This is a genomic window from Streptosporangium sp. NPDC087985 (genome assembly GCF_044741965.1).
Lineage (GTDB): Bacteria > Actinomycetota > Actinomycetes > Streptosporangiales > Streptosporangiaceae > Streptosporangium.
This window is the reverse complement of record NZ_JBIUTQ010000001.1, coordinates 279,730-393,864: the sequence shown is the minus strand read 5'-3', so window position 1 is coordinate 393,864 and position 114,135 is coordinate 279,730. Positions and strand designations below refer to the sequence as shown.

At 69.5% G+C, this 114,135-nt stretch carries 107 protein-coding genes, 1 tRNA gene and 1 pseudogene (2 of these 109 cut by a window edge); 44 read left to right on the top strand and 65 right to left on the bottom strand.

Translation table 11 applies throughout. The features are described 5' to 3' along the window. The 4 genes from ACIN94_RS01970 to ACIN94_RS01955 all read right to left on the bottom strand — a co-directional run. Positions 1-824 carry the 5' portion of a uroporphyrinogen-III synthase gene (locus tag ACIN94_RS01970; RefSeq protein ID WP_400698267.1) on the bottom strand. 757 nt of this gene lie to the left of the window's left edge, so 824 of the gene's 1,581 nt are visible here — the first part of the coding sequence; the start codon lies at positions 822-824; its stop codon lies beyond the left edge, outside the window. Continuing rightward, positions 821-1,741: a hydroxymethylbilane synthase gene (gene hemC / locus ACIN94_RS01965; protein WP_400698264.1), complete on the bottom strand. Its 921-nt coding sequence runs from the start codon at positions 1,739-1,741 to the stop codon at positions 821-823. Before hemC ends, ACIN94_RS01970 begins: the two co-directional genes overlap by 4 nt. Next, positions 1,738-3,057, bottom strand: a complete 1,320-nt coding sequence (locus tag ACIN94_RS01960; protein WP_400698262.1) for a glutamyl-tRNA reductase — start codon at positions 3,055-3,057, stop codon at positions 1,738-1,740. The genes hemC and ACIN94_RS01960 overlap by 4 nt, the downstream gene beginning before the upstream one ends. A gap of 94 nt (positions 3,058-3,151) precedes the next feature. Beyond that, positions 3,152-3,859 carry a redox-sensing transcriptional repressor Rex gene (locus tag ACIN94_RS01955; RefSeq protein ID WP_400698259.1) on the bottom strand — a complete coding sequence of 236 codons (708 nt, stop codon included), beginning with the start codon at positions 3,857-3,859 and terminating at the stop codon, positions 3,152-3,154. A gap of 253 nt (positions 3,860-4,112) precedes the next feature. Here ACIN94_RS01955 and ACIN94_RS01950 point away from each other — a divergent pair, with 253 nt between their 5' ends. Continuing rightward, positions 4,113-4,361: a glutaredoxin family protein gene (locus tag ACIN94_RS01950; protein ID WP_400698256.1), complete on the top strand. Its 249-nt coding sequence runs from the start codon at positions 4,113-4,115 to the stop codon at positions 4,359-4,361. Here ACIN94_RS01950 and ACIN94_RS01945 read toward each other — a convergent pair. Beyond that, positions 4,351-6,159 (bottom strand): antibiotic biosynthesis monooxygenase, encoded by a 1,809-nt coding sequence (locus tag ACIN94_RS01945; RefSeq protein WP_400698253.1) that lies wholly within the window; start codon positions 6,157-6,159, stop codon positions 4,351-4,353. The two genes, ACIN94_RS01950 and ACIN94_RS01945, sit on opposite strands and share 11 nt — an antisense overlap. Before the next feature lie 250 nt (positions 6,160-6,409). Here ACIN94_RS01945 and ACIN94_RS01940 point away from each other — a divergent pair, with 250 nt between their 5' ends. The 3 genes from ACIN94_RS01940 (at position 6,410) to ACIN94_RS01930 (ending at position 8,762) form a co-directional block, all read left to right on the top strand. Further along, positions 6,410-7,006: a sigma-70 family RNA polymerase sigma factor gene (locus tag ACIN94_RS01940; RefSeq protein WP_400698250.1), complete on the top strand. Its 597-nt coding sequence runs from the start codon at positions 6,410-6,412 to the stop codon at positions 7,004-7,006. A gap of 131 nt (positions 7,007-7,137) precedes the next feature. Then, positions 7,138-7,809 carry a DUF5667 domain-containing protein gene (locus ACIN94_RS01935; protein ID WP_400698248.1) on the top strand — a complete coding sequence of 224 codons (672 nt, stop codon included), beginning with the start codon at positions 7,138-7,140 and terminating at the stop codon, positions 7,807-7,809. 86 nt (positions 7,810-7,895) lie between these two features. After that, entirely contained in the window at positions 7,896-8,762 is an 867-nt protein-coding gene (locus ACIN94_RS01930) for an HAD family hydrolase (RefSeq protein WP_400698246.1), read from the top strand. Positions 8,763-8,918: 156 nt separating this feature from the next. Here the strand turns inward: ACIN94_RS01930 and ACIN94_RS01925 are convergent, their stop codons facing one another. The 7 genes from ACIN94_RS01925 to proC form a co-directional block, all read right to left on the bottom strand. Continuing rightward, on the bottom strand, positions 8,919-9,806 hold the full coding sequence (locus ACIN94_RS01925; RefSeq protein ID WP_400698244.1) for a lysophospholipid acyltransferase family protein: 888 nt from the start codon (positions 9,804-9,806) through the stop codon (positions 8,919-8,921). Continuing rightward, complete coding sequence (locus ACIN94_RS01920; RefSeq protein WP_400698241.1) at positions 9,803-10,828, bottom strand: NAD-dependent epimerase/dehydratase family protein; 1,026 nt, start codon at positions 10,826-10,828, stop codon at positions 9,803-9,805. The genes ACIN94_RS01925 and ACIN94_RS01920 overlap by 4 nt, the downstream gene beginning before the upstream one ends. Before the next feature lie 20 nt (positions 10,829-10,848). Then, positions 10,849-10,947: a 30S ribosomal protein bS22 gene (locus ACIN94_RS01915; protein ID WP_018654693.1), complete on the bottom strand. Its 99-nt coding sequence runs from the start codon at positions 10,945-10,947 to the stop codon at positions 10,849-10,851. 284 nt (positions 10,948-11,231) lie between these two features. After that, entirely contained in the window at positions 11,232-11,435 is a 204-nt protein-coding gene (locus tag ACIN94_RS01910; protein ID WP_012887307.1) for a helix-turn-helix domain-containing protein, read from the bottom strand. Between the two features lie 322 nt (positions 11,436-11,757). Continuing rightward, complete coding sequence (locus ACIN94_RS01905) at positions 11,758-11,955, bottom strand: phosphatase (RefSeq protein ID WP_400698236.1); 198 nt, start codon at positions 11,953-11,955, stop codon at positions 11,758-11,760. Then, on the bottom strand, positions 11,888-13,051 hold the full coding sequence (locus ACIN94_RS01900) for an acetoin utilization protein AcuC (protein WP_400698234.1): 1,164 nt from the start codon (positions 13,049-13,051) through the stop codon (positions 11,888-11,890). Before ACIN94_RS01900 ends, ACIN94_RS01905 begins: the two co-directional genes overlap by 68 nt. Before the next feature lie 148 nt (positions 13,052-13,199). Continuing rightward, positions 13,200-13,994: a pyrroline-5-carboxylate reductase gene (gene proC, locus ACIN94_RS01895; RefSeq protein WP_400698231.1), complete on the bottom strand. Its 795-nt coding sequence runs from the start codon at positions 13,992-13,994 to the stop codon at positions 13,200-13,202. A gap of 215 nt (positions 13,995-14,209) precedes the next feature. Here proC and ACIN94_RS01890 point away from each other — a divergent pair, with 215 nt between their 5' ends. Further along, on the top strand, positions 14,210-14,686 hold the full coding sequence (locus ACIN94_RS01890; RefSeq protein ID WP_400698228.1) for a hypothetical protein: 477 nt from the start codon (positions 14,210-14,212) through the stop codon (positions 14,684-14,686). Positions 14,687-14,761: 75 nt separating this feature from the next. Here ACIN94_RS01890 and ACIN94_RS01885 read toward each other — a convergent pair whose 3' ends face one another. Genes ACIN94_RS01885 through ACIN94_RS01875 form a run of 3 tightly spaced genes read right to left on the bottom strand, consistent with a single transcriptional unit; the run spans position 14,762 to position 16,917 of the window. Continuing rightward, complete coding sequence (locus ACIN94_RS01885) at positions 14,762-15,412, bottom strand: DivIVA domain-containing protein (protein ID WP_400698225.1); 651 nt, start codon at positions 15,410-15,412, stop codon at positions 14,762-14,764. Next, positions 15,412-16,533 carry a globin domain-containing protein gene (locus ACIN94_RS01880; RefSeq protein ID WP_400698223.1) on the bottom strand — a complete coding sequence of 374 codons (1,122 nt, stop codon included), beginning with the start codon at positions 16,531-16,533 and terminating at the stop codon, positions 15,412-15,414. The genes ACIN94_RS01885 and ACIN94_RS01880 overlap by 1 nt, the downstream gene beginning before the upstream one ends. Further along, the gene (locus ACIN94_RS01875) at positions 16,534-16,917 is read right to left on the bottom strand and encodes a group 1 truncated hemoglobin (protein WP_400698220.1); all 384 of its coding nucleotides are present in this window, start codon (positions 16,915-16,917) and stop codon (positions 16,534-16,536) included. Between the two features lie 709 nt (positions 16,918-17,626). Between ACIN94_RS01875 and dnaK the strand changes: the two genes are divergently transcribed. The 6 genes and pseudogenes from dnaK (at position 17,627) to ACIN94_RS01845 (ending at position 24,665) form a co-directional block, all read left to right on the top strand. Beyond that, the gene (gene dnaK, locus ACIN94_RS01870; RefSeq protein WP_400698218.1) at positions 17,627-19,507 is read left to right on the top strand and encodes a molecular chaperone DnaK; all 1,881 of its coding nucleotides are present in this window, start codon (positions 17,627-17,629) and stop codon (positions 19,505-19,507) included. A 28-nt stretch (positions 19,508-19,535) separates the two neighbouring features. Next, positions 19,536-20,117, top strand: a complete 582-nt coding sequence (gene grpE, locus ACIN94_RS01865; RefSeq protein ID WP_400698215.1) for a nucleotide exchange factor GrpE — start codon at positions 19,536-19,538, stop codon at positions 20,115-20,117. A gap of 36 nt (positions 20,118-20,153) precedes the next feature. Next, entirely contained in the window at positions 20,154-21,347 is a 1,194-nt protein-coding gene (gene dnaJ, locus ACIN94_RS01860) for a molecular chaperone DnaJ (protein ID WP_400698212.1), read from the top strand. 2 nt (positions 21,348-21,349) lie between these two features. Continuing rightward, a pseudogene (locus ACIN94_RS01855) lies at positions 21,350-21,602 on the top strand (heat shock protein transcriptional repressor HspR); the annotation flags it as partial. A gap of 115 nt (positions 21,603-21,717) precedes the next feature. Beyond that, positions 21,718-24,300, top strand: coding sequence for an ATP-dependent chaperone ClpB (gene clpB, locus ACIN94_RS01850; protein ID WP_400698209.1), 2,583 nt, complete (start codon positions 21,718-21,720; stop codon positions 24,298-24,300). A 110-nt stretch (positions 24,301-24,410) separates the two neighbouring features. After that, on the top strand, positions 24,411-24,665 hold the full coding sequence (locus tag ACIN94_RS01845; RefSeq protein ID WP_400698207.1) for a hypothetical protein: 255 nt from the start codon (positions 24,411-24,413) through the stop codon (positions 24,663-24,665). 131 nt (positions 24,666-24,796) lie between these two features. On the opposite strand, the gene ACIN94_RS01840 is transcribed toward ACIN94_RS01845, so the two are convergent. Beyond that, positions 24,797-25,327: a hypothetical protein gene (locus ACIN94_RS01840; protein WP_400698204.1), complete on the bottom strand. Its 531-nt coding sequence runs from the start codon at positions 25,325-25,327 to the stop codon at positions 24,797-24,799. A 180-nt stretch (positions 25,328-25,507) separates the two neighbouring features. Between ACIN94_RS01840 and ACIN94_RS01835 the strand changes: the two genes are divergently transcribed. Beyond that, positions 25,508-25,966, top strand: a complete 459-nt coding sequence (locus tag ACIN94_RS01835; RefSeq protein WP_400698201.1) for a hypothetical protein — start codon at positions 25,508-25,510, stop codon at positions 25,964-25,966. Here the strand turns inward: ACIN94_RS01835 and ACIN94_RS01830 are convergent. Together ACIN94_RS01830 and ACIN94_RS01825 are read right to left on the bottom strand one after the other, a co-directional pair. Beyond that, on the bottom strand, positions 25,942-26,589 hold the full coding sequence (locus ACIN94_RS01830; RefSeq protein ID WP_400698198.1) for a TetR family transcriptional regulator: 648 nt from the start codon (positions 26,587-26,589) through the stop codon (positions 25,942-25,944). The two genes, ACIN94_RS01835 and ACIN94_RS01830, sit on opposite strands and share 25 nt — an antisense overlap. Before the next feature lie 63 nt (positions 26,590-26,652). Continuing rightward, positions 26,653-27,756 carry a CapA family protein gene (locus ACIN94_RS01825; protein ID WP_400698196.1) on the bottom strand — a complete coding sequence of 368 codons (1,104 nt, stop codon included), beginning with the start codon at positions 27,754-27,756 and terminating at the stop codon, positions 26,653-26,655. A 125-nt stretch (positions 27,757-27,881) separates the two neighbouring features. Here ACIN94_RS01825 and ACIN94_RS01820 point away from each other — a divergent pair, with 125 nt between their 5' ends. The 4 genes from ACIN94_RS01820 to ACIN94_RS01805 all read left to right on the top strand — a co-directional run bounded on the left by ACIN94_RS01820 (position 27,882) and on the right by ACIN94_RS01805 (position 31,550). Beyond that, on the top strand, positions 27,882-28,301 hold the full coding sequence (locus ACIN94_RS01820; protein WP_400698193.1) for a Fur family transcriptional regulator: 420 nt from the start codon (positions 27,882-27,884) through the stop codon (positions 28,299-28,301). Positions 28,302-28,322: 21 nt separating this feature from the next. Then, entirely contained in the window at positions 28,323-29,774 is a 1,452-nt protein-coding gene (locus tag ACIN94_RS01815; RefSeq protein ID WP_400698190.1) for a catalase, read from the top strand. A 265-nt stretch (positions 29,775-30,039) separates the two neighbouring features. Further along, the gene (locus ACIN94_RS01810; protein WP_400699931.1) at positions 30,040-30,594 is read left to right on the top strand and encodes an HD family hydrolase; all 555 of its coding nucleotides are present in this window, start codon (positions 30,040-30,042) and stop codon (positions 30,592-30,594) included. Positions 30,595-30,638: 44 nt separating this feature from the next. Further along, positions 30,639-31,550, top strand: coding sequence for a Rieske (2Fe-2S) protein (locus tag ACIN94_RS01805; RefSeq protein ID WP_400698187.1), 912 nt, complete (start codon positions 30,639-30,641; stop codon positions 31,548-31,550). Positions 31,551-31,613: 63 nt separating this feature from the next. On the opposite strand, the gene ACIN94_RS01800 is transcribed toward ACIN94_RS01805, so the two are convergent. The 3 genes from ACIN94_RS01800 to ACIN94_RS01790 form a co-directional block, all read right to left on the bottom strand. Next, a complete protein-coding gene (locus ACIN94_RS01800) occupies positions 31,614-31,847 on the bottom strand; it encodes a hypothetical protein (protein ID WP_400698184.1) in 234 nt (77 codons plus the stop codon). 84 nt (positions 31,848-31,931) lie between these two features. Next, positions 31,932-32,690: a sulfite exporter TauE/SafE family protein gene (locus ACIN94_RS01795; RefSeq protein ID WP_400698181.1), complete on the bottom strand. Its 759-nt coding sequence runs from the start codon at positions 32,688-32,690 to the stop codon at positions 31,932-31,934. Positions 32,691-32,813: 123 nt separating this feature from the next. Next, on the bottom strand, positions 32,814-33,608 hold the full coding sequence (locus ACIN94_RS01790; protein WP_400698178.1) for an ABC transporter ATP-binding protein: 795 nt from the start codon (positions 33,606-33,608) through the stop codon (positions 32,814-32,816). A gap of 66 nt (positions 33,609-33,674) precedes the next feature. Here ACIN94_RS01790 and ACIN94_RS01785 point away from each other — a divergent pair, with 66 nt between their 5' ends. Then, positions 33,675-34,394, top strand: a complete 720-nt coding sequence (locus ACIN94_RS01785; protein WP_400698175.1) for a hypothetical protein — start codon at positions 33,675-33,677, stop codon at positions 34,392-34,394. Positions 34,395-34,461: 67 nt separating this feature from the next. On the opposite strand, the gene ACIN94_RS01780 is transcribed toward ACIN94_RS01785, so the two are convergent. Together ACIN94_RS01780 and ACIN94_RS01775 are read right to left on the bottom strand one after the other, a co-directional pair. Further along, complete coding sequence (locus ACIN94_RS01780; protein WP_400698172.1) at positions 34,462-35,133, bottom strand: response regulator; 672 nt, start codon at positions 35,131-35,133, stop codon at positions 34,462-34,464. Further along, on the bottom strand, positions 35,130-36,251 hold the full coding sequence (locus ACIN94_RS01775; protein WP_400698170.1) for a GAF domain-containing sensor histidine kinase: 1,122 nt from the start codon (positions 36,249-36,251) through the stop codon (positions 35,130-35,132). Before ACIN94_RS01775 ends, ACIN94_RS01780 begins: the two co-directional genes overlap by 4 nt. A gap of 124 nt (positions 36,252-36,375) precedes the next feature. Between ACIN94_RS01775 and ACIN94_RS01770 the strand changes: the two genes are divergently transcribed. From ACIN94_RS01770 to serB, 4 genes are all read left to right on the top strand, one after another. Beyond that, positions 36,376-37,041 (top strand): SDR family NAD(P)-dependent oxidoreductase, encoded by a 666-nt coding sequence (locus tag ACIN94_RS01770; RefSeq protein WP_400698167.1) that lies wholly within the window; start codon positions 36,376-36,378, stop codon positions 37,039-37,041. Next, positions 37,038-38,105 (top strand): S-adenosylmethionine:tRNA ribosyltransferase-isomerase, encoded by a 1,068-nt coding sequence (locus ACIN94_RS01765; RefSeq protein WP_400698164.1) that lies wholly within the window; start codon positions 37,038-37,040, stop codon positions 38,103-38,105. Before ACIN94_RS01770 ends, ACIN94_RS01765 begins: the two co-directional genes overlap by 4 nt. Before the next feature lie 190 nt (positions 38,106-38,295). After that, positions 38,296-38,871 (top strand): hypothetical protein, encoded by a 576-nt coding sequence (locus ACIN94_RS01760; protein ID WP_400698162.1) that lies wholly within the window; start codon positions 38,296-38,298, stop codon positions 38,869-38,871. 187 nt (positions 38,872-39,058) lie between these two features. Then, a complete protein-coding gene (gene serB, locus ACIN94_RS01755) occupies positions 39,059-40,282 on the top strand; it encodes a phosphoserine phosphatase SerB (RefSeq protein WP_400698159.1) in 1,224 nt (407 codons plus the stop codon). Positions 40,283-40,367: 85 nt separating this feature from the next. On the opposite strand, the gene ACIN94_RS01750 is transcribed toward serB, so the two are convergent. The 4 genes from ACIN94_RS01750 to ACIN94_RS01735 form a co-directional block, all read right to left on the bottom strand. Next, positions 40,368-40,853, bottom strand: coding sequence for a SixA phosphatase family protein (locus ACIN94_RS01750; protein ID WP_400698156.1), 486 nt, complete (start codon positions 40,851-40,853; stop codon positions 40,368-40,370). 191 nt (positions 40,854-41,044) lie between these two features. Next, entirely contained in the window at positions 41,045-43,378 is a 2,334-nt protein-coding gene (locus tag ACIN94_RS01745; RefSeq protein ID WP_400698153.1) for a sodium-translocating pyrophosphatase, read from the bottom strand. 431 nt (positions 43,379-43,809) lie between these two features. Further along, positions 43,810-44,256: an ATP-binding protein gene (locus ACIN94_RS01740; RefSeq protein WP_400698151.1), complete on the bottom strand. Its 447-nt coding sequence runs from the start codon at positions 44,254-44,256 to the stop codon at positions 43,810-43,812. Between the two features lie 2 nt (positions 44,257-44,258). Next, a complete protein-coding gene (locus tag ACIN94_RS01735) occupies positions 44,259-44,609 on the bottom strand; it encodes an STAS domain-containing protein (protein WP_012887265.1) in 351 nt (116 codons plus the stop codon). A 253-nt stretch (positions 44,610-44,862) separates the two neighbouring features. On the opposite strand from ACIN94_RS01735, the gene ACIN94_RS01730 reads away from it, so the two are divergent. Beyond that, the gene (locus ACIN94_RS01730; protein ID WP_400699929.1) at positions 44,863-47,169 is read left to right on the top strand and encodes a DEAD/DEAH box helicase; all 2,307 of its coding nucleotides are present in this window, start codon (positions 44,863-44,865) and stop codon (positions 47,167-47,169) included. Between the two features lie 7 nt (positions 47,170-47,176). On the opposite strand, the gene ACIN94_RS01725 is transcribed toward ACIN94_RS01730, so the two are convergent. The 8 genes from ACIN94_RS01725 to ACIN94_RS01690 all read right to left on the bottom strand — a co-directional run bounded on the left by ACIN94_RS01725 (position 47,177) and on the right by ACIN94_RS01690 (position 54,217). Next, positions 47,177-47,656, bottom strand: coding sequence for an Rv3654c family TadE-like protein (locus tag ACIN94_RS01725; protein ID WP_400698148.1), 480 nt, complete (start codon positions 47,654-47,656; stop codon positions 47,177-47,179). Between the two features lie 5 nt (positions 47,657-47,661). Next, positions 47,662-48,033 (bottom strand): TadE family type IV pilus minor pilin, encoded by a 372-nt coding sequence (locus ACIN94_RS01720; protein ID WP_400698145.1) that lies wholly within the window; start codon positions 48,031-48,033, stop codon positions 47,662-47,664. Next, positions 48,030-48,266 carry a DUF4244 domain-containing protein gene (locus tag ACIN94_RS01715; protein ID WP_400698142.1) on the bottom strand — a complete coding sequence of 79 codons (237 nt, stop codon included), beginning with the start codon at positions 48,264-48,266 and terminating at the stop codon, positions 48,030-48,032. Before ACIN94_RS01715 ends, ACIN94_RS01720 begins: the two co-directional genes overlap by 4 nt. Before the next feature lie 375 nt (positions 48,267-48,641). Then, the gene (locus tag ACIN94_RS01710) at positions 48,642-49,442 is read right to left on the bottom strand and encodes a type II secretion system F family protein (RefSeq protein ID WP_400698140.1); all 801 of its coding nucleotides are present in this window, start codon (positions 49,440-49,442) and stop codon (positions 48,642-48,644) included. Positions 49,443-49,533: 91 nt separating this feature from the next. Next, positions 49,534-50,223, bottom strand: coding sequence for a type II secretion system F family protein (locus ACIN94_RS01705; RefSeq protein WP_400698137.1), 690 nt, complete (start codon positions 50,221-50,223; stop codon positions 49,534-49,536). An 11-nt stretch (positions 50,224-50,234) separates the two neighbouring features. Further along, positions 50,235-51,563 carry a TadA family conjugal transfer-associated ATPase gene (locus ACIN94_RS01700; RefSeq protein WP_400698135.1) on the bottom strand — a complete coding sequence of 443 codons (1,329 nt, stop codon included), beginning with the start codon at positions 51,561-51,563 and terminating at the stop codon, positions 50,235-50,237. Continuing rightward, a complete protein-coding gene (gene ssd, locus ACIN94_RS01695; RefSeq protein WP_400698132.1) occupies positions 51,560-52,606 on the bottom strand; it encodes a septum site-determining protein Ssd in 1,047 nt (348 codons plus the stop codon). Before ssd ends, ACIN94_RS01700 begins: the two co-directional genes overlap by 4 nt. Before the next feature lie 837 nt (positions 52,607-53,443). After that, entirely contained in the window at positions 53,444-54,217 is a 774-nt protein-coding gene (locus tag ACIN94_RS01690; RefSeq protein WP_400698129.1) for an oxidoreductase, read from the bottom strand. A gap of 337 nt (positions 54,218-54,554) precedes the next feature. Between ACIN94_RS01690 and acs the strand changes: the two genes are divergently transcribed. The 5 genes from acs (at position 54,555) to ACIN94_RS01665 (ending at position 59,866) form a co-directional block, all read left to right on the top strand. Next, entirely contained in the window at positions 54,555-56,540 is a 1,986-nt protein-coding gene (acs, locus tag ACIN94_RS01685) for an acetate--CoA ligase (RefSeq protein ID WP_400698126.1), read from the top strand. 240 nt (positions 56,541-56,780) lie between these two features. Further along, positions 56,781-58,007, top strand: coding sequence for a Na+/H+ antiporter NhaA (gene nhaA / locus ACIN94_RS01680; RefSeq protein WP_400698124.1), 1,227 nt, complete (start codon positions 56,781-56,783; stop codon positions 58,005-58,007). A gap of 25 nt (positions 58,008-58,032) precedes the next feature. Continuing rightward, positions 58,033-58,500 (top strand): phage holin family protein, encoded by a 468-nt coding sequence (locus ACIN94_RS01675; RefSeq protein ID WP_400698121.1) that lies wholly within the window; start codon positions 58,033-58,035, stop codon positions 58,498-58,500. 23 nt (positions 58,501-58,523) lie between these two features. Next, positions 58,524-59,420 (top strand): alpha/beta fold hydrolase, encoded by an 897-nt coding sequence (locus ACIN94_RS01670; RefSeq protein ID WP_400699927.1) that lies wholly within the window; start codon positions 58,524-58,526, stop codon positions 59,418-59,420. Further along, entirely contained in the window at positions 59,417-59,866 is a 450-nt protein-coding gene (locus tag ACIN94_RS01665) for a DUF309 domain-containing protein (RefSeq protein ID WP_400698118.1), read from the top strand. Before ACIN94_RS01670 ends, ACIN94_RS01665 begins: the two co-directional genes overlap by 4 nt. Position 59,867: 1 nt before the next feature. Here the strand turns inward: ACIN94_RS01665 and ACIN94_RS01660 are convergent, their stop codons facing one another. From ACIN94_RS01660 to nth, 3 genes are all read right to left on the bottom strand, one after another. Then, positions 59,868-61,064: a MarP family serine protease gene (locus ACIN94_RS01660; RefSeq protein WP_400698115.1), complete on the bottom strand. Its 1,197-nt coding sequence runs from the start codon at positions 61,062-61,064 to the stop codon at positions 59,868-59,870. Between the two features lie 59 nt (positions 61,065-61,123). Continuing rightward, positions 61,124-61,765, bottom strand: coding sequence for an NUDIX hydrolase (locus tag ACIN94_RS01655; protein ID WP_400698112.1), 642 nt, complete (start codon positions 61,763-61,765; stop codon positions 61,124-61,126). Between the two features lie 61 nt (positions 61,766-61,826). Further along, complete coding sequence (gene nth, locus ACIN94_RS01650) at positions 61,827-62,546, bottom strand: endonuclease III (RefSeq protein ID WP_400698109.1); 720 nt, start codon at positions 62,544-62,546, stop codon at positions 61,827-61,829. A gap of 87 nt (positions 62,547-62,633) precedes the next feature. Here nth and ACIN94_RS01645 point away from each other — a divergent pair, with 87 nt between their 5' ends. After that, positions 62,634-63,314, top strand: coding sequence for a Crp/Fnr family transcriptional regulator (locus tag ACIN94_RS01645; RefSeq protein ID WP_400698106.1), 681 nt, complete (start codon positions 62,634-62,636; stop codon positions 63,312-63,314). On the opposite strand, the gene ACIN94_RS01640 is transcribed toward ACIN94_RS01645, so the two are convergent. The 4 genes from ACIN94_RS01640 to ACIN94_RS01625 all read right to left on the bottom strand — a co-directional run bounded on the left by ACIN94_RS01640 (position 63,311) and on the right by ACIN94_RS01625 (position 65,621). Continuing rightward, on the bottom strand, positions 63,311-64,114 hold the full coding sequence (locus tag ACIN94_RS01640) for an MBL fold metallo-hydrolase (RefSeq protein ID WP_400698103.1): 804 nt from the start codon (positions 64,112-64,114) through the stop codon (positions 63,311-63,313). The genes ACIN94_RS01645 and ACIN94_RS01640 overlap by 4 nt on opposite strands. After that, complete coding sequence (locus tag ACIN94_RS01635; RefSeq protein WP_400698101.1) at positions 64,111-64,938, bottom strand: NUDIX hydrolase; 828 nt, start codon at positions 64,936-64,938, stop codon at positions 64,111-64,113. Before ACIN94_RS01635 ends, ACIN94_RS01640 begins: the two co-directional genes overlap by 4 nt. 72 nt (positions 64,939-65,010) lie before the next feature. Further along, on the bottom strand, positions 65,011-65,469 hold the full coding sequence (locus tag ACIN94_RS01630) for a RidA family protein (RefSeq protein WP_400698099.1): 459 nt from the start codon (positions 65,467-65,469) through the stop codon (positions 65,011-65,013). Continuing rightward, entirely contained in the window at positions 65,466-65,621 is a 156-nt protein-coding gene (locus tag ACIN94_RS01625; RefSeq protein ID WP_306860654.1) for a DUF4177 domain-containing protein, read from the bottom strand. The genes ACIN94_RS01630 and ACIN94_RS01625 overlap by 4 nt, the downstream gene beginning before the upstream one ends. 189 nt (positions 65,622-65,810) lie before the next feature. Between ACIN94_RS01625 and ACIN94_RS01620 the strand changes: the two genes are divergently transcribed. Further along, the gene (locus ACIN94_RS01620; protein ID WP_400698097.1) at positions 65,811-66,815 is read left to right on the top strand and encodes an ArsA-related P-loop ATPase; all 1,005 of its coding nucleotides are present in this window, start codon (positions 65,811-65,813) and stop codon (positions 66,813-66,815) included. Beyond that, positions 66,812-67,981: an ArsA family ATPase gene (locus ACIN94_RS01615; protein ID WP_400698095.1), complete on the top strand. Its 1,170-nt coding sequence runs from the start codon at positions 66,812-66,814 to the stop codon at positions 67,979-67,981. Before ACIN94_RS01620 ends, ACIN94_RS01615 begins: the two co-directional genes overlap by 4 nt. Positions 67,982-68,062: 81 nt before the next feature. Here the strand turns inward: ACIN94_RS01615 and ACIN94_RS01610 are convergent, their stop codons facing one another. Next, positions 68,063-68,359 (bottom strand): WhiB family transcriptional regulator, encoded by a 297-nt coding sequence (locus tag ACIN94_RS01610; RefSeq protein ID WP_012887233.1) that lies wholly within the window; start codon positions 68,357-68,359, stop codon positions 68,063-68,065. Between the two features lie 387 nt (positions 68,360-68,746). Between ACIN94_RS01610 and ACIN94_RS01605 the strand changes: the two genes are divergently transcribed. Then, a complete protein-coding gene (locus tag ACIN94_RS01605; protein ID WP_400698091.1) occupies positions 68,747-70,840 on the top strand; it encodes a transglycosylase domain-containing protein in 2,094 nt (697 codons plus the stop codon). A 76-nt stretch (positions 70,841-70,916) separates the two neighbouring features. Here ACIN94_RS01605 and ACIN94_RS01600 read toward each other — a convergent pair whose 3' ends face one another. Then, on the bottom strand, positions 70,917-71,372 hold the full coding sequence (locus ACIN94_RS01600; protein WP_400698088.1) for a GatB/YqeY domain-containing protein: 456 nt from the start codon (positions 71,370-71,372) through the stop codon (positions 70,917-70,919). 80 nt (positions 71,373-71,452) lie between these two features. Between ACIN94_RS01600 and ACIN94_RS01595 the strand changes: the two genes are divergently transcribed. After that, positions 71,453-72,376, top strand: coding sequence for a metallophosphoesterase (locus ACIN94_RS01595; protein ID WP_400698085.1), 924 nt, complete (start codon positions 71,453-71,455; stop codon positions 72,374-72,376). Between the two features lie 33 nt (positions 72,377-72,409). Beyond that, positions 72,410-72,483, top strand: a tRNA-Pro gene (locus ACIN94_RS01590). Between the two features lie 221 nt (positions 72,484-72,704). Here ACIN94_RS01590 and ACIN94_RS01585 read toward each other — a convergent pair. From ACIN94_RS01585 to ACIN94_RS01545, 9 genes are all read right to left on the bottom strand, one after another. Beyond that, positions 72,705-74,945: a heavy metal translocating P-type ATPase gene (locus ACIN94_RS01585; protein WP_400699925.1), complete on the bottom strand. Its 2,241-nt coding sequence runs from the start codon at positions 74,943-74,945 to the stop codon at positions 72,705-72,707. A 260-nt stretch (positions 74,946-75,205) separates the two neighbouring features. Next, positions 75,206-75,874 (bottom strand): response regulator, encoded by a 669-nt coding sequence (locus ACIN94_RS01580; RefSeq protein WP_400698083.1) that lies wholly within the window; start codon positions 75,872-75,874, stop codon positions 75,206-75,208. Further along, a complete protein-coding gene (locus tag ACIN94_RS01575; protein ID WP_400698080.1) occupies positions 75,871-78,429 on the bottom strand; it encodes a DUF4118 domain-containing protein in 2,559 nt (852 codons plus the stop codon). Before ACIN94_RS01575 ends, ACIN94_RS01580 begins: the two co-directional genes overlap by 4 nt. Before the next feature lie 5 nt (positions 78,430-78,434). Further along, positions 78,435-79,307 (bottom strand): potassium-transporting ATPase subunit C, encoded by an 873-nt coding sequence (locus ACIN94_RS01570; protein WP_400698077.1) that lies wholly within the window; start codon positions 79,305-79,307, stop codon positions 78,435-78,437. Continuing rightward, the gene (gene kdpB / locus ACIN94_RS01565; RefSeq protein WP_400698075.1) at positions 79,308-81,440 is read right to left on the bottom strand and encodes a potassium-transporting ATPase subunit KdpB; all 2,133 of its coding nucleotides are present in this window, start codon (positions 81,438-81,440) and stop codon (positions 79,308-79,310) included. It abuts the gene before it with no gap. Then, positions 81,440-83,101 (bottom strand): potassium-transporting ATPase subunit KdpA, encoded by a 1,662-nt coding sequence (gene kdpA, locus ACIN94_RS01560; protein ID WP_400698072.1) that lies wholly within the window; start codon positions 83,099-83,101, stop codon positions 81,440-81,442. Before kdpA ends, kdpB begins: the two co-directional genes overlap by 1 nt. Next, a complete protein-coding gene (kdpF, locus tag ACIN94_RS01555; RefSeq protein WP_400698069.1) occupies positions 83,101-83,190 on the bottom strand; it encodes a K(+)-transporting ATPase subunit F in 90 nt (29 codons plus the stop codon). Before kdpF ends, kdpA begins: the two co-directional genes overlap by 1 nt. 279 nt (positions 83,191-83,469) lie before the next feature. Further along, complete coding sequence (locus tag ACIN94_RS01550; RefSeq protein WP_400698065.1) at positions 83,470-85,353, bottom strand: ABC transporter ATP-binding protein; 1,884 nt, start codon at positions 85,351-85,353, stop codon at positions 83,470-83,472. Positions 85,354-85,690: 337 nt separating this feature from the next. Next, complete coding sequence (locus ACIN94_RS01545; protein WP_400698062.1) at positions 85,691-86,911, bottom strand: MFS transporter; 1,221 nt, start codon at positions 86,909-86,911, stop codon at positions 85,691-85,693. Positions 86,912-87,050: 139 nt separating this feature from the next. Between ACIN94_RS01545 and ACIN94_RS01540 the strand changes: the two genes are divergently transcribed. Further along, entirely contained in the window at positions 87,051-87,902 is an 852-nt protein-coding gene (locus ACIN94_RS01540) for a DUF4429 domain-containing protein (RefSeq protein WP_400698059.1), read from the top strand. A 12-nt stretch (positions 87,903-87,914) separates the two neighbouring features. Here the strand turns inward: ACIN94_RS01540 and ACIN94_RS01535 are convergent, their stop codons facing one another. Together ACIN94_RS01535 and ACIN94_RS01530 are read right to left on the bottom strand one after the other, a co-directional pair. Further along, positions 87,915-88,253, bottom strand: a complete 339-nt coding sequence (locus ACIN94_RS01535; protein ID WP_400699923.1) for an HNH endonuclease family protein — start codon at positions 88,251-88,253, stop codon at positions 87,915-87,917. A gap of 402 nt (positions 88,254-88,655) precedes the next feature. Beyond that, positions 88,656-89,624 (bottom strand): magnesium transporter CorA family protein, encoded by a 969-nt coding sequence (locus tag ACIN94_RS01530; RefSeq protein WP_400698057.1) that lies wholly within the window; start codon positions 89,622-89,624, stop codon positions 88,656-88,658. Between the two features lie 271 nt (positions 89,625-89,895). On the opposite strand from ACIN94_RS01530, the gene ACIN94_RS01525 reads away from it, so the two are divergent. Beyond that, positions 89,896-90,384 carry a hypothetical protein gene (locus ACIN94_RS01525; RefSeq protein ID WP_400698055.1) on the top strand — a complete coding sequence of 163 codons (489 nt, stop codon included), beginning with the start codon at positions 89,896-89,898 and terminating at the stop codon, positions 90,382-90,384. Between the two features lie 119 nt (positions 90,385-90,503). Here the strand turns inward: ACIN94_RS01525 and ACIN94_RS01520 are convergent, their stop codons facing one another. Then, complete coding sequence (locus tag ACIN94_RS01520) at positions 90,504-91,709, bottom strand: benzoate/H(+) symporter BenE family transporter (RefSeq protein ID WP_400698053.1); 1,206 nt, start codon at positions 91,707-91,709, stop codon at positions 90,504-90,506. 101 nt (positions 91,710-91,810) lie between these two features. On the opposite strand from ACIN94_RS01520, the gene ACIN94_RS01515 reads away from it, so the two are divergent. Then, on the top strand, positions 91,811-92,362 hold the full coding sequence (locus ACIN94_RS01515; RefSeq protein WP_400698051.1) for a helix-turn-helix domain-containing protein: 552 nt from the start codon (positions 91,811-91,813) through the stop codon (positions 92,360-92,362). A gap of 75 nt (positions 92,363-92,437) precedes the next feature. Next, positions 92,438-93,676 carry a nitrate/nitrite transporter gene (locus tag ACIN94_RS01510; protein WP_400698048.1) on the top strand — a complete coding sequence of 413 codons (1,239 nt, stop codon included), beginning with the start codon at positions 92,438-92,440 and terminating at the stop codon, positions 93,674-93,676. A 37-nt stretch (positions 93,677-93,713) separates the two neighbouring features. On the opposite strand, the gene ACIN94_RS01505 is transcribed toward ACIN94_RS01510, so the two are convergent. Beyond that, a complete protein-coding gene (locus ACIN94_RS01505) occupies positions 93,714-94,460 on the bottom strand; it encodes an MBL fold metallo-hydrolase (RefSeq protein WP_400698045.1) in 747 nt (248 codons plus the stop codon). A gap of 99 nt (positions 94,461-94,559) precedes the next feature. Beyond that, positions 94,560-94,697: a hypothetical protein gene (locus tag ACIN94_RS01500; RefSeq protein ID WP_400698042.1), complete on the bottom strand. Its 138-nt coding sequence runs from the start codon at positions 94,695-94,697 to the stop codon at positions 94,560-94,562. A 228-nt stretch (positions 94,698-94,925) separates the two neighbouring features. On the opposite strand from ACIN94_RS01500, the gene ACIN94_RS01495 reads away from it, so the two are divergent. From ACIN94_RS01495 to ACIN94_RS01485, 3 genes are all read left to right on the top strand, one after another. Next, complete coding sequence (locus ACIN94_RS01495; RefSeq protein ID WP_400698039.1) at positions 94,926-95,783, top strand: alpha/beta fold hydrolase; 858 nt, start codon at positions 94,926-94,928, stop codon at positions 95,781-95,783. 51 nt (positions 95,784-95,834) lie between these two features. Beyond that, a complete protein-coding gene (locus ACIN94_RS01490) occupies positions 95,835-96,665 on the top strand; it encodes a putative RNA methyltransferase (RefSeq protein ID WP_400698036.1) in 831 nt (276 codons plus the stop codon). 175 nt (positions 96,666-96,840) lie between these two features. Then, a complete protein-coding gene (locus ACIN94_RS01485; protein ID WP_400698033.1) occupies positions 96,841-98,607 on the top strand; it encodes a S9 family peptidase in 1,767 nt (588 codons plus the stop codon). A gap of 126 nt (positions 98,608-98,733) precedes the next feature. Here ACIN94_RS01485 and ACIN94_RS01480 read toward each other — a convergent pair whose 3' ends face one another. Beyond that, a complete protein-coding gene (locus ACIN94_RS01480) occupies positions 98,734-101,094 on the bottom strand; it encodes an ExeM/NucH family extracellular endonuclease (RefSeq protein ID WP_400698030.1) in 2,361 nt (786 codons plus the stop codon). A 177-nt stretch (positions 101,095-101,271) separates the two neighbouring features. After that, positions 101,272-102,810, bottom strand: a complete 1,539-nt coding sequence (locus ACIN94_RS01475; protein WP_400698028.1) for a PP2C family protein-serine/threonine phosphatase — start codon at positions 102,808-102,810, stop codon at positions 101,272-101,274. Positions 102,811-102,931: 121 nt separating this feature from the next. On the opposite strand from ACIN94_RS01475, the gene ACIN94_RS01470 reads away from it, so the two are divergent. Then, complete coding sequence (locus ACIN94_RS01470) at positions 102,932-107,110, top strand: HAMP domain-containing protein (protein ID WP_400698024.1); 4,179 nt, start codon at positions 102,932-102,934, stop codon at positions 107,108-107,110. Between the two features lie 2 nt (positions 107,111-107,112). Further along, positions 107,113-107,745 (top strand): two-component system response regulator, encoded by a 633-nt coding sequence (locus ACIN94_RS01465; protein ID WP_400699921.1) that lies wholly within the window; start codon positions 107,113-107,115, stop codon positions 107,743-107,745. Between the two features lie 325 nt (positions 107,746-108,070). On the opposite strand, the gene ACIN94_RS01460 is transcribed toward ACIN94_RS01465, so the two are convergent. From ACIN94_RS01460 to ACIN94_RS01450, 3 genes are all read right to left on the bottom strand, one after another. Continuing rightward, entirely contained in the window at positions 108,071-108,280 is a 210-nt protein-coding gene (locus ACIN94_RS01460; protein ID WP_400698021.1) for a hypothetical protein, read from the bottom strand. Positions 108,281-108,302: 22 nt separating this feature from the next. Further along, complete coding sequence (locus ACIN94_RS01455; RefSeq protein ID WP_400698019.1) at positions 108,303-109,493, bottom strand: NYN domain-containing protein; 1,191 nt, start codon at positions 109,491-109,493, stop codon at positions 108,303-108,305. 162 nt (positions 109,494-109,655) lie between these two features. After that, positions 109,656-110,948, bottom strand: coding sequence for a sigma factor (locus tag ACIN94_RS01450; RefSeq protein WP_400698017.1), 1,293 nt, complete (start codon positions 110,946-110,948; stop codon positions 109,656-109,658). Positions 110,949-111,201: 253 nt separating this feature from the next. On the opposite strand from ACIN94_RS01450, the gene pyrE reads away from it, so the two are divergent. Next, a complete protein-coding gene (gene pyrE, locus ACIN94_RS01445; protein ID WP_400698014.1) occupies positions 111,202-111,738 on the top strand; it encodes an orotate phosphoribosyltransferase in 537 nt (178 codons plus the stop codon). A gap of 19 nt (positions 111,739-111,757) precedes the next feature. On the opposite strand, the gene ACIN94_RS01440 is transcribed toward pyrE, so the two are convergent. Beyond that, complete coding sequence (locus ACIN94_RS01440; RefSeq protein WP_400698011.1) at positions 111,758-112,159, bottom strand: hypothetical protein; 402 nt, start codon at positions 112,157-112,159, stop codon at positions 111,758-111,760. A gap of 76 nt (positions 112,160-112,235) precedes the next feature. Beyond that, positions 112,236-112,961, bottom strand: coding sequence for a DedA family protein (locus ACIN94_RS01435; protein WP_400698008.1), 726 nt, complete (start codon positions 112,959-112,961; stop codon positions 112,236-112,238). 167 nt (positions 112,962-113,128) lie between these two features. On the opposite strand from ACIN94_RS01435, the gene fbaA reads away from it, so the two are divergent. Next, positions 113,129-114,135, top strand: partial view of a class II fructose-bisphosphate aldolase gene (gene fbaA, locus ACIN94_RS01430; RefSeq protein ID WP_400698005.1) — the 5' portion only. The gene runs 16 nt beyond the window's last position; 1,007 of the gene's 1,023 nt are visible here — the first part of the coding sequence; the start codon lies at positions 113,129-113,131; the stop codon falls past the right edge of the window.

Sequence of the window (114,135 nt, the reverse complement as noted above, 5' to 3'; positions counted from 1 at the left end):
ACCTCTTCGGGCACCGCGCCGTAGGAGCGCAGCTGCTCGATCAGGCCGGCCGACTGCTCCTTGGTCCTGGGCATGAGCACCCGCCAGCCGAACAGCGGCTTGGTCTCGAACCACGACAGCCGGTCCCGCATGCCGACGGCCTCACCGACCACGATCAACGCGGGCTCGGTCATCCCGGCGTGCTTGAGGTCGGGCGCCATCCGGCCGAGTGTGGTCACCACGGTGTACTGCTCGGTGGTGGTCCCCGCGCTGCTGACCGCGACCGGCGTCGAGTCCGGACGGCCCGCGGCGACGAGCGCCTTGCCGATCGCGGGGGCGCAGGAGACACCGTTGTAGATCACGAGGGTGCCGGCACTCGCCGCGTGGGTGGCCCAGTTGTCGACCTGGGTCGCGTCCACGACCCGGAACTCCGGCACCGCCACCGCCGCGGGGATGCCCGCGTAGGTGAGCACCGCGGTCGCCGGGGGCACGCCCGGCACGATCTCGAAGTCCACCTCCGCCTTGGCACAGGCCGCGACCTCCTCGGTGATCGAGGAGAAGAACATCGGGTCGCCGGCGCAGAGTCGCACGACGTCGCGCCCGCCCTTGGCCGCGGTGACAGCCTTCAGCGAGACCGCGTCCTCCTCGGCCACGTCCACGATCTCGACATCCTCCCGGCAGTGGCGCAGCAGCGCGCCGTACGCCTCCCGGTTGAGCACGACGACATCGGCTCTTGACAGCAGTTCGGCGCCACGGAGCGTGAGCAGGCCCTCGTCACCGGGTCCCGCGCCCACGAAGGCGACGGATCCGGCAGGGCGCTCGAAGGTGGTACTTCCGGAGCTCAATGTGCTCGCTCCCCTATCAACGTGCCTGCCCCTTCGGCGATCATCTCGGCCGCGAGGTCGCGACCGAGATCCACGGGCGCCGAAAGGGTCCCGGCGGCGGACTTGCGCACCGCACGGCTGCCGTCGACGGCGACGACAGCGGCGGTCAGAATTAGATTCTGCCCGTCAACGAACGAATACGCACCCACGGGGGCCGCGCACCCCGCCTCCAGGGTGTTGAGCACCATACGCTCGGCGGTCACCGCGGCGCGCGTCCGGGCGTCGTCGAGCACGCTCAGGAACTCGATGAGGTCGGTCCGGTCGGCCCGGCACTCCACGGCCAGCGCACCCTGCCCGGGTGCCGGGAGAATCTCCTCCACCTCGAAGATCTGGGAGATCTCGGCCTCGCGGCCCAGCCGTCCGAGTCCGGCCGCGGCCAGCACGACGCCCTGCAGCTCGCCGGAGGTGACCTTGCCGATCCGGGTTTCGGCGTTACCGCGGATCGGGACGTATTCGAGGTCGGGACGGACCACTCTGAGCTGGGAGACTCTGCGCGGAGCCCCTGTGCCGATCTTCGCGCCGGGCGGCAGGTCGGCCAGCTTCGCCGTACCGATCAGCGCGTCCCTGTGGTCGTCACGCGGCGGGATCGCCGCGATGACCACGCGCGGGTCCTGCGTGGTGGGAAGATCCTTGAGCGAGTGGACCGCGAAGTCGATCTCGCCCTCGATCAGCTTGTCGCGCAGCGCGCTGACGAAGACGCCCGTCCCGCCGAGCTGGGTGAGGTTGGCCTTGGTCACGTCGCCGAAGGTGGTGACGCCGACGAGTTCGACGGCCTGGCCGGTCAGCTCGGTGAGCCGGCGGGCGACCAGTCCCGACTGGGTCGTCGCCATGAGGCTCCGCCTCGTGCCCATCCTGAGCAGAGAGGAAAAGCTGCTCACCTGCCCACCTCCTTGATTGTTTCCGAGTCGACCTTTCCGATGCTTCTCACCGCACGGGGGACCTTCGGGTCCAGGTTGAACAGCTCACGCAACGCCTCCGCATAATGATCGCCTGCCGGAGACTCAGCGAGCTGTTTGACACGCACGGTGGGCTCATGGAGCAATTTGTCGACCACTCGCCTGATTGTCTGTGTGACCTCGTCCCGGACCCGCCCGTCGAGCTCGGGGAGCCGCGCGACGAGCCGTCCGAGCTCCGCCTCGACCACGTCCGCCGCCTTGCTCCGCAGCGCGACCACGGTCGGGGTCACCCGTGCGGCGCGCTCGGCGGACAGATAGGCCGCCACCTCGGCGGCGACGATCCCGCTCACGGCGGTGACCGCCTCGGCGCGGCCGCCGTCGTCGGTGTCCGCGTCGATCCCGCCGTTCTGCATCGACTCCAGGTCGACGAGGGTGACGCCGGGCAGCTGCCGTACGGCGGGGTCCACGTCGTGCGGCAGGGCGAGGTCCAGCAGGAACATCTCCCTGGCCACCATCATGTCGGCGGTGATGACCACGTCGGTGGCACCGGTGCACGAGATGACCAGGTCGGCCTCGGCCAGCTCCCGCGGCAGGTCACCGAACTCGGCGGCCCGGCCGCCCACCGTCTGGGCCAGCCGTACCGCACGGTCGTGGGTCCGGTTGACCACCACGATGTCGGTGACGCCCGCACGCTGCAGGGTCGCGGCCGACAGGGCGCTCATCGAGCCCGCGCCGACCACCAGGGCGCGCCTGCCCTGGATCGGGCCGAGGACGCGCTCGGCGAGGGTGAGCCCCACGCCCACGAGAGAGGCGCCGGCCCGGTCGATGCCGGTCTCGGCGTGGGAGCGTTTGCCCACCCTCAGTGCCTGCTGGACGAGCTCGTTGAGCGCCGGACCGAGCGTGCCCTGTTCCTGGGCGAGCTTGAGTGCGGACCGGACCTGGCCGAGAATCTGCCCCTCGCCGAGGACCATCGAGTCGAGCCCCGAACCGACCGAGAACAGGTGCTCGACAGCCCGGTCCTCGTAGTGCACGTAGAGATGGTTCGACAGCTGCTCCAGGGGAACGCCCGAGTGGACGCTGAGCCGGTCGGAGATCGCGGTCACCGCGGCGTGGAAGCGGTCCACCTCGGCGTAGACCTCGACCCGGTTGCAGGTCGAGACGGCCATGACCTCGGCGACGGAGGCGTCCTGCTGAACATCGTGGAGCAGCTTGACCAGCGCGTCACCGGAGACGGAGACCCGCTCCAGCAGGGCCACCGGGGCCGTGCGGTGGCTGAGGCCGACAACGAGAACGCTCATCGGCCTTCCCCGGCTCTCCACTGACGTGAAAGGGCCCGATCCACCGTGTCCTTACGGAAAACGCGGGGTCCCCGGGCTCGCTTCTCGCGCTCGCTCACAGGTCCACCGCCTCGGGCCACTCCTCGGCCATTGCGGGCCCCCCAGTCATCCGATCCGTTTTACGCTGTTCGTGGAACGCCAGGATCTGCAATTCAATCGATAGGTCGACTTTACGGATATCGACGCCTTCAGGGACCGTAAGTACGACGGGGGCGAAGTTCAGAATGCTGGTGACCCCTGCGGCGATGACCCGGTCGGCCACCTGCTGGGCCGCCGCCGCGGGTGTCGCGAGCACCACGATCGACACTCCCCGCCGCTTTATCACGGCTTCCATCTCGTCGATGTGCTCCACATTCAATCCCGCGATATGATCGCCCACCACTTCGGGGTCGGCGTCGAGAAGAGCGGCGACCCGGAATCCGCGGGAGACGAAGCCACCGTAGTTGGCCAGTGCACGACCGAGGTTACCCACTCCCACGATGGCGACGGCCCAGTCCTGGGTCAGGCCCAGCTCGCGGGAGATCTGGTAGATGAGATATTCGACCTCGTAGCCGACCCCGCGGGTGCCGTAGGAGCCCAGATGGGAGAGGTCCTTACGGAGCTTGGCCGAGTTGACCCCGGCGGCGCCGGCCAGGTCCTCCGAGCTCACGGTGGCCAGACCCCGCTCAGCCATGCCGTTCAGCGCGCGCAGATAGAGCGGCAGCCGGGCGACGGTCGCCTCGGGAATGCCACGTTCACGAGCTTGGGACAGACGGCGGATCACGTGCCGGAACTCCAGGGGGACAGGCGGCCGGCGCGGCCCGGACGCGACGGATAACAAGGTGAGGCCACGGTCTTTCAGGTTAGTCCCTTTGTGAACCGATGCACAAAGTGGGGGCTCACGGGGCTGGAGAGCGCCCCTCACCTGCGGAGGGACCGTTACTCCCCCGCGACCGCTCGGAGCCCGGATGCTCTCCCCCCGGACTCTGGAAAGAGGATCACCTGTCCATACTCGCGACTCGGCTACCGTGACGGGCATGACACCGCAGGACCACCGCATCACATTGCTCGGCAAGCCCGGCTGTCACCTGTGCGACGAAGCGCGGAAGGTGATCAACCGGGTCGCCACGGAGCTGGGCGTTCCCTGGGAGGAACGCGACATCACCGCCTCGGCGGAGGACCAGGCCGCCTACGGGGAGATGATCCCGGTCACCCTCATCGACGGGATCCAGCACGACTTCTGGCGCGTCGACGAGAACCGCCTCCGCGCCGCGCTCAGATCCTGAAGGCCGTCGGAAGCGGCATCACCTTCGCGGCGTTCACGTTGAGCTCGATCACGTTGGTGGCGAGCACCGTGGTCTGCCGCTGGCTGACGAAACGCTCCACGTGCGGCTGGCGCTGGTGTTCGGTGTAGGCGACCTCGTCGCGATAGAGCTCGTAGACGATGCGCTGGAGCGGGGCCGACTTCACCGAGTGACACACGTAGACGAGCGTGTCGGGTTCGGAGAGCCGGACGGCCTCGACCGTCTCCTCGGCCAGCCGGTCGAACAGCTCGCCGGTGCCGTCGATCAGGGTGAAGACCGTCAGCAGGCCGAAGATGCTCGGTGACGGGCGGGAGGAGCCGCCCTGCTGCTCGGCCGCGCCCGGATACATGGAACCGGTCACGGGCGAGCCGCCGAACCCCGGGTCGGAAGCCTGACCGTAACCGGGGACACCGCCGAAACCCCGGTCCGGGGTCTGACCGTATCCCGGAGCGCCGCCGCGTCCCCGATCGAGGGGATCCTGAGCGTGACCGGGCGACCTGCCGGACCCGTAAGCGGCGTCCTGGCCGTATCCGGCCGGGGCGCCGAACGCCTGTTCGGCGGACATGGGCTGGAGGCTGCCGCCGGGCAGAGCACCGTAGCCCGCGTCGGGCAGGGCGAACTCGCCGGTGCTGGGACCGGCCGGATCGGCGGACCTGCCGTACTCGCCGTACTCGCCGTACTCGCCGACGCCGGGAGCCGCGGGCCTGCCGTACTCGTTGAGCGGGATGTCGTACTCGCCGGTCGGCTGGTGGCCGGGCGGCATGCCGAAATGGCCGGTGGCGGGGGGCTGCAGGGTGTATTCACCGCCGGCGGACTGGTGGGGGGACGGCATGCCGTACTCACCCGCCATGAAGGTGCCGGTGGCGGGGCCGCCGAAGGGGTCGCCCTGGACGGCGGGCTGCGGCTGCATGCGCGCCGCGTAGTCGACGTCCTGCTCGCCCGCCCGGTATTCGGCCACCAGGTCGCCGAGACCCGAGCGTCGCGGAGAGTCCTCCGGCAGGGCGCGACGGCCCGCGACCTGCACGTCCCGGGGCGGATCGGAGGGCGCACGCCGGCCGACCGGCCGCCGCTCGTCCTCCCAGTCGTCGTCCTCGTCCTCGTCGTCGTCCTCGTAGGGCGCGAGCGGGCGGAGCACGACGTACCAGACCGCGGCGGCGGTGACACAGAGGAGCAGCGCGGTGAACATTCCCGGGACCGCGAAGCTCATGGCACCGATCAGGGCCAGGCCGGTCGGGCCGAGCGCCAGGAGCGCGTGCATGTTGTCCGCGTCGTAGTCGTCACCGTCGCGCCAGCGCATGACCGCGAACGCGATGCCGCCCAGCAGGATGAGCACGACGACCAGGTGGGCGGCCCAGAGCACGTAGGTCGGCGCCAGCCCCCAGAGGCTGCCGCCGGACGGGAGGGCCTTGGTGAAGTCCGTGTCCGGGATCGGGTCGACCATCATGATCACCGAGGCGACGACGGTGAGTGCGATGCCCAGGAGCCAGGAGGCGAACTTGGGGCTGGACTTGCGCGCCACGAGCTGGACGACCCCGACGGCCAGCCACAGGGGGGCCAGCAGGGAGCCGGTCACCTGGTAGATCCGGAAGGTGGCTGACCCGAAACCGGTTAAATAGCCGGTGGCGACTACTGTGAGCGACAGACAGAGTGCCGCCGTCGTAACGCTCCAGGCGATCAGCCACCCCTTGGGCTCCTCCCGGAGCTGACGGACGAGGGCGACTGTGGCTATGGCTGCGAGTAACGCACCGGCAAACGCGATGACAGCGACGAGGACTTCCATGGTGCCTCCAATGCTGCCGGACATTACCCCCCAACCGGTAGCCGGACTGGTAGACGGCCCTGTGCCCCCGGTAGAAACAACCGGCCTCACACGTTATCGTCCAATTACCGCTAGTCATGACGTTACGAAGTAGATTGTGGAATTTCAGGTTCATTTCTAGAGTGATCGAGCACGCCGTACCCCCTCCCCCAAGGGATACCGGATGCCAGACACGTGGCCATTCGCCGGGCCTCTCCCCACCGCTTCCGGGGTGGCCCAGCCTGTCCGCAGGAACGAGCTCGCCACACGCGAGGACGCCTCGGAGGATCTCCGGAGGCTCGTTCTGCGCGCCAAAACCGGAGACACGGACGCCTTTGGCACGCTCTACGACCGCTATCTCGATCTCGTCTACCGCTACGTCTACTTCCGGGTCGGGTCCCATCCGCTGGCCGAGGACCTCACGAGTGAGACCTTCCTCCGCGCGCTCCGCCGGATCGCGGACTTCACCTGGCAGGGACGTGATTTCGGGGCCTGGCTCGTGACCATCGCCAGGAACCTGATCACCGATCACTTCAAGTCCGGCAGGTACCGTCTTGAGGTCTCGACGGCCAAGGTGATCGACACCCCGCTCGACGGCCCGCACATCCCGGAGAACGCCGTCGTCACGGCGATGGTCAACGACCGGGTTCTCGGCGCCGTCCGGGGTCTCAGCCCCGAGCAGCAGGAGTGTGTGGTCCTGCGGTTCCTGCACGGCATGTCGCTGGCGGAGACCGCGCTCATCATGGGCAAGAAGAGCGGAGCGATCAAGGCGCTGCAGTTCCGGGCGATCCGGGCTCTCGCCCGCGCTCTCCCCCCAGACCTCAGCTGACTTCGACCCGCGTGCCGATAATGACTTTGACCGGCATGCCGATGCCGACCCGGTGCGTAACCCGGCGCGCCGAGCCGTCGTTAGGCAAGTGACACCGATGGATCATGATCTGGGGGCGGCAGGGAGCGTTCATGGGTAAGTGGCTGCCCGGAATCTCACGGAGATCGCAGGCGCGCATCCAGAATCGTGTGTCGATGCTCGGCATCCGGATGGGGGGCGGCCCCCGCCCGGAGTTCCGCTCCGAGTTCCGCGAGCGCCTCCTGGACGCGTCCAACCAGGAGGACCCTCCCGCCGAGCGGGCCGTCCCGGAACGTCCGAGGGTCCGTCTGAGCCTGCTGCCCCAGTTCCTGAGTCTGGGCCTGGTGGTCACGATGGTCATGGCGGGGCTGGCGACCTACAGGTCGATGCCCGGGGACACGCTCTACCCGCTCAAGCGCGCCGCCGAGAGCACGCTGTTCCATCTGAGCACCGACGACGCCGAGCGAGCGGGCCGCTCCTTCGACTACGCGGAGACCCGTGCCCACGAGATCGAGGAACTCCTCGGCTCCACCCGCCGCGAGAACCACCTGATCAAGGAGACCCTCCAGGACATGGAGAACACCACCCGCTCCGCGATCACCTCTCTCACCCGGGTGAGACGCCGCGACGCGAAAAGCGACGCGAAGAGCACCGGCCAGCTCAAGCGTTTCGTCCAGAAGCAGCGCCACCAGATCGAGGGGATGCTCCCCAAGATGGACGTGGAACAGCAGCGCCGGGCCCACGGCTATCTCAACTACATCGAGGGCCTGGCCCCGCCCGACTAGGGGCGCTCACCACTTCCGCGACATCAGCATCCGCCAGCTCGATGTAACCCGATTTCACCCGCCTGTGCCGGTTAAGCTGGGAGGCTATGAGACGGCTGATACGACGGCGGGACGACGCGGAGACGGCCGGAGAGGTCGCGGCCGCGGCAGCCGTCGCGATGCCGATGGTCGATCCCGACCCGACCGCCGCCGCCTTCTTCGACGTCGACAACACCATGATGCGCGGAGCCTCGATCTACCACTTCGCCCGCGGCCTGGCCTCGCGCGGCCTGTTCACCACCAAGGACCTGCTCAAGTTCGCGTTCGGCCAGGCGATGTTCCGGGTCCGCGGCGACGAGAACCCCGAGCACATCGCCCAGGCCAGGGAGACCGCGCTGGCGTTCGTGGCGGGCAGCAAGGTGGAGGACATCGTCCGTCTCGGTGAGGAGATCTTCGACGAGGCCATGGCCGACCGGATCTGGCCCGGCACCCGCGCCCTCGCCCAGAGCCACCTGGACGCCGGTCAGCGCGTCTGGCTGGTCACCGCGACCCCGGTGGAGCTCGCCCGTGTGATCGCCCAGCGCCTCGGCCTGACCGGCGCGCTCGGCACCGTCTCCGAGGCCGTGGACGGCGTCTACACCGGCCGCCTGGTCGGCGACCTGCTCCACGGCCCGGCCAAGGCGGAGGCGGTCCGGGCACTGGCCCGCCGGGAGGGCCTCGACCTGTCCCGCTGCTCCGCCTACAGCGACTCGGCCAACGACCTGCCGCTGCTCTCCCTGGTCGGCAACCCCACCGCGATCAACCCCGACGCCGAGCTGCGCGACCACGCCCGCCAGCACCAGTGGGAGGTCAAGGACTTCCGCACCGGCCGCAAGGCCACCATGATCGCCCTGCCCATCGCCGCGAGCGCCGGCGCCGTCGCCGGCGGCATCGCAGCCGCCGTCGCCTTCCGCCGCCACTACCGCGCCCGGTAACCCCCCATACGGCGACCGCCCCGGCCCCTTCGCCGTCCCCCCCCCGCGACATACGAGCCCCTCTTCGAAGACATGATGGACGACCTTCTTGCCCTGATCGGCCTGGAGCGCAGCCCAAGACTGCGCTGAATCCCCGACGGCGAGCAGCGGGAGCGGTCAGAAGAGAGGTGGGAAGGCGTGGCCGCGCCGGAGGCGGAGCTCGTTCAGCTGCTGCTGGATGACCTCGCGGACCTGGTCGGTGAGGTTGAAGACCAGCATGGGGTCGTCGGCGTCGGCGGGATCGAACTCGTCGGTGCGGATGGGCTCGCCGAAACCGATCACCCACTTCGACGGCAGCGGCACCAGGCCGAGGGGCCCGAGCCAGGGGAACAGCGGAGTGATCGGCAGGTACGGCAGGCCGAGGGCCCTGGCCAGGAGAGGCAGGTCGCCGATCTTGGGGTAGATCTCCTCGGCACCCACGATGGCGCAGGGGACGATCGGGACTCCGGCGCGGATGGCGGAGGCGACGAAGCCCCCGCGCCCGAAACGCTGCAGCCTGTAGCGCTCGGAGAACGGCTTGCCGACGCCCTTGAACCCTTCGGGGAAGACACCGACGAGCTCGCCCTTGCGGAGCAGGCGGTCGGCGTCGTCGCGGCAGGCCAGGGTGTGACCGGTCTTGCGGGACAGGTGACCGAGCAGCGGGAGCCGGTAGACCAGGTCGGCGCCGAGGAGCCGGAGCGCACGGTGCTCGGGGTGGTCGTCGTGCAGCGCCACCTGGAGCATGAGCGCGTCCAGCGGGACGGTGCCCGAGTGGTTGGCCACGACGAGGGCGCCGGAGTCGTCGGGCACGTTGTGCATGCCGACGGTCTCCACGCGGAACCAGTGCCGGTAGAGCGGGCGGACCAGTTCGAGCATCACCTTGTCGGTGAGCTCGGCGTCGAAGCCGAACTCGTCGACCTCGTACTGCCCGGTGATGCGGTGGCGCAGGAAGGCGAACAGTTCGGCGAGGCCGCGGCCGTCGTCCTCGGCGCGCGGAGACTCCTGATCGCCTGCCGTGTCGGTCACCTCGCCACCGCGTGGGACAGCAGATCCATCATGGCGACGGGAAGTCCGCCGGCCAGGTCCCGGGCCCGGATGAAGTCCTCGAAGGCGGCGGCGGTGGAGAAGGTGGGCTTCCAGCCGAGTGCGGCGGTCAGCCGGGTGGTGTCCACCACCCGGCCGTGGCACATCAGGCGGAGCTGCTCGGGGGAGAAGTCGACCAGCCCGGCGCCGCGGGCGAGATCCCCCAGGAGGCGGAAGGTGGAGGAGGGCACGGGCAGGGAGAACAGGCCCGCCCTGCGGGCGCACTGCGAGAGCAGGAGCACGCCGTCTCCGGCCACGTTGAACGTGCCGGGGTGATTCTCCATCGCCATCCGTCTGAGCACCTCGACCGCGTCGTCCTCGTGGACGAACTGCAGCCGGGGGTCGAAGCCGAACACGGTCGGCAGGACGGGCTGGGTGAAGTAACGGGTCAGCGGCGAGTCGACGCCGGGCCCCATGAAATTGGCGAATCTGAGCGTCGACACCGTCACGTCCCGGCGCCGCCTGGCGAAGCCGCGGACGTATCCCTCGACCTCCGAGGCGTCCTTGGCGTATCCCCGGGCCGGCGGCTCGCCCGGCTCCGCGTCCTCGGCGAAGACCGCGGGATCCTGCGGGGACGAGCCGTACACCGCGGTGGTGGAGCGCACGACGACACGGCGGACCGTCGCGGACCGCTGACAGGCACCGAGCAGTTGCATGGTGCCGATGACGTTGTGCTCTTTCATGAGGGTCCGGCCACCGCCCCGAGGGGGAGCGCTCACCAGGCTCATGTGGACCACTGTGTCGATGTCGGCGGCCGCGATCACCTGGGCGATATCGGGACTCCGCAGATCGACTCGGACGAACTCCGTCCGGCCGAGAGGGACGCCGCCATCACGTGAGAGCGAGGGCGGCGGCACCGTGTCTACTCCGATGACCCGGTCGATGTCCGGGTCGGCGGCGAGCACGCTCGCCACTCGGGCGCCGATGTGGCGCGAGACCCCGGTGACAAGCACGGTGTGGGTCATCGGCGCCTCGCAGATCCGCGTTACTTCTTGTTACGCCGCTGAATACGGGTTTTCTTCAGAAGCTTGCGGTGCTTCTTCTTCGCCATGCGCTTACGGCGCTTCTTGATCACAGAGCCCACGGGACCCCCAGGTAGCTGGTAGCCGAGATTGTCAAACCGGTGCGCGAACAACACACCGGCTCAACAGACTACCGGCGATCCACGGTAGATCTCCCCTGGGGGGATCCCGGGTATCGGAACTCACAGCGTGACGATCACGTCGCCACCTCACTGAAGCATGAGCCCGCCGCGCGACGGCTTGATCGGGGAACTCGGACCCGCTGGTCGCTCGCCGCTCCGCGCTGGCCCCGCGGCCGACTCGTTTCTCACGGTTCCGTCCGCTCGTCGCGCCGGACTCGCTCGCTTCAACCAGCCTCGATGTAGGCATCCCTGAGATAGTCGTGCACCGCCTGTTCCGGCACCCGGAAGGATCGACCGACCCGGATGGCCGGCAGCTCGCCCGAATGCACGAGTCGGTACACAGTCATCTTGGACACCCTCATGACCGTGGCCACTTCGGCCACCGTCAGGAACTTCACCTCACTGAGAGGTCTTTCGCCTGCACCCATCGGACGCCTCTTCCGCACGTGTTTCCGGGTTATCCCCACTGGTGCCATTGCTCACGCACGTGTACTGCCGTCAGCGTAAGTCGGGACTCCGAGTGCGCAAACCCCCTGCTTTCTCAGCCTCTGTGGCCTCATGTCAGCGAAACGGAGAAACTCGCTGGCCAGCAGCCAGAACACACCCCTCAAATTGATCTTAGATCGGACCAACCGTCTCTTATTAGAGTCGCCCACAACCATTAAAAAGTTGGCAAACGGTCGGCGCGCACCACGGAATGCAGGCGCGAAAAGCCCGTATAGGGATGACCCATTTTGCGCATCCCCCGTCTCAGAGGGCTCGCACGACCCTCTCGACCAGGTGGTCCGTCAGCGGACGGTAATGTCCTGGTAGCACATTGTCATCGAGCGGGACGGCCGCCGCGATCTTGCCTGCCGCTTCACCGCCGCGGTCCTCGCGGTCACGGAAGGGGGTCCAGTCCGTGGAAGGGGAACACGGCTTTCCTGGTCGCCATGATGGCGCGGTCAATCGGGTCCGCCGGATCGTAACCGGCGGAGAAATCGCTGAATTCCGGATCTCTCCCGTCGGTCAGCGTCAGCGGGGCCGTCTGCCCGGTCCGCTCTTTGACCAGCCTCCGCCACTCCTGCGGGGTGGCGGTGGCCGGGTCGAGCGGGTGCCCGGAGACCTCGGCGATCAGGTGGGTCCATGCCCGGGGCACCACCTGCACCAGCTCGTATCCCCCGCCGCCGGTCACGACCCAGCGGCCGCCCGCGGTCTCGTGGGCCAGCCGGTGCAGCGCGGCGTAGGCGGTGCGCTGGCCGTCCAGGCTGAGCATCAGGTGGGCCAGCGGGTCCAGCGCGTGACTGTCGCAGCCGTGCTGGGTGACCAGGATCTCGGGGGCGAACTCCCGCAGCAGCGGCGGCACCACCGCGTGGAAGGCTCTCAACCAGCCGCTGTCGCCGCATCCGGCGGGCAGCGCCACGTTGACCGCGGTGCCCTCCGCACCCCGCTCGTCGGGGAATCCCGTGCCGGGGAAGAGCGTGCGGGGGCTCTCGTGCAGGCTGATGGTGAGGACTCTGGGGTCGTCGTAGAACAGCGACTGGACGCCGTCGCCGTGATGGACGTCCACATCCACGTAGGCGACCCTGGAGGCGCCCTGCGACAGCAGCCAGGCGATCGCCGCCGCGGGGTCGTTGTAGACACAGAACCCGCTCGCGTGGGCGGCCATCGCGTGGTGCAGGCCTCCCGCGATGTTCACCGCGTGCTCGGCCTCGCCCGTCCAGACCGCGCGGGCCGCGGCCAGGCTCGCCCCGGTGATCAGGGCGGAGGCCTCGTGCACCCCGGCGAAGGCGGGGTTGTCCTCGGTGCCGAGTCCATGGGCCAGGTCGGGCAGCCCGGTGGCGGAGACCCGTTTGACGGCCTCGATGTAGTCACGCTTGTGGACCAGCGCCAGCTCGTCGTCGGTGGCGGGCGCGCAGCCGACCACCTCCACCGCGTCCAGCACGCCGAGCTCCCTGGCCAGCGCCATGGTCAGCTCGACCCGGACGGGCGCGAGCGGATGCCGGGGGCCGAAGTCGTACGAGGTGAGCGCATCGTCCCAGACAACCTGCACGGACCGGCTCATGGCGCCTCCCTGTCTGATCGCGACGCGGCGCGCCCGCTGATGATCTCCCCACTCCGGCCGACGTTACCGCACGTATGCAGAAGATCGTCATGGACGCCCCGCACGCCGGACCGGCCCGACCGACGGAGGTTTCCGGGAGAGGGGACGGTCAGCCGCCGGCGAGCTGGCGGCTGCGGTCCCTGGCTGCCTCGATGGCCGCCAGGAAGGCGGCGCGGACGCTGTGCCGCTCCAGCTCGGCGATGGCCGCGATGGTGGTGCCCCCCGGGGAGGTGACGGCCTCGCGCAGGATCACCGGGTGCTCTCCGGAGTCACGGAGCATGATGGCCGCGCCGACGATCGACTGGGTGACCATGTCGAGGGCGGCGGCGCGGGGCATGCCGAGCAGGATGCCCGCGTCGACCATGGCCTCGACCAGGTAGAAGAAGTAGGCGGGACCGCTGCCGGACAGGGCGGTGGCGGCGTCCTGCTGCGACTCGGGGATGCGGAGCACCTTGCCGACCGGCGTGAGCAGGTCCTCGGCGCGCCTGAGGTGTTCCTCCGAGGCGTGCGCGCCCGCCGAGATCACGCTCATCGCCTCGTCCACCAGCACCGGCGTGTTGGACATGACCCGGACCACCGGGACGTCCGCGCCGAGCCGCGACTCCACGAACGAGGTCGTGATGCCCGCCGCCGCCGAGATCACCAGGCGGTCGGCCGGGACGTGTCCCGCGATCTCGGCCAGCAGGGACCCCATGTCCTGCGGCTTGACCGCCAGGACGATCGTGTCAGCGCTCTTGGCGGCCTCGGCGTTGGACACCACCTGCACGCCGTACTGCTTTCTGAGCTCATCGGCCCGCTCGGCACGCCGTGCCGTCACCAGCACGTCGCCCGGCCGGAACCCGGCCCGGAGCAGCCCCGACAGCAGGGCCTCGCCCATCTTGCCTGTTCCCAGAATCGCGATCATGTCAGCGCACCTTGCGAGAGAACGTGAGGAGAAGCGGAAACCCAGCCTAAGGGTTCCGCCTGCGTGAGTCCGCGGCATCGGGGGGCCACGGCCGGTACGGCGCGACCGCCGGGCTCATCGTGCGCCGGGGCCCGTTCCCGCCGAACGGGCCCGGGGACGTGCTCTCAGATCGTCGTGAACCTGTCCGGGTTCTTATCCGTTCTACAGGTATGCGTATGATCGCGATTCCGCTTCTGGCCGGGACTCTGCTGCTGGCCATGGGCTGCGGCAACGAACACAGCGCCACGACCGCCGGCCCGGCAGGCGCCGGTTCGGTGAGCGCCGGCAGCCCTTCCCAGCCGGTGAGTCACACCGTGGCCCCCAGGCCCGGGCCCACGGGCGGCACCCCCAAACCGACCAGGCCCGAGGGCCACACCGACAATCCCCGCAAGGTGGCGTGGCTTACGGCGAAGCCGTCCAAGGACGGCCGGAGCCTCCGGGTCACCTGGTGGTCCGGGGTGGAGCCCTGCCACGTTCTCGACCGGGTCACCGTGCGCGAGACCTCCAAGCGGGTGACCGTCACCCTCTGGGAGGGCCCGAGCAGCAAGGTCAAGAACGCGCTCTGCATCGACATCGCCATCCAGAAGGTGACGACGGTCAAGCTCAAGGCCCCCCTCGGCGAGCGCAAGATGATCGACGGCGCACGGAGCTGACCCCACGCCCCGCCGGCCGGACGTCCGCCACGGCGGGAGCCCGCACCGATCGGAGGGACGGGCCGCGACCTCCGCTCAGCTGTAGCGCGGCGAGGATTCGGTGACGGCCTGCTGGCTCCTCTCAGGCATGTTGCCGATCTTGTTGACCTCCTGCGTCAACCCTTCGAGGACCGCGCGCAGCTGGACCTGGGTAACCTCCGCGAAGGTGCGCAGGTAGGCGATACGGCTCTCCAGATCCTCGGCCTCGGACGACTGGACCGCACCACTGGAGCGGTAGGCGTTCACAGCCTCGCTGGCCGCCTCCTCGGCCCGCTGCTGGGACTCCTGGAGGATCTGCTCGTACTGCTGGCGCGCCTGGTCGACGAGTCGGCGGGCGTAGTTCTCAGCCTCGGCTATCTGGGCGTCAGCGGTCTGCTGGGCGCGGGAGAGGATGTTGATCGCGTCGACACTGAGGTGAGGCTGCTGCGCCGCACCGGAGTTGGAGACGTCTGTGCCCCGGCTCCTGTACCAGTTCTTGAGACGGTCGATCTCCGCGCGCAGGTCGGCCTTCTCCTTGTCACCGGCCGCCATGTCGTCCGCCACGCGGTAGAGGAAGGCCTGGACCTCCTCTTCGCTGTAGCCGCGGCGGGCGATCTTGGCGCGCGAGAACTCCTTCTTGCGCACCCGGTCCGGTGTGAGCGATTGAGAGTCACGCGACGGGTGGTTCGCCCACGTCATCTCGCCCATCATGGCTCCTTACCCTCGCCGGTGGTGAACTCGTCGAAGCGGATCTGCTCATGTGGCACGCCGGCGTCCAGCAGGCGCGCGACCGTGGCCTGGACCATCTCGCCGGAACCGCACACGAAGACTTCCTGACCGCGCCAGGCTCTCAACGCGGTGTCGACCACGTAGCCACGCTCGCCCCGGTAGAAAGGGTCGTGGGACACGACGGGCACCACGGTCAGCCAGGGGTGCTGGGCGTCGAGTTTGGCCAGGGCCTCGAGGTCGTACAGCTCTCGGTACGTCCGGGCGCCGACGAAGAGGTGGACCCTGCGCATCGGCCCCTCGTAGGCCACCTGCTCCACGAGCGCCTTGAGGGGGGCGAGGCCGGTGCCACCGGCGATGAGGAGGAGATCCCTGGGGAGATTCGGATTCAGCGTCAGCCTCTCGCCCACCGCCGCCCCGACGCGCAGAAGGTCACCGCGTTGGGTGCCATGGACCAGCGCCGTGCTGACCGTGCCTCCATCGACCACCTGTACGTGCAGGTCGATGGTGTTGTCCTGGCGCGGCGCGTTGGCGAAGGAGTAGAAGCGCCACAGCTTCGGCCGCAGGGCGAACGAGAACGACGCCGACTGCCCCGGACGGAAGGGATAGGGGTAGTTCAGCCGGGCGCGGATGACCGCGGTGCCGAGCGTGCGCTGCTCGTAGCCGATGATCTCGCCCTCCCACCAGGGAGGTGTGGCGATCGCGGCCTCGGCGGCTGCCTCGGTCATGACCTTCGCGACCAGTTCGTACGCCTGCGTCCAGTCGTTCGCCAGCTCGGGGGTCCAGCGATCACCGAGGAAGTGCTTGAGCGTGGTGACGAGCGCGTGACCGACGGCCGGGTAGTGCTCGGCGACGACGGCGAACTTCCGATGGTCGCGGCCGAGCTGCTGGAGCAGCGGGACCAGTTCGTCCACCCGGTCGACGTTGCTGACGATACGCCCCAACGCGCCGACGAGGCGGTCGCGCTGGGTCGCCATGGACACGGGGAACATGTCCCGCGTCTCCGGGTACATCAGGAACAGGGCGGAGTAAAAGAACAGCGGCACCTGGTCGCCGGAGCGCGCGACCAGATGCCAGCTGTCCTTCAACGCTTGCGCGTCCACTTAACCGGCCACCTCGGAGGGCTCTTCCACGATGGAACCCCGCACCTGGCCCAGGGTGTGCACGACGTGCTGCACGATGTCCTCATCGGCGCCCGCGTCCCGCAGCACCGTCACGAGGATGTCACCGACCTTCGCGTAGTGCTCCTCCGTGATGCCCATTCCCCTGTGCGCTTCGCCCAGTTCACGGCCTTCGTATGGCTCCGGACCGCCGAGCACCGAGGACAGCAGGATGGCCATGTGCCGCTTGAGCTTCGGCAACTCGACATCGGCGAAATACGGCTTGAGGTCGGGATCGTCAAGCAACACCACGTAAAGGCGGTCGACCACTTCTCGAACGGACGACGCGCCACCTACCAGCTCGTAGTACGTAGCCACGGCTGCCACGAGACCTCCCAAACGTTGCATAGTTGGCCACACCACTCTTACTGCGGCGGTGTGCACTCAGGGTTAATTGTTTGACTCTTCGCGGATACCACGCTTTACGGATAGGCGCTCGCCAACCGGTCCTCCGGGGACCGTCGAGTGGCGATCTCGCGAGGTGGGAAGGCTCGAGCGACCCAGCGGAGCCCGGGCGATGGGTTCTGTCATGCAATCTCCGCCGTCACCCTCTGTGATGCCCAAGCATGTGACACTCGGACAGCTTCCAAGATCGAAATGCGTGGACCAGCTCCAAATCCCGGCCCATCTAAGCAGCAATCGTATCGAATGTCACAAAAAACCAATCAGGATCTTCTGACACAACTTAACCAAATGAAACATGAGCCACGTTCGCCTCATTCGGTAGGACAGTTGTCGCATCCGCGCAGTCAACGGTGATGACCACCACCCGCGTTGGGTGCGAAAAGATCGCCGACGGCGCCAAGCCCTGAGGCCACTGCGGCTCTCAGTGCGCGGCGAGAGCCGTACCGGCGAGGATCACGGAATCGAGGCGACCTCCCTGCAGCCCCCGGGGCACGCGGGCGCCGCCGCACCTCGGCGGAATGCTTTCACGCGCCGGAAGGTTGAGCGCCTTAGACTCAAGTCGTTTGACAAACGTCAGGCGAGATTCCAATATGAGTCCGACCGACTCAACTTTGACTACAAGGACGTACTCATGGCACGTGCGGTAGGTATCGACCTGGGGACGACCAACTCCGTCGTCTCGATCCTCGAGGGCGGTGAGCCCACCGTCATCGCCAACGCCCAAGGCTCGCGGACCACGCCGTCCGTGGTCGCCTTCGCGAAGAACGGCGAGGTCCTCGTCGGTGAGGTCGCCAAGCGGCAGGCCGTCACCAACGTGGACCGCACGATCCGCTCGGTCAAGCGCGAGATGGGCACCAACTGGTCCGTCGAGATCGACGGCAAGAAGTTCTCCCCGCAGCAGATCAGCGCCTTCGTCCTGCAGAAGCTCAAGCAGGACGCCGAGGCCTACCTGGGCGAGAAGATCACCGACGCGGTGATCACCGTCCCGGCCTACTTCAACGACGCCCAGCGTCAGGCCACGCAGGAAGCCGGCACCATCGCCGGCCTCAACGTGCTGCGCATCATCAACGAGCCCACCGCGGCGGCGCTCGCCTACGGCCTGGACAAGGAGAAGGACGAGACCATCCTCGTCTTCGACCTCGGCGGCGGCACCTTCGACGTGTCCCTGCTCGACGTCGGCCAGGAGGACGGCCACGGCTTCGTTGAGGTCAAGGCCACCAGCGGCGACAACCACCTCGGTGGTGACGACTGGGACCAGCGCGTCGTCGACGAGCTCGCCACCCGGTTCAAGAACGCCCACGGCGTGGACCTGACCAAGGACAAGATGGCCCTCCAGCGCCTGCGTGAGGCCGCGGAGAAGGCCAAGATCGAGCTCTCCAGCCAGTCGGAGACCTCCATCAACCTGCCCTACATCACCGCCTCTGCCGAGGGCCCCCTCCACCTGGAGGACAAGCTCACCCGCGCCGAGTTCCAGCGGCTCACCGCCGACCTGCTCGAGCGGTGCAAGGGCCCGTTCAACCAGGTCGTCAAGGACGCCGGCATCAAGGTCTCCGACATCGCCCACGTGGTGCTCGTCGGCGGCTCGACCCGCATGCCCGCGGTCGCCGACCTCGTCAAGGAGCTGACCGGCGGCCAGGAGCCCAACAAGGGCGTCAACCCGGACGAGGTCGTGGCCATCGGCGCCGCCCTCCAGGCCGGCGTGCTCAAGGGCGAGGTCAAAGACGTCCTGCTGCTCGACGTGACCCCGCTGTCGCTGGGCATCGAGACCAAGGGCGGGATCTTCACCAAGATCATCGAGCGCAACACCACGATCCCGACCAAGCGCTCCGAGGTCTTCACCACGGCCGAGGACAACCAGCCGTCGGTGCAGATCCAGGTCTACCAGGGCGAGCGCGAGATCGCGGCCTACAACAAGAAGCTGGCCACCTTCGAGCTGACCGGCATCGCCCCGGCGCCGCGCGGCATCCCGCAGATCGAGGTCACCTTCGACATCGACGCCAACGGCATCGTCAACGTCTCCGCCAAGGACCTCGGCACCGGCAAGGAGCAGACGATGACGATCACCGGCGGCTCCGCGCTGCCGAAGGACGACATCGAGCGCATGATGCGCGAGGCCGAGTCCTACGCCGAGGAGGACAAGAAGCGCCGCGAGGACGCCGAGACGCGCAACAACGCCGACTCGCTCGTCTACCAGACCGAGAAGTTCCTCGGCGAGAACGCCGAGAAGGTTCCGGACGACATCAAGACCGAGGTCAACGAGTCCCTGGCCGAGCTCAAGAAGACGCTTGAGGGCACCGACTCGGCCGAGATCCGCGCCGCCGCCGAGAAGCTCGCCACCGTCAGCCAGAAGATGGGTTCGGCGATCTACGCCCAGGCGCAGGGTTCCGAGGCCCCGGCCGGCGCCCCCGGCGCTGCCGGCGCCGAGGACGCGGCAGGCCCGAAGGGCGACGAGGACGTGGTCGACGCCGAGATCGTGGACGACGAGCCGAAGCGCGAAGACGGTAAGAAGTGACGGCCGAGAAGCCGAGGGGAGCGCGAGCGTGAACACGCGTGAGAACGGTTCCGGGGAGGAGCCGGTGATCCGCGACAATCGCAAGATCGATCCGGAGACGGGCGAGGTGCGCGAGATGGCCAAGGAGCAGGCCGAACAGCCTGCTCCGGCCGTCGACCTCGCCTCGGTCGAACTGGCCACCCAGCTCGCCGAGCGCACCGCGGACCTGCAGCGTCTCCAGGCGGAGTACTCCAACTACCGCAAGCGGGTCGAGCGGGATCGGACCGCCGTCAGGGAACAGGCGGTGGCCGGCGTGCTGGCCGAACTGCTGCCGGTTCTCGACGACGTCGGCCGGGCCCGTGACCACGGCGAGCTCACCGGCGGCTTCGCCAAGGTGAACGAGTCCCTGGAGACGATCCTCGGAAAGCTGGGACTGGCCGCGTTCGGCACCAAGGGCGACCCGTTCGATCCCGAGGTGCACGAGGCGCTGATGCACAGCTACTCCCCGGAGGTCACCGAACCGACCTGCGTGGAGATCCTGCAGTCCGGCTACCGGGTCGGGGAGCGCGTGCTCCGCCCGGCACGGGTCGCGGTCGCCGAGCCGGAAGAGCCCGTCGCGGGCGACAACTGACATCCCCCAATATCTGACAGCTGAGAAGGAAGACAGATGAGCACCAAGGACTACCTGGAGAAGGACTACTACGCCGTCCTTGGTGTGCCCAAGTCCGCCACCGCCGAAGAGATCAAAAAGGCGTACCGGAAGCTGGCCAGGCAGTATCACCCGGACGCCAATCAGGGCAGCACGGCTACCGAGGCGAAGTTCAAGGACGTCTCCGAGGCCTACGACGTGCTGTCCGACGCCAAGCGCCGCAAGGAGTACGACGAGGCGCGGACGCTGTTCGGATCCGGGCTCGGCGGTTACCCGGGAGGCGGGGGGGCCTCCCGGGGGGGCGGGTTCCCCTTCGACCTGGGGGACCTGTTCGGCGGCACCCAGCAGCAGCAGCACGGCGGCGCCGGGGAGCGTATCGGCGACATCTTCGGGGGGCTGTTCAACCGGGGCGGCGGCGCGAGCCGCACCGGCGGGGCGGCCACCAGGGCGCGGCGCGGCCAGGACATCGAGTCGGAGGTCACGCTCTCGTTCGGCGCGGCCGTGGACGGTGCCACCGTCTCGCTCCGCCTCACCAGCTCCTCGGCGTGCGCGGCGTGCGGCGGCACCGGCGCCAAGGCCGGGACCACCCCCAGGGTCTGCCCGACCTGCGAGGGCACCGGCGCGGCCAGCCGCAACCTGGGCAACTTCGCCTTCTCCGAGCCGTGCCGCGACTGCAAGGGCCGCGGCCTGCTGGTGGACAACCCGTGCGCGGTGTGCGATGGGAGCGGACGGGGCAAGAGCACTCGTACGATCCAGGCGCGCATCCCCGCCGGGGTCGGCGACGGCCAGCGCATCAAGCTCAAGGCCAAGGGCGCCCCGGGCGAGAACGGCGGCCCGGCCGGTGACCTGTACGTCCAGATTCACGTGAAACCACACCCCGTCTTCGGCCGGACCGGCGAGAACCTGACGATCACCGTTCCGGTCACCTTCACCGAGGCCGCGCTCGGCGCCGAGATCAAGGTGCCGATTCTCAAGGGGCTGCCGGTCACGCTGCGCATCCCCGAGGGAACCCCGAACGGCCGCACCTTCCGGGTGCGGGGCAGGGGCGTGTCCCGCAAGGACGGCACCAAGGGCGACCTGCTCGTCACGGTCGAGGTCCTGGTGCCCCAGCAGCTCGAGGACAAGGCACGGAACGCGCTGGAGGAGTTCCGCGACGCCACGGCGGGCGGTGACCCGCGGGCGGACCTCATCCAACAGGCCAGAAGCGAGTAGCCATGGAAGCCAACTACTTCGATCTGTCGGACGACACTCCTGTCTACGTCATCTCGGTGGCCGCCCAGCTGTCGGGCCTGCACCCGCAGACCCTGCGGCAGTACGACCGCCTCGGACTGGTAAGCCCCGGCCGCACGTCAGGACGCGGGCGGCTGTACTCCACCCGTGACATCGTGATGCTCCGCGAGGTCCAGCGGCTCTCCCAGGAGGAGGGCATCAACCTCGCGGGCATCAAGCGCATCCTGGCGCTGGAGACCGAGGCTCTGCGCCTGCGCGACGAGAACCACCGCCTGCGCTCGGAGATGATCATGATCCGCGCACTGATCCAGTACCAACTGCCACCCGCCTGACTCCACGAAGGCAAAAAAGCATGGACTACAAGCTCACCCAGAAGAGTCAGGAGGCGGTCTCCTCCGCCATCAGGCGCGCCGCCGCCGAGGGCAACCCGGAGGTCGCCCCGGTGCACCTGTTCACCTCGCTACTCGGCCAGACCGGCGGCACCGCCGTGCCTCTTCTGGAGGCCGTCGGCGTGGACTGGAAGCAGGTGCGCACCGAGGCCGAGCGGCAGCTCGCGGCACTACCGAAGGCGCAGGGCGCCACGGTCGGCGCCCCGTCGAGCTCCCGGCAGCTGCTCACCACGCTGAACACTGCGGCGCAGCGGGCCCGGCAGCTGGAGGACGAGTACGTCTCGACCGAGCACCTGCTGGTCGGCCTCGCCACCGACGGCGGCCCGATCGCCGAGCTGCTCAAATCCCGCGGGGCCACCCCCAGCGCCCTGCTGGACGCCTTCGAGAAGGTGCGCGGGCACGCCCGGGTGACCAGCGAGACGCCCGAGGACACCTACCAGGCGCTGGAGAAGTACGGTGTCGACCTGACCGAGCGGGCCAGGGCGGGCAAGCTGGACCCGGTGATCGGCCGTGACTCGGAGATCCGCCGGGTCGTCCAGGTGCTCAGCCGCCGGACCAAGAACAACCCGGTGCTGATCGGCGAGCCCGGCGTCGGCAAGACCGCCGTGGTGGAGGGCCTGGCCCAGCGGATCGTCGCCGGCGACGTGCCCTCCAGCCTGCGCGACAAGCGCCTGGTCGCGCTCGACCTGGGTGCGATGGTCGCCGGCGCGAAATACCGGGGCGAGTTCGAGGAACGGCTCAAGGCCGTGCTCAGCGAGATCAAGGAGAGCGACGGCCAGATCGTCACCTTCATCGACGAGCTGCACACCATGGTCGGCGCGGGCGCCGCCGAGGGCGCGATGGACGCGGGCAACATGCTCAAGCCCATGCTGGCCCGGGGTGAGCTGCGGATGATCGGCGCGACGACGCTGGACGAATACCGCGAGCGCATCGAGAAGGACCCCGCGCTGGAGCGGCGTTTCCAGCAGGTCTACGTGGGCGAGCCCACGGTCGAGGACACCATCGCGATCCTGCGCGGGCTCAAGGGCCGCTACGAGGCGCACCACCAGGTCCAGATCGCCGACAGCGCGCTCGTGGCCGCCGCCGCGCTCTCCGACCGCTACATCACCTCCCGGTTCCTGCCGGACAAGGCGATCGACCTCGTCGACGAGTCCGCCTCCCGGCTCCGCATGGAGATCGACTCCCGTCCCGTGGAGATCGACCAGCTCCAGCGGAACGTGGACCGGATGAAGATGGAGGAGCTGGCGCTCTCCAAGGAGACCGACGAGGGCAGCCTCCAGCGGCTGGAGCGGCTCCGCAAGGAGCTCGCCGACCGGCAGGAGGACCTCAACGGCCTGGTCGGGCGCTGGGAGCGGGAGAAGGCCGGGCTCAACCGGGTCGGCGACCTGAAGAAGAAGCTCGACGAGGTGCGCGGCGCCGCCGAACGGGCGCAGCGCGACGGCGACTTCGAGGCGGCCTCACGGCTGATGTACGCCGAGGTGCCCAAGCTGGAGGCCGAGCTCGCCGAGGCCGGCACGGCCGCTCAGCCCGACGACCCGATGGTCAAGGAGGAGGTCGGCCCGGACGACATCGCCCAGGTCATCTCCTCGTGGACCGGCATCCCGGCGGGCCGCCTGCTTGAGGGGGAGACCACCAAGCTGCTGCGCATGGAGGAGGAGCTCGGCGCGCGGCTGATCGGCCAGCGTGCGGCCGTCCAGGCGGTCTCCGACGCCGTACGGCGGGCACGCGCGGGCATCTCCGACCCCGACCGGCCGACCGGCAGCTTCCTGTTCCTCGGCCCCACCGGTGTCGGCAAGACCGAGCTGGCCAAGTCACTGGCCGACTTCCTGTTCGACGACGAGCGGGCGATGGTCCGCATCGACATGAGCGAGTACGGCGAGAAGCACAGCGTGGCGCGTCTCGTGGGAGCCCCGCCCGGCTACATCGGCTACGAGGAGGGCGGTCAGCTCACCGAGGCCGTGCGGCGCAGGCCGTACAGCGTGGTGCTGCTGGATGAGGTCGAGAAGGCCCACCCGGAGGTCTTCGACCTCCTGCTCCAGGTGCTGGACGACGGACGGCTCACCGACGGACAGGGCAGGACCGTCGACTTCCGCAACGTGATCCTGATCCTCACCTCCAACCTCGGCTCGCAGTTCCTCGTGGACCCGAAGCTGGACAAGGAGACCCAGCAGAAGGCCGTGATGGACGCGGTCAGGAAATCCTTCAAGCCGGAGTTCCTCAACCGGCTCGACGACGTGATCCTGTTCGACGCGCTCGGTGTGGAGGAGCTGTCCAAGATCGTGGACCTGCAGGTGACGCACCTGGCCAGGAGGCTGGCCGACCGGCGGCTCACGCTGACCGTGACCCCGGCGGCCCGCGACTGGCTGGCTCTGACGGGCTACGACCCGTTGTACGGCGCGCGGCCCCTCCGCCGGCTGATCCAGTCGTCGATCGGCGACAAGCTGGCCAAGGAGGTGCTCTCCGGCGAGGTCCACGACGGCGACGAGGTCCTGGTGGATCTCGACAAGGCGAACGACACCCTGGAGATCGGCCCCGTGAGGGCCTGACCACCGCCCGGGTAAGGGCTTGACCACCATTGGGTTAAGCCCGCCCCCCGGCAGACCCCCGCTGTTACCTTCGGCAGTCGTCGAACTACCAAAAACAACAGGGGGCGTGAATGTCAAACACATCACGGAACATCCGGGGGCTTCTCGCGGTGGCGGCGCTCGCTGCCGGTGTGAGCTGGATGGCGGCCGCTCCGGCGTCGGCCTCCACCATGCTCTGCCAGGTGCTTGACTCGGCGGAGACGCCGAAGTCCGTGGCGGCCGTCTGTGACACGGAGGTGTCCGCCCACGGCGAGGCACCGGCCACGGAGGAGAACTCCCGGCGCCCGGTCCTGGACGGAGTGCTCCCGGACCTCAGGCTCAACTGACACACCTGTGGGAGGGCCGCGACCCCGGGGGTCGCGGCCCTCCGCCGGCTCCGCCCGGAGCCTCGCGCGGCGCTCCGGGGTCGGCACCGTCCGGCGCCCTGCGCGGCCCGGAGGTCAGCGCGGCCCGGAGATCAGTGCGACGCGTCGAGCTGGGCGTCGAGCTCGTCTTCCGGGAGGCCCAGGTCCACCCGGATCCGGTAGCGGGTGCGGAGCAGCGCGGTGTGCTCCCAGCCACCCTTCACCGCCCCCTGGGCTCCCTCGGTGGCCCAGTAGTGGGCCTCCCGCAGGTCTCCGTAGGCGACCAGGGTCTCGGCGAGCGTGAGCGCGGTGGCCGGGGTGACCCCGCCGTCGGCCCGGATCGCCTCGATGACCTCCCGCCCGTCATCGGGCTTTTCGAGCTCGAAGAGGGTGTCGGCGATTCCGGCCCGCGGATCGACGCTCACCTCACCGCCGTCGTCCACCGCGCGTTGGAAGCAGTCGAGAGCGTGGGCGGGCTGTCCGGACTGCCGCCACTCCTCCGCGGCGAGCACGAGAATCGCCGCCCGGGAAATGTCACCGGATACGTATGCCTCCACCAGCGCTTCCAGCCGCCGGGCGAGGTTTTCATGATCGTCGGCCAGGAGTGCCTGATCGAGCAACCGCTCAACTTGCTCATGTGTCACATGCGCCACATCGCGAAGAGTACCGAGCGACGCTCGAATCCGTCCGCACAACGGCAGGTATTCCTTGCACAACCCCACGTAAACGATTGGCTACGCTGCGCGTGTTTCTCCAGTAAAACGGGCATATGGCAGGCGACTCCTGCTATGGGGACGCTACTGTTCGGAGGAGCTGCGATGGGCATGTCCAAGCAGACCACCTTCACACTGACGTTCCTTGTGGGCCTCTCCGTGCTCGTTCCTGGGTCGGCCGGATACCTGTCCGCCAGGATGGACGCCGTCCAGCGGGCCTATCGCGACCTCGTCTCCCTGGAGAACCGGCTCCGCGACGAACAGCTTCTCGCGCAGGTCACAAAGGAGTCACAGATCCAGACCATCGCCGTGCCGGCGATGCCCTGCGAGATCCTGCCGCTGACCCAGCAGAGAGGGAAGAAGACGCGCACGCCCGCCGCGCTCATCCCCGTACCGGTCGGGCCTCTGTCGTCATCCAAGGCTCCCCCGGCCCCGTCCCGGCCGACCGAAGGTCTGCGGATCGAGCCCCTACCGGCCGGTCCCGAGTCCGGCAGGGGAACCGGTCACCCCGACCTGAGCCGGGGAACGGGTCATTCGAAGCCCAGTCAGGCGGAGGCGCCGACGAACTGACGGTTCAGGTAACCCCGGACCAGCTGCTTGGCCTCGGCCACGATCTGCGGAGCTCCGCCGGGGTCCCGCCGGAAGGCCAGCTTGAGCACCGCGTCCCCGGCCTCGACGGCCACGAGGATGGCCAGGTCGAGTTCCTCACTGTCGGTCAGGCCGTACTCCTGGAGAAGGAGCCCGCGCAACCGGCCCGCGATCACCGTGTTGGTGTCGGACACCCCGTCGAGCAGGTTGAGATCGACCACGTCACCGAAGTGCAGGGACCGGAAACCCGGCACGGTCCTGTGCATCTCGACGTACTCATCGATGATCGCGTCGACCGCGTCCCACCAGCAGGCGTAGTCCTCCCACAGGAAGCGCCTCCCGATCCGGGAGACGAAGCGTTCCACGTGACGCCGGGTCACCGCCTGGGTGATGGCCCGTTTGTCGGGGAAGAACTGGTAGACCGAACCGATCGCGACACCGGCGCGTTCGGCGATCCGGGTGGTGGACAGCGCGTCGTAACCGACCTCGTCCAGCAGATCGGCACACGCGTCGAGCATCCTCTCGACGCGCCGCGCGCTCCGCCGCTGGGTGGGCTGACGCCGCAGCGGAACCTCGTCGGGTTCCTCGACAGGCAGGGGGGGCACCCCACCATCTTGCCCCCTGAGCCCTTCCTGGTCAGCCCTTATCCAGCATTCGCGAGATTCTCCCTAGCCGGGCGTGGCGGCCAGGCCGGTGCAGCCGCGCAGATCCTTCCAGCCGGCGACGGCCTGCTGCCGGGCCGCCCCGGTGAGGGGGACCGGCACCCCACCCTGGATGGTGGCCGGAGTCCACTCGTCCTTGAGCACCTTGCGACCGTTGATCGTCAGGGTGAGCACGCCGGTCCTGCCGGTCTCCGGACCCCAGTTGTAGAAGACGAAGTTGCCCATGCCGTAGTTGACGTAGCCGTTCTTCAGGTAGCCGCCGCCGAGCAGGACGTGCGCGTGGCCGCCCACGACGACGTCGGCTCCGGCCGCGACCAGCTTGGGCGCCAGAGCGCGCTGGGCCTCGTTCGGGCACGTCTGCAGCTCCGTGCCCCAGTGCAGGTGGACGATCACCGTGTCGGAGTCCCTGCGCGCCCTGCGGACCTCCTGGATCAGCCTGGCCTCGTTCTTGGCCGAGGCCAGGCCGCCCTTGTCACCGGAGGCCGTCCACGCCTGGATGAACTCGGAGTCCAGCACCTGGGTCGCGCCGATGATGGCGACGCGGTTGCCGTTCACGGTCGTCCGCCAGGGCCTGTACGCCTCGGCCTCGTCCTTCCCCACGCCCACGATCGGGAACTTCGAGCGCCTGATCGCGGCCAGCGAGTCGGCCAGCCCGCTCTCCATGAAATCCATGCCGTGGTTGTTGGCCATGGACGCGACGTCCACCCCTGCCGCCTTGAGCGCGGTCAGCGCGGAGGCGGGGGCCCGGAAGGCGTACTGCTTACCGGGAGCCCGGCTGCCACCCGTGGTGATCGCGGTCTCCAGGTTGACCATCGCGAGGTCGGAACGGCTGAGCACCTTGGCGATCGGACCGAGCGCGGTCCGCGGGTCGGCGTCCAGCCGGGACCGCAGCACCCCCTCGAAGTGCACATCACCTCCGAAGGAGATGGTGTACGGCCTGCGCTCGGGCTTGGGCTTGGGCGGGGGCTCGGCGGAGACGGTGGGCTTCTCCACGACATCCGGCGTCGCCTTCGGGGATGCGGATTCGGCTGCCGAGCAGGCCACGACGAGCATGGCGGAGACGGCGACAGTGGCTGCCATCACGAGGCGGCGGGGGATATACGTGTCCATCGCATCCGAGGATGCCACCTCAACGGCGGCAAGTAGCACAACTTGGCCGCTGAAGATCCGACTTCTACAGACTTGGATGACTCAGTTACTTGAATCATTCCGGTTTATATCATAACGTGTGTTCCATGGAGGACAAGGACCGGCTCCGTCAAGCGGGGCTGCGGGTGACCGCGGCCCGCCTGGCGATCATGCAGACCGTGCGGGAGGGTGACCACCTGGATGTGGACGCCATCCATCGGGGCGTGCGGGACCGGGTCGGTCAGGTCTCCCTGCAGGCCGTCTACGACTCTCTGCACGCCCTGCATCACGGCGGGCTGCTCCGGCGGATCGAACCCGCGGGCAGCCCCGCCCGATACGAGACACGGGTCGGTGACAACCATCACCACCTCGTCTGCCGGCGGTGCGGAAAGGTCACGGACGTCGGCTGTGCCGTCGGACACGCCCCCTGCCTCGACCCGGTCTCCGACGCCGGATACCTGGTCGACGAGGCGGACGTCATCTACTGGGGCATGTGTCCTGGCTGTCGTTCCGAAGACGCTCGATGAAGAGAACCCTGGAGGACAACTATGAGCACCAGGCCCATCACCACGACCGATGCGGGGATTCCCGCTCCGAGTGACGAGCATTCGCAGTCCGTCGGCCCGAACGGGCCCCTGCTGCTGCAGGACCACTACCTGATCCAGAAGATGGCCCACTTCAACCGGGAGCGCGTGCCCGAGCGGGTGGTCCACGCCAAGGGCGGCGGCGCGCACGGCATCCTCCAGATCACCGAGGACGTCAGCCAGTTCACCAAGGCCGGGCTGTTCCAGAAGGGCAAGGAGACCCCGCTCTTCCTGCGCTTCTCCTCGGTGGCCGGTGAGCTCGGCAGTCCGGACACCCAGCGTGACCCGCGTGGCTTCGCGATCAAGTTCTACACCGAGCAGGGCAACTACGACATCGTCGGCAACAACACGCCGATCTTCTTCATCCGGGACCCGCAGAAGTTCTCCGACTTCATCCACAGCCAGAAGCGCCGCGCCGACACCAACCTGCGTGACCACAACATGCAGTGGGACTTCTGGACGCAGTCGCCGGAGAGCGCCCACCAGGTCACCTTCCTGATGACCGACCGCGGCACCCCGGCCTCCTGGCGCCACGTGCACGGCTTCGGCTCGCACACCTTCCTGTGGTACAACGCCGCCGGTGAGAAGTTCTGGATCAAGTACCACTTCAAGACCGACCAGGGCATCAAGAACTTCACCGACGCCGAGGCGGGCGCGGTCATCGCGCAGGACGCGGATTACCACATCCGCGACCTGCACACCGCGATCAAGAACGGCGACCACCCGTCCTGGACGGTGAACGTGCAGATCATGCCGTTCGAGGATGCCGCCGACTACCGGTTCAACCCGTTCGACCTGACCAAGGTGTGGCCGCACGCCGACTACCCCGAGATCACGATCGGCAGGTTCGTCCTGAACCGGAACCCGGACAACTACTTCGCCGAGGTGGAGCAGTCCGGGTTCGAGCCCGCCAACCTGGTGCCCGGCATCGGCCCGTCCCCGGACAAGATGCTCCAGGGCCGGCTGTTCTCCTACCCCGACGCCCACCGCTACCGCATCGGCGCCAACTACCTGCAACTGCCGATCAACAGGCCGCTGTCGCCCGTCCACAGCTACAACAAGGACGGCCAGATGGCCTTCGTGAACCCGGCCGACCCGGTGTACGCACCGAACACGGTGGGTGGCCCCGCCGCCGACCCGGCGCTGTACGAGGGTGAGAACTACCAGGTGAGCGGCGAGATCATCCGCTCCGCCTACACCCTGCACCGCGAGGACGACGACTTCGTCCAGCCCCGCGCCCTGTGGGAGAACGTCCTGTCCGACACCGACCGCGCCCACCTGGTGAGCAACGTCGTCGGCCACGCCTCCGCCCCGGAGGTCACGGCCGAGATGAAGAAGCGCGTCGTGGAGTACTGGACCAACATCCACAAGGACCTGGGCCAGGGCGTCGCCCAGGGCCTCGGCATCAGCGGCTAGCCCGCCCTCGGCGTCACGCACCCTGTCTTACGACGCCGTACGGCCCGCACCTCGGTGAGGTGCGGGCCGTACGGCTTAGGGGACCCGTGCGGCGTGTCGGCGATCGATATCCCCTCCGGAAACGCCGTAGCCGGCAGGGTCCGGTCACGCTCGGTTCCGCCTGATCACATGATCGTTCGGAAAAGGGGGATCGGCGCGCATTAGGCTTGCCCAGGTGACCACCCCTCCAGATCAGGACCGTCTGCACGCTCAGCTCGCCTTCGCCATGGAGATCGACAAGCTCAGACGCATTGTCCGCCGCAACACCCTGATGGACGGGTCGCGGCGGGAGAACGACGCCGAGCACTCGTGGTACGTGGGCATGCTGGCGATGGTCTTGGCCGAGCACGCCCCACCGGGCACCGACCTGGACAGGGTCGTCGCGATGCTGCTCGTCCACGACATCGTCGAGATCGACGCCGGAGACACGTTCATCTACGACGCCAACGCTGTCGAGACCCAGCTCGAGACCGAGCGCAAGGCCGCCGACCGGATCTTCGGACTGCTCCCCGAGGACCAGGCCACGCGGCTGCGCGCCCTGTGGGACGAGTTCGAGGAGCGTGAGACTCCGGAGGCCAGGTTCGCCAAGGCCCTCGACAGGATCGCCCCGATCATGGCCAACCACCACAACGAGGGCGGCACCTGGTCGCTCTACAAGGTGACGGCCGAACAGGTGCTGGAGAAGGTGAAAATCATCGAGGAGGGGTCGGCGACGCTGGGCGCCTACGCCGCCGAGATCATCGAGCTCTCCGTCAGCCGGGGACATTTGGCGCGTGCATAACCCCGTTCCCGGGTAGGTCCCTATGGGCCGATAAGGGGGCGATCGTGAAGGAAAGCGTCAGAGTAAAGCGTCGGAGTTTCCGGCAGCTGGTACCACCGGTCGACCTTGCCGGCCGCATCGAGCGGTCGTCCAGGATGGACCGGCCGATCCGGTTGGCGGCCCTGGCCGTGCGCCGGCGGATCAAGCCGGGGTGGCTGCGTGACCTGCTGCACGGGGTTCCCACCGGTAAGCCGCTGCACCCGCCACTCGTCACCGTCAGCCTGGGCTGCTGGGTGGCGACGGCGGTGCTCGACCTCAGCCACGCCGATCCGCGGGCGGCGCGGGCGGTGCTCACCACCGGGATCGTGGTGGCGGCTCCTTCGGTCGCGACCGGGCTTACCGACTGGTCGGTTCTCCATCAGGGGCAGCAGCGCGTCGGGTTCGTCCACGCGCTCGCCAACCTGACCGCCTTCAGCCTCTACGCCGGCTCGCTGGCCCTGCGGCTCTCCGGAGACGAACGACGTGGCCGGCTGTTGTCGTTCGCCGCGCTGGGGGCCGCGGGACTGGGCGGTCAGCTCGGCGGCCACCTGGCCCACCGGCTGGCGGCCGGGGCCAACCACGCCGAGTCGGTCGCCCACCTGGTCCCGCTGGGCTGGCACGACCTGTGCCAGCTGAAGGACCTGCCGGACGGGCGTCCGGTGGCCAAGCGGCTCGGCTACATCGACCTGTTCGTGCTGCGGGTCGGCGAGGAGGTCATCGTGCTCGCCGACGGCTGCTCCCACCTGGCGGGACCGCTGCACCAGGGACGCCTGATCTCCGATGAGGGCACCGCCTGTGTGGTGTGCCCCTGGCACGGGAGCACCTTCCGGCTGTCGGACGGAACGGTCGCGCACGGCCCCGCCACGGCCCCGCAGCCGTACTTCGAGACCCGGGTACGCGGCGACGGCGTGCTCCAGGTCCGTCCCGTCCAGAGCTGAGCGGGCCCGGCGTTCCGGACGCCTCGACCGGCGTCCGGACGTGCCCGGAGCCCGGACGCTCCGTCAGATCTGGTCGGGCCGGCCGTCGGCGGGATGCTCGACCAGGGCGAGAATGCGGCTGGACATGAACCGGGCGGTGCGCACGGCCGTACCGCTCCGGGTGACCTCGCTCACCTCGACCACGCCACCCCTGCGATTGGACACCTCAACCCGGCGTCCCGCCTTGGTGGCGACGACTTCGTAGGTACGCGAGCTGTCGCCCGCGTCGATGACAATCTCTACCTTGTCGCCCTTCATCTCTGTTTCATGCCCGGAGCGGGAGGAATCTATCCGTACACCAGTTTGACTATCACTGTGACGCCGACACCAGCTTGACGATCGCTATGGCGCCGCCACCAGCTTGACGATCGCTATGACGCCGACACAGACGACGAAGCCCCGCAGAACGGGCGCCGGTAGCTTCCGGCCGACCCTCGCACCGAGGAAACCGCCGATCGTGGCACCGAGCGCGACCAGCGCCACCGCCCGCCAGTCCACCTCCGCGACCAGGATGAACAGAAGCGCGGCGGTGGCGTTGACGAGCAGCGAGAGCACGTTCTTGGCGGCGTTGACCCGTTGCAGGTCGTCGTCGAGGAAGCTGCCGAGCAGCCCGATGAGCAGTACCCCCTGGGCCGCGCCGAAGTAGCCCCCGTACATCCCCGCGGCGAGCACCCCGATCCACAGCCACGGGCCGCCGTGCGGATGGGGGTCCTCCCTCCGGGTGCTCAGCCACCTGTTGAGTCTGGGCTGGGCCACCACCAGCACGCAGGCCAGGCCGATCAGGATCGGCACGACCACGTTGAAGGTGCTGGCCGGGAGGAAGAGCAACAGCACGCCGCCGATGAGGGAGCCCACGATCGAGGCGACCCCCAGCCGGATCAGCCGCTCGCGCTGCCCCGTCAGCTCGGTGCGGTAGCCGAGCGCACCGGTCAGCGACCCGGGCACCAGCCCGATGTTGTTGGAGACGTTGGCGACGATCGGCGGGAGCCCCACGGCCACCATCGTCGGGAACGTGATCAGTGATCCCGAGCCGACGACGGCGTTGATGCCCCCGGCCCCGATCCCGGCCGCGAAGATCGCGATGGCTTCCCACAGCGTCATGACGCCCCTCTCACTCGTACGGCTCGCGCCCGTGAACGGTGCACGGCATCCACCGGATGTTAGGGGGAGGGCGCCCCCCGGCCGGCGGTGGGGGGTGTCCCCCAGGCGTACGGATCTCAGGACTCAGAAATGGTGCGCCCGGGCATACCAGCGGCCGTCGAGCCCGCGCTCCAGGTTGAGCGGGACGCTGAAGGTCCGGGACAGGTTCTCGGCGGTCATCACCTGGTCGATCTCCCCCTGGGCGACCACCGAGCCGTGCCGGAGCAGCAGCGCGTGGGTGAACCCGCTGGGCACCTCCTCCACGTGATGGGTGACCAGCACCATCGTCGGCGCCTTGGAGTCGTGCGCGAACGTCGCCAGCCGGCGGACCAGATCCTCCCTGCCGCCCAGGTCCAGCCCGGCGGCGGGCTCGTCCAGCAGCAGCAGTTCGGGGTCCGGCATGAGCGCCCGGGCGATCTGCACCCGCTTGCGCTCGCCCTCCGACAGGGTGTTGAACCGGCGCCGGATCAGGTGGGCCGCGCCGAACTGGTCGATCAGCTCGACGGCGCGGGTGACGTCGTTGGAGTCGTACTCCTCCGTCCAGCGGCCGAGAATCGCGTAGGAGGCGGTGAGCACCAGGTCGATGACCTTCTCCTCCGGCGGCACCTTCTCGGCCAGCGCGGCGCTGGCGAGCCCGATGCGGGGTCGCAGGTCGAACACGTCACTCTGGCCGAGCCGCTCACCCAGGATCTCCACGATGCCCTCGGTGGGGAACAGCATCGCGCCGACGACCTGCAGCAGCGTCGTCTTCCCCGCACCGTTGGGGCCGATGACGACCCACCGCTCATCCTCGTGAACGGTCCAGTCGATCTCCCGCAGCAGGGCCGCCCCGTCCCTGCGGACGGTGACGTCCTGTAGCCGAAGCACCTGACCGCCCATCCCTTACGCCTCCTCATGAATCGCTCGAACAAAACCTATTGCAGGACAAGCGCATATCGTGGATCGGTGCACCCTGATTCACCCATCTCGGCCACCCTGGTCTGCTGGAGCAACGCCTGGCTCACCGGGCAGATCGGTCTCGATGAGGCCGTCGACCGTGTGGAACGGCTGGCCGGCCCCCAGCTCGTCGCCGGGGAAACCGGCGACCTGCCCCTCCGCGCCTTCCTCGCCGGCCTGCGGATCGAGGGCCTGAGATTCCTGCGCCTGGCCCTTCCCGTCCCGGGCGATCCCCTCGGTCTCACCGGACCGCCCTCCTTCAATTCCGCGGCCATCGAGGCCGGACAGGCGGCGACAGCCGTGCTTCCCAGCAGGTGCCTCGGTCTGGTCCCCGTGCGGGACCGCCGCGGGTCATCGTACGCCGGGGTGCGCTGGAGCGCGCTGGAGGCCGGCATCAGCGCCCCGGACATCCCCTCCCTGGCCGAGGCCGAGCATGCCCTGACCCTCGCGATGCGGACGGCCACCGACGCGCTGCTGGGCGTGGAGGGCCCTGCGCAGGGCCACCGCCGGGTGAGGATCGCCGACGACGGGCTGGCCCCCGGCTACCCGGCCCGCGCCCACCGGGTCGCCGCCCTCGCCGCCCGGCTCGCCTCGGTGCTCCAGGTCGCCGACGACCGGGGACTCACCTCGGGCCAGATCGCCACCCGGAGCGACGCGCTGCGCGACCTCGACCGCGCCGTACGGCGGGCACGCGTGGCCGCCCACCACGCCATCACCGAACTCGTCTAAGGACCATCCCTCGTTAAGTCGGGACAGTCCGGGTTGCGGGTGCGTCTGTCCGGCGTGCTTCCCCGGGTCAGGCCAGGCCGTGCCGTACCGCGTAGAGAGCCGCCTGGGTCCTGTCCTGCACACCGAGCTTCATCAGCACGTTGGAGACATGGGTCTTCACGGTCTTCTCCGCCACCGTCAGTTCCCGGGCGATCTCACGGTTGGACCGGCCCGAGGCGATCTGGACGAGCACCTCGCGCTCCCGGTCGGTCAGCGGCACCACATACCTGCCCGCGCCGTCCGTGCCGTCCGCCGTCGCGGGAGCGGGAGCGGGGGTGGGGACACAGCCGGAGCCGGACAGCATCGCCTCGGCGGCCTCGGGGGCCAGCAGCACCTGGCCGCCGTGGACCGCGCGGATGGCCTGGACGAGCGAGGCCGGATCGACGTCCTTGTAGAGGAACCCGGACGCGCCGGCCCGCATCGCCGGGGCGACGTCCTCCCGGTCGCTGACCGAGGTCAGCACCAGCACGCGCGAGGACAGCCCCCGCTCCGCCAGCCGGACCAGTGTGCCGAGGCCGTCGAGTACCGGCATCTTCAGGTCGAGCAGCAGCACGTCCGGTGAGAGGAGCTCCACCAGGGCGACCGCCTCGGCGCCGTCCGCCGCCTCCCCCACCACGTCAAGGTCGTCCTGCAGGTCCAGGAAGGTGCGCAGCCCCTGCCGGACGACCGGATGGTCGTCGGCGATCAGCACGCGGATCACGCGGGCACCTCCATCCGCACCAGGGTCCCATGGCCCGGCTCCGAGGTCACGAGCACGTCGCCGCCCAGGGCCTGCGCCCTGTCCGCCATCGAGGCGATCCCCAGCCCCCGCCCGGCGGCGGCGGCCACGTCGAACCCCGTCCCGTCGTCACGCACCTCCAGGGTCACGCGGCCTCCCTCGCAGCCCAGCCACACGCTCACGGTGTGCGCCGCCGAGTGCCGGGAGGCGTTGTGCAGTGCCTCCTGGGCCACGCGCAGGACGGCCGCCTCGGTCGCCGGTTCGAGCGCGCACACCGGGGCCTCGTCGAACGTGAACGACGCCGGGTGCAGCCGGTCCAGCAGGCGCACGTGCTTGCGGAGCGTCTCGGCCAGGCCGTGCCGGTCGAGCTCGGCCGGGCGGAGCTCGACGATCACCGCGCGGAGCTCGGCCAGTGCCTCTCCGGCCAGCCGCTCCACCCGTTCGAGCTCACGCACCGCCCGCGCGGGGTCGCGGGTCACCAGCGAGGTCGCGGCCTGCGCGCCGAGCCGGAGTGAGAACAGCTTCTGGGTCACCGCGTCGTGCAGTTCCCGTGCCATCCGGGTGCGCTCCTCGATCAACACCAGCTCCCGGCCGCGCTCGTAGAGGCGGGCGTTGGTGAGCGCGATCGCGGCGTGCGCGGCGAACATGGTGAGCAGTCGCTGGTCGGCCTCGGTGAAGCCGCCGGGGGCCCGCTTGTTGGAGAGGAAGACGATGCCGAGCACCTCGTCGCCGTCGCGGATCGGCACCCCGAGGAAGTCCTTGAGCACCGGATGGGCGCGCGGCCAGTATTCGAACCTCGCGTCCTTGCGGATGTCGGGCAGCCGGACCGGCGCGCCCTCGCGCAGCATCGCGCCGAGCATGCCGTGCTGGCGGGGCATCGGCCCGATCGCGTCCCACTCCTCGTCCGAGATGCCCTCGGCGACGAACTCGGCGAATGCCCCCTCGTCGTCGGGCACACCGAGTGCGGCGTAGCGGGCGTCCAGCAGTTGCCCCGCCGACCGCACGATGACCTGGAGCACCTCCCGGACCGACAGATGCCTGGTCACCGCCAGAACGGCCGAGCTCACGGCCTGCAGGACGGCATCCCGGTCTTCGTTCACGGAAAAACTCTAGGCGCCGCGCCCACCTGCCGCGTTACGCCATGGGTCCTAGGTCCATCAGCCCAGACAGGGCCCGGTCCTGCGACCGATGTGCGTGAGCCGTCCAATTCCTACCGTCGAGGGCATGACGAAGACCGCACTCATCACCGGCGCCTCGCGAGGCCTCGGCCTGGCACTGGCCCGTTCCCTGGCCGCGGACGGCTGGCGCCTCATCCTCACCGCACGGGGCGCGGACGCACTGAAGCCCGTCGCCGACGGACTCGGTGCCCTCGCCCTCCCCGGAGACATCGCCGACCCGGCCCACCGGGACCGGCTGGCGCATGCCGTACAGGATCACGGCGGACTGGACCTGCTGGTCAACAACGCCTCCGGACTGGGCGCCGTCCCGCTCCCGCCCCTGGCCGGCTACCCGCTCGACGTGTTCGAGGACCTGTTCAGGGCCAACGTGCTGGCCCCGCTGGCACTGGCTCAGGCGTTCCTGCCCACGCTCAGGGAGCGGCGGGGCGCGATCATCAACATCTCCTCCGACGCGGCGGTGAAGGCTTACGAGGGCTGGGGTGGGTACGGCGCGACCAAGGCCGCCCTCGAGCAGCTCTCCAACGTGCTGGCCGTCGAGGAGCCCAAGGTCGCGGTCTGGTGGGTCGATCCGGGCGAGATGAACACGACCATGCTGGCCGCCGCGATCGGCGCCCGGGACGCCGCCGCGGCCCCGGGCCCGGAGACGGTCGTTCCCACCCTGCGGAGGTTGATCGAGGAGCGCCCGGCCAGCGGCCGGGTGAGCCACTCGTGAGCGCGCCCGTACCGGACGTGATGGAGCCCGGCTTCGCGCTCCCGCACGATCTGGAGGCACACGAGCCGCCGGAGGCACGGGGGCTGGCCCGTGACGGGGTGCGGCTCCTGGTCACGCACGGCGGCACCGGGCAGATCGGTCACCACACGTTCACCGATCTGCCCGGGCTGCTCCGCCCCGGCGACCTGCTGGTGGTCAACAACTCGGCCACGCTTCCGGCCGCGGTCCGGCTCGACCGGCTGGCGGTGCACTTCTCCACCGAGCGCGAGGACGGGACCTGGCTGGTGGAGCTGCGCCGCCGGACGGAACGGCGAGAGACCGGCACGGGCGCGGCCGTGAGCATGGACATCGCCGGCGGACCCTACCCGGGAGGTGCGCCCGGAGAATGGCTGCCGCTGCCCGGCGGGGCCACGCTACACCTGCTGGAACGGGAGACCCCACGCCTGTGGCGGGCCCGGCTGGACCGCGAGGTCCCCTCCTACCTGCGCAGGTACGGCGTGCCGATCCGCTACTCCTATGTGGGCCGGGACTGGCCTCTGGCCGACTACCAGACCGTGTTCGGAGTCCGGGACGGCAGCGCGGAAATGCCCAGCGCCGGTCGGCCGTTCACCACCGGGCTGGTGACCCGGCTGGTCTCTCACGGGGTCGGCCTCGCACCGATCACCTTGCACACCGGGGTGGCCTCGCCGGAGAAGGACGAGCCACCCTACGCGGAGCGGTTCGAAGTGCCCGAGACAACCGCGCGGCAGGTCGAACTCGCGCGTGAGTCCGGCGGCCGGGTGATCGCGGTGGGCACGACCGTGGTGCGGGCGCTGGAGACGGCCGCCCTGGCCGACGGCCGCGTCCGGGCGGCGCGGGGCTGGACCTCCCACCTCGTGACCCCCTCTGCCGGGGTGAGGGCGGTGAACGGCCTGCTCACCGGCTTGCACGAGCCGCGCTCCAGCCACCTGCTGATGCTGTCCGCCATCGTCGGGGGCGGACTGCTCTCCCGGTCCTACGCGGAGGCGCTCAAGGAGGGCTATCTCTGGCATGAGTTCGGCGACACCCATCTGATTCTCGCTTAGCCAGTCAGCCACAAGAGGTTCCCAAGCCGGCCGCCGCATGCTGACCGCAGCAATCGACGCGGGCACGGCGGGATAAAATTAGGTGAAGTAAATATTTATTTCCGCTTTTCCGGTTGAATGTGGTAAAAATCTGCAATCTTTCACGGGGACTATCGCTATATCCCCGCCCCCCTCAACTGGGAGACGTTTAATGCGCCACCCGATCTCCAAGATCGCCGCTCTGGCCCTGGCCGCTCCGCTCGCGGGCACGATGCTGTTCGCGGCACCCGCCTCGGCTGCTACGGCCCAGGCTTCCGTCACGGTCGCCAAGAAGGTCGACGAGCCGTTCTCGACCTTCGCCGTCAAGGCGACGGCCTCCAAGACGGTCCGCCCCGGCGGAAAGATCGCCTACAGCATCAAGGCCACGAACACCGGTCCGTACACCTCCGACGCCGGCTCCTACTTCGTCGTGGCCTACGTCCCCAAGCACGTCGACATCAACGGCAAGGGGGGCTCCTACCGGGGGCCCAAGAAGGCCGGGTGCATCACCGAGGAGCAGCTCGTGGTCTGCCTCGTCGACAAGAACCTCAAGCTCGGCGACTCCGTCTCGTTCAACTTCGAGTTCAAGGTCAAGAAGGGTGCCAAGGGCACGCTGAAGACCGCCCTCGGCGTACTGGCCTACGACGTGCCCACGGGCGCGGAGACGCTGAGCCGGGACGAGCTCGAACGTCTCGGCGTCAAGAGCTGGTTCTTCGGCAAGCAGCACAGCACGAAGGTCGCGCGCTAGCCGTACGGCGCCCCCGCTCACCGGGAGCCCCCGTCCTGCGGTCCCAGGACGGGGGCTCCCCGCGTCTTTCGGAGATAGGCGTGGCGGCCCGTGGGCGCCGCCGGCGAACTATCCGACGCGAACTTCAGGCGTCCGGATGATGAACCGCATTCCCGATCCATTCCGGGGCCAAGTAGCGTAGACAACGATGAACCAGCGCACGCTTCTGATCACGTTGACCGGCCCTGACCGACCAGGCGTCACCTCAAGGCTGTTCGCCGTCCTGTCCGGCTTTCCTGTCGTGGTCGCCGATATCGAGCAGGTCGTCATCCGCGGCCGGCTCACTCTGGGCGTCCTCGTCGCCTACGCGGGCGACGCCCCGACCGGCACCGGCAGCACCATAGGCGGGCTGTGGACCGCCATCGAGCGGACCGCCGAGGATCTGGGACTGCACGTCGAGCTGTCCACCGGCTCCGACCAGCAGGAGAAGCGACGGCGCGGACGGCTGCACGTCACCGTGCTCAGCGCACCCCTGCAGCCCGCCGCGATGGCGGGCATCGCGGGCCGGATCGCGGCCGCCGGAGCCAACATCGACCGGATCGAACGGCTGTCCAACTACCCGGTGACCTGCATCGAGCTGGCCGTCTCCGGCGCCGACCCGGACACGCTCAGGGCCGAGCTGGCCGCCGAGGCGTACGCGCAGCAGGTGGACGTGGCCGTGCAGCGGACCGGCCTGTACCGCAGGGCCAAGCGGCTGATCGTGATGGATGTGGACTCCACGCTCATCCAGGCCGAGGTGATCGAGCTGCTGGCGGCGCACGCGGGCTGTCTGGAGGAGGTGGCCCGGGTCACCGAGGAGGCGATGCGCGGTGAGCTCGACTTCGCCGAGTCGCTGCGCCGCCGGGTCGCGCTACTGGAGGGTCTCCCAGAGGAGATCTTCGAGAAGGTCCGCAAGGAGCTGGTGCTCACCCCCGGCGCCCGCACGCTGGTGCGGACGCTCAAGCGGCTCGACTACCGGTTCGCGATCGTCAGCGGCGGGTTCACCCAGCTCACCGACGCCCTCGTCGAAGACCTCGGCATCGACTACTCCGCGGCCAACACCCTGGAGGTCGTGGACGGCGTGCTCACCGGACGGGTCGTCGGCGAGATCGTCGACCGTCCCGGCAAGGCGCGGGCACTGGAGCGGTTCGCCCTCCAGGCGGGCATCCCGATCAGCCAGACCGTCGCCATCGGCGACGGCGCCAACGATCTGGACATGATCGCGGCGGCCGGTCTGGGCATCGCGTTCAACGCCAAGCCGGTGGTCCGCCAGGCCGCCGACACCGCGGTGAACGTGCCCTACCTCGACGCGATCCTTTATCTACTCGGCATCCCGCGCGCGGAGGTCGAAGCCGCCGACGCCGAAGACGGCGTCACCGCCGTGGAGCGGTGAGCCGGGACGTGGCCTGACAGTCACGGTCATCCCGGACCACCGCGTCCGGCGTCCGGGACGGCCGGAGATCACGGAATCCGAGCGCTCAGTCGTCTTTCGGGCTCCAGCAGGCGACGCCGCGCCCGGTGTCGAACTCGGCCCACTCGCCCTCCGTCTCGATCACGGCGAACGCGCCAGGTGGGAAGCCGGAGTCATCGCCCCTCGCGGTGAGGCCCAGGACCAGCTCGTGGACACCGGGATTGTGACCGACCAGGGCCAGCGTGCGGACCTCCGGATCGCTCCGCTGGATCAGCGTGAGGAGCTCGTCGGGGTAGGCCTCGTAGATGGCCGGCTCGATCACGATGTCCGCGTCGGGCAGTGCCAGGCCCGCGGTCTGCCTGGTCCGCGTCGACGGCGAGCAGAGCACCAGATCGGGTCGGAGATCCATGCCGGTGAGCGCCTCGCCGGCCCTGCGGGCGTCGCGCTCGCCACGCGCGGTGAGAGGGCGCTCCCGGTCGGCGAGGCCGGGGACGTGGGCCGCCTTGGCGTGCCGCAGCACGATCAGCGTGCGGGTCGTCATCTCGCCGCCCACATGGCCACCCCAACGATCACCGCGAACACCGCGATCATCGCCAGCAGGATGAGTACGAGCGTCTTGCCTCCGGAGGGCTGCTGTTCCATACGGCCAAGTTTCCCATCGAAGAGTCCCGCACACGCGAAAGGGGTGCACGGCCCCGTGCACCCCTTCCTCAGGCCTCACTCAAGCTTTTCCTCAGACCTCGCTCAGCTTGAGACGGGCTCGGGCTCGCGCTCGATGTTGTTCTCCTCGGTCGGGGCGATGCTCGCCGAGCGGCGCTTGGAGATGACCACCGCGGCGACGACGATGCCGATCGCGACCACGGTGACGCCGATCCGCAGCGCCACGTTGTCGGCGTAGGTCACCACGGCCGGAGCGATCAGCAGCGCCACCAGGTTCATCACCTTCAGCAGCGGGTTGATCGCCGGACCCGCGGTGTCCTTGAACGGGTCACCGACGGTGTCACCGATGATGGTGGCCTCGTGGGCCTGCGAGCCCTTGCCTCCATGGTGGCCGTCCTCGACCAGTTTCTTGGCGTTGTCCCAGGCACCGCCGGAGTTGGCCAGGAACACCGCCATCAGCGTGCCACAGGCGATGGCACCGGCGAGGAACGCGCCGAGCGGTGCGTAGCCGAGGGCGAAACCGACGGCGATGGGGGTGAGTACGGCGAGCAGACCCGGCGTGGCCAGCTCCCGCAGCGAGTCACGGGTGCAGATGTCCACGACCCTGCCGTAGTCGGGCAGCTCCGTACCGGCCATGATCCCCGGCTTGGTGCGGAACTGCTCGCGCACCTCGAAGACCACCCGCCCGGCCGCCCTGCCGACCGCCATGATGGCCAGGCCGGAGAACATGAACACCACCGCCGCGCCGACGATCAGGCCGACCAGCACGTTCGGGGAGTCGACGCTCAGGCTGAACACGCTGAAGTGGCCCAGCGCGTCCTTGACGCTCTGGGTCGCCGTGGTGAGCTGGGTCTCGATCGCCGTCCGGAACGCGCCGAACAGCGCCGTCGCGGCGAGCACCGCCGTCGCGATCGCGATGCCCTTGGTGATGGCCTTGGTGGTGTTGCCCACGGCGTCCAGCGAGGTGAGCACCCGGGCACCCTCCCCGTCGACATCCCCCGACATCTCGGCGATGCCCTGCGCGTTGTCGGAGACCGGGCCGAAGGTGTCCATCGACACGATCACGCCGACCGTGGTCAGCAGGCCGGTGCCCGCCAGGGCCACGGCGAACAGGGCGATGGTGACGTTGCCGAAGCCGAGCAGGAACGCCCCGTAGACGGCGGCGCCGATGATGAGCGCCGAGTAGACCGCCGACTCCAGGCCGACGCTGATGCCGGACAGGATGACCGTGGCGGGGCCGGTACGGGAGCTCTCCCCGATGTCCCTCACCGGACGGCGGTTCGTCTCGGTGAAGTAGCCGGTGAGGATCTGGATGGCGCTGGCCAGCACCAGGCCGATGAGCACCGCCCCGATGGCGATCAGGCGCGGGTCGGAGGTGATCGCGGCGATCTCCGGACTCACCCCGGTCAGGCCCGCGAAGCTGCTCGGCAGGTAGAGGAAGGCGGCCCCGGCGACGAGGATCGCCGAGATCACGGCCGAGATGAAGAAGCCGCGGTTGATCGCGGCCATGCCGGAGCGGTCCCCGCTCCGCGGTGCCGTGGAGAAGATGCCGATGATCGCCGTGATCACACCGATCATCGGCACGATCAGCGGGAACACCAGGCCCTCGGTGCCGAAGGCCACCCTGCCCAGGATCAGGCTGGCAACGAGCATGACCGCGTAGGACTCGAACAGGTCGGCGGCCATGCCGGCGCAGTCGCCGACGTTGTCGCCCACGTTGTCGGCGATGGTGGCGGCGTTGCGCGGGTCGTCCTCGGGGATGCCCTGCTCGACCTTGCCGACCAGGTCGGCGCCGACATCGGCGGCCTTGGTGAAGATGCCGCCGCCGACCCGCATGAACATCGCGAGCAGGGCGGCGCCGAAACCGAAGCCCTCAAGGACGGCCGGCGCCTCGCCGCCGTACGTGATCACCACGATGGCGGCGCCGAGCAGGCCAAGGCCGACGGTGATCATGCCGGCCACGCCACCGGTGCGGAAGGCGATGCGCATCGCGACCTTCTCGCCCGACTCACGTGCGGCCGCGGCGACGCGGACGTTTCCGCGGACCGCGAGCCACATGCCGATGAAACCGGTCAGTCCGGAGAAGACCGCGCCGACGACGAAGAAGACCGATCGGCCGATGGCCACCCCGGTCGACTCGGCGGGGAGCAGGTAGAGCAGGAAGGGGATCAGGACGACGAACACCGCGAGCGTCCGGAACTGCCGCGCCAGATACGCGGAGGCTCCTTCCTGGACGGCACGCGCGATGTTCTGCATGCGCTCGGTACCTTGGCCGGCGGCGAGGACCTCCCGCACGAGCACGGCCGCGACGGCGAGTGCGAGCAGGGCCACAACGGCCACGACGATCACAATGGTGAAATGGGAACCGCTCAGGGATACCGCTGGCTCTTCGGCAACGGCTAGATGGAGCACAGACATCGACTCTCCTCGGCAAGACGGGAACACGTCCTGCCCGGAGTGCGCTGCACGGTGAAGGGCCGGTTGACAGAGCGGCGCACTCCGGGTGTTGGCAGTGCCGCTTCCGGTTGCGTCCGCAGACTTCCCACGGAGGTAAGCCCGTTTACGGGCCGTTCCGAAGGACAAACCTTGGCCGGTCCCGGGAGTCTACGCAGCCACGACGCGGATATGAAGCCTCTGCGCGGGGCTAATTAATGGCATGCCCAGTAATCACTCTCGGCCGACCTGCTTATGAGGCCGTTCGGGGCGGCATACCGGATCTTAAACGCGCATTTTCCTCTAATTTCGGTCCACACATATCAAAATTATGTTTTGACCGAAAGCGAGCGCCCCCCATGCGAACGGCCGGGCCCGTCCAAGTGGACGCGCCCGGCCGCCGAAGCTCTCCGCTGTCAGGCCGTGTGCAGGCCGTTGGTCGCCGCGGGCCAGCTCATGCGGATACGCATGCCCTTCTGGCTCGGGTAGACCTGGACGTCATCGGCCAGTCCCACGATGACCGCGATGCCGAATCCGGTCATCAGGGTGTCGGGAAGCTGCCCGAGTGGATCGTCGAGCCGCAACAGCTCGCGGTCCTGCTCCACCTCATCACTCGGGGCGCAGTCGGTGACGGTCACCTCGAACCGCCCCATATCATCACGTAGCTCGATGCGGATCGGCTCTCCCGGACAGTGGAGGCGGTGCGCCTCGACGGCCCGGGAGCACGCCTCACCGACGGCGAGCCGTACTTCATCCAAGAGCGACTCCTCCACGCCCGTGCGCCTGGCGATCGCCGTGGCGACCAGGCGTGCCGTGCGCACATGCGCGGGGAGAGCACTGAACGTCAGCTCGACGGTAGCCACGACTACTTGTCTCGGCCGTGAGCTTCCTTGGCTTCCTCCACCGAGGCGTAGATCCCGAAGACCTTGGTCAGTCCGGTGATCCGGAAAATCTTCAGGATGCGCTCCTGGGTGCAGACCAGCTCCAGCGAGCCGTCGTGCGCCCGAACTCGCTTGAGCCCGCCGACCAGGACACCGAGGCCCGTTGAGTCAAGGAAGTCGACCTTCTCCATGTTGACCAGGAGGTGGAAGTTCCCCTTGTTGACCAGATCGATCAGGAGCTCACGCAATCTGGGCGCGGTGTAGACATCGATCTCACCCTCGACCTCAACGATGGTGAGACGGTCCTCGGAATGGTGGTCCAACTTCAGATCCACAGATCCTCCAGCGCCTTGCCTGCGAAAGTACCGATTCAGACGTGACTCCTGGGACCGGGTGGCCCCCAGACGACAAGCCCCGACGCGCGGCATTCAACCATGCGTACGCTCAGTGTCTATACGAAATCACGATTCCCGGCGACTCTGCCCACAGATGCCAGACTGGAAACCAGTGACCCCGTCCTCATCCTCCTCGCTCCGAGCGGGTGACGCGCTCACCCACCTGCTCGGTGTTTCCGCACGTCGCGAACGAGTGACCCATGTGGAGCATGTTCCAGCACGTCAGGCCGGTCAGGTCCGCTGGCCGGACTGGGTTCACGAGAGCCTGGTTACGCGCTGGGCGAACCACGGCATTTCAGGCCTATGGCCACATCAGGCCGAGGCGGCCGAACTGGCCCACCGTGGTCAAAACGTGATCATCGCTACGGGGACAGCCTCGGGCAAATCCCTCTCCTACCTGATCCCCGCCCTCTCCTCGGTGCTCGAAGGCGGCACGATCCTTTACCTCACGCCTACCAAGGCGCTGGCCGCCGACCAACTCCGGACCCTGAACGGACTCGATGTCTCCGAGCTCCGCGCGGCCACATTCGACGGCGACACCTCCTTCGAGGAACGGGCCTGGGTCCGCAAGCACGCCAACTACGTCCTCACCAACCCGGACATGCTTCACCGCACCCTTCTGCCCCGTCACGCTCAGTGGTCGTCCTTCTGGCGGCGGCTGCGGATGGTCGTGGTGGACGAGTGCCATGGCTACCGGGGCGTGTTCGGCTCCCACGTGGCCCAGATCCTGCGCCGCCTGCGCCGGATCTGCACGAGGTACGGCTCCCGCCCGGTCTTCCTGCTCTCCTCCGCCACGGCCAGCGAGCCCGGGGCCTTCGCGACCCGCCTGACAGGCCTCCAGATGGCCGAGGTGGCCACGGACGCCTCTCCCCGGGGAGCGACCACCTTCGCCCTGTGGGAACCTCCCCTGACCGAGCTACGCGGCGAGGGGGGCGCCCCCGTCCGCCGTCCCGCCACCGCCGAGAGCGCCGACCTCCTCGCGGATCTGATGATCGCCAACGTCCGGACCCTGGCCTTCGTCCGCTCCCGCCGCGCCGCCGAGTCGGTGGCCCTCACCACCCGGGCGAAACTCCAGGACCTCGTGGTCGACGTGGGGGCACCGGGAGATCTGCCGGACAAGGTGGCCGCGTACCGTGCCGGGTATCTGGCGGAGGACCGCCGGGGGCTGGAGAAGGCGTTCCGGTCGGGAGACCTGCTCGGGCTGGCGACGACGAACGCGCTGGAACTCGGGGTCGACGTGTCCGGGCTGGACGCCGTGCTCATCGCGGGCTGGCCGGGGACCCGGGCGTCGCTCTGGCAGCAGGCCGGACGGGCGGGACGGGCCGGGCAGGACGCCCTGGCGGTGCTGGTCGCCCGGGACGATCCGCTGGACACCTATCTGGTCCACCACCCCGAGGCACTGTTCGGCCGGCCCGTCGAGGCGATCGTGCTCGATCCCGACAACCCCTACGTGCTGGGCCCGCATCTGTGCGCCGCCGCCGCCGAGATCCCGCTCACCCGGGACGAGCTGGAGATCTTCGGCCCGACCGCCAAGGAGGTGCTCGCCGACCTGGTCGGGGACGGCCTGCTCAGGGAGCGCGCCACCGGCTGGTTCTGGACCAGCCGGGAACGGGCCACCGACCTCGCCGACATTCGAGGGGCGGGCGGCTCACCGGTCCAGGTCGTGGAGGCGTCAACCGGCCGGCTGCTCGGCACGGTGGACGAGCCCTCGGCCCACACCAGCGTGCACACCGGCGCCGTCTACGTCCATCAGGGGGAGACCTACCTGGTCGCCGAGCTCGACCTGGAGGCAGGTGTCGCGCTCGTCGAGGCCGGGACCCCCGACTACACGACCTTCGCCAGAGACACCACCGACATCTCGATCCTTGAGTCCCTCCGCTCCCACCCGCTCGGCCCAGGGGAACTCCACTTCGGCTCGGTGGAGGTCACCCGCCAGGTCGTGTCCTACCTCAAGCGCCGCGCGCAGAGCGGTGAGCTCCTCGGCGACGAACCCCTCGACCTGCCCCCGCGTACGCTGCGCACCCGCGCGGTGTGGTGGACGTTGCCCGCCTCCGAGATCACCTTCCTGGCCGAGGAGGGACTGGATCTGGGCGGAGCCGCGCACGCGGCGGAGCACGCCTCCATCGGCCTGCTGCCGCTCTTCGCGACCTGCGACCGCTGGGACATCGGCGGCGTCTCCACCGAGCTGCATCCCGACACCGGGCTGCTCACCGTCTTCGTCTACGACGGCCACGAGGGCGGCGCGGGCTTCGCCGAACGCGGCTACGCCCGCGCTCTCGACTGGCTCACCGCCACCCGCGAGGCCATCGCCTCCTGCGAGTGCGAACGTGGCTGCCCCTCCTGCATCCAGTCGCCCAAGTGCGGCAACGGCAACGAACCCCTGGACAAGGCGGGAGCCCTCCGCCTCCTCGCCGTCCTCCTCTCCGCCAACCCGGAGGAGACGCGACCGTCCGTCAACCCGGGGGAAACGCGACTGTCCGTCAACCCGGAGGAGACGTGATCGTCCGTCAACCCGGAGAAGGGGTGACGGGAGACCGGGGGCCGGAGAAGACGTGATCGGAGACCGCGGGGTCGGCGAGGTGGACAGGCCCGGCACGCGCATCGGCGGTGATCCTCCGGGCACCCATCACGGGCAGCGAGAGCCACACCGCCACCTGGACGTCGGCGATACCGTCACCGTGGACGGAACACCGCGTGATCCTCGCCCCGTTGCCCTCGGCCAGCGAGGCCGCCTCCGCGCATGCGCGCTCCGGGGCGGCGAGGGCCCACCGGGCGGCGGCGAGCGCGCTCAGATCGGCGGCACTCTGCGCCCGGTGGCGGGCCACCCTCGCCGTACCGGCGGACATGACCACCACGGCCACCATGAAGATCAGGGCCATGAGTCCGACCGCCCAGACCGTCGCCGCCCCCTGGTCCCTCCCTACCGTCCTGCCGCTCCGGCGGCGAGCGCCGCCGCCCGCTTCCGCTCCGGCCGGAACCCGGGACACCGGCCTCATTGCTCGACCCCTGGTTCGGTGGCGGAGACCGCGGTCGCGCGGACGGTGACGCTTGGGAGCGAGGCACCCCAGCTGGGCCTGACATTCGCCGACACCTCCACCCGGGTCACCTCCGCGCTCCGGGTGACCACGACGTGCGCACCAGCGGGGGCGGCGGACAGGACACCGCCTCGCACCTGCTCCAGCGACTCTCCTCGTGACGCGGCCCGGGCTCCTGCCCGGGCCGCGTCCACACATTCCAGCTGCGCCCCGACCGCCGCCACCGCCCACAGCGCGGCGGCCAGCATCACCACGACCGCGGGCAGGACCACCGCGGTCTCCGCGGTGACCGATCCCCGGGCCCGGCGGGCGGGCCCCATGAGGGTCATCCCGCCACGTTCAGCGCTCGGTTGATCAAGCCTGAGATCATCTGCTGGACCTCCGAGCTCGTCACCACCTTGAAAAGGAGCGCCGCGAAGGCACAGGCGGCGATCGTGCCGACCGCGTATTCGGCGGTGGACATGCCCCGATCACGGCCGGCACCGGTGGTCAGCAGCGCCCAGCGGGCACGCGGCCACCGCAACCGGTCACGTCGGACGCCGCCAGCGATCGATCGAACCATCGTTTCCTCCTGGAAATCCCACCGGGCCGGACACCCGGCATCTGCTGGATGAGATTTCCCTACGGACACGTGGCCCCGTAGACACGAACGGCGTTCTGTGGATTCAGGTCATCGCCTGTGGACAACCATGGACGACGATGGCCGGAAAGACGCTGGAAACCGCCCTCACGCCGACCTGTCACGCTCTGTCAACTCGGCGTTGAGTCGCAAGGCCTCCGCCAACTGATCTTCCAGAATGATGACGCGGCAGACGGATTCCAGGGCCGTTCCCTGATCGTTCACCCGCGCGGGCGGCCAGGCAGAGGCCACCTTTATCCACAGCACGTCATTTTTTGTGGATAACTTCGAGATAGTCCAGAAAAGCCTGTGGATAACTCAGGGAAGCAGCACATCGGCGGCGAGACCGGCCACCACCGGGATGATGCCGAGAAAGACGAAGGCCGGCAGGAAACAGAGCCCCAGTGGTGCGACGACCTGGACCCCGACCCGCCTGGCGGCCGCCGACGACGCGGCGCGGGCCGCGTGCCGGGAGTCGTCGGACAACCTGGTGAGAACGTCGGCCACCGGGGCGCCACTGAGCGCGGCACGGCTCATCGCGCGTGCCAGCGGGGCCAGTGCGCGCTCGGTCGCAAGGGCCTGCCAGGCGATCTCCGGCGCGGCGCCCAGCCTGAGCTGCCCGCTCACCCAGGCCAGCCGATCACCGAGCGGCCCGCCGATCGCCCCGACGGTGACGTCGATGGCCCCCGTGATCGGCTGGCCAGCCCGCAGGCAGGCGACCATGAGATCAGCCGCCAGCGGAAGGTCCGCCGCGACCCGATCACGTTCCCGGCGCGACCGGGGCGACTCCCTCTTCTGGAGGACCAGCAGCGCGGCCACGGAGCCGGCCGTCCCCGCGCAGACTCCCGGCACCCCGCCGATGACGAGAAACACCGCCAGTCCGATGGCCGCGGAGAGCATCGCCTCTCCCCGATGTGGCCACCGCCTTCCCCGCGGATCATGGACTCCCCCCATGTGCGGGAAGAACGAGAGCTCCCGCACCCCCGGCGGCGCCGGAGCCGCCGGGCCTGGGTGCCGCGACCGCTGCCGAGCGCGGCAGAGCCGCCGAGCAGGATCGACGGGCGAGGTCCACAGCCATCCGGCGAATCCGGCGAGCACACCGGCGAGCAAGATGATCATCAGTTCCGTTCCTCCAATCACCCGGCCACGGACCGGGAGAGCCGGGCCGACCCCGCTGCCGCAACCGGGGGTCCACGTCCAAGGCTTCCGATCAGGCCTGCTGCGCACGGGTGACCAGGCGATTGGTCCACCACAGACCACAGCCGTCGAGCGCCAGGCCGAGTGCCAGGCAGGCCACGCCCGCCGGGCTGCCGAACAGGAAGTGCAGCGGACGCATGCCCAGACCCGCCGCCATCAGCAGACCGAGCACGGGAAGCCCGGCCAGCAGCCGGGCGGTCGCGCGAGGGCCGGCGAGCTGGCCGGCGACGTCCTGACGGTGAGCCTGGGCCTCCCTGAGAGAACCGGCCAGGCGATCGACGAGGACGGACAGGGCCGCCCCGACGGTCACACTCACCTGCCAGCAGGCGGCCAGCCTACGGAACGCCTCACCTCCCTGCTCCGGCGCCGCGGCCAGCAGCGCGGCCGGAACGTCACCACCGTCCCTCGCCGCCGCGATCAACGGCCGCAGCACCACCGGATCGGGGAAGTCCGCGGCCGACACGGCCCGGGCCAGTGCCTCACCCGCCGTCCGCCCGGCGGTCAGCTCAGCCGCGAGCCCCTGGCACAGCTCGATCGACCCGGCCCGCCAGGCGGCCGCACGCAGGGAAGGCCGCGAACGGCCTGTGAGTCTCGCCCGCAGAGAGCGTGACCCGCTCCGGGGGCGGTGCCGTACGCGCCGCAGCCGGGCCGTTCCCGGATCGGGCCCGGTCCACAGCCAGACGGCCAGGGCGACAAGAAGCACGGCCGTCACCGTCACGGCAGCGCCCCCCGCACGTCCGGCGAGAAGCCGTCCGGTGAAAAGTCGTCCAGTGACCGGTGTGTCCCGGCCGAGCTTTCCGAGCGCCCCTGGCGACGGCCGAGCCGGGCGGGACCGTACGGCCTGCGCGCCGGACAGGGAAAGGCGGAGAGGCCGGGAGACCGTGCTGCGAGGGCGGCGAATCCCGGGCCGGTGGTCACACCGCCGTCCGGAGAGAAGGTGAGGGCGGGTTCGGCGTCGACCAGGCCCGAGGGGCGGCGGGTCATCATGCAGATCTCGGCCACCCGGCGGCGACCGTCTACGTGGTCGCGGGCAAGGTGGACGACAACATCCAGGGCGGCGGCGATCTGGCTGTGAACCGCCTCGCGGCTGAGACCGGCGGCGCATGCCAGAGCCTCCAGCCGGGGTGGCACATCGGCCGCGGTGTTGGCGTGCAGGGTGCCGCAACCACCCTCGTGCCCGGTGTTGAGGGCGGCGAGGAGGTCGACGACCTCCGCACCTCTGACCTCGCCGACGACGAGACGGTCCGGGCGCATGCGCAGGGCCTGACGGACGAGGTCACGCAGGCAGACGCCCCCGGCCCCCTCCAGGTTGGCCGGGCGGGACTCCAGCCGCACGACGTGGGGGTGCAGCGGTCTCAGCTCGGCCGAGTCCTCGACCAGCAGCAGCCGCTCGCCGGGATCGGCCAGGGACAGCAGGGCCGACAGGAGGGTTGTCTTCCCCGTGCCCGTGCCACCGGTGACGAGGAAGGCGAGCCTTGAGTCGATCATCGCGGTGAGCACGGGGACGGCGTCAGCCCTGATCGTGCCGGCTTCGACCAGGTCGGGAAGGGTGAAGGTGCGGCGAGGAGGGAGCCGCAGGGACAGACAGGTGCCCCCGGCCGCCACGGGCGGCAGGACGGCATGGAGCCGGACGCCTCCGGCCAGGCGGGCGTCGACGTAGGGGGACGCGTCGTCGAGACGTCTGCCCGCGGCGGAGGCGAGGCGCTGGGCGAGTCGCCGGACCGCCTCCTCGCCGGGGAACACGACCGAGGTCCGGCGCAGGCCACGGCCGTCGTCGACCCACACCTCGCGGGGGCCGTTCACCAGCACATCGGTGACCTCGGGCTCGGCAAGCAGCGGCTCCAGCGGACCGGCGCCGATCAGGTCGGCGCACAGGACACGGGCCACCGCCAGGATCTCCGCGTCGCCCAGCACCGCCCGCTCGGCCCGGAGCGCGACCGCGACGTGCGCGGCGCTGGGCTCGACCCCGGTCCGGGCCAGCCGTACACGGACCGCTTCGACCAGCTCGGACGAGACCGCGGTCGCGCTGCCGGGCGGTTTCACGTTTCCGCCCCGAGCACCGAGTCCAGGAACGAGGCGCAGAACCGGCCGAGGGAGGTCCGCCGGCCGACCGGGGGGACATCGCCGCGGTTGAGGGCCGCGACGAGGCGGGGCTGGTCGGGGAGACCGCCCGCGGACGGCACGTGGAGTGAGGTCGTGACCACCTCGTCGTCCAGGACGCCGCTACGCACGACGGCCCGCACATCACCGGTGTGCCTGCGCAGCCCGGCGAGCACCTGTGCCGCGGCGAGCACCCCGCGGACGTCGGCGGTGACGACCAGCAGCGTGGTGGAGGCCCTGCTCAACGCCTCCACAGCGGCCTTGTCCAGATGGCGGGGCAGGTCGACGACCACCAGGTCGAAGCCCCGCCGACCGGCTTCGAGGACCGAACGCATCGCTTCGGCCGGGATGGGCTCGACCTCGCCGCGGTGGAAGGAGAGCAGAGTCAGCTCGGCGATGGTGGGCAGAGCGGCCTGAAGCGCGGTGAAGCTGACCCTGCCCTCACGGGCGACCAGGTCGGACCAGCGTGCTCCGTCGGCCTCCTCCTGACCGAGAAGCAGATCCAGACCGCCCCCAAGCGGATCAGCGTCGACGAGAAGGGTCCGGAGGCGCTGCCGGGAGGCGCTCAGCGCCAGCGAGGCGGCCAGGACGCTGGCTCCGGCTCCCCCGCGTCCACCGGCGACGCACACCACAAGCCCCGCCCTGTCCGCCGGCTCCACGACGTCGGCGAACTCGTCGACGAGCTGTCGCTCCGCCGAGGGCAGCTCCAGCACGGTCTGGGCGCCGACCGCGACGCATTTTCGCCAGGTGTCAGGATCCTCGGGCGTGTGGGTTACCAGGATGACGCGGGGCCTGGGCGGAGGTCCGGTGGCGGCCAGGGCGTCGGCCAGGTCGCTGCCGACGACGACCAGCGGGGCTCGGTTCCAGTAGGGCCGGGCGTGTGCGGGCACGTGCGCGACGTCAAGCTCGGCCCCGGCCGCCGCGGCGACGCGGAGCAGATCGTCAAGCAGGTCGTGATCCTCGGTGATGACCAGCGGGCGGTCCAAGAGTGCCTCCCTGAAGTGGGGAGGACCCACTTTCCGAGAGAATCCGCCGGGACCAGGTCACCGAATGTCGTTCTGTGGAGAACCAGGCCAGGGCCGGCGCCATCTGTGGACAGTCAGCGGGCGGATCACCCCGTGTCCAGCGGGTGGGCGGGGGCGTGGCCGGATCGGCCGGGGAAAAGGGGCGACCCCCGCTGGGGGGTAGCGGGGGTCGCCGACCGGTCCGGCTCTGGGGGGGTAGAGCCGGTCCCGTTTCAGAAGAAAGCTTTCAACAGTTCACCGGAGGATGGCAAGGGGTGGCAGCACCAATCCGTACACAGTCACTCCAGTATGGAGATACGACCTTATGCTGCCCGATCAACTCGAGTTTCGTCGAGGAGTAATCCCTAATTTCCACTAACTTTTTTAAAGTAACGATTGAGTCGCGGCGCATCGCTCAATCAAAACACTCCCGGCCGAGCGACACCGGTCACACAGAGTGACGAAAAAACCTATCCGCGGCGCCCTATCGACCCATCTGAGAGCTTGCATGGCGTATGCGGCAGTTCATCCACGAATGTCCCTCGATCTGTAAAGGTCTTGGTTTCAGGGGTTCCCATCAGCCAGGATCCGGCATAGAAAGGTTCCACGGACCAGTTGTCCGGGCATGGCCGCCGGGCACCCACGTGCCGCCGAGCCGCGGGAGGCACCGTCGGGATGGGCTTGTCCCGCCCCGAGGATTATTTGGTGCACGCTTGGTAACCCGGCTGGACATGTTGCGACGGCGCCCCATACCAGGGGCGCCGTTTGCTTTGCCACCCGGGACGACCCCGTTTCCCCGGGGATCTAAAGAACCTGTGATCAGCCGCGCTGCATGGCCTCGCAGATCGCCGTGGCCTCTCGGACACCGAGCATGACGGCTGAGGCGCAGTGCCGCACCCACGTCGCGACCCCTTCGGGGGTCCCGCCCAGGTAGGCCCGCAGGCCTTCGGCATACGCCGGCCCGAGTTCCAGATGGCCCAGTTCGACGGCCGCCAGCGACTTCGGGTCCAGGCCGAACTCCACCAGCGTCAGCCGTTCCGCCGCCCGTGCGACCATCCCGTCCGCCGACCCGAACGGCCTCAGCACCGCCAGTTCCGCGTGCACGATGGCGGCGAGCACCAGCGCGGGCGCCGTGGAGACCCCCGTCACCAGCTCGACCAGCCCGTCCACGCGGGCCACGGTCTCTTCGGGCCCCGGCGCCGCGCCCAGACCGAGGATGTCGGGCGCTTCGACGGTGACCCGGGGACGGCCGAGGCTCTCCGTGAGACCGGTGGCGGCAAGGGTGTGCATCCTGGCCAGCACCTGACGCGGGGCCGTACGCCAGGTCGGGCCGAGGCGTCCCAGCTCGGCCGACACGCGCAGCGCGCCCTGGAGGACGGGGTCGGTGGCCTCGGGGATGGCCTCGAGCGGTATGTCCACGCCCTCCAGGGCGGCGGACGCGCGGGCGCCGTGCAGGGCCGACCTGGCCGAAACCTCCGGACTCCTGCGCCGCAGTACGCGATGTCCGTAGAGACGGTCCACAGCCTTGCGCGCGTCGATGACCGCCTCGGACACTCCGGGTAGTTCGGCGATGACAGCCAATGGGTCACTCACGGTCCCCGACCCTATCGGCCGGCTGACAAGGCCTCGAAGGGGCGGTCGGAAAGCGGAGGGCGGGCCGTTCGGCGAGCGCATACCGCCGCCCGGCGCATCGCCGTACCAGAGCGTGTGGGGCCGATTAACGCCTGTGGAATAACGCCCCGTACATTCTTATGGTGTCGAAGACGCAACGGTTTGGCTGCGGTTGTTACCACCTGTTAAGGCGATTGTGAATCTCGATGACCACTCATCACCTGTCGGTACATACCTGTCTAGATCTCTTGTGGCAGGCTCCTCTGACCTGGTGAAGTGGGACACGACCAGTCCCCCAGTAGTACGTAAGGAGTGCGTAGTGGCCCCGGAGACCCCTGGTTCCGAGTCGCGTGAGACCCAGGAGACCTTGTCGAACCTGCTGCAGGAGACGCGGCGGTTCGCGCCCCCTGCCGACCTGGCCGCGGCCGCGAACGTGACCGCCGACACCTACGCCGAGGCGGAGCAGGACCGTCTGGCGTTCTGGGAGAGGCAGGCCGACCGGCTGACCTGGTCCAGGCGCTGGGACACCACCCTGGAATGGAACCCGCCCTTCGCCAAGTGGTTCGTCGGCGGAGAGCTCAACATCGCCTACAACTGTGTCGACCGCCACGTCGAGGCCGGGCACGGTGACAAGGTCGCCTACTACTGGGAGGGCGAGCCTGAGGGCGACAGCCGTACCCTCACCTACTCCGACCTGCAGCGCGAGGTCGCCAAGGCCAGCAACGCCCTGCAGGAGCTGGGCGTCGGCAAGGGTGACCGGGTCGCCATCTACATGCCCATGATCCCCGAGCTGCCGATCACGATGCTCGCCTGTGCCCGCATCGGCGCGATCCACTCGGTGGTGTTCGGCGGGTTCTCCTCCAGCGCGCTCAGCGGCAGGATCAAGGACGCCGACGCCAAGATCGTGGTAACCGCCGACGGCGGTTACCGCCGGGGGGCGCCCAGCGCGCTCAAGCCGACCGTGGACGAGGCCGTCAAGGAGTGCCCCGGCATCGAGCACGTCCTGGTCGTGCGGAGGACCGGCCAGGACGTGGCCCAGACCGACAAGGACGTCTGGTGGCACGACATCGTGGACAGGCAGGCAGAGGTCCACGAGGCGCAGGCACACGACGCCGAGCACCCGCTCTTCATCCTCTACACCAGCGGCACGACCGGCAGGCCCAAGGGCATCCTGCACACCACCGGCGGCTACCTGACCCAGATCGCCTACACCCACCACGCGGTGTTCGACCTCAAGCCGGACACCGACATCTACTGGTGCACCGCCGACATCGGCTGGGTGACCGGCCACTCCTACATCGTGTACGGCCCGCTGGCCAACGGCGCGACCAGCGTCATCTACGAGGGCACCCCGGACACCCCGCACCGGGGCCGGTTCTGGGAGATCGTGCAGAAGTACAAGGTCACGACCCTCTACACCGCCCCGACGGCGATCCGGACCTTCATGAAGTGGGGCGACGACATCCCCGCCAAGTACGACATGTCGTCCCTGCGCATTCTGGGCAGCGTGGGTGAGCCGATCAACCCCGAGGCCTACGTCTGGTACCGCGAGCACATCGGCGGCGGCCGCTGCCCGGTCGTGGACACCTGGTGGCAGACCGAGACCGGCGGCATCATGATCAGCCCGCTGCCCGGTGTCACCGCGGGCAAGCCCGGCGCGGCCATGCGCCCGCTGCCCGGCATCAGCGCCGACGTGGTCGACGACCAGGCCAACCCCGTCGGCAACGGCGGCGGTGGTTTCCTGGTGCTCCGCGAGCCGTGGCCGGCCATGCTCCGCACGATCTGGGGCGACGACCAGCGCTACATCGACACCTACTGGTCCCGCTTCGAGGGCATGTACTTCGCCGGTGACGGCGCCAAGAAGGACACGGACGGCGACCTGTGGCTGCTCGGCCGCGTGGACGACGTCATGCTCGTCTCCGGCCACAACATCTCCACCACCGAGGTGGAGTCGGCTCTGGTCTCCCACCCGAAGGTCGCCGAGGCCGCCGTGGTCGGCGCGACCGACCCGGTGACCGGCCAGGCCATCGTGGCGTTTGTGATCCTGCGCGGCAGTGCCGAGGAGAGCGACGACATCGCCGCCGAGCTCCGCAACCACGTGGCCAGGACCCTGGGCCCGATCGCCAAGCCCCGCCAGATCCTGGTGGTCCCCGAGCTGCCGAAGACCCGCTCGGGCAAGATCATGCGGCGCCTCCTGCGTGACGTGGCGGAGAACCGCAGCGTCGGCGACGTCACCACGCTGGCCGACAGCACGGTGATGGACCTCATCTCCGAGAAGCTGCCCAGCGCCAAGAACGACGACTGAGCACCGGCCGGAAAGGCGCGGATCCCGTCGGCGGGATCCGCGCCTTTCCGCATATAGGGCCCGGGTCACCCGCGAGGCGACCCAGGACGGTCCCGTCCTCGCTCCCGCGGCGGCTCACCTCCGCCCGCGCAGCCGACGGGGATCCCGCCCGGGAGATTTCGGTAGGCTTGCCATCAGGTGTGCCGGGAAGTCTGGTCGGCCAGCGGGGGAACCGACCCTCTCTGTATTCCCGGGGGTTCCATGCGCCGCGCCATCGAGATCTGGCCTTTCCGTCCCACCGTCCGATACACCCGTCAGCTCGCCGAGGCACTCCGCGCCGAGACCGTCGGCGGCGTCGTCATGCTGCTGGCCACGGTCGCCGCACTGGTCTGGGCCAACGTCTCCACGGACTCCTACGAGGCGTTCCGCGCCACCAGATTCGGCCCCGGCTCTCTCCACCTCGACCTTGAGCTCTACAGGTGGGCCCAGAACGGCCTGCTCACCCTCTTCTTCTTTGTCGCGGGTATCGAGGTCAAGGAGGAGTTCGTCCACGGCGAGCTCTCCAACCTCCGCAAGGCCGCGCTGCCCGTCGTCGCCGCGCTCACCGGCATGGTCGTCCCCGCCCTGATCTACCTCGGGGTGAGCTGGGGGGCACCGGGCGCGACCCGCGGATGGGCCCTCCCCATGGCCACCGACATCGCCTTCGCCCTCGCCGTACTGGCCGTGACGGCCAGCGCGATGCCCGCCGCACTGCGGGCGTTCCTGCTGACCAGCGCCGTGGTGGACGATCTCGGCGCGATCACCGTCATCGCCGTCTTCTTCACCCGGCATCTGAACCTCCTGGCCCTGCTGTCCGGGGTGGCGGTCATCGCCCTGTACGGCCTGCTGCAGGCCAGGCGGGTCCGCGGCCTCTGGATCTACCTGCCGCTCGCCCTCCTCGCCTGGTACCTCGTCGAGATCAGCGGGGTTCACGCGACCGTCGCCGGGGTGGCGCTGGGCCTGCTGACACGCGTGCACAGTGGTCCGGACGAGGAGGGCTCCCCCGCCGAACGGGCCGGCCACCACATCCGCCCCCTCTCGGCGGGTTTCGCGGTCCCCGTGTTCGCTTTCGTGTCCGCGGGGGTCACACTCAGCACGGAGAGCCTCGGCATGATGGTCACCGACCGGGTGGTGCTCGGCGTGATCGCCGGCCTGGTCGTCGGTAAGTTCCTGGGTGTCTTCGGCGGGGCGTGGCTGGCCGTACGGCTCGGCTTGGCGAGACTGTCGGAGGAACTGCACTGGCGGGACATGGCAGCTGTCTCGATACTGGCGGGGATCGGATTCACCGTGTCCCTGCTCATCGGCAACCTGGCCTACGGCGACGATCCGGAACGGGTGAACGCGGTGACCACCGGGGTGCTCGCGGCGAGCCTCACGGCCTCGGTCCTCGCGGCGATCCTGCTCCGGGTGCGCGTGCGTAACCACCTCAATGCGCAGGATGATGTCTGATACCGGCGCTTGATAGGAGATCTTCATGACACAGATGCCACCCGCGGAGCCACAGGAGGAGTCGCTGGGCGCCCTCGTCGCCGCGGCCACCGACCAGATATCCACCCTGGTCCGCGCCGAGATCGAACTGGCCAAGTCAGAGCTCAGTTTCAACGCCAGACGGGTCGGCATGGCCACGGGGCTCCTCAGCGCCGCCGCGTTCATGGCCCACCTGGTCCTCATCCTGGCGTCGTTCACCATCGCCTACGTCCTGGTCGCCCTGGGCGTGCAGAGGTGGCTGGCCTTCGCGATCGTCACCGTCTTCTACCTGCTCGTGGCCGCGTTGCTGGTCTTCATCGGCATCAGGAAGTTCAGGGGCCTGCCCGGGATGCCGCGGACCATGCGCTCACTCAAGAACCTCAAGGGCGGCGAGAGCGAGCTCGCCACGCCTTCCGCCCCGCCCACCGCGGGCCAGGTCGGCACGCATCGCGAACAGGTAAGACCAGACCGGTGAGCCGCCCCGACGAGTCCCTGGTCATGGTCGAGGGTCCGTGGACCCACCGCTCCGTGCACGCCGGCGGCACCCGCTTCCACATCGTTGAGGCCGGTCAGGGCCCTCTCGTACTGCTGCTTCACGGGTTCCCGCAGTTCTGGTGGAGCTGGCGCAACCAGCTCGTCTCGCTGCCCGCGGCCGGCTACCGCGCCGTCGCCGTCGACCTGCGGGGTTACGGTGCCAGCGACAAGCCGCCGCGCGGCTACGACCTGCCCACCCTGGCCGGTGACGCGGCAGGGCTGATCCGGGCACTGGGCGAGACCGGGGCGATCGTCGTCGGCCACGACTGGGGCGGGCTGCTGGCCTGGACCATGTCCGTGCTGGATCCCAAGGCGGTCCTGCGGCTGGTCCCGGTCTCGGCTCCGCATCCGCGCAGGCTCCGCTCCGCGCTGCTCAGCGATCCGTTCGGCCAGCTCAGGGCGGCCCTCTACGCGCTGGGCTTCCAGCTTCCCTTCCTGCCCGAGCGCCGCCTGACCGCCAACGGGGGCGCGCTGGTGGGGCGGCTGCTGGATGAGTGGTCCGGGCCGAACTGGCCGGAGGAGGAGGTGGCGAAGACCTACCGCGACGTTTTCCGCATCCCCACCGTGTCCCACTGCGCGCTGGAGTATCACCGCTGGTTCGCCCGCTCCCAGCTCCGTCCCGACGGGCTGCGTTACGCCAGGACCATGCGGGGAGAGATCGGCGTACCCACACTGCAGATGCACGGCGCGCTCGACAGGCATGCCCTGCCCCGCACCGCTCAGGGCTCCGGCCGCTACGTGAAGGCCCCCTACCGGTGGCGGCTGATCGAGGGCGCGGGGCATTTCCCGCACGAGGAGCGTCCGGAGGAGTTCGACGCCGAGCTCATCGGCTGGCTCTCCGACACGGAGCCCGACCGATGACCGGACGAGACCGTGACCCGGACGGGAGGCCTCGCAGCCGGCGTCCCCGGGACGCGTTCGGGCGGCCGCTGCCCCGGGGGGCGGAAGGTGTGGAGCGCGTCCCGGACGACTACGCCCCGAGCGCGGACGAGGCGCTCTCCGAGGCGCGCCGGCTGCTCGGCGAGGAGCGGCCGTTCCACGCCCACGAGGTGCTTGAGGGCCGGTGGAAGACCGGCCCCGCGGAGGAGCGGGATCTCTGGCAGGGGCTGGCGCAGATCTGCGTGGGTCTCACCCACCTCCAGCGGGGCAACTCGCGGGGGGCCGCCGCGCTGTTCGCGCGGGGGGCCGACCGGATCGGCCGGTACGGCATGCCGTACGAGGAGATCGCCCGGACCGCCCGGGGGCTGGGCGAGGTGGACGGCCTGGAGGCCGGAGCGGCCATCGCCATGATCAGGGACCTGCTCTAAGTCAGTTCCGGTCGCACTCCTGGGTGCCCACCCGGTTGAACAGCTTGGAGCCGTCTTCGGCGTCCGGTGCCACCTCGGCCGCGGTCAGCACGAAACCGGTCTCCGCCCTGTCCGTGGCCGCCGCGAAGACGACGCCGTAGACCCGGCCGTCGGTGGTGAGCAGCGGACCTCCGGAGTTGCCCTGCCGGACCAGGCCGCGGATCCAGTAGACATCGCGGACGACGGTCTTACGGTCGTAGATGTCGGGGCCCTGGGCCCTCTGCTGGTCCCGGACGCGGGCAGGGGTCATGGTGAAGCCCTCGCCGTGCGGGAAGCCCGCGACGATGGCGTTGTCGCCCTTCTTGGCGGAGCCGTCGAAGCGCAGAACCGGCATGTTCAGGCCGGGGACGTGGAGGATCGCGATGTCCCTGTCGGGGTTGTAGAGCACGACCCTGGCCGCGTGGGTGTTGTTCAGGTAGTCGGTGACCTGCAGGTCCTGGTCGACCCCCGCGACCACGTGGGCGTTCGTCATGATCTTGTTCTGCGAGTAGACGAACCCGGTGCCCTCGATGTGCCTGCGGCAGCTCGAGGCCACCCCCTGGACCTTGACGATGCCCCGGCGGGCCCGGGAGAGCTGCGCGCTCTTCGGCACGCTCCGGTCGGGTGGCGCGACCTCGACGAACCGGCCGCCCCCGATGGCGTCGAACACCCGGGGGAAACCGGAGGTGTCGATGAAGTCCCTGAACGGCTTCTGCAGGTCCTTGGCCGCCTTCGGCATCGTCTGGTCGACGGTGCTGATCAGCAGAGACTTGCTGACCTGCTCGCTGAGCAGCGTGAACTGCGAGAACGAGATCAACGACCCGATCAGCCAGGCGATGATCAGCACCGAGAGCGCGCTCGCGAAGGTGCCGCCGACGGCGTCCACCACCTTCGCGGGCTCCCAGGTGACGTGGCTGCGGACCACGGCGCCGATGGTCGAGGACGCGAACTGCCCGATCGTCGCGGCGAGGAAGACGATGACGATGGCGAGCAGTGCCCGCTCGGTGTCACCGTCGACGACGGCGGAGGCGATCGGCGGGGCGATGAACATGCCCAGCAGGCCGCCGCCGACGAATCCGACAAAGCTGAGGACACCGATGATGAACCCCTGGCGGTATCCCGACACAGCGAAGGCCACCATCAGGGCGATCAGGATGAGATCGAGAAGATCACCGCTCACCCCTTTACGGTATCCAGCGACCGGCCCGCGCGTGCACCCCTTCCGCCGGTCCGGCGCTGTCAGCGGGACGCGAGGCTGAGGACGTCCGGGGGCAGGTCCTCGATCCGTGACCGGTCCCAGGGGACCTCGAAGCCCGAATCGGCGAGCACCCCGTCGAGCACCCCCCCGGTGAAGCCCCACACCAGCAGCCCGCGCACGCGGAACGCGGGGCCGGAGTGACCGCTCGGGTGGCGCAGCCTGAGCCGGTTGGCCGGGTCGACGAGCTCGGAGATCGGGACCCGCTCCACCGACTCCACCTCGTCGGGCGAGGCGGCGTGCACCACGCAGGGTGTGTGCCACCAGCCCAGCACCGGGGTGACACGGTTGTCGCTGTGCCCGACGTACAGCTCGGGCATCGTGCCGACCACCTGGACGCCGTCCGGGTCGAGACCGGTCTCCTCCCGGGCCTCCCTCAGCGCGGCGGCGATCGGGCCGCCGTCCTCGGGGTCGACTCCGCCACCGGGGAAGGCGGGCTGTCCCGCGTGCCGGCGCCCGTGTGAGCTGCGCTGGATCAGCAGCACGTCGGGGCCGGACGGCCCCTCGCCGAACAGCATGAGCACGGCGGCCGGGCGCCCACCCGAACTCGGTGGACGCAGAAGCGGAGGCACCGGTGCCCTCGCGACCCGCTCGGCCAGCGTCTCCAACCATCCGGGTACTTCCACGGGCACACCTCCGGTCTCTGCAACACGGCGCACCGCCCCGTGCTTCCCGTTGTGAGGCCGGTCAGGAGAAGGGGCCGGGACGTACCAGTTTGGCGGCCTGGACGGGGTCGGTGGGCCCGATACCGTACGAAGGGCAGAGCGCGGCGAGCGGGCACACGCCGCAGGCGGGTCGACGGGCGTGGCAGATGCGGCGGCCGTGCCAGATCAGTCGGTGGGACATCATCGTCCAGTCCCGTTTCGGGATGAGCTCCGCGACAGCATGTTCGATCTTGACCGGGTCGGTCTCCTCGGTCCAGCGGAACCGCTGGACGAGCCGCTGGAAGTGGGTGTCCACGGTGATGCCGGGGACACCAAAGGCGTTGCCGAGCACCACGTTGGCGGTCTTGCGGCCGACGCCGGGCAGCGTGACCAGGTCCTTGAGCCTGCCGGGGACCTCACCGCCGTAGCGGTCGCACAGGGCCTGGGCCATGCCGATGATGCTGACGGTCTTGGCCCGGAAGAAGCCCGTCGACCGGATGATGTCCTCCAGCTCACCCCGATCGGCGCCCGCATAGTCCCCCGCCGTCTGATATTTAGCAAAAAGCGTGGTAGTAACTATGTTGACTCTTTTGTCCGTACACTGGGCAGATAAGATCGTCGCGACCAGTAACTCCAGGGGAGTGCGGAAGTCGAGTTCGCAGTGCGCGTCCGGGTAGGTTTCCGCCAAAATGCGGTCCATCCGCCGGGCGCGACGGACCAGGGCAAGCTGGGACTCACCAGCACGACTGACATTGCGAGACACCCGGCAAGCCTACGCGCATGGGCCCCTTGGGAGTCGCTCGGTGGGATGGGTCACAATGACTGCGTGAGCCGTGAAACAGGAGGCACTGTGAACTTCGACGACGTGCTGGGCAAAGCCCCTCTGTTCGCGGCGCTGGACCGTGAGAGCGCCGCCGCGCTGCGCACGAGCGTCTCCGAGGTCGAACTGTCCAAGGGGCAGACGCTGTTCAGCGAGAACGAGACCGGGGACCGTCTGTACGTGGTGCTCGAGGGAAAGATCAAACTGTCCAGGACAGCACCCGACGGGCGGGAGAACCTGCTCAGCGTGCTCGGCCCGAGCGAGATGTTCGGCGAGCTGTCGCTGTTCGACCCCCGTCCCCGTACGGCGTCCGCGACCGCGCTGACCGACGTCCGCCTGGCGGGGCTCGGCCACGACGACCTCCGCCCCTGGCTGACCGGCCGCCCCGAGGTCGCCCTGCACCTGCTGCGTGCCCTGGCCCAGCGGCTGCGCCGTACCAACGACGTGCTGGCCGACCTGGTCTTCACCGATGTCCCCGGACGGGTCGCCAAAGCCCTGCTCGACCTGGCCGACCGCTTCGGCCAGCGGATCGACGACGGCGTCCGGGTCCACCACGACCTCACCCAGGAGGAGCTGGCCCAGCTGGTCGGGGCCTCGCGTGAGACCGTGAACAAGGCCCTGGCCGACTTCGCCCAGCGCGGCTGGCTGCGCATCGAGGCCAAGGCCGTGGTCATCATGGACATGGAGCGTCTGCACAACCGCTCGCGCTAGCGACCGCCCTCGATGCCCTCGAGGTAGGAGAGCTGGGCCCGGACCGACATCTCGGCGGCGGGCCAGAGCGACCTGTCGACGTCCCCGTAGACGATCTCGACGATCTCCGCCGGTGTCCGCGCCCCCCGCCCGCACGCGTCCCGGATCTGGTCCAGCCGCTGCCTCCGGTGGGCGATGTAGCCCTCCAGCGCGCCGATCGGGTCGGGCAGCACCGGGCCGTGCCCGGGGAGGAGTGCCTCGGCGCCGACCTGCTCGGCCCTCGCGCGCAGCAGGTCCAGGGAGCGCAGGTAGTCCGCGAGGTCGCCGTCCGGCGCGATGACGGTGGTGCCCCTGCCGAGCACGGTGTCCCCGGTCAGCATCGCCCGGTCCTCGGGCAGCCAGAAACAGAGCGAGTCGAAGGAGTGGCCGGGCGTTCCGACGACGTGAAGCTCCAGCCCGCCGACGGTGAGCACGTCACCGTCGGCGAGGCCCTCGTCGCCGAGCCGGTGCCCCGGATCCAGTGCCCTGACGGGCGCGCGGACCAGTTCGGCGAACCTCCTCGCGCCGCCGCTGTGGTCATGGTGCCCGTGGGTGAGCAGGATCGCCGTCACCCTCCGCCCACGGAGGAGATCGGCGAGCCGTCGCAGGTGCGGCCCGTCCTCCGGCCCCGGGTCGACGACCAGCACGTCCTCTCCCGTGCCGATCACCCACGTGTTGGTGCCGTCCAGGGTCATCGGGGACGGATTGGGGGCGAGAACGCTGAGGGCGTGAGCCGTGCCGGACCCGTCGGGCCCGTCAAGAGGGATCCGCAGTCCGCTCATGCGGAACCGGGCCGGTAGTCGTCGTCGAGCACGATGCTCATCTCCCCGTCCACCTCGGCGATCTCGGGCATGAAGGTGGCGATCTCACGCTCGACGCCGAGCACGTCGGCCACGGTCGGGTAGTCACGCAGCTCGCCGAGCGTACGGTAGGTCGGGGGCATCAGGAAGATCTGGCCGTTCCTGGCCCGGTCGATCGCGTCGGCAGGCCGTACCCAGGCGACCTGGTCGGCCTCGCCGCCGACGTCGCGGGTCCGCTGGCCCGGCGGGAGGGCCGCGACGAAGAACCGGGTGTCGAAGCGCCTGTGCTCGACCTCGGGGGTGATCCAGTGGGTCCAGGGGCGCAGCAGGTCGGAGCGGAGGACCAGGCCGCGTCCGTCCAGGAAGTCGGCGAACGACAGGCTCCGGTCGATCAGGGCGAGCCGGTCGGCCTCCCAGCCGTCGCCGGTGGTGTCGGCCACGACGGACTCCGGGGACGCCCCGGCGAGCAGCACGCCCGACTCCTCGAAGGTCTCCCGCACCGCGGCGCAGACCAGGCCGCGCGCGGTCCTCTCGTCCGCGCGGAAGACCGCCCCCCACTCCGCGGGCGAGGGCCCGGCCCAGGCGATCGCGTGATCGGTGTCGCGTGGGTCCACCGAACCGCCGGGGAAGACGTAGGCCCCCGCCGCGGAGGCCATGCTGGCCTTCCGCCTCAGCAGATAGACCTCGACGCCCTCGCGGAGGAGGACCACGGTGGCGGCGTCCCTGGCCGGGACGGGCTCCACCCGCCCGGCCAGGATGTCGCGCGCACGCTTCCCTAAATCACCAGAAAGCGGAATCCCACCCATTCAGACCCTCCACCGGAACAACGTTCGGATTGAGGGTCCATCATGCGGTACGGCCTCCGCACTGGCCAATCGTCAGCGGACCTCGGCGATCAGTTCGACCTCGACCGGCGCGTCCAGCGGGAGGACGGCCACGCCGACCGCACTGCGGGCGTGCTTGCCCGCCTCCCCCAGGACCTCGACGAGCAGCTCACTGGCGCCGTTGATGACCTGCGGCTGCCCGCTGAAGGCCGGGTCGCTGGCCACGAAGCCGACGACCTTCACGATCCGGACGATGTTCGACAGGTCGCCGGCCACCGAGGCGACCGCCGCGAGGGCGTTGAGCGCGCAGATCCTGGCGAGGCCGGCGGCCTCCTCCGCGCTCAGCTCGGCGCCGACCTTGCCGGTCGCCACCAGCTTGCCGTCCACCACCGGGAGCTGGCCCGAGGTGTAGACATAGTTGCCCGAGCGGACCACCGGGACATAGGACGCCAGCGGCGGCACGACCTCGGGCAGCGTCAGGCCCAGCTCCTCCAGCCTCTCCTGCGGCGTCACGGCTTCGGCCGCTTCAGGTAGGCGACCAGCTGCTCGGGGTTCGGCCCCGGCACGACCTGGACGAGCTCCCAGCCGTCCTGGCCCCAGTTATCGAGAATCTGCTTGGTCGCATGGACCAGCAGCGGCACCGTCGAGTACTCCCATTTCGTCATGTGGGACACATTAGCGAGGCGCCCCCGGCAGAGGGTTCCCCCGACGGGCGTCTTGACGGGCGGAACGTGGTCGCGAGCCTCCCGGGCGGCGCCGGAGTGGTCAGGATCACTATGACAATCCGCATCTGCGGTCCCACCAGTGGACAGCCCCGGCGAATCGTCAGGTGGCTGTTGGGTAGCCTTCGAAAGGTGAGAGCTCGCGACACCGATTGGGACGGCGTACGCCTCCACGTCGTCACCGGCAAGGGCGGCACTGGGAAGACCACGGTGTCCGCCGCCCTCGCCCTCGCCCTCGCCGCGAACGGCCGCAAGGTCCTGCTGGTGGAGGTCGAGGGCCGGCAGGGAATCGCGCAGGTCTTCGACCTGCCGCCGCTGCCGTACGAGGAGAGAAGGATCGCCGTCGCGCCCGGCGGCGGGGACGTCTACGCACTGGCCGTCGACCCCGAAGAGGCCATGCTCGACTACCTCGAGATGTTCTACGGCATGCGCCGGGCGGGCAAGGCCCTGACCAAGATGGGCGTCGTCGACTTCGCCACCACCATCGCCCCCGGCTTCCGCGACGTCCTGGTCACCGGCAAGACCACCGAGGCCGTCCGCCGCAGGGCCAAGGACGGCAGCCGGGTCTACGACGCCGTCGTGCTCGACGCGCCGCCGACCGGCCGGATCACGCGATTCCTCAACGTCACCAACGAGGTGGCCGGGCTGGCCAGAATGGGCCCGATCAAGAACCACGCCGACCTGGTGAACGGTGTCGTGGCCTCCCCGGAGACCGCGGTGCACTTCGTCACCCTCCTGGAGGAGATGCCGGTCCAGGAGACGCTGGACGGGCTCGCCGAGCTCCACGCGGCCGGGCTGCCGCCCGGCGGGATCTTCACGAACATGGTCCGGGAGTCGCTACTGCCCAAGTCCGTCCTGAAGGACGCGGACAAGGGCCGGTTCGACCCGGCCGAGCTGGCACTCGGTCTCAAGGCGTCCGGGCTCGCGGACGGCAGTTCCGACGCCGCCGCCGTGGCCGAGTCCCTCGCCGAGGAGATCGCCGACCACGCCCGCCGTGCGCGGCTGGAGCACCGCGAGAGGCTGTCGCTCAACAGGGCCGGGCGTCCCCGCTACGAGCTGCCGCTGCTGGCCGACGGGGTGGACCTGGCCGGGCTGTACGAGCTGGCCGAATCGATCCACACCCAGGGAGCGGCATGAGCGAGCGCAGCGAGCGGTCCGCCAGACAGCGGGCCGTCCCGGTTCTCGACCTCGATGCGATCATCGATGATCCGGGCACCCGGATCATCGTCTGCTGCGGCTCCGGCGGAGTCGGCAAGACCACCACCGCGGCCGCGCTGGGGCTGCGCGCGGCCGAGCGCGGCCGTTCGGCCGTGGTGCTCACCGTGGACCCGGCCCGGCGGCTGGCGCAGGCCATGGGCCTCACCGAGCTCGACAACACCCCGCGCCCCGTCGCGGGCGTGAAGGGCGAGGGCCGGCTGCACGCCATGATGCTCGACATGAAGCGGACCTTCGATGAGATCATCGAGGCGCACGCGGACCCCGAACGGGCCCGCCAGATCCTGTCGAACCCCTTCTACCAGTCCCTGTCGTCCAGCTTCGCCGGCACGCAGGAATACATGGCGATGGAGAAGCTCGGCCAGCTCCGCCGGTCGGGCGACTGGGATCTGATCATCGTGGACACCCCGCCCTCCCGCTCCGCGCTGGACTTCCTCGACGCGCCGGAACGGCTGGGCCGCTTCCTCGACGGCCGGTTGATCCGGATGCTGATGGCCCCCGCCAAGGCCGGCGGGCGCAGCGCGTTCAAGCTTCTCAACGTGGGGTTCGGTTTCGTCGCCGGGGCCATGACCAAACTGCTGGGCGCGCAGGTGCTCAAGGATCTGCAGACGTTCGTCTCCGCGCTGGACACCGTCTTCGGCGGGTTCAGGGCGCGTGCCGAGCAGACCTACACGCTCCTGCAGGCCCCCGGGACCGCGTTCGTCGTCGTGGCCGCGCCCGAACGGGACGCGATGCGCGAGGCCTCCTACTTCGTGGAGAGACTCGCCGAGGAGCGCATGCCCCTGGCCGGGCTCGTGGTCAACCGGGTGCACCGCTCACCGGCGGCCGTGCTGTCGGCGGCGCGGAGCACCGCGGCGGCGGAGGACCTGGAGGCGCGGGGTGGGCATGATCTGACCGCCGCCGTACTGCGGTTGCACGCCGGCCGGATGCAACTGGCCGCCCGTGAGCACCGCGAGCAGGAACACTTCGTCTCCGCCCACCCCACGGTGCCGGTGGCCCAGGTCGCCGCCCTGGCAGAGGACGTGCACGACCTGGAGGGGCTCCGCGAGGTGGGGCGGCTCCTGGGCGCCCAGAGCCCGGACGCCTGAGCCGGAGATCCGCCTGCCGTAGGGCGGACACGCGAATGTACGGCTGGCGCCCGGCGCCAGCCGTACGGGATCGGCGCGAGCTCAGCCCGCTATCAGCTCATTTGTCCGTTCGTACTCTTCTTTGGCCAACTCCAGCAGGTCCCGCCAGGAGTCGACATCCGGTCGCCGACGCAGCAGCGCCCGGCGTTCGCGCTCGGTCATCCCGCCCCACACCCCGAACTCGATGCGATTGTCCAGCGCATCGGCGAGGCACTCGGTCCGGACCGGGCATCCTCGGCAGATCAGCTTTGCTCGGTTCTGGGCAGCGCCCTGAACGAACAACGCGTCAGGATCCGCACCCTTACAGGCCGCACGGGAGGTCCAATCCGTGATCCACATTCGACCCCACTCCCCTTAGGTGGTCAGTCGTGACTTGGGGCCGACGGGCGCGGGCGTCGAGCCTCCGTATTCAATTGCCGCAGAAAGAGAACGTACGCAACCAGACGTTCGGGCCGACAGACCCCGGCGGGACCAATTTCTCGCATGGTCATCAGCGGCCATGTGGCCGGGAATGACTAGTCACCTGATCCATTACGTACTCGACGCGTGGCGAAATGGCCTTCCGTTACCGTTTGGGCCATCCATCCGACGTAGTCTTGACCCGTGCAAGCTCAAGGCAAAGATCATGGATCGGTAGTCGGGAATCTTCTGCGGCTGGTCGCCGCAGCCGCTGCCACTGGCGTATTGGTCGCTGCCATCGCGCTTCCGGCGGTGGGCGGCGCGGGGATGACCGTGAAGTCCGCCACGGAGGAGCTGCACCTGCTCCCCGAGGAACTCAAAGAACCCCCCCTCGCAGAGAAGACTGTTCTGCTCGACGCGAACGGCAAGCAGTTCGCGCAGTTCTTCTACGAGAACCGCGAGTCGGTGAAGCTCGACCAGGTCGCCGACATCATGAAGACCGCGATCATCTCCATCGAGGACTACCGGTTCTACCAGCACGGGGCCATCGACCTGGAAGGCACCTTCCGCGCCGCGGTGAAGAACCTCAGCGGCGGCGGAGGCATCCAGGGCGGCTCCTCCATCACCCAGCAGTACGTCAAGCAGGTGTTGGTCAACAGCGCGGAGACCAAGGAGGAGCAGGCGGCCGCCATCGAGACGTCCTACTCCCGCAAGCTCAACGAGCTGCGTTACGCGATGGCCCTCGAGGAGAAGTACACCAAGTCGGAGATCCTTGAGCGCTATCTCAACATCGCCTACTTCGGCGCGGGCGCCCACGGGATCCAGGCCGCGTCCAAGCGGTTCTTCGGCAAGCCCGCCTCCAAGCTGAACCTGTGGGAGGCGGCCACCCTCGCCGGAGCCGTGCAGAACCCCAGCGGGACCGACCCTGCCGTGGGCAAGGCGAGCCGCCAGCGGCTGCTGGACCGGCGCAACGTCGTCCTGGACCGGATGGCCGAGCTCGAGAAGATCACCCTGCAGGAGGCCGCGGAGGCCAAGGCCAAGAAGCTGGGATTCAAGGACATCCCGGTCCCCGGCGGCTGCGACGCGAGCGCCTACCCCTACTTCTGCAGCTACGCCCAGCATGAGCTGCTCAACAACGAGGAGTTCGGCAAGACCGCCGCGCAGCGCAAGAAGCAGCTCCAGCGCGGTGGTCTGACGATCAAGACAACGCTCGACCTGACGACGCAGCATGCCTCCGAGAAGGCCATCGCTCAGTACGTGAAGGCCAGCGACAAACCGGTCGCCGCGCAGGCGATGATCGTGCCCGGCACCGGGGCCATCAAGGCGATGGCCGCCAGCCGGAAGTTCGGGCGGAACCTGAAGAAGAACGAGGTGAACTACAACCTCGTGGCCGACAAGTCGCATGGTGGCCTCGCGGGCTTCCAGGCCGGCTCGACGTTCAAGCCCTTCACCCTGCTCACCGCCCTGGATCAGGGGATGAAGCTCGACGACGGTAACAGCACCGGCGCGGGTTACAGCGCCCCCAGCTACGGCGCGTTCCGCGACTGCGCGGGCAACCGGGTCGGCGAGCCCTCCCACGAGGTCCGCAACTCCAGCGAGGGCGGCGGCGGCTTCAAGACCCTCACGACCGGCACGCTCGGTTCGGTGAACACCTTCTTCATGAAGCTGGAGGAGAAGGTCGGCCTCTGCAACGTGGTCAAGACGGCCAAGAAGCTGGGCATCAAGCGGGCCGACGGGGACAAGCTGCGGGAGTTCGAGACCTTCACGCTCGGCATCAACGAGATGGACCCGGTGACGATGGCCGCCGCCTACGCGGCGATCGCCGCCCGGGGCACCTACTGCAAGCCCATGGCCATCACCGAGATCCGCGACCGCAACGGCAAGGCCACACCGTACAAGCCGAAGTGCAGCCAGGTCCTGGACGAGGAGGTCGCCGACGCGGCCACCCACATCATGTCCGGGGTGTTCACCAAGGGCACGATGAGCCAGGTCGGCGGCATCGGCCGTCCCGCCGCGGGCAAGACCGGCACCACCGACGGCTACACCGCCGCCTGGTTCGCCGGTTTCACCCCCGACCTCGCCTCCGCGGTCAGCCTCGGCGACCCGCGCGGCGCGTTCAAGCACGACCTGATCGGCGTGACCATCGGCGGGCGCTACTACCCCTACGTGTACGGCGCCTCGATCTCCGGCCCGATCTGGAAGAGCGCCATGCTGGGCGCCCTGGCGGGCGTCGCGCGGACCCCCTTCACCCCGGTGAACATGGAGCGCTTCGGCGGCTGCTCCATCGGCTGTGCGCCCGTCAGGAAGCCGCGTGACGACGGGAACGGCCCGGCCTCCCCCGACGACAACATCCTGAACACCGGCGACGACGGCAACGGCGGTTTCCCGAACAACGGCGCCCCCGGCCGCACCACCCCGTAGAGACGCGGGAGCCCCTCCCCGAAGCTTCAGGGAGGGGCTTTCGCGTCCTGCCACCCCCTGAAGCGCGCGGCCCCTCTCAGGCCGTCAGGCGGGCACGCACGGCCTGTGCCACCCGGCCGCCCTCGGCCCGGCCGGCGACCTTGGGGTTCAGGACCTTCATCACCTGTCCCATCGCCTGAGGTCCGGTGGCGCCGCTCTCGGCGATGGCCTCGTCCGCGAGTGCACCGAGCTCCTCATCGGAGAGCTGGGCCGGGAGATACTCCTCCAGCACGGCCTGCTCGTCCACCTCGGCCTGCGCCTGCTCGGTACGGCCGGCGCCGCTGAACGCCTCGGCCGCCTCGCGGCGTTTCTTGGCCTCCTTGGTCAGCACCCTGATGATCTCTTCATCGGAGAGCTCGCGTGCCGACTTGCCCGCGACCTCCTCGACGTTCACCGCCGCGAGGGCCATGCGGATCGTGCGGGTACGGATCTCGTCCCTGCTCTTCATGGAAGCCGTGAGGTCGGCCTTCAGCTTGTCCTTCAATGCGCTCATGCGGTCCATCTTGCCGTCTCACCAGCGTCGCCGTATCCCAAGTTTCCTTCAGGAAGCTTGATGTCGGGCATGATGAGAAGGTGAGGAAAGCAGCTGCGGTGCCCCTGTCCCTGTTCGGTGTCGGCATGGCCGGTCTCGCCTACGCCTCGATCGTCGAGCGCAACGCGTTCCGCCTGCGCCGCTTCGACGTGCCCGTCCTGGAGCCCGGCCAGCGGCCGGTGCGCATCCTGCACCTGTCCGACCTGCACCTCACCCCGGGCAGGCGGATGCTCATCAACTGGGTCCGCTCGCTGGGCGACCTCAAGCCCGACCTGGTGGTCAACACCGGCGACTCCATCGCCCACCCCGACGCGGTCGGCCCGCTCCTGCACGCCCTCGAACCGCTGCTGTCCCGCCCGGGCCTGTTCGTCTACGGCTCCAACGACATGTACGCACCGCGCCCCAAGAACCCGGTGCGTTACCTCTGGCGCACCTCCAAGGGGGAGCACCGCCAGAAGATCCCCACGCTCCCCTGGGAGGAGCTGGGCGCCGGCATGGCCATGGAGGGCTGGCTGGACATGAACAACACCACCGCCCGCATCAAGGTCGGCGACCTCGACGTGGCCGTGGGGGGCATCCACGACTCCCACATCAACCGGGACCGCTACGACCTGATCGCCGGTCCCGCCCCCGCGGAAGCCGATCTCCGCCTGGGCGTGATGCACTCCCCCGAGCCCCGCAACATGACCCGTTTCGCCGCCGACGGCTACCAGTTGCTGCTCGCCGGCCACACGCACGGCGGCCAGCTCTGCATCCCGTTCTACGGTGCCCTGGTCACCAACTGCGGCATCGACCGGGCCCGGGTCAAGGGCCTGAGTCACCACGACTCCGCCTATCTCCACGTCTCCGCCGGCCTGGGCACCAGCCCCTATGCCCCCGCCCGGTTCGCCTGCTTCCCCGAGGCGAGCCTCCTCACCCTGCTCCCCCGCCGCCGAAGCGACGCAAGCACCCGCGAAGTCCGCTAGACTTTCCCAAGCACGAGCAAGACCGACGTGCACCGGGGTGTGGCGCAGCTTGGTAGCGCGCTTCGTTCGGGACGAAGAGGTCGCAGGTTCAAATCCTGTCACCCCGACGTTGAATTCCCGAGTTCAGGGGCCTGATCGCTGGAGACAGCGGCCAGGCCCCTGATCATTTGGACGGTCCGGCGTGAGAAGACGTCCAGAACCACCACAAGGCATGCCCATGAGCCGGGCCACCCGTCTGCGGACCTTCGGTCCAGGCGTAATGGAACACCGGTGTGGCCGGAGACTATGTGCCGCCCCCGGCCGCGGCGGCGCCTGTCGTTGATCGATGTTATTTGAAGCCGCGTAGTCGCAGGCTGTTGGTGACCACGAAGACCGAGGAGAATGCCATGGCCGCTCCGGCGATCATCGGGTTGAGCAGGCCGAGCGCCGCCAGCGGCAGGGCGGCCACGTTGTAGGCGAAGGCCCAGAACAGGTTGCCCTTGATCGTGGCCAGGGTACGGCGGGCCAGGCGGATGGCGTCGGCGGCCACCCGCAGGTCGCCGCGGACGAGGGTGAGGTCGGAGGCCTCGATGGCCGCGTCGGTGCCGGTGCCCATGGCCAGGCCCAGGTCGGCCTGGGCGAGGGCCGCGGCGTCGTTGACGCCGTCGCCGACCATGGCCACCGACCGGCCTTCCGCCTGCAGCCGCTTGATGACGTCGACCTTGTCGGCGGGCAGTACCTCGGCGATGACCTCGTCGATGCCCACCTCGGCCGCCACGGACCGGGCCGCGGCCTCGTGGTCGCCGGTGAGCAGCACCGGGGTCAGCCCCAGAGCGCGCAGCCGCCGGATCGCCTCCGCCGAGGTCGGCTTGACGGTGTCGGCCACCACGAGGACCGCGCGGGCGTGGCCGTCCCAGCCGACCGCGACGGCCGTACGGCCGGCCGCCTGTGCCTCGGCCAGCGCCCGCTCCAGGCCGGCGGGCAGGTGCTGCGACCACCCGGCCAGCAGCCGGGGCCGCCCGACGAGCACGGCGTGCCCGTCGACGACGCCCTGCACGCCGAGGCCTTCGACGTTGGCGAAGTCCTCGGGGGTGGGCAGCTCGCCCACCCGCTCGGTGGCGCCGCGGGCGACGGCCTGGGCGATGGGGTGTTCGGAGGCGTGCTCCAGGGCGCCGGCCAGGCGCAGCACCTCCGTCTCGTCCTGGCCATCGGCGAGGTGCACCTCGGTGAGGGTCATCTTCCCCTCGGTGACCGTGCCGGTCTTGTCCAGCACCACGGTGTCGACGGCCCGGGTCGACTCCAGCACCTCCGGGCCCTTGATCAGGATGCCGAGCTGGGCGCCTCGGCCGGTGCCGACCAGCAGCGCGGTCGGGGTGGCCAGGCCCAGCGCGCAGGGGCAGGCGATGATCAGCACCGCGACCGCCGCGGTGAAGGCCGCCCCCGCGCCCCCGCCGGTGCCGAGCCAGAAGCCGAGCGTGCCGACGGCCAGCGCGATCACGATCGGCACGAAGATCCCGGAGATCCGGTCGGCCAGCCGCTGCACCTGGGCCTTGCCGGTCTGGGCCTCCTCCACCAGCCTGGCCATCTGCGCCAGCTGGGTGTCGGAGCCGACCCTTGTGGCGCGGACGACCAGCCGGCCGCCGGCGTTGACCGTCGCGCCGGTCACCGTGTCGCCGGGCCGTACCTCCACCGGCACCGACTCGCCGGTCAGCATCGAGGCGTCGACCGCCGAGGAGCCCTCCTCGACCACCCCGTCGGTGGCGATCTTCTCTCCCGGCCGCACCACGAACCTGTCCCCGACCGCCAGCCGCTCCAACGGGATACGGACCTCCACCCCGTCGCGCAGCACGGCGACGTCCTTGGCGCCAAGATCCAGCAGCGCGCGCAGGGCCGCGCCGGCGCGGCGCTTGGCGCGGGCCTCGAAGTAGCGCCCCGCCAGGATGAACGCGGTCACCCCGGCGGCGGCCTCCAGGTAGATGTTGCCCGAGCCGTCGGTGCGCTCGATGGTGAGGGCGAACGGGTGGGTCATGCCCGGCATACCGGCGCTGCCGAAGAACAGAGCCCACAGCGACCAGCCCAGCGCCGCGAGCGTGCCGAGCGAGACCAGGGTGTCCATCGTGGCCGCGCCGTGGCGCAGGTTGGTCCAGGCGGCCCGGTGGAACGGCCAGCCGGCGTAGACCACGACCGGGGCGGCCAGGGTGAGCGACAGCCACTGCCAGTTGGTGAACTGCAACGCCGGGATCATCGCCATCGCGATCACCGGTACGGCCAGCGCCACGGCGGTGATCAGCCGGGCCCGCAACGGCGCCAGTTCGTCGGCCTCCGTCTCCGGGGCGGCCCCCTCGGCCCGGGGCGGGGCGGGCAGCGCGGCGGTATAGCCGGCCTTCTCCACCTCGGCGATGAGGCCGTGGGGGCCGATCCCTCCGCCGAAGGTGACCGTGGCCTTCTCGGTGGCGTAGTTCACGGTCGCGGTGACGCCGTCGAGCTTGTTGAGTTTGCGCTCGATCCGGTTGGCGCACGACGCGCAGGTCATGCCGCCGATCGAGAGTTCGACCGTGCTCTGCGGCCTGTCATCGGTGAGGGAGGACATCACCTGCTCTTTTCTCGTCATGCCCGCATCAGTCTCGGCGTCGGTGTATCCGGCCATCTCTCCCCTTGGCTCAGCTTCACATCCCCTCTAACACCATACCCCTCTATGGTATTCCTGCCGGATTGGTTGTGGCCGTTTCGGACAACCGCCTCGGCCGACGCTGAGTGGAGCCACAGGTGTCCGGGACCGACATGACCGGAGTCACGCGGCGTGCCGCGGCGCTGCCGAGCGGGCTCCGGCCCCGACGCCGGGGCCGGACCTCAGGGGGTGAAGCGGTAGCCCATGCCCGGCTCGGTCAGCAGGTGCACCGGGTGGGCGGGATCCCGCTCCAGCTTCTTCCGCAGCTGGGTCATGTACTGGCGCAGGTAGTGGGTCTCCTTGAGGTAGCTCGCTCCCCAGACCTCGGTCAGCAGCTGGCGCTGGCTGATCAGCTTTCCGGGGTTGCGCAGCAGGATCTCCAGCAGATGCCATTCCGTGGGTGTCAGCCGTACGCCATCGGAGACGGTCTTGCCGGCCAGGTCGACGACATGATCGCCGATGTGGATCCGGGCGAGTTCGGAGTCAGGCACGGTGGTCCGCCGGGTCACCGCGCGGACGCGGGCGAGCAGTTCGTCGATGTTGAACGGCTTGGTGACGTAGTCGTCGGCGCCCGCGTCGAGCGCGTCCACCTTGTCCGCGCCACCGGTGCGACCGGAGAGCACCACGATGGGGACCGTGGTCCAGCCGCGCAGGCCGTGGATGACGTCGATGCCATCGATGTCGGGCAGGCCGAGGTCGAGTATGACCAGGTCGGGATGCCAGTCGGCCGCCTCGCGCAGTGCCGCGCCGCCGTCGGCGGCCACCGCGACCTCGTAGTGCCGGGCGACCAGGTTGATCCGGAGCGCTCGCAGGATCTGGGGCTCGTCGTCGACAACGAGGATACGGGTCACGTGCTCTCCACAGAGGCGGGTCCGGTGTGCACCCGCGAGGAGACGGGCAGTGCGAGGATCATGGTGAGACCTCCTCCTGGTGTCTCTTCCGGTACGAGGGTGCCGCCCATGGCCTCCGCGAGCCCCCGGGAGAGTGCGAGGCCGAGGCCGACACCGGTGTGGTTGTCACGGTCTCCGAGTCGCTGGAAGGGCATGAAGACCCGATCGTGCGCCTCGGGAGGGATGCCGGGGCCGCGGTCGACGACTCGGATCTCGACGTGGTCGCCGTGTCTGCTCCCCGTGATGAGAACCTTCTGATCGGCCGGGCTGTAGCGGATCGCGTTGGACATGAGGTTGACCAGAATCCGTTCCAGCAGCGCCGGATCGGCGATGATGTCGGGAAGTTCGACCGAGATGTGCCCGTCGATCCTCTCAGCCAGGTGCCCGAGGTCGTCGATGGCACGCGGCACGATCTCCTCCAGCGCCGTCGGCTGCGGCGCCGGCCCGAGCACCCCGGCCTGCAGGCGGCTCATGTCGAGCAGGTTGACGACCAGCCGGTCCAGCTTGACCAGGGATTCGCCGGCGGTGGCGAGCAGCTCGTCCCGGTCCTCCCGGCTCCACGCGATCTCGGTGCTCCGCAGACTCTCCACGGCGGCCGTGGCCGAGGCGAGCGGAGTGCGCAGGTCGTGGCTGACCGCGGCGAGCAGCGCGGTGCGCATCTTGTCGGCCTCGGCCAGCGGCCTGGCCTGCTCAGCCCTCTCCTCCAGCCGGTCCTGCCGCAGGGCCACGGCCGCCTCGGCGGCGAACGCCTCCAGCACCCGGCGGTCGGACGCCTCCAGCAGCCTGCCGCGTACGGCCAGCACCAGGTGCTCGTCGATGACCACATCGGTGTCGGCCGAGCCGGGACAGGTGCAGGGGGCGGCACCTGCGGTGGCGACGATCCGCCAGGCCTTGGGATCCGACTGGTCGTCCGGGCCGGGTGCGCCGCGCCGCTCCAGCAGCGTGACCGAGGTCAGCGCGAAGGTCTCGCGCAGCCGGGCCAGCAGGGACGGCAACGCCGCCTCGCCGCGCAGCACATGGCCGGCCAGCGTGGACAGCACCTCGGCGTCCGCGCTCGCCCGCGCCGCCTCCCTGGTACGGCGGGCCGCCACGTCGACGATGGCACTCACCGCGGCGGCGACCAGGACGAAGACGACGAGGGCGAAGAAGTTCTCCGGGTTGGAGATCGTCAGAGTGCGGAGAGGGGGCGTGAAGTAGTAGTTGAGCAGGAAGGAACCGCCGACCGCCGCGGTGACCGCCGGCCACATGCCGCCGATGAGGGCGACACCGATGACCATGAGCAGGAAGAACAGGATCTCGCTCGGCAGCGTCAGGGCGTCCCTGAACGGGATCAGCATGGTGGTGAGGGCCGGCACCCCGGCGACGGCGACGGCCCATCCGGCCATCCGCCGGGTACGGGTCAGTGCGGCCCCGGAGCGTGCGGGACGACGTCCCTTCTGCGCCTGGGCATGAGTGATCATGTGGACGTCGATGGAGCCGGACATCGCGGTCACCGTGACCCCCACGCCCCGGGAGAAGATCTGGGCGAACCGGCCGCGCCGGGAGGCGCCGAGCACGAGCTGGGTGGCGTTGACGCCCCGGGCGAAGTCGAGCAGGGCGCGCGGGACGTCGTCGCCGACGACCTGGTGGTAGGTGCCGCCCACGCTCTCCACCAGCGTGCGCTGATGCGTCAGGCTCGCCGGATCCGCCCCGGCCAGGCCGTCGGCCCTGGTGACGTGGACGGCCAGCAGGTCGGCGCCCTTGGTCCGGGCCGCGACGCGGGCAGCCCGCCGGACCAGCGTGGCCCCCTCCGGGCCGCCGGTCAGCGCGACCACGACGCGCTCGCGGGCCTCCCAGGTCCCCGCGATGCCGTGCTCGGCGCGGTAGCGGTCGAGCTGGTCGTCGACCTTTCCCGCGACCCAGAGCAGGGCCAGCTCCCGCAGCGCGGTCAGGTTGCCCACCCGGAAGTAGTTCGACAGCGCCGCGTCGACCTTCTCCGGCGTGTACACGTTGCCGTGCGCCATCCTGCGGCGCAGCGCGTCGGGCGACATGTCGACCAGTTCGACCTGGTCGGCCCGCCGGACCACCTCGTCGGGCACGGTCTCGCGCTGCTCCACCCCGGTGATCTGCTGGACGACGTCGTTCAGCGACTCCAGGTGCTGGATGTTGACGGTGGAGATGACGTCGATCCCGGCGTCGAGGATCTCCTCGACGTCCTGCCAGCGCTTGGTGTTCTTCGAGCCGGGCACGTTGGTGTGCGCCAGCTCGTCGATCAGGGCGATCCGGGGAGCCCGCGCGACGACCGCGTCCACGTCGAGCTCGGTGAAACTCGCCCCCCGGTAGACGATGGTCCGGCGGGGGACGACCTCCAGGCCCTCGATCAGCTCGGCGGTGCGGGCGCGGCCGTGGGGCTCGACGAGACCCACGACCACGTCGGTGCCCCGTTCCCGCCTCCGGTGTCCCTCCCCGAGCATCGCGTAGGTCTTGCCCACCCCGGGGGCCGCGCCCAGATAGACACGTAGCCGTCCGCGTGGCACGCCGATCACCCCCTGTCGAGCGCCAGGTTGAGCCGCAGGACGTTCACACCCGGCTCCCCCATGAAGCCGAGAGGGCGGCCGGTGGTGTTCTCCTTGATGAGCTGCATGACCTTCACCACAGGCAGGCCTCGTTCTCTGGCCACGCGGGGGGCCTGCAACTCAGCGTAGGCGGGTGAGATGTCCGGGTCGAGGCCGGAGCCGCTGGCGGTGACCGCGTCGGCGGGCACCACCGCTCTCTGCGAGCCGCGGACCGGGACGGTACGGCCTGCCGAATAGTCCTCGCCGGGCCTGCCGCACTCCACTTTCACGCCCTGGTAGTCGGCGATGAACGGCGCGGCGGGGCAGGCCTGGTTGACGCTGACCACGCGGGTGACCGCGCCGACAGCGGGGAAGACCTTCAGCACGGCGCCCACACCGTCCGGAGTGCAGTACGGCCGGGCCCCGCTGACGCCCTCCAGCTCGCCGACGGCCTTGCTGCGGGCGCAGACCTGGGTGAGCAGGCTCTGTCTGCCCTTGTCGGGATTGCCCTTGTGGTCCTTGGCGCCCGGGACGGCCAGAACGTCCACGATGTTCTCCGGGCCCAGGTTGCCGGCCGAAGTGGAGAGCATGTCGTAGCCGGCACCGGCCTCCGATGGACGGCTCTGGAAATATCTGCCCACCGCCCTGCCGCCGGCGTCGGTGAAGTTCTGGCCGACGAGCCCGCTGCCGACGTCCCTGCCGTCCTGCTGGACGATCGAGCCGTTGGCCTTGCCCTTGAAGACGGTCTGGGCGATCCCGGTGACCAGCAGCGGGTAGGCCCCGCCGAGGAGCAGGGTGAAGACGAGCAGCGCCCGTAGCGCTGCGAGGTGCTGGCGGAACCAGCTGGGCAGGCGTTCCATTTATGCCATCCCCGGAAGGAACTGAACGAGAAGATCGATGATCTTGATGCCGATGAACGGGACGATGACGCCACCCAGGCCGTAGAGGTAGAGGTTGCGGCTGAGTAGCTTCGAGGCGCTGGAGGGGCGGTAACGGACACCGCGCAGCGCCAGCGGGATCAGCGCCACGATGACCAGGGCATTGAAGATCACCGCGGACAGGACTGCCGACTGCGGGCTGGTCAGGCGCATGATGTTCAGCACGTCCAGCCCCGGGTAGACCGCGGTGAACATCGCCGGAATAATCGCGAAGTACTTGGCGATGTCGTTGGCGATCGAGAAGGTCGTCAGCGCTCCGCGCGTGATGAGCAACTGCTTGCCGATCTCGACGATCTCGATGAGCTTGGTGGGGTTGGAGTCGAGGTCGACCATGTTGCCGGCCTCTTTGGCCGCCGACGTGCCGGTGTTCATCGCCACGCCGACATCGGCCTGGGCGAGCGCGGGCGCGTCGTTCGTACCGTCACCGGTCATAGCGACCAGCCGCCCTCCCTTCTGCTCGCTCTTGATCAGGGCGAGCTTGTCCTCGGGGGTGGCCTCAGCGAGGAAGTCGTCGACCCCGGCCTCGTCGGCGATGGCCTTGGCGGTCAGCGGGTTGTCACCGGTGATCATGACGGTGCGGATGCCCATCCGGCGCATCTCGTCGAACCGCTCGCGCATGCCCTGCTTGACGACGTCCTTGAGGTGGATGACGCCCAACACGCGTGCTCTGCCGTCGACGGCCTCGCCCACGACCAGCGGGGTGCCGCCGGAGCCGGAGATGGCGTCCACGATGGCTCCGACCTCGTCGGTCGGGTGCCCGCCATGGTCGCGGACCCACTTCATGACCGCGGTCGCGGCGCCCTTGCGGACGTGGCAGCCGTCGACGTTGACGCCCGACATCCGGGTCTGGGCGGTGAACTGGACCCACTCGGCGTGGGCCAGCTCGCCCGGCTGCCGCTCCCGCAGCCCGTACGCCTGCTTGGCATAGACCACGATCGAGCGCCCCTCCGGGGTCTCGTCGGCGAGACTGGCCAGCTGGGCGGCCGTGGCGAGCTCGTCGGCGGAGACGCCCGGCGCCGGGACGAACTCCGAGGCCTGCCGGTTGCCCAGGGTGATGGTGCCGGTCTTGTCCAGCAGCAGCGTGCTGACGTCACCGGCGGCCTCGACCGCGCGCCCGCTCATGGCCAGGACGTTGCGCTGGATCAGGCGGTCCATGCCCGCGATGCCGATCGCGCTCAGCAGCGCGCCGATCGTGGTCGGGATGAGGCAGACCAGCAGCGAGACCAGCACGATGCCGGTGACGCCGTTGCCGTTCAGGGCAACAGAGTCGGGAATGCCAGGATTATCAGCCTTGGAGTAGATCGCCAGCGGCTGCATGGTGACGGTGGCGGTCAGGAAGATGATCGTCAGCGCGGCCAGCAGAATGGTGAGGGCGATCTCGTTGGGCGTCTTCTGCCGGTTGGCGCCCTCGACCAGGGCGATCATCCGGTCGATGAAGCTCTCGCCCGGTCTCTGGGTGATCTGGACGATGATCCGGTCGGAGAGCACCTTGGTGCCGCCGGTGACCGCCGAACGGTCACCGCCGGACTCGCGGATCACCGGTGCGGACTCACCGGTGATGGCCGACTCGTCGACGCTGGCGATGCCCTCGACCACGTCGCCGTCGCCGGGGATGATCTCCCCGGCCTCGACGATCACGAAGTCGCCCTGCTTGAGTTCGGGCGCGCCGATGGTGTCCCAGTGGTCCAGATCGTCCCGTTTCACGAGTCTGCGGGCGGTGGTGTCGTGCTTGGCGGCGCGCAGGGAGGCGGCCTGTGCCTTACCCCGGCCCTCGGCCACGGCCTCGGCGAGGTTGGCGAAGATCACCGTGAGCCAGAGCCACGCGACGATCGCCCAGGCGAAGAACGACGGCTCGACGAGCGCGAGCACAGTGGAGAACACCGCGCCGATCTCGACGATCAGCATGATCGGGTTGCGCCACATATGTGCGGGGTTGAGCTTGATCAGGGCGGCGGGCAGCGACGTGATGAGCTGCTTGGGATCGAGCAGGCCACCACCGACCTTGTTCCTCGGCACCGGGGTACGGCCCGGCGCTCCGATCACGGGGATGGGCATCAGTGGATTCCTTCTGCGAGCGGCCCGAGCGCCAGGGCGGGGAGGAAGGTCAGGGCGACGAGGATGACCGTCACGCCGACGACCATGCCGACGAACTGCGGCCGGTGCGTGGGCAGCGTGCCCACCGAGGCCGGGATCGGGGCCTGCCTGGCCAGCGAGCCCGCCAGGGCGAGCACGAAGATGATCGGCAGGAACCGTCCGAGCAACATGCACAGGCCGAGCGCGGTGTCGTACCAGGGCGTGTTGGCGGTGATGCCGGCGAAGGCGGAGCCGTTGTTGTTGGCAGCGCTGGTGAAGGCGTACAGCACCTCCGACAGGCCGTGCGGGCCGCCGTTGAGCATGCTCGCCCGCTGCTCCGCCGACCCCATGGCGAGAGCGGTGCCGACCAGCACCAGCGCGGGCGTGACCAGGAAGTACATCGACGCGAGCTTCATCTCACGGGCGCCGATCTTCTTGCCCAGATACTCCGGGGTGCGGCCGACCATGAGCCCGGCCACGAAGACGGTGATCACCGCCAGCACGAGCAGACCGTACAGGCCCGAGCCCACTCCACCCGGCGCGACCTCGCCCAGCATCATGTTGACCATGGTCATCATGCCGCCGAGCGGAGTGTAGGAGTCGTGGGAGGAGTTGACCGCGCCGGTGCTCGTGAGCGTGGCCGCGGCGGCGAAGGTGGCGGAGTTCGCCACGCCGAACCTGACCTCCTTGCCCTCCATCGCGGCGCCGACGGCCTGCGGGACGGTGGCGTTGCCCGACAGCTCGAAGACGTTGATCAGCACGAGGCTCGCGAAGGCGAGGGTGGCCATCACCGCGGCGATCGCATAGCCCTGCCTGACCTGGCCGACCATCCTGCCGAAGGTGCGCGGCAGCGCGAACGGGATGAGCAGGATCAGGAGGATCTCGAACCAGTCCGTCCACGCCGTGGCGTTCTCGAACGGGTGGGCGGAGTTGACGTTGTAGAAGCCGCCGCCGTTGGTGCCGAGCACCTTGATGGCCTCCTGGCTGGCCACCGGGCCACCGGTGATCGCCTGTTGGCCGCCGGTCAGGGTCGCCACCGTGTGCGGGTCGGCAAAGTTCTGGATCAGCCCCCCGGCCACCAGCACGATCGCGCCGACGGAGGCGATCGGCAGCAGGATGCGGATCGTGCCGCGGACCAGGTCCACCCAGAAGTTACCGAGGCTGTCGGTCCTGTTCCTGGCGAACCCACGCATCAGCGTGATCGCCACGGCCATGCCGACCGAGGCCGAGACGAAGTTCTGCACGGCCAGACCGGACATCTGCACCAGGTAGCCCATGGTGGACTCGCCCGAGTAGGCCTGCCAGTTGGTGTTGGTCGCAAAGCTGACTGCGGTGTTCCACGCGACGTGGTCGGTGACCGGGGCCATCCCCAGCGAGAGGAACAGCCTGTCCTGCAGGCGCTGCAGGCCGTACAGGAACAGGATCGAGACCAGCGAGAAGGCCAGCACGCTGCGGGCGTAGACACTCCACCTCTGCTCGGCGCCGGGCTGGACGCCGAGCAGGCGGTAGATCACCCGCTCGACGGGGTTGTGCCGAGTGCCGGTGTAGACGCGGTACATGTAGTCGCCGAACGGCCGGTGCATCAGGACCAGCACGACGACGAGGGATCCGATGAACAGGATCCCGGCAAGGGTGGAGCCCATCAGAAACGCTCCGGGAAGAGCAGGGCCACGACCATGAAGATCACCAGGCCGACGGCCACCACGAGACCGGTGGCGTTGACAACGCTCACAGGCGCTCCACCGCCTTCACGACGAACCCGAAGATCACGAAGATCGCGATCGTCAGGACGACGAAGATGATGTCGCCCATCCCCACTCCTCAAAATCCGGAAATGCTCCTGCCTCCCCCAGATGGGTGGCACGTACCCAGAGCAAATCGCGATTTTTGGGCTATAAGGAGCTTCTTGACGGGTTCCATACGCCCGAACACCAAGCTTTGACGCCATCACTACGCGGGAGTGGAGAGAGCCGTATCACAGCGGACGGGCGGCCACGGTGCGGCACCCCGGTCAGTGGACCGCCTCCCTGACAGACGGCTGGTCGAACTGGGTCCGGTACAGCTCCTCGTAACGGCCACCCGCGGCGAGGAGGTCGGTGTGCGTGCCGCGCTCCACGATCCGCCCGCCCTCGATCACCAGGATGAGATCCGCGGCCCGGACGGTGGAGAGCCGGTGCGCGATCACCACCGAGGTCCGCCCGGCCAGCGCCTCGCCCAGCGCCTCCTGCACCGCCGCCTCCGAGGTGGAGTCCAGGTGCGCGGTGGCCTCGTCGAGGATCACCACCCTCGGACGCGCCAGCAGCAGCCGCGCGATCGTCAACCGCTGGCGTTCACCACCGGAGAGCCGGTATCCGCGCTCACCGACGACGGTGTCCAGCCCGTCGGGCAGCGCCTCGATGAGGTCGGCGAGCCGGGCACGGCGCAGCACCTCCCACAGCTCGTCCTCCGCCGCCTCCGGCCGGGCCAGTAGCAGGTTCGCGCGGATCGACTCGTGGAACAGGTGCCCATCCTGGGTCACCATCCCGAGCGTCTCGCGGATCGACTCAGCCGACAGCTCCCGGACGTCCACACCGGACAGGCGCACGGTGCCTTCCTCGGCGTCATAGAGTCTCGGGACCAGCTGCGCGATCGTCGACTTCCCGGCACCCGAGGATCCGACCAGCGCCACCATCTGTCCCGGCTCTGCGCGGAACGACACCCCGTGCAGCACCTCGACCCCACCGCGCGTGTCGAGGGTCGCCACCTCCTCCAGCGACGCGAGCGACACCTTGTCCGCCGACGGGTAGCCGAAGCGCACCCCGTCGAACTCCACCGACACCGGCCCGTCGGGCACCCGCCGGGCGTCCGGCCTCTCGACGATCAGGGGCTTGAGGTCCAGCACCTCGAAGACCCTCTCGAAGCTCACCAGCGCGCTCATCACTTCGACCCGCGCGCTGGCCAGCGCGGTCAGCGGCGCGTAGAGGCGGGTGAGCAGCAGCGCCATCGCGACCACGGCGCCCGGCTCCAGCTGCCCCCGCAGCGCGTAGAACCCGCCGAGGCCGTAGACGAGGGCGAGGGCCAGCGCCGAGACCAGCATCAGCGCGGTGACGAACACCGACTGCACCATCGCCGTGCGCACCCCGATGTCGCGCACCCGCCGGGCCCGCGTGACGAACTCGGCCGACTCGTCGGCAGGCCGGCCGAAGAGTTTCACCAGCGTCGCCCCGGGCGCGGAGAAGCGCTCCGTCATCTGCGTGCTCATGGCCGCGTTGTGGTTGGCCGCCTCGCGTTCGAGCCGCGCCAGCCGGCTGCCCATCCGCCGCGCGGGCAGGACGAACACCGGCAGCAGCACCAGCGCGAGCAGAGTGATCTGCCAGGAGGTCCCGATCATCACGGCGAGCGTGAGCACGAGCGTCACGAGGTTGCCGACGACGCCGGAGAAGGTGTCGCTGAAGGCCCGCTGCGCGCCGATGACGTCGTTGTTCAGCCTGCTGACCAGCGCGCCGGTGCGAGTGCGGGTGAAGAAGGCGATGGGCATGCGCTGCACGTGGTCGAAGACCGCGGTGCGCAGGTCGAGGATCAGACCCTCACCGAGGCTCGCCGACAGCCACCGCGTCATCAGCCCGAGCCCTGCCTCCACCACCGCGATGACGGCGATGAGCACCGCGAGCACGACGACGACGTCCACCGCGGCACCGTTGACGATCGCGTCGACGACCCGGCCCGCGAGCACGGGGGTCGCGACCGCCAGTGCCGCCGTCACGACGCTGAGCAGCAGGTAGAACGTCAGCAGCCGGCGATGCGGCCGCGCGAACCCGCCGATGCGCCGCAACGCGGCCATGGAGAACGGCCGCCGCTCCTCCTGCGCGTTCATCGCGTGGTAGAGCGACGTCCACGCGGTCACTTCCATGTCCATCGCACTGTCTCCAGGTTCGGGGGAAGAGGTTTCCGACGATCGCACGGGGCACCGACAGAATCCTCCGCGGCCGGTGCCGCGGCCGCCCCCGCCGGGCGGCGGCTCCGGCCGCGTGGTCGTAGCGATCACAGCGGTCGCCCGGGATCGCGTCTCGCTCCGCCCTGGCAGATCCCTCCGTGAGGCCACGGCATCGCCCGCGTTCCCGGTCGGCGACACAGAAGGACCCTAAAACCTAGACTTAACTTGAGGTCAAGCCCGCTCCCGCCGCCCGTCGTTCAGAGTGAGGCCCGGCGGTAGGTGCCCGGTGCGATCCCGTAGGAGCGGACGGACCAGCGGATCAGGTGGCCATGACCGCCGACCGGGTCCGTTCCGCCCAGCGTACGGCCGGCCGCATCGCGGAACCGGCCAGCAGGAACAGACCACCCAGCAGGAGCCAGCCGGGCGGCCCCCAGGTGATGATCAACGTGGTGAGCAGCAGGGGGCCGAGCATCCTCGCGACCGCCGTGCCCGCGCCGAAGAACCCCTGATACTGGCCCTGCCTGTCCGGCGGGGCCAGGTCGAACCCGATCGCCCAGGCACCAGAGGCCTGCATCATCTCGGCGAGCACCTGCAGACCCGCGGCCACGAGCAAGACGGCTCCGGCGGTCCATGCCGAGGATCCGGCCGCCGACAGCGCGAAGACCGCACACGACGCGAGCATCACCAGGCCGGCCTGCCGTACGGACCGGGAGGCGGAGTCCAGGCCGGTCACCCGACGGGCCACCCTCACCTGGAAGGCCACCACGCTCAGCGTGTTGAGCACCAGCAGCGCCGAGACCGTCCAGCTCGGGGCCTGGGTCCGCGTCACGATCCACAGGGGGATCACCAGGCTGAGGAGAGGCATGTGCAGCAGCATGATCATGTTGAGGAAGGAGATCAGCGCGTACGGCCCGTCCCGGAGCACCACCAGCGCCGGCTCACCGGCGGGGGCCGGTGGTGAGGGCGGCACGGCGGGGAGCCGGAACAGCACCAGGGCGGAGACCAGGAAGCACAGGGCGTCCATCGTGAAGACCGCCAGATACGCCTGCCGGGTGTCGAAGTACAGGGCCAGACCGCCGAGAGCCGCGCCGACCGCCAGCCCCGCGTTCACCGTCGCCTGCAGGTAGGCCCGTACCCTGGTCCGCTCCGCCTTGTCCACCAGCCCGGCCAGCAGCGCCTGCCGGGCGGCCCCGAGGCCGCACTGGCAGCAGGCGTAGAGGCAGGCGGCCAGGATGAACAGGGCGAAGGACCTGACGAACATGAACGAGCCGACCGCCGTGCCGGTCGCGACGGCCAGCAGCGCCGCCGTACCCCGGACCCCCCAGCGGTCGGCGAGGTGCCCGAGCGGGACCCCCGACACGGATCCGAGAGCCCAGCCGAGGGTCAGGCCGGCACCGACCTGGGTCGGCGAGAGCCCCACGATCCGGGTGAAGTACAGCGCCGAGCACACGTAGTACGCGCCGTCGCCGAACGCGTTGGTCAACTGTGCCAGGGCGAGAACCCGCGGCGGCCCGGAGGGGGGAATGATCCTGCTGAACATGGCGCTCCCTGGTCATCACCGACGAGCCGGGTGATGCGGACGCCGATCACCGCGTCCCTCTCCTCAGCCGCCGAGCGGTGTGATCACATCCTAGAAAGCGGGCCGTCTCCTCCATCAGGTCCAAAAGCCGTCGGATTGATTGGGCCAGAACGGGTGGCGGACCCGCGCCGGCGGCGATCGGGGTGTGAACAAGCTGCGGCAGCTCCTGGGCGAGGTGGCGGTCCCGCTGGCGGCGGTGGCCGGCATCGCCTACGAACCCGGCAAGAAAGGCGGGCGGCTGCGGCTGCGGCTCCGGGAGGGCGCTGACCCGTTCACCCAGGCGGCACGTGGACGGATCTCCGAGGCGGCCGACCCCTACCAGCTGACCGTCGACGCCGACCGCGCGGGTGTCGCCGAGTACTTCGTGGACAAGGTACGCGACACCCTGGTGGTCGAGCAGGTGCCCGACGGCCCCAGCGACCGCTACCTGCTGCCCGGCCCCGGGCTGCCGCTGACGGTGTCGGGAGGTGACGGCACCGCGACGTTCGACGGCGAGTCGGTCCACATCGAGTGGAACTGGGCGGTCGAGGGAGCCAAGAAGTCAGCCGGTCCCCAGCGGTTCCCGCTGAAGGACCTGGCCGGCGTGGAGTGGATCCCGTCCGCCGGCCTGGAGAACGGGCACCTCAGGTTCCGCCTCAGGGGCTCAGTGCACATGCTGGCCCCCAAGAGCGACCCGCACTGCCTGCTCCTGTGGGGCCTGGACAAGGAGACCCGGACGGCGGCGCTGTTCGTCGCCGCCCTGCTCGTCCGGCTGCCGCACCCCTCGCAGCGCTCAGACCAGCCGGCCGTCCTCGAAGCCCCCGCGCCGGAGGCGTCCGTGCCCTCCGGAAGGGGCGACGATCCCGACGCGCTCCTGCGCCGCCTGCGCGAGCTGGGTGAGCTGCACCGTGACGGTGTGCTCACCGAGGAGGAGTTCACCGTCGCCAAGCAGGCGCTGCTCCGGCGGCTGTAGAACGGGCACGGCCTAACGGCACTGGGCCAGCATCGTGGCCTTGTCGGCCCGGGTGACCGGCAGGTCGTATTTCACGGCGACCTGCGCGAAGCGCACGACGTAGGCACAGCGCACCCGGCGCACCGGCGGGAGCCAGGAGGCCGGGCCCGAGCCGCCCTTGGCCTCGTTGGCCTTGCCGTACACGGGGATCAGGTTGAGCGGGTCGTTGGCGATCCGCATCCGCTTGGCCATCGGCCAGCGGGAGGCGCCCATCCGCCATTCGTAGGAGAGCGGGACCACGTGGTCGACCTGGACCTCGTCCGCTCGCTGCCTGCTCCACTGGATCGTCCTGCCGGTGTAGGGATCGCGCAGTCTCTTGAAGCGCTCCCCACGGCTAAAGCCGGGGATTCCAGCCGTCCCAACCGTGCGGCTCTGCGCATGGTCGCGACGCTGTTGCTTGGCGGTTCACCTTCCGGCCCCGTTTACGCGGGTTTCCACGCCCCAGCCCACGATCCCGTTCTGGGTGACGCGGGCTCCGCCCTCCCGGCGGTGAGTAATGGCCAAAGTTGCAAGCTTGGTTATCGCTCACGTGTTCGACCACGACTGACTGTACCAGCGCGTGGTGCGCTGCCGCAGCCGGTTCCGGTCAAGGCATGCTCAGGCGCTAGAGCGCCTTCCCGCGCCGGGCTTACCCCATGGCTAAAGCCAGGGGTCCGCGCCCGGCATCTCCGATCGACACGGCCGGATCACTCCGGAGGTCCCCGCCGGCGACCTCTACAGCCAGCCTCGCTTCTTGAAGATCAGGTAGAGGACGGACGAGGCCACGATGATGGCGGTGGTGGAGGTCCAGAAACCGAACGGGTGGTCGAGGCCGGGATACGGCACGTTCTGACCGTAGAAGCCGGTGATCAGCGTGGGCACCGCGATGATGGCGGCCCAGCTCGTGATCTTCTTCATGATGTCGTTGAGTTTGAATCCCTGCTGGTTGATATGGGCCTCGTGGACATTGCCCACCAGCTCGCGCAGGGAGTCGGTCCACTCGGCGACCCGGAGCGTGTGGTCATAGACGTCCTGGTAGTAGGGGTCCAGCGCCGGATCCAGCATCTCCACGCTCCTGCGGAGCAGACTGCCCACGACCTCGCGCACCGGCACCGCCAGACGCCGGAACCGCACCAGCTTCTTGCGCATCTCGAAGGTCTGACGCTGGATGGAGACCCGGTCGCCGGAGTTCTCCTCGAAAAGCTCGTCCTCCAGCGCCTCGACCTGGTCGTCCAGGTCCTGCAGCACCTCGAAATGCCCGTCCACCACGTAGTCGAGAAGGCCGTGCAGCAGATAAGGCACGCCGTACTTGGCCATCTCGCTGTTGGCGTCCCAGCGCCTGATCACCTCGTCGATGTCGAAGTGGGGATTCTCCCTGACGGTGACCAGAGCGTTCTTGGTGATGAAAACGGATATCCCGGTGAGCTCGAGACGTCTGTCCACCAGCTTGGCGCCGTAGACGCTGAGGAACAGGTGGCTGTCGTAGGTGTCGAGTTTGGGACGCTGTTGGCTGTGGAGCGCGTCCTCGACGGCCAGCCGGTGCAGGCTGAGCTCTTCGCTGATCTTCGCCAGGTCCGCCTGCGAGGGCGAGCAGAGATCGAACCACACCACAGCGGACGGGTCTCCAACGTGATCGGAGACGTCGTCGACGGGAAAGCCCTCCGCCTCCATGACACCGTTGCGATAAAGGCGGGTGCGCTCCATTCCATCAACATTAGCCACAGAATCGCGCGTTCACGGGCAGAGCAGATCTGTCGAGCCGGCGGAGAGAGGCAACGGAGCTCTTTGCAGGACGTCGTCCACCGAAATCACCTTGTGGTGGAAACCCGTTGGCGTCATGCCCTGCCATCGGAAACGGCCGACGACGCCGCGGTGATCGAACGCTTTTTCGGCAACCGTGCGTGCCGGGTGAATAATCCCGCCGCTCCGGGGCAGCAGCGGTTACCACAACAGACGCTGCCCGAGATGAGGTCACATGATAGTGCTGGGACTCCTCTTGATCGTACTCGCGGGCGCGGCCGTGGTCGCGGTCTCCTGGGATGAGGCCGCCACAGTCGCCACTCCCGCGTCGTTCACCGTCTTCGACCAGACGATCCATCTCTCCCAGCTGGAGTTCTTCTTCGCCGGTGCCGCCACCGGGGCGCTTTTCCTACTCGGTCTGACGGTCATGTTCAGCGGGATGCGCCGCTCCGCCACGCAGCGGCGCAGGCTCCGTTCCTCCCGGATGGAGGCGCGTGACCGCGTCACCCGCCTGGAGGAGGAGAAGCGGGAGCTGGAGCGGAAGCTGATGGAGACCCCGGTGGCTCCGGCTGCCGCCGCCGTTCCTGTGGTCGACCGGGACCGCGACGTCGTCGACGACCGTGACGAGACGACGGCGCCCGACCCCCGAGTCGAGGTTCCCCGTCAGCACAGCACCGACCAGCTCGTCGCCGGTCGCCACGGGCGCCCGGGAAACGGCCGGTAGCACCTCTCTCCGCCTTCTCCGCCGGTACGGCACGCATGCCGTACCGGCGGTGGCTTTCCGGGAAAAGGCGGCCGTCCGCTGAGACCGGCGGCAGGGGCCCGGCCCGGGCAGCCGGGCGCTCATGACCGGCTGAGCTCCTCCGGCCGGGCCTCCTGTTCCCGTTCGGGGGAGGTCCGTGGAACCCTCCTGCGCTGCAGGAGCATCATGAGGCCGCCCGCCACCAGCCCCCAGAACGCCGCGCCCACCCCGAGCAGCGTCAGCCCCGACGCGGTGACCACGAACGTGACCACCGCCGCCTCCCTGCCCTCCGGCTCGGCCACGGCGGCGGCGATCGCCGAGGCGAGCGCGCCGATCAGCGCGAGACCCGCGACGGCCTCGATGAGCACCGGCGGGGAGAGCAGGACCAGCGCGGTGGCCAGGCCGGATCCGACACCGAGGATGATCATCGAACCTCCGGCGGTGACCGAGGCGATCCAGCGGCGGCCCGGATCGGGGTCGGCGTCCGGACCGGCGGCCAGTGCCGCGGTGATGGCCGCCAGGTTCACCGCGTGCCCGCCCAGGGGTGCTCCGAGGGTGCTGGCCAGGCCGGTGCCGACGAGGATGCCGCGCAGCGGGGGGCGGTAGCCGTACCCGGCGAGGACCGCCATGCCCGGCACGTTCTGCGAGGCCATGGTGACCAGGAACAGCGGGAGCGCAATGCTGATCATGGCCGTGGCGCTCCAGGACGGGACGGTCAGTTCGGCCACCGGGCGTACGTCCACCGCCCCGAGGCCGGGCCCGGTCAGGGCGATGGCCACGACGGCGACCAGCAGGGCTCCCGGAATCGCCCATTTACGGGCGAAACGGCTCAATAGTGCCCAGACGAGCACGACGGGGCCGGCCATCAGCGGCACCTCGCCGAGTGCCCGGACCGGCGCGACACAGAGGTTGAGCAGGACCCCGGCGAGCATGGCGCCGGCGATCGGGGTGGGGATGGCCGCGATCCAGCGCCCCAGCGGGGGGAAGAGCCCCGCGGCCGTGATGAGCAGCCCGGAGACCACGAACGCGCCGACCGCGGCCGGGAAGCCACCCTCGACGGCGCCCGTCGTGACCAGCAGCGCCGCCCCTGGCGTCGACCAGGCGACGGTGATCGGCACGCGCTGCCGCAGGCCCAGCCAGATCGCCACCACACCATTGGCCACGCAGAGCGCGAGCAGGCCGGACGCCGCCTGCCTCTGGTCGGCACCGACCGCCCGGAGCCCGGCCAGCACCACCGCGAAGGAGCTGGCGAAGCCGACCAGCGCGGTCACCACTCCCGCCAGCATGGGCTGAAGAAGGCGCGTCATCCCTGTCATCCTTCTCTTCGGGCCCGTCCCACCGGATCGCCGGTGCGGCACGCCTGAGGCGTTCCGCAAACGGAACGATCGCCATGATGCACCATAGCCTCATGGAGTCCGGCGCACAAAGTCCTCGTCCCGCCCAGGAGACCGGCACATCGGATGTAGGTCAGCGGATCCGTAGGTTACGGGAGGAGCGGAACATCTCGCTCTCCGAACTCGCCCGGCGCGCGGGCATCGGCAAAGCCACGCTCTCGGGACTGGAGAACGGCACCCGCAATCCCACCCTGGAGACGCTCTGGGCGGTCACCGCCCAGCTCGGCGTGCCCCTGGCGCTGGTCCTGGGCACCGACCCCGTCATCCGGGGCACCGCCGTCCAGGGCGTTCTGCTCCAGGTCTTCGAGGACGAGGCCGTCACCTACGAGCTCTACCGGCTGGTGGTCCCGGCGGGCTCCACCCAGGTCTCCCCCGCCCATCACAAGGGCGTCACCGAGCACATCACGGTCTTCGCCGGAACGCTGATCGCCGGCCCGCGGGACGCGCCCCTCATGGCCGGCCCCGGTGAGCACCTCACCTGGCACTCGGACGTCCCGCACACCTACTCCGCGGTCGGCGACCAAGACGTCCAGGCCAGCCTGCTCATCCGCTACCCACGCCGCTGAGAGCGGACAGGGGATCCCGGACCTCGTAGACACCCTCATCGCATCTCAAAAAACCACAAAAGTAATATCTAGCTCATGACACCACGGTCCACGGCAGTGTTGTTCTGGGCCATCGGTGTATTCGCCTACATCGTCGCGGTCTTCCACCGCCAGACCCTCGGCGTCTCCAGTATCGAGGCCGCCGCCCGGCTCGGCGTGGGCATGACCGGACTCTCCACCCTGGCCATGCTGCAGCTGCTGGTCTACGCGGCCATGCAGGTGCCCGTCGGAGTGCTCGTCGACCGGCTCGGCTCCAAGCGCATGCTCATCGCCGGAGCCACCGTGATGGCCTGCGGCCAGCTCGTCTTCGCGCTCTCCGGGGGACCGCTGTCCGGAATCGCGGCCCGGGCGCTGATCGGCTGCGGCGACGCGATGACCTTCATCAGCGTGATCCGGATGGTCAACCTCCACTTTCCAGCCCACCGCAATCCGGTGATGGTCCAGCTCACCGGCCTGCTCGGACAGCTGGGTGCGATCGCCTCGGCGGTACCCCTGATCAACTCCCTGCGTGCCTACGGCTGGACGCCCACCTTCCTGGGCGCCGCCGGCCTGGGCGCGCTGTCGGCGTTCCTTCTGGTCACGGTGTTGCGCGACTCGCGCCCGGAGCGGACGGGCGAACCTCCCGGCCTGAAGGCCGCCTGGGCCGAACCCGGCACCCGTCTGGGCATGTGGACCCACGCCGCCACCCAGTGCTCGGCCGCCGCGTTCCTGCTGCTATGGGGCTACCCGTTCCTGGTCCAGGGACAGGGACTGTCCCCTTCGGCGGCGGGCGTGCTGCTGTCCACGCTGACCCTGTGCGGCATGGCCTGCGGACCACTACTCGGCTACCTCGCCGGGCGGTTTCCGTTCCACCGCTCCCGGATGGTGCTCATCGTGATCGGCACCACTGTCGCGGCGTGGACCGCCGTGCTGGCCTGGCCCGGCCGGGCGCCGCTCTGGCTGCTCGTCCTGCTGGTGGTGGTGCTCGCGGCCAACGGCCCGGCATCGATGATCGGCTTCGACTACGCCAGGACCTTCAACCCGGCCGCCCGGATCGGCACGGCCACCGGCATCGTGAACGGGGGCGGCTTCGTCGCGTCCATGTCGGTGATCGCCCTGGTCGGCGTCACCCTCGACCTGGTCGGAGAGACCGGCCCGGACGCGTTCCGCTGGGCCTTCGCCGTGCAGTACCCCATCTGGGCGCTCGGCGCGGTCCAGGTCTTCCGCTACCGGGGCAAGGCGCGGCGCCTGCTCCTGTCCGTCCAAGCGGCCCAGACCTCCCAGCCCGACGCCTAGCAAACCGGCGTCCGGGGAGGGCCCTCCGCCGGCTCGGTCAGCGGATCTCCGTGAAAGGCTCCGCGAAGTGAGCGGTGGCGATCATCCCCTGGCCGGCCCTGACCCGCTCCAGCAGCTCCACCCTCGTCGCGGCGGCGAGTTCGGGGTCGGCGTCGTAGAGATAGGGGACCTTCGGGTCGGCCAACTGCACCGGGTGCAGCACCACGTCGCCGGTCAACACCAGATCGCCCACCTGGACGACCTGGTGGCCCGGGGTGTGCCCGGGCGTGTGGAACACCCGGACGCCGGGGAGCACGTCCGCCTGACCGTCCACCACCTGCACGCGGTCGCCCAGCGGCCGGACGACATGGCCGAGGACCCCCTCGGCGGCCGTGTCGATCTCGGCCCGCTGGAGAACGTGCCTGGCGTTGGCGAAGACGGGCACGCCGTCGATCACCGCGCCACCCGCGTGGTCGCTGTGCAGGTGCGTGATGACCACCACGTCCACCTCCTCGGGGGCCACCCCCACCCGCGCGAGCTCGGCACCGAGCGCCCCGGGGACCGGCGCCCAGCTCGCCGCGGGCGAGCTCTCCGGACCGATCCCGGTGTCCACCAGCACGGTCCTGCCCACCGCGTCACGGAGCAGATAGCAGTGGAAGTGCAGGACCCACTCGTCGGACTCACCGTGACAGCCCCCAGGGAACATCTCCGGCATCGGGCGCCGGATCGAGTCACCCATCGGCCCTACCGCGTCACACAGCGGGAACACCTCGACACCCGCGACTGTTATGGACTGGTGTGGCATCCGATCTCCTGTTCGGCGCGGATTGACGGTGCTACTGTGATTGTGGGCGTGACGCACTGCTGGCTGAGCCGCGTGCGGTGATCCGCCCCGTTTTCTCTTTTATTCTGCCGCGCCCTCCCAGACGTACGGCCACCCCGTGTCCACCCGGACGCCCGGCCGCACCGCGTCTACCCGGCCGTCGATCTCGACGCCTCCGGCACCCGGCGCGAGGAGATCCTCCTCGACCCGCATGAGCACCAACTCTCCTGGCGGCTCCGCCGTACCCTGGGCGGACTGGAGAAGCAGCAGGCTCTGGAGCTCCTCACCGACAGGCTCCGGGAGACTCCCTCCAACGCCGCCTTCCTCCAGCAGGTCCAGCAGACCGCGTGATCTCTGTGTCCTCTCTCGGGTCCCTCGCTTTCCCGCAGATCCCGTCGGTCGTTTAATCCATGGCAGATCCCGTTATCTCCCTATTAATTTGATCGAATGACACAATTTTTCTCGGCTGCGGGAACCTCCCTCCATTACGAACTGCGCGGCGAGGGCCCGCTGCTCGTCTGCCAGCCCGGTGGCCCCGCCCGCCCGGCGTCGTACCTGGACACCCTCGGCGGCCTGGACCGGCACCGCACCCTGCTCCTGCTCGACCCGCGCGGTGTCGGCGGTTCGGATCCGGCCGAGGACTACGACTTCGCCGCCCTGGCCGAGGACCTGGAGGCGCTCCGCCTTCACCTGGGCGTCGACGACTTCGACCTGCTGGGCCACTCGGCAGGGGCGCTCCCCGCGGTCCTCCACGCCGCCCGCCGTCCCGGACGGGTGCGACGCCTGGTCCTGCTCACCCCGACCCGCCGCCCGATCCCTCCCCAGGACGGGGAGCCCGACCGTGCCGCCCTCGCCCGCGAGCTCTTCGACGGCGAGCCCTGGCTCGACGGCGCCCTCGCCGCCCTGGAGAAGGCCCCCACCGCGTCCGATGACGAGTTTCCCTCTCTGCTCAGGCAGTTCACCCCGGTGTTCTACGGCCGCTGGGACGCCGCCGCTCAGGCTCACGCCTTCCGCCCGGACGACTGCGACTCCGTCCCCGAAGCGGCGGCGGGCTTCGGTGCGTCCCCGTTCGACCCGGCCTCCCTGAGCGCGATCACCGCCCCGGTGACCGTCCTGGCCGGGGACCGCGATGTGAGCGTGGGACTGGCGGCTCCGGCCGTGTGGGCGAGCTGGCTGCCTGGAGCCACGCTCGAATGGCTGCCCGGCTGCGGCCACTTCCCCTGGCTGGAGGACCCCGCCGGGGTCTCACGGGCGATCCTCACGGCACTCGGCACCCCGTCCGACCTCGATGCGAGTGCCATGTGACTCCCGGCTACCCGTAGTTCGGCCATGGCCGGAAAGCGGGATGATGGGGGGATGCTGGCTGACGTCGTCGACTTTCTCATCTGTCCGGTCTGCGGTGACGGGTTCAGCCTGGGCGACCGGGTTCTCCGGTGCCCGCAGGGCCACGCCTTCGACATCGCCAAACAGGGATACGTCAGTCTTCTGACCGGCTCCCAGACCCCCGGCACGGCGGACAGCACCGCCATGGTGGCGGCCAGGGAGGCGTTTCTCGGGGCCGGGTATTTCGGTCCCCTCGCGGAGGCGGTCGCCGGTGCCTGCCGTACCGACGCGAAGGTGGTCGCGGACGCGGGCGCGGGGACCGGGCACTATCTCTCCGCGGCGCTCGACCGGCTCCCGGAAGCCGTCGGGATCGCGCTGGACGTGTCCAAGCACGCGATCAGGCGGGCCGCGCGGGCGCATCCCCGGCTCGGGGCGGTGGTGGCCGACGTGTGGAGGCCGTTGCCCATCGGGGACGGCATGGTGGACGTGGTCCTGAACGTGTTCGCACCCCGCAACGGGGCGGAGTTCGCCCGGGTGCTCGGGGACGACGGCGTACTTATCGTGGTCACACCCACATCGCGGCATCTCGAACCGCTGGTGGAGCGGCTGGGACTGCTCTCGGTGGACGACTCGAAGGAGCGGCGGGTGGCGGAGAGCCTGGGCGGCTATTTCCTCGAAACCGGGCAGAGCGTCCACGAGTTCGGGATGACGCTGGGGCATGGGGCGATCGAGGCCGTCGTGGGGATGGGGCCGAGCGCCTGGCACACCGAACGGGAAGTTATGCGAAGAAAAATAATGAAGCTGCCAGAAACAAACTGTGTGACCGCTTCTTTCCGTATGTCTACATTTCAACCCCTCCCCTGATCAAGCCCTGTACTTGACAGCCACCTTCGGGGCGCATGTTACTGAAGTGGTATTTAGTCCGAAATTCACACACATTACTCAAGCAAATTGAGGGTGGAAGCGACATACTGGACGGCAATCGGCGAGCCCGCGCCTGGACGCCTGAAGCGAATACCTTGACGGAGGGAAGCGCCATATGAAGGCGGAGGAGCGCTGGCAGGCCAGGTTCCAAGCGCCGCGCGTGACGCTGCCCGTGTGGGCGCGCCGGGCTCCCGCCCGGGCCGTCTACCGAAGCAACGCCTCCGGCGCCTGGGAAATCTACACCTGGGATCGGACGACGGGACTCACCCGCCAGGCGACCACCCGGCCCAAGGGCACCGCGCACGGCGCGATCGACCCCACCGGCCAGTCGATCTGGTGGTTCTCCGACACCGATGGTGACGAGCGGGGCCGCTGGATGCGCCAGCCCTTCACCGGCGGCCCCGACGAGCCCGTCGACCTCGAACCCGGCTACCCGGCGGGCATCGCACTGTCCGCGACGGGTGACGCCGCGATCGGTGTCGCCCGGCCCGGCGGAGGTTTCACGATCCACCTCGTACGGCCCGGCCGGCCCGCACAGATGATCTACGAGCACGCCGAGGCCGCCTCCGTGGCCGCCATGTCCCTGGACGGCTCGCTGATCGCGATCAACCACAGCGAGCACGGCGACGCCCGGCACCCCGCGCTGAGAGTGGTCCGGCAGAACGGCGACACCGTCGGCGACCTGCGTGACGGTCCCGGCAGAGGCGTCCTCGGCCTGCACTTCGCGCCCATCCTGGGCGACCGCCGGCTGCTGACCCTGCACGAGCGCAGGGACCGCCGCGAACCGCTGGTCTGGGACCCCGAGAGCGACGAGCAACGGGAGATCTGGCTGCGCGACCCCGGCGAGATCACCGCGGACTGGTACGACGACGGCCGCTCGCTGCTCGTCGTCCGGGCCAACCGCGGCCGCACCCACCTGTACCGCTACGACCTGCCAGGCGGCAGGCTCTTCCCGATCGAGACCCAGCACGGTGTGATCGACGCCGCCGTGCCCCGCCCCGACGGCTCCGTGGAGTACTCCTGGTCCAGCGGCGCCCACCCCCCGGTGATCCGGTCGAGCAACGGCCACGTGGTGCTGAATCACGGCGGCCCCACCTCCCCGCCGTCCGTCCCGGTCGAGGACGTCGACGTGGAGGGCCCCGGCGGGCGGATCCACGCGCTGGTGTCACGGCCCGAGCGCGGCTCGGGACCGTTCCCGACGGTCTTCCTGCTGCACGGCGGCCCAGGCTCGCAGGACAACGACTCCTTCGTGCCCCAGGTCGCCGCATGGGTGGATCTCGGCTTCGCGGTCGTCCGGGTCAACTACCGTGGCTCGACCGGCTACGGCTCGGCCTGGCGGGACGCCCTGACCGGTGAGGTCGGGCACATGGAACTGTCCGACGTGGCCGCCGTCAGGGAGGTCATGGTCGGCCGCGGCGTCGCCGACCCCGACCGGCTCGTCCTGTCCGGTGCCTCCTGGGGCGGCTACCTCACGCTGCTCGGCCTGGGCATCCAGCCCAAGGTGTGGGCGGCGGGTATCGCCACGGCGCCCATCACCGACCACCTGGCCGCCTATGAGGAGGAGACCGAGGCGTTGCGGGCCCACCACCGCGCACTGCTCGGCGGCTCACCCGCCGAGCAGCCGGAGCGGTACGCGAACTGTTCCCCGATCACCTACGTCGACCGGGTCGAGGCCCCGGTGCTGATCCTGGCCGGGGAGAACGACCCGCGCTGCCCGATCGGGCAGATCGACGCCTACGTGTCCCGGCTCGCCGAGCGTGGTCACGAGCACGTGGTCCACCGGTACGAGGCGGGCCACGGCTCGCTGGTCGTCTCCGAGCGCGTCGCACGGATGGCGGCCCAGCTCGAATTCGCACGCAAGTACGTCAGGACAGAGGTCTGACACGCCTGTCGTGAGGTGACGCGGGCGGCTGCGGGCCCAGACCGCCACCGAGCTGAGAATCATGACGGGGATGCCGTACCTGGTGACCTTCCCGGCCCCCTGCCGGGGCCGGGAAGGTCACTTCTCTCAGAGATCCAGCCCGACCAGCAGCGGGTCGTGGTCGGAGGAGCGGTAGGCGTCCGGCGCGTACAGGTACGACGGGTTGAACTCGGTGTTGTAGTCCATGAACCGGCCCTCATCGGAGTTGATGTGCCAGATGGTGGCACCGGTCACCAGCTTGCTCAGGCTCTTGTCGGCCAGGGCGTGGTCAAGTTCACCGGAGAGACCGTCGAAGACGTAGCTGTAGCGGTCCTTGGTCGAGACGTACTTCTTGCTCAGGCTGGTCAGTCCGGCCTTCTCCATGGTGTGGATCGGGTCCTCCTCGCCGTAGGCGTTGATGTCGCCGAGGACGAGCGTGTTCTGCAGCTTGAGGCTGTCGACCAGAGCCAGCAGGGCCTCGGCCTGCTTGACCCGCTTGGCGTTGTAGCAGCTCTGGCCGTCACCCTGGTCGGCGTCGGCGCCCCTGGCGTCGCCATCGGCGTCGGTGCAGCCCTTGGACTTGAAGTGGTTGACCAGCACGGTGAAGGTCTGGCCCTTCCCGTTGGCCTTGCGGAACGTCTGGACCATCGGAGGCCGGTTGAAGATCGGGTCGGACGAGGACTGCGCCGCGCCGACCGGGGTGACCTTGGCCGGCTTGTAGATCAGCGCGGTCTGGATGGCGTCGGTGCCCGGGTTGGGGTGGGTGATCGCCTTGTAGGTGCCCGCGCCGGCCTTGGCGTTGAGCGCGTCGACCAGGGTGTTCAGCGCCACGTCGGAGTTACGCTCGACCTCCATCAGCCCGGCCACGTCGGGGTCGAGCCCCAGGATGTTGGCGGCCAGCTTGGCGAGCTGACGGTCCCGCTCCACGGCGGTGGTCGCGCCCCGGGACTTGAGCGTGGTGAACCAGTTGAGCGTGTTGAGGCTCGCCACCCGGATGTTGCCGCCGACCTTCGCGGGCTTGGCGGGACGCGGGTTCTCCGGCTCGAAGACGACCGACTGGGTCGGCTGGACGCGGTAGACACCGAAGCCGTAGGTGAGCACCCCGGTCAGGTCCTTAGCCACGTCGCCGATCCGGACAGTGTTCGAACCCTTGGAGTGGTAGGGCAGGGTCGGCATGTTCTGCACGTTGGAACCGTCGTCGAGCAGGATCTTCCGCCGCGCGTCCTCTTCGGTGTTCACGCCCTTGCGGTCGGTCGGCTGCCACATCCGGCCGCCCTCCGCGAGGGTGATCTCGCCGTACCGGCCGAGGTTGTAGATCTCCGAGGCGGCCAGCTCGCCCTTGAACTTGACGAGCATGCCCTCGTAACGCTCGAAGGTGACCCCCTTCTTGAGCGGCAGCTTCACCTCGGTCGGCTTGATGGTGCCGGTGCCGCAGACGTTGACCACGGTGGCCGGCGAGATCTCGGTGAGACCGCTGAACTCGATCGCCTTGCCGGAGACGAGCACCCGGTCACCGACCTTGACCGGCGAGGAGGAGACCACGAACAGGCCCTCGGAGGTCGCCGGGTCGTTGTCGGGCTTGGGGTCCTGGATGTAGAAGCCGTTGAACTGGCCGGCTCCCTGGAAGGTGCCGGTGACGACGCCCTCGACCCGGACGTCCTGCCCGGCGACCGGGCTGACGTCGCCGCTCCCCTGCACCTGCGCGATCCGGTGCGTGATCGGGGTGTCGCACGTGTCGGTCGGCGTGGGAGTGGGAGTGGGGGTGGGGGTGTCCGAGGGCGACGGGGACGGGGACGGGTCGCCACCGTCGCACGGGGCCGGCGCAGTGGCGCTGTTGCGCGGGGCGGGGACCGCGGCGTCGAAGTCGGCGCCGTTGTCGTCGGTGTCGGCGCAGCCGCCGTTCTTGCGGACCGCGGCGGTGGTGTTGGTGAGGGCGGGCGCGGGGGTGCCCTCGGAGAAGTTCGTCGCGCCGTACCCGACCAGGTCGGCGATGAGCGCGAGCTGCCCGTCGGCGCAGGGGGCGCTGGAGCCGTTGCAGGCCAGGCCGTCGGCGGAGCGGACCAGCGCCACCTTACCCGCGGTGCCACTCATGTTGGTGGTACCGACGCTGTCGGGCTCGGGCAGCGAGCCACTGGCGGTGGTACCCGCGGCGAGCTGGACCAGGTGGTACTGGCCGGGGGCCAGAGTGCCGGTCAGGTTGGTCTTGTTGGCGGAGAAGTTTCCGGTTCCGGTGGCGCTGGTGTACTGCACCGACCAGCCGTCCACCGAGACGGGGGCGGAACTGCGGTTGAACAGTTCGACGTAGTCGTTGGTGAAGGGGGCGCCGGAGTTTCCGCCTCCGCCGAACACCTGACTGATTACCACGGTCCCCGGCGCCGCGGTGGCGGGGGTTGAGGAGAGGGCGATGATCGAGCCGGCGGTGACGCCGGTAGTCACAAGGATCGCAAGTGCCCGGAGTGTTGGACGCATGGATGGGAGGGTAAAGGGGCAAATAGGTCAATATCATGTCTAAAGAGTGGATCGGTCATGAAATCTCAAATATTGACACTTTCTGTCAATATCGAGACCAGTGATCTGGCGTCAGATGCCGTAGCGGACGGTCCACCGTTGCCTGTCGGGGAACGGGAGGCGTAGCCGCCTCCGCCGCTAACGGGCGCGCAGGACCACGATCGCCATGTCGTCCGCGCTCGGCTCGGGGGCGAAGTCCTGTACGGCCCGGCGGATCCGCTCGGCGACCGCCCCCGCCGACAGTCCCACGCACTCGGCGAGCAGCTTGGCCAGCCCACCGTCGTCGTCGAGCAGCCGGCCGTCCTGACGCCGCTCGGTCACCCCGTCGGTCACCGCGAGAAGCACATCACCGGGGTCGAGATGGACGAGCTCGGTCTTGAAGGTCGCCTCGGGGAAGACCCCCAGTAGCGGCTGGGAGGTCACCACCGTCTCCACCACACCGGTGGGCCGCAGCCGCAGCGCCTCGGGATGACCGGCCGAGACCATCCACACGTCCAGGCCGGTCGGCACGGGTTTGATCTCACCGTGCAGCAGGGTCAGGAAGCGTGCCCGATCCCCCTCGTCCAGGATCGCCTGGTTGAGACGGTCGAGGACGGCCGCCACGCCGTACCCCTCCCTGGCGAGCAGGCGCAGGGTGTGACGGGCCAGGCCGGTGACCGCGGCCGCCTCGGGGCCGGTGCCGCAGACGTCGCCGACGGCGAACCGCCAGGAGCCGTCCCCTGCCGCGAAGAGGTCGTAGAAGTCACCGCCGACCTCGTTGGTCTCTCCCGCGGGCTCATAGACCACCGCGGGATCGAGCCCCGGGATCTCGCCCGGCTCGTTGGGGGGCAGCAGGCTGCGCTGCAGAGCCCGGTTGGCCGCCGCCTGGGTGGCGTAGAGCCGGGCGTTGTCCATGGCGAGGGCCGCGCGGCGGCCGATGTCCTCGGCGTACTGGAAGACGTCCTCGGCGAACCGGTCCGGCCGTCCCAGGCACATCGCCCCCAGCGCCCGCCCTCGCGCGAGCAGCGGTATGACGAGCATCTGCGAGTCGCCGAGCTGCATGGACCCACCGGCCTGCGGAATCTGGGCCGTGACGAGCTCCTCGCGCAGTTCGTCGATGCGCTGCTCGTCGGTGTGCCACAGGTAGGCCGGTCGCTGCGGGCCGCCGTCGTCGCTCCACGTGTAGACCGCGCACCAGGTGGCCAGCCGGGGCACGACGATCTGCGAGATGATCGCGGGCACCATGTCCGGATCGAGGGTGCCGGCCAGCAGATCGCTGGCGTCCGCGAGGAAACCCAGCCAGACCGGCCCCCGGCTCGGCCGCTCGGTGGACCACTCCGCGGCCACCCGCTCGGCGGACCCGGGCAGATTCAGCCTTGCCCAGTGGACACGATGCTCTCCCGCGTAGGTGACGCCCCACTCCTCGACCGGCACGGCAGGACCGCCGGAGGGTGCCCCGAAAACACCCTTCTGGCGCACCTCGATCTGGACACCGTTCCCGAGATGGCTCCAGATGACCTCGAACGGCACCTCGGCCACCTGTGCGGCGAACCCTTCCGCCAGCTGCTCGGCCGAGGCGAGCAGGGGCGTGGCGGCCCAGGCGGTCATCACCTCTCGGGTGAACCGTCTGGCAGCGGGGACGGCCGTGTCTCCTGGGGCGAACGTCGCGGCCAGGACGGCTCGGGAAGCGTTGCTCATCGTTCCGATGCCTACCACACTTCTTGTCGGCATGGGGTAATCGAAGGCGGGACCACGGGTTGCGCACCGTGACAGACTGGGATTACTCGCGGCTGCGCCCCCCGGGAGTCAAGGAGGTCACATGACCACGGCCAACCCCGTGCCTGACGTCGAGGAGCGACGTTACAGCGAATCGGATCTGAAGCCGATTCTCCAGACACTCATCACCTGGCGCGACGGCGACTTCCGCCGCCGGGTGCCGCATGCTCCTCCTGGGATTCTGAGTGAGATCCGCCTGCTGCTCAACGAGGTCGCCGACCGCCGCGAGCACCTCGCCAACGAGCTCCACCGGGTCCGCCGCGAGGTGGTGAGGGAGGGCCGGTTCGGTGAGCGCCTCACCGCGGGTCCAGGCGTGGGCTCCTGGGCGGAGAGCGTCGACTCGGTGAACTCGCTGATCGACGCCCTGGTGGGGCCGGTCAGCGGGGCCGCGGACGTGATCGACGCGGTGGCCAAGGGAGACCTGTCCCGGCGGATCGACCTCGATCGCAGCGCGCGAGGCGAGGTACGCCGTCTCGGCAAGGCGATCAACGGCATGGTCGACCAGCTCTCCCTGTTCACCTCCGAGGTGACACGCGTGGCGCGCGAGGTGGGCACCGAGGGCCGTCTGGGCGGCCGGGCGAACGTGCGGGGCATGTCGGGGAGCTGGCGGGACCTCACCGAGGCCGTGAACACCATGTCCAGCCGTGTCTCCGCCCAGGTCCGTGACATCGCGCTGGTCACCACGGCGGTCGCGCGGGGCGATCTGAGTCGCAAGGTCACCGTCGACGCGGTCGGCGAGATGTTCGAGCTGAAGAACACCGTCAACACGATGGTGGACCAGCTGTCGGCGTTCGCCGAGGAGGTCACCCGGGTCGCCCGCGAGGTCGGCACCGAGGGCGAGCTCGGCGGCCAGGCCCAGGTCCGGGGCGTCTCCGGCGTGTGGAAGGACCTCACCGACAACGTCAACGTCATGGCGAGCAACCTGACCACCCAGGTCCGGGCCATCGCGGCGGTGTCGACGGCGGTGGCCCAGGGCGACCTGTCCAAGAAGATCACCGCGGACGCGCAGGGCGAGATCCTCCAGCTCAAGGACACCCTCAACACCATGGTCGACCAGCTGTCGATGTTCGCCGACGAGGTCACCCGCGTCGCCCGCGAGGTCGGCACCGAAGGCCAGCTCGGCGGCCAGGCCCGCGTCCGGGGCGTCTCCGGCGTGTGGAAGGACCTCACCGACAACGTCAACTCCATGGCCAACAACCTGACCTACCAGGTGCGCAACATCGCCGAGGTCACCACCGCCGTCGCCACCGGCGACCTGACCCGCAAGATCGACGTGGACGCGCAGGGCGAGATCCTCGCCCTGAAGACCACCATCAACACCATGGTCGACCAGCTGTCCTCCTTCGCCTCCGAGGTGAGCCGGGTCGCCCGTGAGGTCGGCTCGGAGGGACAGCTCGGCGGCCAGGCCCAGGTCCGGGGCGTCTCCGGCACCTGGAAGGACCTCACCGACAACGTCAACGTCATGGCCAACAACCTGACCACCCAGGTGCGGCAGATCGCGGCGGTGTCCACCGCGGTGGCCCAGGGCAACCTGTCCAAGAAGATCACCGCGGACGCGCAGGGCGAGATCCTCCAGCTCAAGGACACCCTCAACACCATGGTCGACCAGCTGTCGATGTTCGCCGACGAGGTCACCCGCGTCGCCCGCGAGGTCGGCACCGAAGGCCAGCTCGGCGGCCAGGCCCGCGTCCGAGGCGTCTCCGGCGTCTGGCAGGACCTCACCGACAACGTCAACTCCATGGCCAACAACCTGACCTACCAGGTGCGCAACATCGCCGAGGTCACCACCGCCGTCGCCAACGGCAACCTGACCCGCAAGATCGACGTGAACGCGCAGGGCGAGATCCTCGCCCTGAAGACCACCATCAACACCATGGTCGACCAGCTGTCCTCCTTCGCCTCCGAGGTCACCCGGGTCGCCCGTGAGGTCGGCTCCGAAGGCCAGCTCGGCGGCCAGGCCCGCGTGGAGGGCGCCGAGGGCATCTGGAAGCGGCTCACCGAGAACGTCAACGAGCTGGCGGGCCGCCTCACCACGCAGGTCCGCGCCATCGCCGAGGTCACCACCGCCGTCGCCCGCGGCGACCTGACCCGCTCGATCACCGTCGACGCCGAAGGTGAGATCGGCGAGCTCAAGGACAACATCAACACGATGGTGTCCGTGCTCCGCGACACCACCACCGCCAACCAGGAACAGGACTGGCTGAAGTCCAACCTGGCGCGGATCTCCCGCCTCATGCAGGGGCACCGCGACCTGATGGAGGTCGCCAAGCTGATCATGAGCGAGCTGACCCCGCTGGTCTCCGCGCACTACGGCGCCTTCTACCTGGCCGAACCCACCGGCGACCACGACCTCTACCTGATCGCCGGGTACGGCGCGCGCGCCGGCTCGAAGATCCGCCAGCGCTTCGCGGTCGGCGAGGGGATCGTGGGACAGGCCGCGTTCGAGGGCAAGCGGATCATCCTGGAGAGCGTTCCCGCGCAGTACCTCACCGTGGACACCGGTCTCAGCTCCTCCGCTCCCGCCCAGATCGTCGTGCTGCCGATCCTGTTCGAGACCCAGGTGCTGGGCGTCCTGGAACTGGCCTCGTTCAGCCAGTTCGGTGAGGTCCACCACGACTTCATGACCCAGCTCGTCGAGACCATCGGCGTCACGATGAACACGATCATCGCCAACTCCCGGACCGAGGACCTGCTGACCGAGTCACAGCGCCTCACCACCGAGCTGCAGGAACGCTCCGACGAACTCCAGCGCCAGCAGGAGGAGCTGCGCCGCTCCAACGCCGAGCTGGAGGACAAGGCCGCGCTGCTGGCCAAGCAGAACCGGGCCATCGAGATCCAGAACTTCCAGATCGAGCAGGCCCGCCGTACGTTGGAGGAGCGCGCCGAGCAGCTCGCGGTCTCCTCGCGCTACAAGTCCGAGTTCCTGGCCAACATGTCCCATGAGCTGCGCACCCCGCTGAACAGCCTGCTGGTGCTGGCCAAGCTGCTCACCGAGAACGCCGAGGGCAACCTCACCCTCCAGCAGGTGGAGTTCGCCCGGACCATCCACGGCGCCGGCTCCGCACTGCTCCAGCTGATCAACGACATCCTCGACCTGTCCAAGGTCGAGGCCGGGCGGATGGACATCCACCCCCAGCAGATCTCCCTGCCCAAGCTCGTCGACTACTTCGAGGCCACCTTCGCGCCGCTGGCCCAGGACAAGGGCCTGTCGTTCGCGGTCGAGGTGGACCCGTCGGTCCCGCAGGAGCTCCGCACCGACGAGCAGCGCCTCCAGCAGGTGCTGCGCAACCTGCTCTCCAACGCGATCAAGTTCACCCCCAAGGGTGAGGTACGGCTGCGCGTGATCCACGCCCAGCGCGCCGTGGCCTTCGTGGACGACACCCTGCGCGGCGCCGACGGCATCCTGGCCTTCGAGGTGGTGGACACCGGCATCGGCATAGCCGCCGACAAGCTGGAGGTCATCTTCGAGGCGTTCCGCCAGGCGGACGGGACCACCAGCCGCAAGTACGGCGGGACGGGCCTGGGCCTGTCCATCTGCCGCGAGATCGCCCGCCTGCTCGGTGGCGAGATCCACGTGGTCAGCGAGGTCGGCCAGGGAAGCACCTTCACCCTCTACCTGCCGCCGTCCTATGGCGGCCCGCTGGCCTCGCGCGACGGCGGGGCGGCCGCGCCGAACTCCTCGCCTCGCGGCCAGACGCTCATCGGGGTGCTGGAGGAACCCGACGACCTACCGGATGTAACGCTGCCGGACGACCTGCCGGTCTCGCACTTCCCGCAGAACGAAGGCCCACCGTGGAAGGGTGGCGACGACCCTCTCTCCGGAGCCAAGATCCTGATCGTGGACGACGACATCCGTAACGTTTTCGCGCTGACCAGCGTCCTCGAACGGTACGGCTCCACGGTGGTCTACGCGGAGAACGGCCGCGAGGGCATCGAGCAGCTGGAGCGCAACGAGGATGTCGCGCTGGTTCTGATGGACATCATGATGCCCGAGATGGACGGTTGGGCCACCACGTCCGCGATCCGCCGCATGCCTCAGTTCGCCGACCTGCCGATCATCGCTCTTACCGCTAAGGTCATGCAGGGCGACCGGGAGAAGAGCATCGCGTCCGGCGCCTCCGACTACGTGCCCAAGCCCGTGGACGTCGACCGCCTGCTGGAACGCCTGCGCGGCTGGCTCACCCGAGGCAAGGTAGCCGACGACTCCGGTGAGGGGGCGTGATGATGCCGGACCGCGCCAAGATCCTCCTGGTGGACGACCGGGAGGAGAATCTGATCGCACTCGAGGCCATCCTCAGCTCTCTCGACCTGCTGCCTGTCCGTGCCAGGTCCGGTGAGGAGGCGCTCAAGGCCCTGCTGAACACCGAGTTCGCGCTGATCCTGCTGGATGTGCGCATGCCCGGGATGGACGGCTTCGAGACCGCCTCCCACATCAAGCGCCGCGAACGCACGCGCAACATCCCGATCATCTTCCTGACCGTGGTCGACAGCGCCCCCGACTACGCCTTCCGCAGCTACGCCGCCGGCGCCGTCGACTACCTCACCAAGCCGTTCGACCCCTGGGTGCTCCGGGCCAAGGTCGCGGTGTTCGTCGAGCTTTACAACATGAACCGCCGCCTGGCCGAACAGGCCTCCATGCTCCGCGAGCGTCTCGGCGCCGAACTTCCCCCGGGCGACGCGGCCGGCCAGGCAGCCGTGCTCCCCGAGCTGTCCAGACGCCTCACCGCGGTCGAAGACGAGCTCGTCCGGGTCAGCGAGGTGGCTCGCAAGACCAACGACCCGAGCCTCACCGGCCCGCTCTCCGACCTCTCCCACCGTCTCAAGCATCTCCGGGCAGGCTTCAACGCGCTCACCTGACCGCCTCGGCACCGTACGGCTCAATCATCGCGCCCGGCCGAGGAGGAGCAGGCGCCACAGCTGTTCGGCCTCGTCTGTCCGCAGCCAGTCACTCTCATGCACGACCACACCGCCAGAGCGACAGGTCCGGCGGATGAACATCAACCCACCTCCCTGGCACAGTTCGTAACTGACCGCACGACAGTCACAGGTGTGCTCGCGGACCCGGATCCGATCGGCACGCGGAGCCGCCGACCGCCAGGTCACCAACCTGTGCTCCGCCTGCAAGGGGGCCGCGTGCATGCCGTGGTGGCGGCCGGCCCCATGGCGGAGAACGCTCATCGCCTCACCTCAGGCCTTCCTGGTCGTGCAGGATCTCCACGAGGGCCGGGAGGTCGCCGGCATGGACGGTCCGCTGGAGGCCCGCCTCGATCTGCAGCCCCGTCAGCGCCTCCCCGCTCCGAGACGCGTAGAAGACACCCCCATCGCTGCAGAACATCGACCAGGCCGGGAAGGCTGCGCGGATCGCGTCGAGGTTGTGACTCACAGAGGTCATGACACCACAAGTGAAGCTTCAGCTAGCGGCGAGCGCGTTCCAGGGCGTCCCAGAAACCTCTGCGGAGGGCGTGGCGGACCTCATCGTGGAGGAGGAAGTCGATCGGCAGGGAGGAGCCCTGGAGAAGACGGGCCTCCAGGTCGGAAGGCATCCGAGGCTTGCGGGCGAGCACGGCCTCCAGCCACAGGGCGGGAGCGTCCTTGGCGACGGACTCGCCGAAGTCGTGACCTTCCTTGTGGGCGGCCTTCACGGCGTCGGAGAGGGTGGTCGTACTGCTGTTGGCCATGTTCTGGACCGGCACGGGAGCCGCCTGGGGACCGGTGTAGGCACCGAGCTGGCCAGGCTGGTAACTGGGCATGCTGCCGGTGTTGCCCGAGCCGTACTGCGGGGTGGCCGGCATCGGACCGGTCGGACCGTTGGGGGCCGGCAGAGGTGACGGGACCGGCAGAGGTGACGGGGACAGGGCCGGCGCCTGCTGCGGGGGAGCCGGAGCCGGTGGGGGCTCGTGGTTGTAGCTCGGGTAGGACGGTAGCGCGGGCTGAGGGGGAGCGGGGGCGGGACGGGGAGCCGAGGGGGCGGTGGGCGGAGCGCCGTTGTCATTGGTGGTGGGGGGAGCCGCGACCTGGCCGTTGCCGACCGGCTGGTGGCCGTTGCCCAGGGGAGGTGTCTCCACGACTCCACCGGCCAGACTGACGTACGGCCTCAGATGGCTGCCGCCGATCTCGATCAGATCGTCGCCCTCCTGGCGGAGCGAACGGGACACCGCCCAGCTGCCGTCGGCGGTGATGTGCACCACGGTGACGCGGATACCGAGGTCCTGGGCATCGCAGACGACCTGCGCCAGATCCTCGTCGCCGCTGACGACCACCGCGTCGCAGACCGCGTTGTTGCGGGCCAGCGTCATCAGGTCGCGGTGGACCTGGGCGTCCACTCCCTCGCGGCGGCCAGGGCGGATGCGCGACAGCCTGAGCTTGAGGCCGGGGATGTCGGCCAGTGCGTCGTGCTCAGCGGTACGGCGGCCCTCGACGCTCGCCTCGTACCAGTAGCAGCGCAGCAGCGGTAGCCCGGTGCGCTCCTTGGACAGGTTGCTGAGCAGCTTCAGCAGGCCCGGATAGTCCCAGGAGACTGCCTCGCGATGGCGAGTCCCATGCACGGCCATCGCGCCGTCGGCCAGCAGGTAGCCTGCGTCCACGAACAGCGCGCAGCGATCCACGCGACACCGCCCTTCCTACGTGGTCCGCCCCTTAGGCTCAGACAAGCCCGAAAGACCCTTGAGAGACCAGCCAGACGGCCCTTCCTCAGGGTAATCAAGCAACTGATCGTCCGAGGGTGAATCCCGACGATTCGACCTGCGCCTGACCATACGCCGGAGCGTTCACGCAGACCGTACCAGTTCGTCCCGTTCTTGAAGCCGTACGCGTTGACCGTGTCCACCCCAAACCTTTGCCGGCTCGGACGGGGACCCGCACGTCCGCTGCGGCGGGGAAGGCGGGTCCTGCGACGAGGGTTCTGGGACGGCGGCGGTCGGCGTCTGTTCCGGGAGCGGTGCGGCCGAGGGGGCAGACGGGGCCGGCTGGGCCGAGGGGACCGGCTGGGCCGAGGGGACCGACCGGATCAACCGGGCCGACCGGGCAGGCGGAGCCGACCGGACCGACGGGACCGACCGGGCAGGCGGGACCGACCGGGCAGGCGGGACCGACCGGGCAGGCGGGACCGACCGGACCAACGGGACCGAGCGGGCGGGCGGACCGGACGGGGTGGATGCCTCCTGGGCCGCCGCCACGACGAGGACCGCCGCCAGGATGACCGTGCCGACCGCCGCGCCGGCCACGACGGCCCACTGCCGGAGCCTGGACGCCCTCCGCCACCAGCCGAGCGGCCCGCCCGTGTCCGCGATGGCCGCCCGGTCCAGCGCCTCGAGGTATCCGGTGAGCGCGGGACCGGCGATGAGTGGACCGACGATGACGCGTAGCTCCTGGTTGGCGTCGACAAGCTCCAGGAACACGTTGTGGCACTCGGCGCAGCCGTCCATGTGCTCGTCCAGGACCAGACCGTCCTCCCTGGCCAGGCCACCCCGCACGTAGGCTCCCATCCTGTCCAGCACCGGGAGGCATTCCCGCCGGGGAATCCCCGCGATGTGCGCACGCAGGTAGGCCTGGCGCCAACCTTCCCTGGCCATGTAGGCCAGCGCGACGACCCCGTTGGCCGTCAGGCCCAGCAGGGGGGCGATCTCGGCGGGGCGGGACCTCTCGACCCCCGTGTGCCACAGGACGAGCTGCCACCGCTCCGGCAGCGACAGGAAGGCTCTGGCCACCGGCGAGCGTTCCAGGCCGATGAGCGCGGGGTCCACGAAGGGCACCCCCGTCTCTCCGGTGATCACCTGACCGGCCTCTCCCTGCGACCGGTCATGGACCGTACGGCGGAGCGCGGTGAGCAGATAGGGCCGGAATGCCTCCGTGGGACCGTCGCCCCTCCTGATGAGGTCAAGGACCCTGCTGAACGTCTCCGCCACAACCTCCTCGACCTCGGTGGCGCTCCGCAGGAGACAGCGGGCGAGCATCCGGGCCGCCGGCGCGTGCCGTCCGTACAGCGAGTCGTAGGCCGCCGTGTTCCCGTGCCGCAACTCGGCCAGCAGTTCAGCATCGCCTTGAGATGGTTTCACACTCATTGTTACCTCTTGATTACTCAGGGTTGCCTGCCGGATAATTCCACAGTCGGCGACCTGACTAACCAGGGATCGCTTCTTTGCGTTCGGCGGCCCGGGGAGGGAGGGGTCCGCGACGGCACGGACCGGACCGTCCAGAGCCCCCGGAGCCCCGGGACGGCGCTCTCCGAGACGGCGGCGAGACAGAGAGGGGCAACGCTCCCGCCTCGGCAGGGCAGGCTCCGGGCGCTGCCGGCCCCGCCCTAACCTTGTTGCCATGAACGATCGTGAGAACCTGCTGGCGGAGATCAAGGGCAAGGGCGTCGTGCACGGCAAAGTCGTGCTGTCCTCCGGTAAGGAGGCGGATTTCTATGTGGACCTGCGCCGGGTGACCCTGGACGGGCGGGCGGCGCCTCTGGTGGGCCGGGTCATGCTGGACCTCACCGAGGACCTCGACTACGACGCGGTCGGCGGCCTCACCCTGGGGGCCGACCCCGTGGCGACCGCCATGCTGCACGCGGCGGCGGCGCGGGGCTGGGAGCTCGACGCGTTCGTGGTCCGCAAGGCGCAGAAGGCGCACGGGATGCAGCGCAGGATCGAGGGACCGGACATAACGGGACGGCGGGTGCTGGTCGTGGAGGACACCTCCACGACCGGCGGGTCCCCGCTGACCGCTGTGGAGGCCCTGCGCGAGGCCGGCGCCGAGGTCGTGGCCGTGGCCACGATCGTGGACCGGGGGGCCGCCTCCGCGATCGCCGAGGCGGGCCTGCCCTACCGGACCGCCTACAGCCTCGAGGATCTCGGCCTGGCCTGAGGCGTCCTCCCGGCAGAGGTCAGCCGCGAGAGACGGTGAACTCCTGACGCTCCCCGGCCTTGCCCGGGGGGCGGACGGCGCCGTTCACCTCGACATGGACGGCCGCGGGGTCGGCCAGCACCACGTCGATCTTGGCGTCGAAGGACTGGGCCTGCTCGCCTTCGGCCATCTCCCGGTCGAGCAGCACGTCGCCCCCGGCGACCTTGAGGAAGACCTTGGGGCACTGCTGCCGCAGGCACTGGACCCGGATCGTGGGGATCTGCTGCTCCGGGGTGGCGGAGGTGGCGGCAGCCGACGGGGGCGGCGTGCTGGGCTCCGGATCCGAACTGAGCACGCCGACCAGCGAGAGGACGCCGACCACGATCAGGGCGGCCAGCGCCAGCACCGCCAGGCCTATGAGAACGAGGCGGGCGATACCCATCGGATCAGACCTATGGCGTCCCACACAGTGGAGAGTAGCGGCTGGTGAGGGGCTTTCACGACCCCGCCGAGATCGATCACCGCTGGCTGTCGCCGCCTGACTGGCCGGTGGGCGCGCCGCGGTGGTGTTTGCCCTGCGGCAGCGGCGCGGTGGGGGCGCCGCCCTTACGGCCCTTCATGAACTCCCTGATGATCGGGATGACCGAGAGCACAATGATCACCAGGGCGCCCGGCAGGATGTATTTGTCGATGTCGGGCACCGCCGAGCCGACCAGACGGCCGAAGATCAGCAGGCCGTCGGTCCAGAGGATGCCGCCGACGCAGTTCCACAAAAAGAACCGCTTGCGGTCCATGCCGAGCATGCCCGCGACCGGGTTGAGGAACGTACGGACGATCGGGATGAACCGGGCGAGGACCACCGCCTTGGCCGGGCCGAACTTCTGGAAGTAGTGCTCCGCCTTGTCGACGTACTCCTTCTTGAAGAGCTTGGAGTCGGGCCGGTCGAACATCCTGCGGCCGTAGGTCGCGCCGAGGTGGTGACCCAGCTGGGCGCCGGCGATGGCGCAGAACGGGGCCAGAACCAGCAGCAGCGGGAACGACAGCGGTTCGAGACCCGGGATGGCCGCGGCCGCCCCGGCGGTGCTGAAGACACCCGCCGCGACGAGCAGCGAGTCGCCCGGAAGGAAGAAGCCGAGCAGCAGCCCGGTCTCGGCGAAGATGATCCCGAGGACGCCCACCGTGGCGAAGGGGCCGAGCAGGCCGAGCCACCACTTGGGGTCGAGGAGATTGTGCAGAAGGTCCATCGGCGTGAAGCCTACCGGCGATGAGGACTCCAAGCCGAGACATTGCACAGGCAGAAGTGGGGGGCGGAACTACCCGACCGGGAAAGAACCCGGAATACTGGCCAACGGGCTACGTCATCAGAAGTCCCGCGCCAGCCGCTCACAGCCGTCTCCAGGGAGATGACCCGATGCCTATCGCGACTCCAGAGGTCTACGCCGAGATGCTCCACCGGGCCAAGGCGGGCCAGTTCGCCTACCCGGCGATCAATGTGACCTCGTCCCAGACCCTCAACGCTGCGCTCAGAGGTTTCGCCGAGGCGGAGAGCGACGGCATCGTCCAGGTGTCGACCGGCGGGGCCGAGTTCCTGTCCGGCACCACCGTCAAGGACATGGTGACCGGTGCGACGGCTCTGGCGGAGTACGCCCGCGTCGTCGCGGCCAAGTATCCCGTGACGATCGCGCTGCACACCGACCACTGTCCGAAGGACAAGCTGGACGGCTTCGTGCGCCCGCTGATCGACGTCTCTCTTGAGCGGGTGGCACGCGGCCAGGACCCGCTGTTCCAGTCGCACATGTGGGACGGCTCCGCCGTACCGCTGGAGGAGAACCTGGAGATCGCCCAGGAGCTCCTGGAGAAGTGCGCCCGCGCGAAGATCATCCTGGAGGTGGAGATCGGAGTGGTCGGCGGCGAGGAGGACGGCGTCGTCGGCGAGATGAACGAGAAGCTCTACACCACCGCCGAGGACGCCCTCGCGACCGCCGACGCCCTGGGCCTCGGGGAGCGGGGCGTCTACATGCTCGCGGCGACCTTCGGCAACGTGCACGGCGTCTACAAGCCGGGCCACGTCAAGCTCCGCCCGAGCGTGCTGAAGGAGATCCAGGAGGCCGTGGGCGCCAAGTACAGCAAGGAGAAGCCCTTCGATCTGGTCTTCCACGGCGGCTCCGGATCGTTGCCGGAGGAGATCCACGAGGCCATCGACTACGGCGTGGTCAAGATGAACATCGACACCGACACGCAGTACGCCTTCACCCGCCCGATCGCCGACCACATGTTCAGGAACTACGACGGCGTGCTCAAGGTGGACGGCGACGTCGGCAACAAGAAGGCCTACGACCCCCGCTCGTACGGCAAGGCCGCCGAGACCTCGATGTCGGCCCGGATCGTCGAGGCGTGCCGGCAGCTGAGGTCGGCCGG

Excerpts from the sequence above, each read along its gene's own strand:
- ACIN94_RS01960 (WP_400698262.1), bottom strand. The coding sequence starts at position 3,057 with ATGAGCGTTCTCGTTGTCGGCCTCAGCCACCGCACGGCCCCGGTGGCC.
- ACIN94_RS01950 (WP_400698256.1), top strand. The coding sequence starts at position 4,113 with ATGACACCGCAGGACCACCGCATCACATTGCTCGGCAAGCCCGGCTGT.
- ACIN94_RS01945 (WP_400698253.1), bottom strand. The coding sequence starts at position 6,159 with ATGGAAGTCCTCGTCGCTGTCATCGCGTTTGCCGGTGCGTTACTCGCA.
- ACIN94_RS01935 (WP_400698248.1), top strand. The coding sequence starts at position 7,138 with ATGGGTAAGTGGCTGCCCGGAATCTCACGGAGATCGCAGGCGCGCATC.
- ACIN94_RS01930 (WP_400698246.1), top strand. The coding sequence starts at position 7,896 with ATGAGACGGCTGATACGACGGCGGGACGACGCGGAGACGGCCGGAGAG.
- ACIN94_RS01920 (WP_400698241.1), bottom strand. The coding sequence starts at position 10,828 with ATGACCCACACCGTGCTTGTCACCGGGGTCTCGCGCCACATCGGCGCC.
- ACIN94_RS01910 (WP_012887307.1), bottom strand. The coding sequence starts at position 11,435 with ATGGGTGCAGGCGAAAGACCTCTCAGTGAGGTGAAGTTCCTGACGGTG.
- ACIN94_RS01900 (WP_400698234.1), bottom strand. The coding sequence starts at position 13,051 with ATGAGCCGGTCCGTGCAGGTTGTCTGGGACGATGCGCTCACCTCGTAC.
- proC (WP_400698231.1), bottom strand. The coding sequence starts at position 13,994 with ATGATCGCGATTCTGGGAACAGGCAAGATGGGCGAGGCCCTGCTGTCG.
- ACIN94_RS01890 (WP_400698228.1), top strand. The coding sequence starts at position 14,210 with ATGATCGCGATTCCGCTTCTGGCCGGGACTCTGCTGCTGGCCATGGGC.
- ACIN94_RS01885 (WP_400698225.1), bottom strand. The coding sequence starts at position 15,412 with ATGGGCGAGATGACGTGGGCGAACCACCCGTCGCGTGACTCTCAATCG.
- dnaK (WP_400698218.1), top strand. The coding sequence starts at position 17,627 with ATGGCACGTGCGGTAGGTATCGACCTGGGGACGACCAACTCCGTCGTC.
- dnaJ (WP_400698212.1), top strand. The coding sequence starts at position 20,154 with ATGAGCACCAAGGACTACCTGGAGAAGGACTACTACGCCGTCCTTGGT.
- clpB (WP_400698209.1), top strand. The coding sequence starts at position 21,718 with ATGGACTACAAGCTCACCCAGAAGAGTCAGGAGGCGGTCTCCTCCGCC.
- ACIN94_RS01845 (WP_400698207.1), top strand. The coding sequence starts at position 24,411 with ATGTCAAACACATCACGGAACATCCGGGGGCTTCTCGCGGTGGCGGCG.
- ACIN94_RS01835 (WP_400698201.1), top strand. The coding sequence starts at position 25,508 with ATGTCCAAGCAGACCACCTTCACACTGACGTTCCTTGTGGGCCTCTCC.
- ACIN94_RS01825 (WP_400698196.1), bottom strand. The coding sequence starts at position 27,756 with ATGGACACGTATATCCCCCGCCGCCTCGTGATGGCAGCCACTGTCGCC.
- ACIN94_RS01820 (WP_400698193.1), top strand. The coding sequence starts at position 27,882 with ATGGAGGACAAGGACCGGCTCCGTCAAGCGGGGCTGCGGGTGACCGCG.
- ACIN94_RS01815 (WP_400698190.1), top strand. The coding sequence starts at position 28,323 with ATGAGCACCAGGCCCATCACCACGACCGATGCGGGGATTCCCGCTCCG.
- ACIN94_RS01810 (WP_400699931.1), top strand. The coding sequence starts at position 30,040 with ATGGAGATCGACAAGCTCAGACGCATTGTCCGCCGCAACACCCTGATG.
- ACIN94_RS01800 (WP_400698184.1), bottom strand. The coding sequence starts at position 31,847 with ATGAAGGGCGACAAGGTAGAGATTGTCATCGACGCGGGCGACAGCTCG.
- ACIN94_RS01795 (WP_400698181.1), bottom strand. The coding sequence starts at position 32,690 with ATGACGCTGTGGGAAGCCATCGCGATCTTCGCGGCCGGGATCGGGGCC.
- ACIN94_RS01790 (WP_400698178.1), bottom strand. The coding sequence starts at position 33,608 with ATGGGCGGTCAGGTGCTTCGGCTACAGGACGTCACCGTCCGCAGGGAC.
- ACIN94_RS01770 (WP_400698167.1), top strand. The coding sequence starts at position 36,376 with ATGACGAAGACCGCACTCATCACCGGCGCCTCGCGAGGCCTCGGCCTG.
- ACIN94_RS01760 (WP_400698162.1), top strand. The coding sequence starts at position 38,296 with ATGCGCCACCCGATCTCCAAGATCGCCGCTCTGGCCCTGGCCGCTCCG.
- serB (WP_400698159.1), top strand. The coding sequence starts at position 39,059 with ATGAACCAGCGCACGCTTCTGATCACGTTGACCGGCCCTGACCGACCA.
- ACIN94_RS01745 (WP_400698153.1), bottom strand. The coding sequence starts at position 43,378 with ATGTCTGTGCTCCATCTAGCCGTTGCCGAAGAGCCAGCGGTATCCCTG.
- ACIN94_RS01720 (WP_400698145.1), bottom strand. The coding sequence starts at position 48,033 with ATGACCCTCATGGGGCCCGCCCGCCGGGCCCGGGGATCGGTCACCGCG.
- ACIN94_RS01715 (WP_400698142.1), bottom strand. The coding sequence starts at position 48,266 with ATGGTTCGATCGATCGCTGGCGGCGTCCGACGTGACCGGTTGCGGTGG.
- ACIN94_RS01710 (WP_400698140.1), bottom strand. The coding sequence starts at position 49,442 with ATGATCATCTTGCTCGCCGGTGTGCTCGCCGGATTCGCCGGATGGCTG.
- nhaA (WP_400698124.1), top strand. The coding sequence starts at position 56,781 with ATGCGCCGCGCCATCGAGATCTGGCCTTTCCGTCCCACCGTCCGATAC.
- ACIN94_RS01675 (WP_400698121.1), top strand. The coding sequence starts at position 58,033 with ATGACACAGATGCCACCCGCGGAGCCACAGGAGGAGTCGCTGGGCGCC.
- ACIN94_RS01670 (WP_400699927.1), top strand. The coding sequence starts at position 58,524 with ATGGTCGAGGGTCCGTGGACCCACCGCTCCGTGCACGCCGGCGGCACC.
- ACIN94_RS01665 (WP_400698118.1), top strand. The coding sequence starts at position 59,417 with ATGACCGGACGAGACCGTGACCCGGACGGGAGGCCTCGCAGCCGGCGT.
- ACIN94_RS01640 (WP_400698103.1), bottom strand. The coding sequence starts at position 64,114 with ATGAGCGGACTGCGGATCCCTCTTGACGGGCCCGACGGGTCCGGCACG.
- ACIN94_RS01635 (WP_400698101.1), bottom strand. The coding sequence starts at position 64,938 with ATGGGTGGGATTCCGCTTTCTGGTGATTTAGGGAAGCGTGCGCGCGAC.
- ACIN94_RS01625 (WP_306860654.1), bottom strand. The coding sequence starts at position 65,621 with ATGACGAAATGGGAGTACTCGACGGTGCCGCTGCTGGTCCATGCGACC.
- ACIN94_RS01615 (WP_400698095.1), top strand. The coding sequence starts at position 66,812 with ATGAGCGAGCGCAGCGAGCGGTCCGCCAGACAGCGGGCCGTCCCGGTT.
- ACIN94_RS01610 (WP_012887233.1), bottom strand. The coding sequence starts at position 68,359 with ATGTGGATCACGGATTGGACCTCCCGTGCGGCCTGTAAGGGTGCGGAT.
- ACIN94_RS01605 (WP_400698091.1), top strand. The coding sequence starts at position 68,747 with ATGACCGTGAAGTCCGCCACGGAGGAGCTGCACCTGCTCCCCGAGGAA.
- ACIN94_RS01600 (WP_400698088.1), bottom strand. The coding sequence starts at position 71,372 with ATGAGCGCATTGAAGGACAAGCTGAAGGCCGACCTCACGGCTTCCATG.
- ACIN94_RS01585 (WP_400699925.1), bottom strand. The coding sequence starts at position 74,945 with ATGTCCTCCCTCACCGATGACAGGCCGCAGAGCACGGTCGAACTCTCG.
- ACIN94_RS01570 (WP_400698077.1), bottom strand. The coding sequence starts at position 79,307 with ATGGAACGCCTGCCCAGCTGGTTCCGCCAGCACCTCGCAGCGCTACGG.
- kdpB (WP_400698075.1), bottom strand. The coding sequence starts at position 81,440 with ATGCCCATCCCCGTGATCGGAGCGCCGGGCCGTACCCCGGTGCCGAGG.
- kdpA (WP_400698072.1), bottom strand. The coding sequence starts at position 83,101 with ATGGGCTCCACCCTTGCCGGGATCCTGTTCATCGGATCCCTCGTCGTC.
- ACIN94_RS01550 (WP_400698065.1), bottom strand. The coding sequence starts at position 85,353 with ATGGACATGGAAGTGACCGCGTGGACGTCGCTCTACCACGCGATGAAC.
- ACIN94_RS01545 (WP_400698062.1), bottom strand. The coding sequence starts at position 86,911 with ATGTTCAGCAGGATCATTCCCCCCTCCGGGCCGCCGCGGGTTCTCGCC.
- ACIN94_RS01530 (WP_400698057.1), bottom strand. The coding sequence starts at position 89,624 with ATGGAGCGCACCCGCCTTTATCGCAACGGTGTCATGGAGGCGGAGGGC.
- ACIN94_RS01525 (WP_400698055.1), top strand. The coding sequence starts at position 89,896 with ATGATAGTGCTGGGACTCCTCTTGATCGTACTCGCGGGCGCGGCCGTG.
- ACIN94_RS01520 (WP_400698053.1), bottom strand. The coding sequence starts at position 91,709 with ATGACGCGCCTTCTTCAGCCCATGCTGGCGGGAGTGGTGACCGCGCTG.
- ACIN94_RS01515 (WP_400698051.1), top strand. The coding sequence starts at position 91,811 with ATGGAGTCCGGCGCACAAAGTCCTCGTCCCGCCCAGGAGACCGGCACA.
- ACIN94_RS01510 (WP_400698048.1), top strand. The coding sequence starts at position 92,438 with ATGACACCACGGTCCACGGCAGTGTTGTTCTGGGCCATCGGTGTATTC.
- ACIN94_RS01505 (WP_400698045.1), bottom strand. The coding sequence starts at position 94,460 with ATGCCACACCAGTCCATAACAGTCGCGGGTGTCGAGGTGTTCCCGCTG.
- ACIN94_RS01495 (WP_400698039.1), top strand. The coding sequence starts at position 94,926 with ATGACACAATTTTTCTCGGCTGCGGGAACCTCCCTCCATTACGAACTG.
- ACIN94_RS01490 (WP_400698036.1), top strand. The coding sequence starts at position 95,835 with ATGCTGGCTGACGTCGTCGACTTTCTCATCTGTCCGGTCTGCGGTGAC.
- ACIN94_RS01485 (WP_400698033.1), top strand. The coding sequence starts at position 96,841 with ATGAAGGCGGAGGAGCGCTGGCAGGCCAGGTTCCAAGCGCCGCGCGTG.
- ACIN94_RS01480 (WP_400698030.1), bottom strand. The coding sequence starts at position 101,094 with ATGCGTCCAACACTCCGGGCACTTGCGATCCTTGTGACTACCGGCGTC.
- ACIN94_RS01475 (WP_400698028.1), bottom strand. The coding sequence starts at position 102,810 with ATGAGCAACGCTTCCCGAGCCGTCCTGGCCGCGACGTTCGCCCCAGGA.
- ACIN94_RS01470 (WP_400698024.1), top strand. The coding sequence starts at position 102,932 with ATGACCACGGCCAACCCCGTGCCTGACGTCGAGGAGCGACGTTACAGC.
- ACIN94_RS01465 (WP_400699921.1), top strand. The coding sequence starts at position 107,113 with ATGCCGGACCGCGCCAAGATCCTCCTGGTGGACGACCGGGAGGAGAAT.
- ACIN94_RS01460 (WP_400698021.1), bottom strand. The coding sequence starts at position 108,280 with ATGACCTCTGTGAGTCACAACCTCGACGCGATCCGCGCAGCCTTCCCG.
- ACIN94_RS01450 (WP_400698017.1), bottom strand. The coding sequence starts at position 110,948 with ATGAGTGTGAAACCATCTCAAGGCGATGCTGAACTGCTGGCCGAGTTG.
- pyrE (WP_400698014.1), top strand. The coding sequence starts at position 111,202 with ATGAACGATCGTGAGAACCTGCTGGCGGAGATCAAGGGCAAGGGCGTC.
- ACIN94_RS01440 (WP_400698011.1), bottom strand. The coding sequence starts at position 112,159 with ATGGGTATCGCCCGCCTCGTTCTCATAGGCCTGGCGGTGCTGGCGCTG.
- ACIN94_RS01435 (WP_400698008.1), bottom strand. The coding sequence starts at position 112,961 with ATGGACCTTCTGCACAATCTCCTCGACCCCAAGTGGTGGCTCGGCCTG.